The sequence below is a fragment of the Streptococcus sp. S5 genome, from assembly GCF_034134805.1.
Taxonomy (GTDB): Bacteria; Bacillota; Bacilli; order Lactobacillales; family Streptococcaceae; genus Streptococcus; species Streptococcus lingualis.
This window is the reverse complement of record NZ_CP139419.1, coordinates 344530-459872: the sequence shown is the minus strand read 5'-3', so window position 1 is coordinate 459872 and position 115343 is coordinate 344530. Positions and strand designations below refer to the sequence as shown.

Genomic DNA, 115343 nt, shown 5'->3' with positions numbered 1-115343 from the left:
AGCTGTCGTATTGGCAAAGTAGTCTGGTGTTGTATCCACTTGGGTAAAGAAAGGAACGGCTGTATTGTAAGGCATGGAGCCATAAGAAATCCATTGGATACCTGTCGTTTCTTGTGGTTTATTGGGACGCAATTGCAGAATCGCTGTCTGGCTGGTCCGGTTGATCCCGATCGTCCGGAAGGTCCGCTGACTCACGTGATCTCCTTCAGGGCCATAAGGATCGTAGATAGTGTCTTGGTAGTGGTTGCTCAAGACATATTTGACATCTTCAATCGTCACCTTGCGATAAGGTTTTTGACACCAAGGGATCTCGAAGCTCCGTGGATCCTGCTCGATTTCAGGATTGAGGAAACGCTGGATGGCCCAAGCCCGCGGTGTATTGTAGTGACGGTCCTTGTCTTTTTGGCTACCAAAGGCATAGCGTGGATTAAAGCCTTTCCCTTCTTGATCCAGAATCAAATGGTGCTCTGTGACAAAACGTTCAAGATCCGGGTCACAAAGAAACTCATCTGGATTGCCAAATTCAAAATAATCACTTCCCAGCTGGTTCGGGTTGGTCACATAGGCATCATCAGGGACACGGCGCGCCATCCAGTGGTGACCTCCGATGGTTTCCAACCACCAGATTTCATTCACATCTGAAATCGCAATCCCATTAGACTCATAAGTTCCATACTCTTCTAAGATCTTCCCGAGACGCAAGACCCCTTCGCGGGCTGTCTTGACATAAGGCAAGACCAAGGTCAGCATGTCTTCCTCACCGATGCCACTCTCTACAAGAGGATCTGCCCCTAGCACACGGCTATTGGTCGTAATGGTCTCTGTCTCACTCATGGCTACATTATAGACATTGATCCCAGCTTCTCCCCAGATCCCGTCTTTAGGAATGGCATCTGGAACCGCTGTATAGCGAACTGGATTATCTGGTAATTCGATTTCAAAAGTTGATAAAACCGACTTGTAATGACGCGGTTGATCTTCCGGTTTGACCACGATCAATTTCTTGGGCGTAAAAACGCCATTTTGAGAATCCTCTGTTCGTGCTACAATGGTCGAACCATCATAGCTAGCATTTTTTCCGACTAGAATTGTTGTACACGAATCTGCACTTTCACGTTTACGCATGCGTATCCTCCCAAATCATTCATTGCCTCTATTATAGCACTTTTAAAAGGGAGGACCTACTGAAAATCAGATTTAAAAGCAAATCCTTTTCAACAACTTTCAAATATTTTCATTATGTAAGATTTAAAAAAACCTAGCTGATAAACAGCTAGGTTTCGATTAGCCTTTAAACGTGACAATGGTCGCGCCGCTTCCACCTGCATTTTGGGGGGCATATTCAAAACTCTTGACGTGTTTGTTGCGACGGAGGTATTTGGTCACCCCTTCACGGATAACTCCCGTTCCAATCCCGTGGATGATATCGACTTGGGCCATATTGTTGAGCAGGGCCTGATCGATAAAGCCATCTAGCTCTTGCATGGCCTCTTCATAGCGTTTCCCACGTAGGTCCAGACGCGCTCTGGGTCCACTCGTGTTCGAGCGTTTAACGACATTGACCTGGCGTTTCTTAGGTTGAGCTGCTTCTTTTTCAACCTTGATGAGGTTGAATTCTTTTTCTTCCAAGGTCATCTTGATCAAGCCGACTTGCGCCTCCCAGCGGCCATCTTTGAGTTGCTTGACCAGGGTTCCGCGTTGGCCATAGCTGATAACTAAGATTTCATCTCCCACCTTAGGAGCACGCGCCTTTTTGGCTTTTTTCAAGACCTTGTTTTTAGAAAGATCGACGGTCTCAGGAGCTAGTTTTTTCAACTGAGCCTTGGCCTCAATAATTTCATGTGGTTTCAACTGGGATTTGGCGTGAAGGCCTTGAAGGATACGGTCACTCTCTGAGAGGGCCATGTCCACAATTTCCTTGGCCTCTTCTCTTGCCTTATTGAGCTCTGTTTCTCTCTCTCTGGTCAATTCGTTATAGAGCTTTCGAAGAGCGCGATTGAATTTGAGATTTTCTTGCTCGACCTCTTGAATGGTATCCAAGCGCTTGCGACTTTCTAAGGTCTGCGCCTCCAATTTTTCAATAATTTGATTGACATCATTATCCGTATTGGTCATCTTCATGGCATCCTGGATAATAGTCTCAGACAAGCCCAAACGACGGGCAATTTCAAAGGCATTGGAGCGGCCAGGAACTCCTTGCATGAAGCGATAGGTCGGACGCAGACTCGCTGTATCAAATTCCATGCTGGCATTTTGCACTCCTGCAGTCTCAATCCCGTAGGCCTTGAGCTCTGGATAGTGGGTTGTCGCCATGGTCTTAATCCCGCGTAAGCGCAGGTCTTCTAGAATGGCAATAGCAAGGCCAGCCCCCTCTTGAGGATCGGTTCCAGCCCCCAACTCATCCAGAAGGATCAAGGAGGCGGTATCCACTTGATGTAAGATAGATACGATATTGGTCATATGACTGGAGAAGGTCGACAAGCTCTGCTCGATCGATTGTTCATCTCCAATATCTGCAAAGACCTGTGAGAAGATCCCCACACGACTACCTGGATCCGCTAGGATGGGAAGACCAGACTGGGCCATAATTTGCGCTAGTCCCAGCGTTTTTAGCATGATGGTTTTCCCCCCTGTATTGGGACCGGTAATCACAATTTCTGTCAAGTCCTCGGTAAAATGCAGGTCATTCGCGACGGCATTTTCAATCAAGGGATGACGTAGTTGCAAGAGCTGAATGGAACGATTGCTACTAACCTCTGGTACCACTGCCTTACAATCGCGCATAAAGCGATACTTGGCCTTGATCAAGTCTAAGTGACCGATAATCCAAGCGTTATTTGCAATCTCTGCTGCATGAGGGCGCAGGGTGTCAGATAATTCCTCCAGAATCTGAATGATTTCATAGCGTTCATCTGCCCGGTGGTTGGCAATTTCTTCATTGAGATTGACGACTGCCCGAGGCTCTATATAAACGGTATTCCCGCTGGCTGAGATATCGTGGACCACCCCTGCAATCCGGTTGCGATAGGTGTTTTTTACGGGTAGAACATTGCGGCCATTCCGACTAGCAATCACAGCATCCGCCAACATATCGGCCTTGCTTTTCAGCAGATCTTGTAGAATCTCTCTGACCTGGTGTTCATTTTCTTGGATGCGACGACGGATTTTGGCCAATTTTTCACTGGCAAAAGACTCGACAAAGCCACCTTCGTTGATAGCTTGAAGCCCACCTTGTAGGCGAGGAAGATCCACCAAGTTGTCAAAGAGGCGATGGAGCCTTTCCAGACGGACATTTTCCAAGTTGTCGTAGAAATCCTTGAGCTCATGTGTCACCCGAAGAACAGCTTTTAGCGCTAGTAATTCATCGATATTGAGGGCCGCCTCCATCTCCAAACGCTTGGCCACTGGACGGACATCTTGAATCGTCGACACGGCAAAGCGAGGCTCTTCCAAGAGAATCTGCTCCATATCTTCTAGCTCCATAAAGGCCGTTTCGATACTTTCTTTTTTATCAGTTGGAGTAAGGGCTGCTAGCTCCATCTCCCCTTGTTCTGTCTGTAGATAGGGTTCAAAGAGTTGCTTGACCTTGTCAAACTCCAGAATATCTAAGATTTTTTTATTCATGTTTCTCCTACAAAAAAAGTGAGCGTCCTTCCTTGAATCGGACTTGTCTCACTCCTTTCTTCATTTTTGCTCCTTAAGCTCCGATAATCGCAGTCACCCACAAGTTGTGGAACAGACTGGAACTGATCGGGGTATGAAGGATAATAAAGCGGATCAATCCACTTGCATTGAGTCTATTTTGGATGGAAGCCATGGGAACCGTTGAGAGGACAGTCAAGCCCATCTGGATGACCAAGAGAGTTATCACGACGGCGATCACACCCGCTCCAATTTGATACTTGCGATCCTCCAGTTTTTCTGGCTGAGGTACCAAGTGCATAAAGATCCCAATCACACGACCAATCAGGTAGATCATCGCAAAAATCAATACATATGCCAAACCTGCATAAAAGATGTCATCTAATTGAAATAGGTAGCGGTTGGCATAAAAATAATTCACCGATTGCTGGGTGGGACTCGAAAAAGGAACCCATAGAGACAACACCTTGGCCAGTCCCTTGTAGCTGCCACCTGCAATCAAGAGGGCCACTAAGGTCACTAGAAAGTAATAGGACTGGAGGATAATCCCTCTTGCATAGCCAATATAAAAGCTCCATGCCAAAATCAATAAGATTAAGAAAGTTAACATGTATCTCCTCTTATTTGGATGATTTATCCTTTAAGTCGTCTAAAGCCTTGCGACGAAAATCATCTAATTCTTTTTCTTTGTCGTCAAACTCAATCTCGCGATTCAGTTGCATGGACAAACTGTTTACTGCCAATAAGATTGCGATGGTTTCGTCATCTGCCTCTGGCATTTGTTCCTTAATTGCTTGGTATTTTTCTTTCGCAACACGTTCGACTTCTTCCATAAACAAATTATCATGGTTGGTTGTTAAAGTGAGCGCTTTGTTTCCAAATGTAAATTTATATCTATTTAAGCTCGCCATAAAAATCACCTCACGGTATTATACCAAAAAAGGCTAGCTTTGTCAGTAGCAAAGCCCCTCTTCACAGGGATTTTCCAGTAGATTCTTTCTTTCTTTTTGCTCCCTCTCTCCCTGAATTTGTGGTACAATAGTGGTTATGGAAAGTATGACACTCACTCCAACACAGGAGCAAATCCTTGATTTTGTCCATACCTATCGCCGTTCTCTCTCTCAAAGCAAGAATCCTCATATGGATTATTTCTTTCGACTAGAGGGAGCGACCGTTTCGATCTACAAGTCTGGAAAAGTCTTGCTTCAGGGCAATGACCTTACTCCTTACCTGGCCTTTTTCGGGCAAGATGCTGGGAACCCTAAAGGTTCTACTACTTCATCTGCAGGACAAGATCTAGCCATGATCGGAACCGACGAGGTCGGAAACGGCTCTTATTTTGGTGGACTTACCGTCGTTGCATCCTTTGTCACACCTGACCAGCACGACTGGCTCAAAAAGCTCGGTGTTGGGGATTCAAAGACCTTGGATGATCGAAAAATTCAGCAATTGGCTCCTCTCCTTGAGGAAAACATCCAGCACCAAGCACTCTTATTATCTCCAAAGAAGTACAATGAAGTCATTGCTTCTGGCTACAATGCTGTTTCGGTCAAAGTGGCCCTGCACAACCAGGCTATCTATCTTCTATTAAATAAAGGAGTCCAAGCAGAGCGAATTGTGATCGATGCCTTTACGACGGCTAAAAACTACCAAAAATATGTGAAAGCTGAAAAAAATCAGGTCACCCAAGCCATTGAGTTGGAAGAAAAAGCAGAAGGTAAGTATTTAGCTGTTGCAGTTAGTTCCATCATCGCCCGCAATCTCTTCCTTCAAAATCTGGAAGATCTGGGTAAGGAACTTGGCTTTAATCTCCCTAGTGGAGCAGGGGCAAAGTCAGACCAAGTCGCTGCTAAATTGCTTCAGACCTACGGGATGAAAGCTCTGGATTATTGTGCCAAACTCCATTTTAAAAACACAGAAAAAGCAAAGAAATTACTAGAAAGATAAGTTATGTCAAAAAGAAGTTCAAAACAGTCATCTAGCTCACCAGTGGTGAGATTCCTTAAAGAATGGGGCCTCTTCAGTATTATTGTTGGTCTCATTATCGCCTCTCGCATCTACCTCTGGGCTCCGGTCAAGGTGGACGGCCATTCGATGGATCCAACCCTAGCAGATAGCGAGTATCTCCTTGTGGTCAACCACCTTTCGATTGATCGTTTCGACATTGTCGTTGCCAGTGAAAAAGACGACGACGGCAAGACCAAGGACATTGTCAAGCGGGTCATCGGTCTTCCTGGAGATACCATCCAATACGACAACGATACCCTCTACATCAATGGGAAAAAAACCAATGAGCCTTATTTGAAAGACTACATCGCTCGTTTCAAAAAAGATAAATTGCAATCGACCTACACTGGAAAAGGGTTCGAAGAAAACGGAGAACTCTTCCGCCAATTGGCCAATACAGCTCAAGCTTTTACTGTAGACAAGGATGGCAATCCTAAATTCACCTTGAAGTTGCTCGACGATGAATACCTCCTACTTGGAGATGACCGGATCGTTTCAAAAGATAGCCGTCAGGTCGGAGCTTTCAAGAAAGAACAAATCAAAGGGCAAGCCGTCTTTAGACTATGGCCGATCTACCCTTTCAAAACTTATTAGTATAGATTAACAGACTGAGGCTGAGACAAGTATGTCCCAGCCTCGCTTTATAAAAAGGAAAGAAATGATGGAATATTATTTTTCTGGTACTATTGAGCGCATTATTTTTGAAAATCCCAGCAGTTTTTTTCGAATCCTCTTGCTCGATATCAGCGATACCGATGCCGAAGACTTTGATGATTTTGAGATTATTGTGACGGGTACTATGGCAGATATCATGGAAGGCGAAGACTACACCTTCTGGGGGGAGCTGGTCCATCATCCTAAATACGGAGAGCAGCTCAAAATCAGTCGCTATGAACGTGCCAAACCCTCTAGCAAGGGCTTGGTGAAATATTTTTCCAGCGATCACTTCAAAGGAATTGGTCTCAAAACAGCCCAAAAAATCGTGGACCTCTATGGGGACGATACCATTGACAAAATTCTGGAAGCCCCTGAAAAATTAGAAGAAATCACAGGTCTCTCCAAGAAAAACCGCCTGGCTTTTGTAGAAAAACTCCGTCAGAATTACGGAACGGAGCGCATTCTCGCCCAACTAGCCAACTATGGCATTCCCAATAAATTGGCCTTTCAGATCCAAGACTTTTATAAAGAAGAAACCCTCCAGATCGTGGAGCAACAGCCCTACCGATTGGTGGAAGATATCCAAGGCATGGGCTTTAAAATCGCGGACCAACTAGCCGAAGAATTGGGGATTGCAAGTGACGCCCCTGAGCGTTTCCGAGCAGGTCTGATCCACAGCCTTTTTAGCTACTCTATCGAGACTGGAAATACCTATATCGAAGCCAAGGACCTCCTGCGCTATACCATTGACCTCCTAGAATCAGCTCGTCCAGTAGAATTGGATCCTTCCACTGTCGCCCAAGAATTAGGACGCCTCATCGAGGAAGACAAGGTCCAAAACGTGGATACCAAGATCTTTGACAACAGTCTTTTCTTTGCGGAGGAAGGGATTCGTAGTCATATCGGTCGATTATTGGAAAAAGGAAAGTCGACTTCATTTGACCCTGAGAAAATCAACCAGGCGATTGAGGAGGTTGAAAAAGATTTAGGGATTCGCTACGATGCGATTCAAAAAGAGGCGATTCACCAAGCTATCCAAAATAAGGTCTTTATCCTCACCGGGGGACCGGGGACAGGAAAGACTACCGTTATCAATGGGATGATCAGCGTCTATGCTCAACTCCACCATCTGGATCTTCGGAAGAAACAAGACCTGCCGATCCTCTTGGCTGCTCCAACGGGACGGGCAGCTAGACGCATGAATGAACTAACAGGACTTCCGAGCGCCACCATCCACCGCCATTTGGGGATGACAGGAGATGATGACACCAGCCACTTAGAGGACTATCTGGATGCAGACTTTATCATTGTGGACGAATTTTCCATGGTTGATACCTGGCTGGCTAATCAATTACTTAGCAACATTGCAACGGATACCAAACTCTTGATTGTGGGAGATGCTGACCAATTACCTTCCGTCAGCCCTGGTCAGGTCTTGGCTGATCTCTTGCAGATTCCAAGCATCCCTCAGACCAAACTGGAACATATTTTCCGACAGAGTGAGGACTCGACCATTGTCTCACTAGCAGGAGACATTCGCCAAGGCAAGCTTCCTCAAGATTTCACAGAACGAAAAGCTGACCGCTCTTATTTCGAAGCCGGAAGTGAACACATCCCTAAGATGATCGAACAAATCACTTCTGCTGCCCTTCGCAGTCAAATCCCTGCTCGAGATATCCAAGTCTTGGCACCCATGTACAAGGGCCAAGCCGGCATTGACAATATCAATACGCTCATGCAAGACCTTCTCAATCCAGCTGTCAAAGGCCAGGTCGTCTTTGACTCGCCAGACTGCCAATACCGCGATGGGGATAAGGTCATCCATCTGGTCAATGATGCGGAAAGCAATGTCTTTAATGGAGATATTGGCTACATCATCGACCTTCTCCCAGGAAAATATACGGAATCCAAGCAAGATGAATTGACCATCCAATTTGATGGCAATGAAATCGTCTACCCGCGCAATGATTGGTACAAAATTCGCTTAGCCTATGCGATGAGTATTCACAAATCGCAAGGAAGCGAATTTCCGGTAGTGATTTTACCCATTACCAATCAAAGCCACCGGATGTTGCAGCGCAATTTGATCTATACCGCCATCACGCGCTCTAAGAGCAAGCTGATTCTCTTAGGAGAATACAGCGCCTTTGATTACGCTACTAAAAATACCGGTACTGCGCGCAAGACCTACTTGGTGGAGCGCTTCAAGGACCTGGATGGAGGCGAGGCAACCAAAGCCTCTTCTTCAGCCGTTGCCACCTCTTCTGCTACAGTCGAGTCTACACGAAGCAAGGAAGAAACTGTTGAAAGGAAGGCTGAGCCTGATGAACCGACTGTCTATCGACTGACTGAAGAAAATCTCCACACCATCTCTCCTATGATCGGACTGACTGAAGAAGAAATTGCGGCCTTTTTTGACATCAAAAAATACGACTAGTGAACAAACTAGTCGTTTTCTTTTTCTTCCACCAAAGGCAACTCGGTATGATCGACGAAATTGGTCATGGTGACACCCAAGAGGCGGACTCCAGTATTTGTCGACTCAATTTCTTGAAAAATTTGGCGAGCAGAACGATTGATCCGTTCAGCCTCTCGTATTGGCTCCGTCAATGTCATTCGCTTGGTCAGGGTAGTAAAGTCTCCATAGCGCACTTTTAAAACCAAGGTCTTGCCTTGCTTGCCGTGTTTTTCCAGCGATTGGGCTACCTTACTGGACAGATTGGCAATTTCTTCTAAAATATCATCCTCAGCATAAAGGAGCTTGCGGTAGGTCCGCTCTTTTCCGATCGACTTGCGGATACGATGGCTCTTGACAGGGCTATTGTGAATCCCTCGCGCCTTACGAAAGAGATCATATCCAAAGCGCCCAAATCGATCGATCAAGGTCATCTCCGGAATGGCTAAAAGATCCGCGCCAGTATAGATCCCCATCTCATGCAGCCGCTCCACTGTCTTCTTTCCTACCCCGTGAAATTTGGCAATGTCCATCTGGCTCAGGAAATCCTCGGCATCCTCCGGCAAGACCACCGTTAGGCCACGGGGTTTTTGGTAGTCACTTGCCATCTTTGCCAAAAACTTATTATAAGAGACACCTGCTGAAGCTGTGAGATGCAGCTCTTCCCAGATCGCATGCTGAATCAAGCGAGCAATCTTGACAGCTGATTTGCTCTGAATTTTATTTTCCGTCACATCTAGATAGGCTTCATCAATACTCATGGGCTCGATCACATCTGTATAGTGCTTGAAAATCTCACGAACCTGCTCACCCACTTCTCGGTATTTCTCATAATTTCCAGAGATAAAAATCGCTTGGGGACAAAGATCCAGCGCTTCTTTGGAACTCATGGCCGAATGAATGCCATATTTCCGTGCTTCATAGTTACAGGTCGAGACCACACCTCTCCCTCCTGATTGACGAGGGTCCTGGCCAATTACGACAGGCTTACCCTTTAAACTAGGGTTGTCTCTTTCTTCGACGGCAGCAAAAAATGCATCCATATCAATATGAATAATCTTGCGACTGGTATCATTCACTAATGGAAATATCAGCATTTTTCACCCTCCTTTCTTTCTATTATAGGAAGAAAATTTCAGAATTGCAAAAATCGGCTCTCCAGAAAACATGAAAATTGTTGAAAAACTGTGTTTGTTTTCAAAAATATAGTACAGTATCGCAGAGGATTTGAAACTGTATTACAAAAGAATCTGCTGTTTTTCGCAATTCGCCTTTGTGTAACCGATTTCTGTATGGTATACTACTATTGTAAGTGCAACAGATATAGTTGCTAGAAAGACAATAGAGGAAAATAAAAATGGTTGTTAAAACAGTCGTTGAAGCACAAGATATTTTTGACAAAGCCTGGGAAGGCTTCAAAGGTGAAGATTGGAAAGAAAAAGCAAGCGTTTCTCGCTTCGTTCAAGCTAACTACACACCATATGATGGAGATGAAAGCTTCCTAGCTGGTCCAACTGAACGTTCTCTTCACATCAAAAAAATTGTTGAAGAAACGAAAGCTCATTATGAAGAAACTCGTTTCCCATACGATAACCGTCCAACATCTATCGGTGATATCGCAGCTGGATATATCGATAAAGAAAACGAAGTGATCTTCGGTATCCAAAATGATGAATTGTTCAAATTGAACTTTATGCCTCGTGGTGGTATCCGTATGGCAGAAACTACTTTGAAAGAAAATGGATACGAACCAGATCCTGCAGTTCATGAAATCTTCACAAAATACGTTACAACTGTAAACGACGGTATCTTCCGCGCTTACACTTCTAACATCCGTCGTGCTCGTCACGCTCACACTGTAACTGGTCTTCCAGATGCTTACTCTCGTGGACGTATCATCGGGGTTTATGCTCGTTTGGCTCTTTACGGTGCTGACTACTTGATGGCTGAAAAAGCAAACGACTGGAACTCTATTACTGAAATTGATGAAGAATCAATCCGTCTTCGTGAAGAAGTAAACCTTCAATACCAAGCACTTCAAGAAGTTGTTAAATTGGGTGACCTTTATGGTGTAGATGTGCGTCGTCCTGCCTTCAATACAAAAGAAGCAATCCAATGGACAAACATCGCCTTCATGGCTGTCTGCCGTGTGATCAACGGTGCTGCTACTTCTCTTGGACGTGTGCCAATCGTTTTGGATATCTACGCTGAACGTGACTTGGCTCGTGGTACATTTACTGAATCAGAAATCCAAGAATTCGTTGACGATTTCGTTATGAAATTGCGTACTGTTAAATTTGCTCGTACAAAAGCTTACGACCAATTGTACTCAGGTGACCCAACCTTCATCACAACTTCTATGGCTGGTATGGGTAACGACGGACGTCACCGTGTTACTAAGATGGACTACCGTTTCTTGAACACTTTGGACAACATCGGTAACTCTCCAGAACCAAACTTGACAGTTCTTTGGACTGACAAATTGCCATATAGCTTCCGTCGCTACTGTATGCACATGAGCCACAAACACTCTTCTATCCAATACGAAGGTGTAACAACAATGGCCAAAGACGGATACGGTGAAATGAGCTGTATCTCATGTTGTGTATCTCCACTTGACCCAGAAAACGAAGAACAACGCCACAACATCCAATACTTCGGTGCTCGTGTTAACGTGCTTAAAGCTCTTCTTACTGGTTTGAACGGTGGTTACGACGATGTTCATAAAGACTATAAAGTATTTGACATCGATCCAATCCGTGACGAAGTTCTTGAATTCGAATCCGTTAAAGCAAACTTCGAAAAATCTCTTGACTGGTTGACAGACACTTACGTAGATGCTTTGAACATCATCCACTACATGACTGATAAGTACAACTACGAAGCTGTTCAAATGGCCTTCTTGCCAACTCACCAACGCGCTAACATGGGATTCGGTATCTGTGGATTCGCTAACACTGTTGATACTTTGTCAGCAATCAAATACGCTACTGTTAAACCAATCCGTGACGAAGATGGCTACATCTACGATTACGAAACAATCGGTGAATACCCACGTTGGGGTGAAGATGACCCACGTTCTAACGAATTGGCAGAATGGTTGATCGAAGCTTACACTACTCGTCTTCGCAGCCACAAACTTTACAAGAACGCTGAAGCAACTGTTTCACTTCTTACCATCACTTCTAACGTTGCTTACTCTAAACAAACTGGTAACTCACCAGTCCACAAAGGGGTATACCTCAACGAAGATGGTTCTGTGAACTTGTCTAAATTGGAATTCTTCTCACCAGGTGCTAACCCATCTAACAAAGCTAAAGGTGGATGGTTGCAAAACTTGAACTCACTTGCTAGCCTTGACTTTGGTTACGCAGCTGATGGTATCTCACTCACTACTCAAGTATCACCACGTGCTCTTGGTAAAACTCGTGACGAACAAGTTGATAACTTGGTAACCATCCTTGATGGATACTTCGAAAACGGTGGACAACACTGTAACTTGAACGTTATGGACTTGAACGATGTTTACGAAAAGATCATGTCAGGTGAAGACGTTATCGTTCGTATCTCTGGATACTGTGTAAACACTAAATACCTCACTCCAGAACAAAAAACTGAATTGACACAACGTGTCTTCCACGAAGTTCTTTCAATGGATGATGCCTTGAACTAAGATTCAAATAGGTCTTAAAAACCAGTCGGAAACGGCTGGTTTTTTCATCCCCATCGCAAGAGTATTCTGAATTTTGAAAGAGTTTAAGAGCCTACTATATAGAGTTTGACAGCGCTTTCTCCAAGTGTTATAGTAGAGCTGTAAATAAGATAGAAGGGGTGATCCTATGTTTTTAACATTTATTTTCGCTATTATTTGGCTCTTTATCCTGATTGCACTGATCTTTTTAGCAACCCTTCTCGTCCAGGACAGCACCGTGCAGCACCACCACCCGAGTTAGCGAATGATAAGCCTAAACAATAGCTATTTTAAACGAATTCAGAAAGGATAAGAAACAAACTAGAATTGTCAAATTTTAGTTCTGTCTCTCGTCCTTTTTTGCTATAATAGAAACAGATTATTTAGTAAGAAGGAAATTATGGAAGAGTCAAAACAGATCAACCAAGTGATCGACGTCCTGATGTTAGCTGGAACCCTCCTGATCGAGAGCGGTTCTGAGATTCACCGGGTCGAAGATACCATGATCCGGATCGCCCATTCACAGGGAATCGTCGATTGCAATGTTTTAGCGATGCCAGTCGCTATTTTCTTTTCAATCGAGAATGCCAATGTCACGCGCATGAAACGGATCTTGCGGACCAATTACAATATCGAAAAGGTCTGTGACGTCAATCAGATCTCCCGTCAACTCGTCTCTGGAGAGATAGATCTCGAGCAAGCCTACAAAGCCCTGAGCGAGTTGAAAATGAAGCGCGTTCCTTATACCAATCTCCAGTTGACCATTGCGGCAACTCTTAGTGCGCCTTTCTTCTCCATCATGTTTGGAGGAAATTTCTATGATGCGATTGGAGCGGGTATTGCGACTGTCTTTGCCTTTGCTTTTTCTCTTGTCGTTGAGAAATACGTTCGCATTCCTTTTGTCACTGCCTTTGCGGCCGCCTTTGTCTTTGGTTTTTTGGCCCATATCTGGACGCGCTATAGTGGTTTTCCTTCCAATACCGATCTCATTATCGCAGGCTGTGTCATGCCCTTCGTTCCTGGAATCGCTATGACCAATGCCGTCCGCGATCTGATGAATTACCACCTCAACTCTGGGATGAGCAAACTCTTTGAGACTCTCCTCATTACTCTTGCACTTGGTGCCGGTACAACGGTCGCCCTCGTCCTTATGAAATAAAATGATGAACCTAACTGAATTTTTAATCCAAGCGGTGGCCAGCTTGATTGCCATCATCACCTTTTTAATTGTCCTAAATGTGCAGCGCTCCATGTTGATTCCTGGAGGAATCCTCGGTATGGGCATCTGGCTACTCTACTATATCCTGAAAGGGCCTACCAATGTTATCGTTGCAACCTTTATCGCAGCCATTGTCGGCTCCTGTATCAGTCAGATTTTAAGTATCATTCTCAAGACGCCTGTCGTGGTCTTTATGTTGTCCATTCTCGCACCCTTGGTACCTGGATATATTTCCTATCGAACCACTTCCTTCTTTGTCAGTGGCCAATATCGCCAAGCAGTGACCAGCGTGACCCTGGTGGTTATTCTAGCCTTGGTGATCTCCATCGGGATGGCTAGTGGATCTGTCGTTTTGAAACTCTACCATTCTTACCAACGCCATCAAAAAAGAAAAATGACCAATGCCAACTAGCATTGGTTTTTCAAAACTTATCTATGTAATCGCTTGTATTTTTGTTTAAAAGGAGTACAATGATAGTGAAAAAACAAATCCTTTAAAGTATGTGAGGTACTGTACGATGGTAAACAAGTATATCAAGTATCTTCCTTGGGTGATTCTAGGAGCCTTCTCCTCCTATCTATCAGCGACTTACTATGCCCGTAATTCATTTGACTTGTTCTATCTGACCTTGATCTTTCTGATTGCGGACATCGCTATACTCGTCTTCTACGAAAAAGTTCTAAGAGACAAATGCAAAGAACTCTTCATACGGGTTATGAGTAACCCTAAGAAAGATAAGCAAGCATAAGAGTTGAAAAGCCATCTAAAGATGGCTTTTTTTATAGATTTTCTATTTTTTCTTTGAAACATTGCAAAATCGGTCCCGAGAATGATTTCCTTGCTGATCTAGCTTTTTCAAGGGAGTTTTACCCTTAAATATGGTAAAATAGTAACGAAATATACTAGTAGATATCAAATAAAAAAGAGGTTAAGAATGACAATTGGGATTGATAAGATTGGTTTTGCGACGAGCCCTTATGTCTTGCGTTTAGAAGATTTGGCCGCTGCTCGTGATACCGATCCCGAAAAACTGAGCAAGGGTCTTCTCTTAAAAGAACAAAGTGTTGCACCGATCACAGAAGACATCGTCACATTGGCTGCTACTGCAGCAGATGATATTTTAACAGACGAAGATAAAGAAGCGATCGACATGGTGATTCTTGCGACAGAATCTGGAATTGACCAGAGTAAGGCTGCTGCTGTGTTTGTCCATGGCTTACTAGATATCCAGCCTTTCGCCCGCTCTTTTGAGATGAAAGAAGCCTGCTATGCTGCGACTGCTGCCTTGGATTATGCTAAACTCCATGTTGAAAAATTCCCACAGAGTAAGGTTTTGGTCATTGCCAGTGACATTGCTAAATACGGAATTGGAACTCCTGGAGAACCAACACAGGGGGCTGGAGCGGTTGCTATGCTGATCAGCCAAAATCCTCGTGTTCTATCTTTTAACGATGATAATGTTGCCCAAACACGCGATGTCATGGATTTTTGGCGTCCAAATTACGCGACAACTCCCTTCGTGAATGGGATTTATTCAACGCAACAATATCTAGATTCTCTGAAAACAACCTGGGCGGAATACCAGAAACGGACTGGCCTTGCCTTGACAGACTTTGCGGCTGTCTGCTTCCACTTGCCTTATCCGAAATTAGCTCTCAAGGGCTTGAAAAAAATCCTGGATAAGTCAGTGTCAGAAGAGAAAAAAGATCAATTACAATACAACTTTGATCAATCGATTCTATACAGCCAACGCGTGGGAAATATCTACACTGGATCTCTTTTCCTAGGCTTGCTGTCACTATTGGAAAATGACCCCCAACTCAAAGCTGGGGACCAAATCGCCCTCTTTAGCTATGGAAGTGGAGCGGTTTCTGAGATCTTTAGCGCCAATCTCGTTCCTGGTTTTGAGCAACTCTTAGATCACAAACGCATGGAAAAACTGGACCAACGTACGGTTCTTAGTGTTGCTGACTACGAACGACTCTTTTATGAGGAAGTAGATCTAGATCCTAGTGGCAATCAAGTGTTTGAGCCTGCTACGAATCAAACTTTTGCTTTGACAGAGATCAAGGAACACCAACGCACTTACCAGAAAGTAGAAAAATAATGGCACGATTACCAGGTTTTGCAAAACTTTCTCCCACAGAACGCATAGAGGCCTTACTGAAGGAAGGCCTCTTAACTTGGGATGAAGCACAGATCTTAAAAGAACAAAAGGGACTTCCCCTTTCTATTGCAGATCAATTGACAGAAAATGTCTTGTCGACTTTTGACTTGCCTTTTAGCCTTGCTCCTTATTTCCTGATCAATGGTCGTGACTATGTCCTTCCCATGGTCACAGAAGAGCCATCCGTGGTCGCGGCTGCCAGCTTTGCAGCCAAGCTAATCCAACGTTCGGGCGGTTTCACCACCCAGGTGCACCAACGCCAAATGATCGGTGAGATCGCTCTGACGGATGTTGAAGACATAGAAGTTGCTAGCAGGCGCATCCTCGAAGACAAGGAAACCCTTCTTCAGCTGGCTAATGAAGCCTATCCTTCTATCGTTAAGCGTGGAGGTGGAGCGAGAGATCTTTGGGTCGAAAACAAGGGGGACTTTCTTATTGTCTACTTGGCTGTCGATCCCAAAGAAGCCATGGGAGCCAATATGCTCAACACGATGCTGGAAGCTCTGACCGATCGCATCCAGGAACTCTCTGACGGTCAGGCTTTGATGGCAATTTTATCCAACTTGGCCACTCGCTCTTTGGTGAGTGCACGGTGTGCCATCGATTTTAAAGCACTGAGTCGAAATCCTGAGGAAGCCATTGAGATTGCCCACCGGATGGAGCTAGCTAGCCAATTGGCTCAAGTGGATCCTTACCGTGCGGCTACTCATAACAAGGGAATTTTTAATGGGATTGATGCCCTGGTCCTTGCAACAGGCAATGACTGGCGGGCCATCGAAGCAGGAGCCCATGCCTATGCTGCACAAAGTGGTTCTTACAAGGGTTTGAGTCACTGGACAAGTCAGCCGGAAGAGAAAAAACTCTATGGTGAGATCACCCTACCAATGCCGGTTGCGACAAAAGGAGGCTCGATTGGCCTCAACCCAACGGTTCAAGTCAGCCACCGTTTGCTAGGAGTGCCTTCTGCTATTGAATTAGCAGGTATCATCGCTTCTCTCGGTTTAGCACAGAATTTCGCTGCCTTGAAAGCCTTAGTGACTACAGGGATCCAAGCAGGACATATGAAACTCCAAGCACGCTCCCTAGCCCTTCTAGCAGGAGCTAAGGAAGAGGAAGTTCCCCGATTGGTCAGCCAACTCCTTGAAAACAAACCCTTTAATTTAGAAAAGGCACAAACACTCTTACAAGAATTGAGAAAATAAAAGAACTAAGACCCACGTCTTAGTTCTTTTGTGTTTGAAAAAATTTTCTTATTGTTTTAAAAATGGCAACTCGGGATGTTTCTTGGTATAGAGCACCACTTCGATAAAGGTCCCTACTTGGACGGCAAAGAGCAGTCCGACGAGAAGATTAATCCGATGGTCTGTTTCATAAAACGGAGAGTTCCATAAGAAGTGATTGGCTACTGTTGAGAGAACACACCAGAGCCCAAAAAGTTTTTCCTTTTGCTGGGTCACTTGAGACAACAAGAGGAAGACACCAACTGATACAACAGCTGTATAGAGGGCATGTGAAGCTAATCCACCAGAGATCCGGTTAATGGCCTCAGTAACCGCGGCTAATTGGCTGGTTTTGGTTTGGCGGGCAACGTACCCTAAATCCTCAATGATTTGAAAACCAAAGCCAGAGCCCAAGCCTGCAATTAGAATCGCTTTTAGATCTTTCTTGCCAACCATCAAGACAACCCAAAAGGCAACTAGGGCCTTAAAGAATTCCTCTGAAAATGGGGCCGTCAAGGCATCGGTCCACTTGTTAAAGACAGTGGCATCCTTGATCACATGGCTATTCATAATATCAATCAAGCTATTGCCTGAAAAGCTCAACCAGCCTGCTACGAAGGCTCCTCCAAACATGGCAATCCATAAGAGATAGGTTGGGACAGTCAACTGCTTGGCCAATCGTTTTGAAAAGAGATAGAGCGGGATAATAATAGCAGCTAAGACAGACAAGTTTAAGACCAAATCTCTGCCTGCAGACTGGCTAAATTCTTGTTGAGAAAGATGACCGAGTTCAAACTCCAAGCCAATTCCTGCCAACAGTAGAAAAAGATAGATCGAGGCTCTTTGAATTTTAGTCATCTTGTTTTCCTCCCTTTTGTTTCTTTGAGCGAATCAGGTAGATCACAATCGCTAGAAGGGTTGCCCCGAATAAGCCTGCTGCTAGAATGTAATCATAGTCAAATTCAACGAGATCAATCTTTTCTTCATAAGCAGCATCTTCTTCGTCATCTAAATCCTGCAGAGCACTTTTTCCGTGTTCATCTGCTACCTTTTGTTCTGCTTCTTTTCTGATTTCTTGCAAGCGTTCGAAGGTTTTCTCAGCTCTTGCCAAGCTTTCCTCTGTTGCCTTCTCACTCGCTTCTTCAGGCTGAGAAGCAAGGGCAATTTGCTCCTTATCACTCAGATCTTGTTCGACCATCCACTGAGACTCCAATCGTTCCATTTCAGTACGAATCGCCCCATCTTCGAATAAATCTGGATACTTGGCCACAAGGTCATTGATTCTTGAAATGGTCCAATACCAAGAGCGATCATTGTAATGATCCCCTAATTCTTGGTAGGCTTGATAGGTGTTGAGAATATTGCCATAGTAGGGTAGGTATGGAGCATTTCGTGGACTGCCCATCGACAGCCACATGGTGCCTCCACCTGCACTCGCTGGGACATCATCTTTCAGTTGGAAAATATGGGCCTCCATGACATTTGGATTGGAAATAGGATATTTATAAACCTCATCAAACTCTCCTTTTTTCGGAATGCCTTTTCCATCTAGCTCCATTTGATCCTGTGGTTTATATTTGGTTCCTTCCAAACGATTGCGTTGGAGATTCATGGCATCGCGGAGGGTTAATTTTCGATCGGTTGTATGAAGAAGGTCAAAGGACGCATCGTCATATTTAACAGGAGAGCTTGGGTCTAGCGATTTGATTCCCGACCAAACCCGTGAGCGATCTGCTTCTTGCAAAGGCGGATTATAGGATTGAGAAACGTGGAATTTTCCGTCCACTTCCTTATAGCTATTGGCTTCTTTGGCGACTTTTTCAAGATCTTTTGAGGCGATCGTGCGTTCGGTATCTGACAGATCGACATGCCCTAAGAAGAAAGTATTTGGAAAGACCGCAAATCGATCCTCTGGGAAGAGAATCGCCGCATATTGATGGCCAGATAGGATTTCCATATACCAGACGCCTTCTTTATCGGCAATAGTCACAATACTTCCTTCTGCAGCGCCTTTTTCTTCGACGATTTTAGCAATGAGTTCAACCCCTTCTCTTGCGGTTTTCACACTTGGGAGAACGATACTGGTCAAGCCCGATTCTGCGAGGCCATCCTTGACATAGGGATCCACCTTTTGGATCTTGTCATTTGCTGAAGCAGATACAGTGGCAGAAATGGAAACTCCATATTCATTGAATCCTGCTTCGTCAAAAATCCCTTGATCAGGGGTGACATCCGGGACCGCTGTATACTTATAGCTAATCTCTGGCAAGGGATATTGAAAACCGTTGGCAGCATCTTCAAAAATGGCTCCTTTTTTATTGTAGACACGCTCTCTGACCACAAAATTTTTATTATGGTTGGGTTCTAAATCTTCGGTACGCCCTACCAAGGTCGAACCATCGGCAGTCAGTTTCTTCCCGATGATGAACCCTGTACAAGCCTCAACAGGTTGAGCAATCAACAAAAGCGGAAGCAAGGCTGCTACAGCTGATCGAAAATAGTGCTTCTTCATCCTAAACTCCTTTTAAAAATGTTTTTCCTTATTTAGTATACTCTTTTACAAGCCTATTTTGCAAGCGATTCCATCAACCGTAAACGATTCGTAAACTATCAGAATTTTTGAGGAGAACACTTTTTCAAAAAAAAGAAAGAATTGGCTTATTTTGCCAATCCTAAACGAATAGGAACTAATTTTTAAGTAAAATAAGTTAAGTGATTCTTCAAAGAACTATAAAAGAGTTCTAATTTTCAAAATGAATAATAATATACGAAAACTTTCCGCCGTGAGAAAAGTGCCTGAAACGTTTTTGTTTCAGGCACTCGGGAGTTTTGAAACCTTAGGTTCAAAACTAAGTCATGGAACTTCGTAGAAGTTCGCTGACGTCCGTACTCACCTAAGGAAAGTTTCTAAAATGATTTTTCTTCATTTTTTCTGTTGCTGAGCTTGCCACAACTTTCCATAGAGGAGATAGTCGACTTCACGGAGCTCTTTCAGGTTCTGACAACCGAGCGCACAAAGGAGCAATCTTAGGTCTTCTTTCCATCCTTGGACAAGGACGATTACTTCTTCAATGCTCTTAGTCTCTACCATCTCAAGAAAAACACGGGAAAGTCCTACGCCACGCGCTCCAAGGACTAAGGCCTTGACCATATCAAGGGGATGACGGATGCCCCCACTTGCGAGGATCTCAATCTGATCCATCTGATCCTGTAACTGTATGAGACACTGCGCCGTTGACTGTCCCCAATCATCCAGATAAGCGCGATTGCCACCACGACGATTCTCAATATAGGCAAAACTAGTGCCACCACGACCAGAAATATCGACGGTTTTGATCCCAGCATCTAGCGCTGCCTGAACTGTTTTAGGATCCATGCCAAAACCGACTTCCTTCAGGACTACAGGTACAGGAAAGCCCTGCCCATAGCTCTTGAGATGGTCTTTCCAAGTGTGGAAACTCCGCTCCCCTTCGGGCATGAGCAACTCTTGCATCAGATTCACATGGACTTGAAGAAAGAGAGGTTGTAGCTCTTCCACTGTTCGCAAGCCCAGATCTGGCTCTTTATCGATGCCAATGTTGGTTGCTAAAAGAAGATGAGGATGGTCTTTTTGGACCGCATACGATTGATCGTTCGGATCCTTCAGCCCTGCACTGTAAGAGCCAGTAACAAAGAGAATCCCACAGGCTTCGGCTACTGCTGCCAACTTTTGATTGATCTCTTTGGCCCGTTTACTCCCGCCTGTCATGGCATTGATATAAAAAGGGACCTCCCAATCACGCCCTGCGAAATGGGTTGTTAGATCAATCTCCGCTAGATCCACAAGGGGGAGGGATCGGTGAATCAGCTCGATTTCATCAAAGCTATTATAGCAGGAGCTTTGCTCTAAGGCATAGCGAATATGCTGGTCTTTTCGATTTTCGCTCACGAATCTCCCATCCTTTCTTGGTAAATGACTTCAATATTCTTTTTCTTCCAGCGCTTTATCAAGATCTGAGTCTCAACTGGGTCAAAACTAAGGGCGATCCCACAGTCGCCTCCTCCAGCACCACTGGATTTGGCACAGGCAGAAAGCCCCTCTGTCGCTTCTTGCAGCTCTTTTAGAGCTGGGGTATAGATCAAAGGGTTCAAAGACTTTAGGTTCTTATCGGCGCGTTTGATACTGGTCTCAATGTCCTTTTGGTTCCCTTCACGGAGGCTTTTTTCAAGATTCTTCACTGCGCTCTGGCTCTCCTGAAGAAATTCTTCCTTGATCGCTCCCTTGACCTGACGAATCAAATCACTTGAAATCGCTGGTTCCTTGGTCCAACCAACCAGAAAATCATAAGAGATGGCTGGCTGGATCGAGCAGATCTGGTAGTCCCAATCCAGGTCTAAAACTTGTGACAGGGGCTGAGAATTCAAGACTTCATGCAACCAAGTCCGATCAAAGGATTGGTAATAAATCAAGTCCTCGTAGGCAATACAAGCCAAATCGCCCATGGAACCATTGTCCCCTCTTTGCACCAAGACCACTGCTGCTAGTCGAAAAAGCAGGTCCGGATTTAGGTCTAGTTCATACAGAGCAGCCATGGCCTTGATCACGAGCAAGACCACACTTCCGCTGGAACCAATCCCATACTTTTTCCCCTCTTCGCCCAGTGTTCCTCTAAGGTGAAGATCAAACGGTTTAGGGGCTATTCCCTGATCTTTCAGCCACTCTTCCATGAGCTGAATGGTCTCTTGAATCAAGGCGTAGTCCTTATTTGGGGTCAAATCCACCTGGTAACCAAAGAGATCTGAGGCTAGCTGATAGCTTCTAGATTCTTGGATGGTAGCTGATAGATAAATAGGAATAAACTGAATCACAGCTCCATAACCAGGTGTTAGCACCGCGTATTCTCCAGCTAGATAGAGCTTGCCTCCAGTCTGTACCTGATACTTAGTCTTCATCTTGAGGGTCCTTTGTCTTAGATACGATGGTCCGATAGCGGGCATCAAATAAAGGCACCAGCTGATCCAAGTCTTCTTCTAAACAGAGGACTTTAACATTTGGCCCTGCATCCATGGTAAAGTAACAAGCATGGCCTGCTGCGCGAAGCTCACGGACAAAGTCCATAGCTTTGTGGCTTTCTTCTGTCAAGTAGCTAAAGGCTGGAGTGGCTGTTCTAGTCGTCGCATGCATAGCAAGGGCATTGCGCTCTGTCAGCTGACCGACCCGTTCAAAATCATTGCCAGCTAGATAGTCCAGCATGTCCTTGTAATCTTGTCGAGACTCTTCAATCCATTCTTTGAAATTAGTCGAAGTCTCCATGCAGCGTTTCATCCCTTCCCGGCTGGAAACGGGCTTTTGCTTGTCATTTAGGACCAGCATGATCATCGCGAGTTTCAGGTCTGTTTGGACCTTATAAATTTCTCCACTTTCTTTGTCCCAGGCTGCTAAGGGACCAAAGAAAGACCGTGAAGAAGAACCCGAAGCAAACTTGGCTTTTTGAGCTAATTCCTCCTGGCTCAAGCCCAAATCATAATACCGATTGCAAGCCTTAACGAGAGCAGAGAGCCCGCTCGAGCTAGAGGACAAGCCTGCTGCGGTTGGCATGTTGTTGCTGGTATCCACCCGAACAAATCCTACTTCATCTGCTGGCTTCAAGCCATCAATCACAGCTCCAATTTTGGCTTGCTCAGCTGGATGTTGGAATTCCCCATCGATGTAAAATTCATGCGCAGTCGCATCTGCTGGCAAGGGAGATAGACTGGTCTCTGTATACATATTCTCTAAGGTCAACGAAATCGAACTGGTCGAAGGGACCATCTGTTTGGCATCTTCTTTTCCCCAGTATTTGATAATCGCGATATTGGCATAGGACTTAGCCTTTACAGGTTTTCGATCCATGTATGGTGCGCTCCTTCTTTTTCTAATGCATGGGCAATGGTTGCTGCTTCACGAGAATCCTTGACGAGGGCAATCACACAGCCTCCAAGACCACCCCCGCTCATTTTAGCGCCTAAGGCCCCGTTTTCAAGGGCAACAGCGACCAAATGGTCTGCTTCAACACAGCTGACACCGACGGCTCTCAAGTGGTCATGACAAGTAGTCAGAGCCTGTCCTAGGCTCGTTAGATCATTCATTTTCAGAGCCTCTTCCACCTGCTGGGTCAACTGACCAATCTCATGGAAATGGGACAAAACTTCCTGCCCTTTGGCTTCAACCTTTTGGATCGCCTCACGGGTATTGCCGTGAATTCCCGTATCCGCAATCACCAAGCTCGCTTTTATACCCAGCTCCAGCGGGTAAAAGCCGACATTTCGGATAAATTTAATGGCTTGATCGCTCAAACAAGTCTTGGCATCAAGCCCACTTGGATTCATATGGGCAATGGTTTCTGCTCGATTGACCAGGATTTCTAAGGTCTCATCATTCAGCTTCTCTTGATAATAGTCAAAAACGGCACGAATAGCTGCGATACTCACTGCTGCAGATGATCCCATCCCCCGTTTTTCCGGTACCATGGACTGAATTCGACAGCGAATCCGGGCCTCGCGAATCCCGAGGTGCTCAAGAGACGCAAAAACTGCCATGGACAAGGTGTCATCTTCAAACAAAATCCATGGACTGTCTGCCGGGATGATCTGGCAGATCACTTCGATATGATGGAGTGGCAAAGCAATAGCCGGATAACCATAAACCACCGCATGCTCTCCAATTAAGATAATTTTACTATGCGCCCTTCCGACGCCTATCTCTTTGTTCATATTCATCTCGCTCTATTAAGGTCATTACTATTTTAATATAAATCAGCCAAAAAAGCGATGCTTTTGAAGGAAATCCAACCTAAGACGGAGTTCAAAAATGAATCTCCTACCAGTTTCTTTCTCACGGACAGACCGTAAAAGGCCAGGATCCATCATCCTAGCCTTCCATTTCTATTTCTCAAATTCTTGTTTGATCAAGTCCATCAAAGAGTTGCGGTCCAGGATCCATTGGGCCCGTTCGTCCTTCTCATAGGTCCGGTTGGACAAAAAGATCACAGCTTCCTGTCTCTTGCGATTGTACATGATGAAGGTTCCTGTATAGCCCGTATGATCCAACCAGTCCCCCTCTAGATTCCATCCAAGAGCGCGGTTCTTGCCCTCTTCACGCGCAAAATTCTGAGACAAGTCACGCGCAAAATCATCCTTCAGATAATGCTCTAAGAAGCGCTCTAGATCAGCAACAGTTGAAAAAAGTCCAGCACTTCCCGCATGACAGCCCAGAACTCTCGCTTTGGGATCATGAACACTTCCAGAAGCCACTCCACGGACCGTTGGCACCGCCTTTTCGACCGGTCCAAACCGTGTTTCTGTCATCTTCCAAGGCGTAAAAATCAGCTCTTCAAATAAACGATCCAAGGGCTGGTGAAACCTGTCTTCTAACCAAAAGCCCAACAGAAGAAAATTGACGTCAGTGTAATGAAAACTCTTGTCTTCTTTTAACTGCAAATTTTCAAGGGCTGTTTTCAACTGTCTCGCATCCAATTGATCCCGGTTGGGGATAAAAGGATCAAGTCCTGACGTATGGGTCAAGAGTTCCCGGATGGTTGTCTTCTCATGAGCAAAACACGGGTAAAGCTCTTTAAAGGGGCGATCGAGCGGAAGCTCCCCTTTCGCATACAAAAAGGCACAGATGGTAGCGACTCCGACGACCTTACTGACACTGGCCAAATCATAGACCAGGTCAGCCACTACTGGATCTTCTTTTTCAGGGTCCGCAAGTCCTAGATAGTGCTCACTCCACTGACCATTGCGGTAAAGCGTAAGAGAGGCACCTGGATAGATGCCTTCTTGGATTTGTTCGGTAATTTTTTCGATGATTGCATTCACGCTCATCACTCCATTCTTATTCTTCATAAGAAATATGGACCTGATCTTGATTGGCTTCAAACCAGAGTTCGATCTGGCTTGGATCCTTGGCAATCAAGAAAGTTCCCTTACGGTGCACAAAATCGACAGCTTCTCCCAAGCGTTCTTTCAAGACTTCCACATCAAAAGATGCCAATTCAATCTTGATCATGCTCAAATCCCAGGTCACCTTGTTCTCCACTTGGAGATCTTCTCCTTGAGCTTCCTGCAAATGGATAAAGTGGGCCAAAGCTGGCAAGTTGCTATAGAACTTCTCAGCCTCAGCAAAATCGGCCACATTGACCTCAAGAAAGTCCACATCAAAGCTGGTCAAACCTTTGAAATCTTCTGGCACGTCAACAAGAGGCGCTTTCTCCAACGGTTCTAGGCTTTCAAGATTTTCTTCAGCATGCACGAAAATGGTATCTCCTTGAGGAGACACAACTTCAAAGGCGCGACCATTAGCTCCTTGGTAAAGGGCGCTTGTTTCTGGCTGGCGGGCCAACAAATAATCAATTTCTTGAGCTTGTGCCACTTTCACCACGATGCGACCCAATTTCTTTGGACCTTCGACCTTACGCGAACGCATACTCGGTGACTCTTCTAAGACAATTTTCTCTACTTTTGAGGCATCTCCTAAAGATAGGAGAGCTCCTTCTTCCACTAATACTTTCATTCCCAATGTCTCTTCATAAAAGCGTTGATTGACATTTCGGTTATTCACTTTCAAGACTGGGATCACTCTTACGATCTGATTTGCTGTCATACTTTCCTCCAAGCACTTTTTATTGTAAAAGATTTTCTGGCTTTTTACAAGAAATCTTGTGCAAAAAAGACAGATTTTTCAAAAATAAAAATCTGTCTTTCTTTTTTTAGTATACTGTTCGTGTATGGACCCGCCCGTTTGGAGCTTCAAATTCGTATTCTAAGTAATCCTGATAGGTCCCTGGTGCAATCACTCCACGCACATCTAATACAGCCGTTCCTGCCTGTCCCACAATGGAATCTGCTAACAGGCAGCAATTAGTAGACAGAACAAAGTAAGATTTAAAACGCGAAGAAGTAAATTTATATAGCTCAGCCCCTAAATCATATTTCAATTTGTAAGCGTAGGTCGGCTGACCGTCTTCCAGTAACCTCCTAGGTGGATCCCAAGGTTCTAACAACTGATCAATTTCAGCTAGACGCTTCTCTACTGCCTGATTCTCTTCTTCGGTAAGGGATAGGCTGTAGCCAAACAGCGTCTTTTGACTCTCTTTTTTACATAGTTCGATGTATGGTTCCTTATCCACTTTAAACAGTACGCCATCCCCAATCGTCCCAAATAGACGCTCTGAAAAGGGATCGTAACTTCCGTAAGAAATGACCTTCCCCTGATAACAAATATCTACATGCCCAATCGCTCCAAATAAGTTGCTGTCAGAAGTATGAACCAAAATTTCTAATTCCCTTGCCTCTTCTTCTTTTTTCACCAATCGATAAGGGCCTGTGTGTCCCGCCGAGCTCCCTTTTTGAAGAAACTGGTTAAACCGTTTTAACTCCTTAGCAGGGATAAAGGCTGCAAAGATAACCGGTAGGCTAATACGAAAGCGACGTTTTAACTCTTGGCCTTGTTGGTCTTTGTCAAATAAAATACCATCTCGAATATTAGAAATCCCCAACAAGACCAGATAAGCCCCCAAGAGGATAAATTGGAAGTGCCCATCTGAACCAGGTTCCAAGACAGTTGCTAGACCAAGCCCACCGTTTAAAAGCGCATCCCATAAATAGAGCCAGCCTCCTTTTACCCGATTGGCCTTATAAAGCCAAAATGTGATCCCATAGACAATGGCACTCCCCAACTGATATGCCCCTAAACAAATCACAACTAAGTTTACGGGCAGACTACTCAGTCGATTCAACCAGATCAACGCAAGTGAAAGAAAAATAAACCAAATAGAGTGGCTATAGGAAATAGACTTGCTACGTAACAAAAAGCGAAGAAGAAAGCTTCCTAGTCCATCAACTAAAAAGTAAATGGCTAATAGATCCAAGGAAAATTTGGTGAAACCAACGCCGTTTCGAAAAATGAGAATCCCAAAAATGACGGCAAGAACCCCAAACAATAAGGTCCGTCTTCTTGCAACTTGTTCAAAAGATATTTTTTTCAATATTCCTTCTCCTTATAGACGAAAGGTCTTTAGACAAATACTATTTTATCAAGTATAATATAAGAAGTAAAGAAAAAAGAAACTGATAAAAGGAGCAGTCTATGAAATACAATCAATATAGCTATCTATCTGTTGACCAAAAAGACATTCTTAAGGAACTAAAAGAAATTGGGTTTGACCTTCCCACCCACCTCCCAGAAAAAGAACTGTTTGAATGGTTTGTCCGCAAGGTTTACTTCACCTATAAAGATACAGATTATCCCCTCTCTAACCTAGTGGTGGATTCTAAAACAGACTTTTTAACGTATATCCAATCTGACTGCGAATGGTCTCCGAACATTTTTTACACAGTAGCCCTCCAATTACTCGGTTTCCGCTATTTTATTGATTTTGAAGATACGGATAGCTTCTTGAAAGAAGTCCAATTTCCGATTGAGTATGGAAACTTGGTAGAAAACCTCTATCACCTTCTCAATACTCGAACAGTAAAAGGAAATTTACTCATCGATCAGTTGGTCAGCGATGGCTTGATTCCTGAAGATAACCAGTATCACTATTTTAACGGCAAGAGCCTCGCAACCTTTACGAGCCATGATGCCATCCGCGAGGTCGTCTATGTGGAAAGTCGGGTCGATACCGACAAAGATGGTCTGCCAGACTTGGTCAAGGTCAGCATTATCCGTCCTCGCTATGAAGGCAAGATTCCAGCTGTTATGACCGCAAGTCCTTATCACCAAGGGACCAACGATAAGGCCAGCGACAAGGCCCTCTACAATATGAATGTCGACCTCGAGGTCAAAGAACCTCATACCATTCAAGTAGAAGTACCTCAATTAGAATTGGTGGATCCTGTCGGTTCAGCTGAGCTAGTCGATGAAGCTGAAGAAACTCTCACCCATATCAATTCCAGCTATACCCTCAACGACTACCTCCTTCCACGCGGCTACGCTAATCTCTACGTATCTGGAGTGGGGACAAAAGATTCGCAAGGCTTGATGACCAATGGAAATTACCAACAAATCGAAGCCTACAAGAACGTTATCGACTGGCTCAATGGCCGTTGCCGGGCCTTTACAGATCACACACGCAAACGCCAAGTCAAAGCTGATTGGTCTAATGGAAAGGTCGCAACCACCGGGATCTCTTACCTTGGAACCATGTCTAACGGCCTTGCGACCACAGGTGTGGACGGTCTTGAAGTCATCATTGCAGAGGCTGGGATCTCTTCTTGGTACAACTACTACCGCGAAAACGGCCTCGTGACAAGTCCTGGTGGCTATCCAGGTGAAGATTTCGATTCCCTTGCCGAATTGACCTACTCGCGCAACCTTCTAGGTGGAGACTATTTGCACCATAATGCAGCCCACCAAGCCGATCTAGACATCGTGAAAAAAGAGCTGGACCGCGCTTCTGGAGACTACAATCAATTCTGGCACGACCGCAATTATCTCTTACATGCTGATCAGGTGAAGGCTGAGGTGGTCTTCACTCATGGTTCGCAAGACTGGAACGTGAAACCTCTTCACGTCTTTAATATGTTCCAGGCTCTTCCAACAAGCATCAAGAAACACCTCTTCTATCACAATGGTGCCCATGTCTATCTCAACAACTGGCAATCCATTGACTTCCGCGAAAGCATGAACGCCCTCCTCTCTAAAAAATTGCTGGGCTACGATTCAAGCTATGAATTGCCTACTGTCATCTGGCAGGACAATACAGGAGAACAAAGTTGGACTTCCTTGGATGATTTTGGCAACCAAACAAATCAGCGGACCTTCTCCCTGGGAGACGACGAAAAAGTCATCCAAAACCGCTACGAGACAAAAGATTACGAGCGCTATGGCAAGGCTTATCCGACCTTCTTAAGCGATCTTTACCAAGACAAGGCCCAACAGGTGACAATTGATCTTCCAATCGAAGAAGACCTGCACCTCAACGGGAAAGCTCGCCTTCACCTGCGACTTCACTCCAGCACCAATAAAGGTCTTCTCTCAGCCCAACTCTTAGAGCTTGGAAGCAAGAAATACCTCCAACCCTATCCTGCAGTCTTATCGGTCCGTACGCTGGATAACGGTCGCTACCATATGCTAGACAACTTGACCGAGTTGCCATTCAAGGAAGCCGGCCAGCGAGTGATTTCGAAAGGTTATCTCAACCTCCAAAACCGGCATGACCTCTTAGAGGTTGAGGCCGTAACACCAGGCGAGTGGATGGAATTTGACTTTGATCTCCAACCAACCATCTACAAGCTCGAAAAAGGTGCAACTCTTCGCTTGGTCCTTTACACGACGGACTTTGAAATCACTGTGCGTGATCAAACCGATTACCAACTCACCATTGACTTAGCACAATCAAGCCTCCATCTTCCTGAAATGACAGAGGCCCACTAATCGTGGTATCAAGGCTTAGCCTTTCTTTGCTTCATTTGACAGCTTAGCCTACTTATGTTACTATCTAATAGAGTATTTCATAGAAAAAGATATTAGAGGAAGTTATGGCGATTGAAAAAACTGTCAGCGAAATTGCTGAAATTTTAGGAGTCAGCCGCCAGGCGGTCAATAACCGTGTCAAGGCGCTGGCTCCAGAAGATACCCAAAAAAACGAAAAAGGGGTTACCGTTGTAACCCGTAGTGGCTTGATCAAGCTCGAAGAAATCTACAAAAAAACTATTTTTGAAGATGAGCCAGTCAGCGATGATGTGAAGCAACGCGAATTGATGGAAATTTTGGTGGATGAAAAAAATGCTGAAATTGTCCGTCTCTACGAGCAACTCAAAGCCAAAGACGAGCAACTCGCTAAGAAAGATGAACAGTTGCGCGTGAAAGACGTTCAAATTGCTGAAAAAGACAAGCAATTGGACCAACAACAACAATTGACGTTACAAGCAATGAACGACCGCGATACCTTGAAACTTGAACTCGAACAAGCCAATGAAAAAGTTCAAGAGCAAGAAAGCAAAGGATTCTGGGCACGCGTTTTCCGTCGATAATCTGGGGCTGGATCCTACCAGTCCCTTTTCTTTTCTACCACAGGAGATTTCCCATGAAAACATTAGAAGATTATATTGCCTTCGATCTCGAATTTAACCAATACGAAGGTGCCTATCAGATCATCCAGGTGTCTGCCGTGCGTTTTACGGACGGTAAAGAAGTCGACCACTACGACTCCTACGTCTACACCGATAAGCCTCTAAAAAGCTTTATTAACGGCCTCACTGGCATAACCCAGGACAAGATCCAAAATGCTCCACAACTAGAGCAGGTCCTCGGCGAATTCAAGGCCTTCGTTGGAGACCGCCCCTTGATTGGATACAATGCCAAAAAGAGCGACCTTCCCATCCTACTTGAAAATGGCTTGGATTTAGAAGACCAGTACGCTGTCGATGTCTTTGACCAAGCTTTCGAACGCCGTCCATCTGACCTCCATGGTATTAAAAATCTTCAACTCCACACCGTTGCAGCATTTCTAGGAGTCGCAGGAAAATCACACGATAGCTTAGAAGACGCCCGCATGACAGCTCTTGTCTACCAACAATTCCTCGAATTTGATCAAGGCCGTACCCTCCTTGAAGAGCAAGAGAACTTCTCCACCAACCCCTTTGGAGGCTTGGACTTATCCGGATTTTTTGATGAATAAAAAAAGAGAGTGGAACAGAAATCGGTCATTCGTTAGAATTCGATTTCGTCGTCCCACCTCCACACAGTTGAGTAGGGCTGTAAAAGCTGATGAAATCAGCGTAGTAGAGCCCACTCAACCACTGCGTCTTGCTCGACAATCCAAAAATAATTAAGAGGCTAGGACTTTTGTCCCAGCCTCTTTTTAGTTGATGAAAACTTTCTTTGCTTAAAATGGCAATTTCCCTGCGAACGCACCGAGTTTTTTCTTGGTTGCAGCATCAATTTCTTCAATGGCGGCATTGATGGCTTGCACCGTCATATCAGAAAGCGTTTCTGTATCTTCTGGGTCAACCACTGCGACGTTGAAATCGATGGAAACGACCTTCTTATCGCCTGTCAGGGTTGCAACAACCAAGTCCTGAGCGGATTTCCCTACAAATTGAGTTGCAGCTAGTTCTGCTTGGCTTTGCTCCATTTGCTTTTGCAATTTTTGAGCTTGCTTCATCATATTTTGCATATTCATCATAGCAATAACATTCCTTCCAACTTCTGAAATTTACAGTTCATTATACCATTTTTTAGACGCTTGGAAAAGCCTTGAGCTGGGGAAGTACTGATTCTTCTTTGATATCCGTCTCAATCTATAGTATAATGTTCAAGAAATACCATGAAATAGAAAAAGAGGTCACCGTGTTATATAAGACCATCCAACAATACTGGGATAAACGCTACTCAGGTTATTCCCAGAAAAACAAAAAAGAAATCGAAAGTGTTCAGATTGAAAAATGGAAGTATGAACTCATCCGTTGGCTACCTAAAGAGCGTACCAGTTCTATTTTAGACATCGGTACAGGACCTGGATTTTTCCCAATCGTCTTAACACAAATGGGCTATACTAATGTCACTGCGATTGATGCTTCAAAAAATATGTTGCAAATTGCGCAAGAAAACCTTATCAAATATGGTGAAAAATCAAGTACAGTCCGCTACCTACAAATGAATGGGCAGGAGTTGGAGTTTGAGCCAGAATCTTTTGACGTCATTATGATGCGCAATGTTACGTGGAATTTGGAAGAGCCTGAGAAGGCTTATGAGTCCTGGCTACGTGCTCTTAAACCTGGCGGACAACTTCTCGTTTATGACGCCAACTGGTACTCTTATCTCAACGATCCTGCTATTCGTTCACAATTTGAGAACAATCTAAAGATCGTTTCCAGCGAACAGTTAGAAGATTACTGGCACGGCGAAGGGGTCGATGAGGCCTTGATTGAAGAAATCGCTCGCCAATTGCCACTAACCAAGCGCCTTCGTCCTGGATGGGATCTGGAATTTTTGAATCAATTTAAAGAGGTCGAAGCAACAGTTGACACCGAATTTGGACCAAAAATTTGGAGCCGAGAAGAAGAACTCAATTACGCAGCAACACCCATGTTTGCTCTTTATATCACAAAAAGAAGCTGATTCCTGTATGGATCAGCTTCTTATTTGTATTCTTGTTGGATGGCAAAGTACTGTTTGAGGAGTCTTCCTAACACCATTACGCCTCCAATAAAGAGGATGAGAAAAAGGCTTGGAAAGGCCACGATCCATGGCGCTGTCTGCAAATAGCTTCTGCCATTATTGATCATCGCGCCCCACTCTGCATCGGGCATTTGGGCACCCAAACCAATAAAACTCATCCCTGCAATTTCCATGACAATGGTATTCAGGTCATACACCATGGTCGTTACGACTTGGGGAAAGACACTAGGAAAATAGTAAAGTTTGATCTTACTCCAGAAGGTATTGCCAAACATATCTGCATAGCGGAAATACGGTTCTTCTTTGATATCTAGGAGAAGCGAGCGCACCAGGTAGGCATACTTGGTCCAGCTGGTCAAACAGATAGCCAGTAAAGTCTGCTCCATTCCAAGACCTAAAAAACCAACGATCCCAATCACAAAGATAATGGGAGGAAAGGCTTGAAAAAGCGTAATGACTACTTGAACTAAGCGATCCACGATCCCACCAAACTTGACACTAAATACTCCCATTAAGCAACCAAAAAGGACGACCAAAAAGAGAGCGAGAAGGGATGGAAAGAGGGTATGGGCCCCTCCGACAAACACTCGGACCAAGAGATCACGGCCCAACTCATCTCTCCCAAAGAGAGCTTGATGAGAGGGGGGTGCCAAAACATGACCCAAATTGACCTGGTTAGCGCGGTCAGCTCCCAACCACTGCGCAAAGGCCAGAAAGACTAGAAAGGCGAGTAAGCCAAGGGATACCCACCGAATGTTCCGTTTGATCTGATCAGATGACATGGTTGGCTCCCTCCTTGCGATAACGTTTTGGATTGATGAAGAGCTGGATAAATTCAGCAAAGGTATTGACTAGAAGAACACCAGCTGTAATGACCAGAACCGATCCCTGAATCAAAGGAAAATCCCGGTTGTGAACAGCTGTGATCAACATTTTCCCAATTCCTGGCCAAGAAAAGAGATACTCGATCACGGCCACACCTCCTAATAAGGAGGTTAAAGATAGAGTGATCAAGGTCAAGAGCAACGGAAATAATTGTGGAAAAATGGTTGTCCTAAGGATCTGCCCCCATCTCAAACCGCGCCCCATAGCCCCCATCACTGCATCTGACTCAAGAATCTCTGTTAAGCCTTCTTGTAGCTGCGGGATGTAGCGGCTCGACATGGTCAAGGCCAAGGTCAAAGAAGGCAGTACTGCTCCTTGTAGATTCACCGTTGATTGGATTGGAAACAGATGCAAATATAGTGAAAACACCAGCATCAGGCCAATCCCTAGAACGAAATTAGGAATGGTATTGGCGAGAGCCGTAGCAAACGAGATGAGCTTAGAAATCGGGCTCTTCTTATAAAAGACTGCCATAAAACTCAGCGGAATCGAGATCAAGAGGGTCAAGAAGAGGGTAGAGCCCGCTAGCACTAATGTATTAGGAAAATAAAAGGCCAATTCTTTTGCGACGGACGATCCGGAATGGTAGGTCATTCCCAGATTTCCATGGAAAACTCCTAATAGCCACCGTCCATACTGCACCCAGAAGGGATCCTGAAAACCAAATTCTAGACGCTTGGCCTCAAGCAGTTCTTTTGTAAAAGGAATCCCCTGGGCAGCCAACATATTTTTAGCTGGATCTCCTGGCGCTAGATACATGAGTAAAAAGGAGATCAAACTGACACCAAGTAAGATCAGTAGGAAACGGACCAGTAATTTACAGCTTATTCGAAACATCCATTCACCCACCTTTCTTGCTGCCGATAAGTGGCCAATAATTCCTGAGTATAGGGATCTCGTGGGGTGTTCAAGCACTCACTGGTCCTTCCTAGCTCTCTGATCTGTCCTTCTTTTAGGACCATTAGCTGTTGACAAAATTGGCTGACCAAGGCTAGGTCATGGGAGATAAAGACAAAACTCATCTGAAACTGCTCCCTCAACTGCTGTAGCAAGCGCATCAACTCTGCTTGAATGGTCATATCGAGGGCACTAGTCATCTCGTCGCAAACGAGGATTCTCGGTTTGATGAGTAAGGCACGCGCAATAGCTGCTCTCTGGCACTCCCCCCCACTTAAAAATTGAGGTCTTTGTTGGACTAGCTGGCGATTTAGGTGAACTGCCTCTAACACAGCCTCGATCACTTTTTCTTTTTCAGCTTTTGTTGACGCCCGATCAAAATGATCACAAACTTCCATCAAGCTTGAATAAACCGAGCGAGCTGGATGAAAACTAGCATGTGGGTGTTGATCAATATACTGGATCGTTTGATAGAATTCTTTAGTTGAAAAGTCTTCATAGGGACGGCCCTGTAAATAGAGTTTCCCCTGATGAGGTTTGATAAAGCAACACAGCAGATGACTAAGACTGGTCTTTCCAGATCCAGATTCGCCTACAATGCCAAAGCTTTCACCTTCTTCTAACTCAAATGAAATCGGACCTACTTGCATCCCCGATGCAGAATGACGGTAGGTGAAAATCAGATCTTTACAGGTCAAAATGGTCCCCATCTGTAGCTCCTTTCTGTAAACGAGGGGTTGCAGCAAGCAACTCTTTTGTATAGTCCTCTTTTGCGGACTCCAACAATTGGACCGTAGCTCCTTGCTCGATGACCTGTCCCCCACAAATCACAAGCATGTGATCACTCAAGGCCGCAGCGACTGCCATATCATGTGTCACTAATAGAAGAGACAAGCCTTCTTCTTTTTTTAAGCGGGTCAATAAGGCCACGATTTCTAGCTTTGTAACCACATCAAGCGCACTGGTTGGCTCATCGGCTAGCAAAACCTTCGGATAAGATACTAATGACAAAGCAATTGCAACCCGTTGCATCATGCCCCCACTTAGTTCAAAGGGATAAGCAGGCGCAATCTTTTTTGCTTCTAAACCAACCAGGTCCATACATTCTTTGAAAGAACGAATGTTAGGAGTCCGCCCTTTTAGACTTTTGACTAGGTCCTTGTAATGGTTTTCGATAGTTCGTCGATCATAAAAAAAGCGCCCAGCCTGCTGGCTGACCCAAGCTATCTCACTTCCCACAAAGGGGTAGGGAGAGGACTGTTGGAGTTGTTCCTCCCCTTGCCAACGATACTGGCCTTTTGCGATCCACAAATCTCTCAAAGGGAGCCCGAGCAAGACCTTTAGTAGGGTAGACTTTCCACTGCCACTTTCTCCGACAACAGCCAGGCTCTGAGATTCTCCTACTTGCATCGATACATCTTCAAGAATGATCCGATCCTTGGATTGGACCGTTAGGTGTTGAAGTTCAAGCATACTTATTCCTTTGTTAATTGATTGGTAATATGGTAATAGTCCGAGGCACTTGATTTGAGTCCTGACACGCGATCATTCATAATAACCGCCACCTTAAACGTCACCAAAAAGCTGATCGGCAGGTCTTCTTGGATCTCCCTTTGAAGATCCTTACTCAGCTCTTGACGTTTCTCTTGATCGCCTTCTGTCCCAAGAATTTTAATGAGTTGATCTACCTTGTTGCTCTTGTATTTTCCAAGATTAACCGAACCGTCTGAAGCCAGCGAACTCTTAAAGAAGGGATAGGGATCGCCCACAGGCGTCGCCACCATGGTATACGGTGTAAATGAATAGTCTTCTGCTGCAGCAATCGATCCCACTTCAACGGTCCGAATCTTCACATCGATCCCAATCTTTTTCAAGGCAGCTTCTGTCGCCTGAACTGCTAAAGGAATCTCTGGCAAACGCTCATAAGAGAGGGCTGTCAATGTAACCTTCTTACCATCTTTATAGCGAAACCCATCTGCTTTTTTCAGATAACCTGCTTGGTCTAAGATCTTCTCTGCTTCCGTGGCATTCGCATTTGGAACAGGCTCTTCTAAAGCAAAAGGAAAGCGACTTGGAAACGGACCACTTGTAGCTTGGGAACCCTTTTGAAAGAGCGATTGACTATAGTTCTTCCGATCAATCACCAAATCAATAGCTTTTCGTAGCGTCTTATCCTGCATCCAAGGATCTCGGAAATTATAGACATAAGAAAGATAGCGCGAGCCATCAACTTCTGAAATCCGATAGCCTTTTTTCTGGCGATAAGAAGCTAGATTGAGAGCAGGCATTCCATAAGCCGCATCGATCTCACCAGCATCTAAGGCAAGACTCATCGAGGTCGCATCTGAAAAGGAGCGGATCTCCACCTTTGCTACCTTCGCTGCCCCATTCCAATAATTGCCAAAGGCCTTTAGACTAGCCCCATTTTCTGGACGAAAAGCCGTCAACTGGTAGGGACCTGTCGCAACGACCGATTTCCCAGTCGACTCCTTGGCTCCAACATGGAGAATGGTCGAATAAGGATCCGCCAAGAGGTTCAAGAGAATCGGTTGAGGCTCTTTGGTTTTGATCCGAAGGGTATGATCCGTCGCGGTTATTTGCTCGATCATTAATTCACCTGACGCCCGCTGATTGGAAGACAAAAGATGTTCCAAAGACTCCTTGACCGTCTGAGGAGTCATGAGACTCCCATCATGAAATCGCACCCCTTGACGGATCGTGATCTCCCACTCCAGAGGGGACAACTGCTCACCTTTAGTGGCCAGCCAGGGCTGGATCTGTAGCTGATCATCCATTTTAAACAGCGTCTCTCCGACTCCATAGCGCACTGTAAACCAGCCATTGTACTCTTTGACTGGATCAATATTGGCCGGAAATTGGGTATAGCCCATCGTAACCGTGTCACTGGAAGAGACCGTTTTATTCTGTCTTCCCTGGAAAGCCTTCAAGGCTAGCAAGAAAATTCCAGCTAACAGGAGCGCCCAGCAGAGCTTGGCCCAAGATCCTTTTTTTCCTTTAAAAACCAGCATGTTCTGCTAGATACTCCTCTTCTTCTTTGGTCGAAGGCCGTCCTAAAATGGCATTGCGATGCGGATAGCGTCCAAATTGTCGGAGAATCTCCGCATGCATCTTCTCATACTTCAAGCGTTTTTCGAGCCCCGGTTGATCAAACAAGCGCAGGGCTTCTTCATGAATGACTAAGGACTCAGAATGCATAAAAGGCATGTAGAAAAATCCTCTTTGTACAACTGGTAGATCCAAGGCTTGCTCTAAGCCTTCTTGGGCCAAGACCAATGCCAGGGAATCTGTCGCAAAAGCTTGGGCAGTCCCTCGAAAAATATTGCGAGGAATTTGGTCCAAGAGCAAAATCTCTGCTAAACGCCCTTCTGCCGTAGCCCGCCAGTGAAACAATTCCCCACGACTGGCTTTCCAATAGAGGTCCTTAAAGCGCTCCCGCATTTCTTGGTCCAAAGCATCCGATTTTTTAAACCAATCCTCTGGCTGCAACTCTTCAAACCAAAACTTTACTACTTCATTCATGCTTTATTCCGCCATAATTTTTTCTTTAGTTTTTTCATCCAAAGAGTCATTCATTCGACCATACTTGTAACCAGCCAAATCCAAGGCTACATAAGTAAAGCCAATTTCCTTCATGAAGTCATTAATCTTGTCATGCATTTGAATCGCTTCAAGAAGGTGGTCTTCTGCTACTTCAATACGGGCCAAATCCCCATGGACGCGCACACGGGCTTGCTCAAAACCAAGACCTACAAGGAACTCTTCGCCCTTAAAGACGCGTTGAACATTTTCTGGTGTAATTTTAACGCCGTATGGGAAACGAGAAGCTACACTACAAGAAGGCACCTTGTTCCAATTAGAGACGCCTCTTTCCTTGGCCAATTGACGAATTTCTGTCTTATAGAGACCAGCTTCTTGCAAGACACTGCGTACTCCTGCTTCATTGCGGGCCTTGATCCCCGGACGAAAATCTCCCATATCATCCATAATCATCCCATCTACCAACTGCTCAAAGCCAAGATCTGTAACAGATTCTTTAATGGTTTGGTACATCAATTGCTTGCTGTAGTACCAGATATTTGGCGTGTTAGCAGCGATGCGCGGATCACTCAATTCTCTCATCTCAAGCCCCAGTACAGGTGCGGCCAGCTGATCCGCCAAATCAAGCGCCAAGTTAAATTCCTCCTCTGAAAAGAGTTCTGAATTGACCACTGCCGCAATCACATTGTCAGGACCTAAAGTATCTAAAGCGACCTTTAAGAGGTAAGAACTGTCAATCCCACCAGAATAAGTGATGGCTACTTTCCCGATTTCCCGCAAAATATCTTGTAATTTTTCTTCTTTTTCTTTTCTGATTTGTGCTTCTGTTGCCATGTTAGAATGTTTCCCTTCCAATAAATTCTTCAATTCGTTCGATGTCCAAAATAACGATCTTTTGCTGTCGAATGTCTAAAACACCCTCCCGCTTTAATTCGTTCAGGATGCGGTTGACACTGTTTCGGGTTGAGATCCCACAAAAACCAGCAATATCTTCGTTGGTAATATTAAAATCAATCAAAATACCATCGTCCTGCTCTACCCCAAACAAGCTGCACAGCTTTTGTAGATGAAAACAAACCGCGCCTTTTTTCCCATTCATCATCATATACTGCTGGGATTCCATACTCTCAGACAGTTTATTGCGATAATAATCCCGTACGTAATCTTGCAGTTCCTTTTTCTCTTTGACAAAGGTCCAGAACTTGACCCGAGGAATCCGGTAAAAACTAGCCTCAGCTGTCTCGACGCGCACGTTAAAAGGCGAGTCCGTATAATTGGATACCTCATCCCGTAACAAGGAGACAATATCGGTCGCTTTTAAATAGGAAAAGTTAAATTCTCGACCATCACGCATGATGACACTGGTCTTGACAACTCCTTCTTTTAAAATATAGATATAGTCCTCTTTAATCCCGCGATAAGAGAGGTAGCTGTGGTATTTTTTCTTGATAATGGGCGTTCGCCTTTCTTCCAAGAATTTCACTAAAAATGCTGAATCCACGCGCGTTTTTCCTCCTGTTTTGGCTCTTCATAGAAGTCACACTAATGATACACCTGTTCAAAACGAACGACGTTAACATTTGTTGACATCAATTGGTGCACACCTCTTTTTAAAAAGAATTATACTATAAGTATCAGTATTAATAAAGGAGATCGCAAATAATGGTAGAAATTAAATTACCGTACGACAAAAAATCGATTGTTGCAAAGATTCCAGATGAAAACTTTGCAGGATTGTTAGAGTCTAAGGCGGAAAACTTCCATAACCCACTGTCTGAAGAAGAAACTGTTGAACGTTCAATGGACAACCCTATCGGCAGCCCTACTTTGGAAGAACTTGCTAAAGGCAAAAAAGACATCGTGTTGATCAGTTCTGACCACACTCGTCCCGTTCCTTCTCACATCATCACTCCAATCATTTTGCGTCGTATTCGCTCAGTTAACCCTGATGCACGCGTGCGTATCTTGGTTGCTACTGGTTTCCACCGTCCTTCAACTCGTGAAGAATTGATCAATAAATACGGCCAAGAAATCGTTGACAATGAAGAAATCGTTATGCACATTTCAACAAACGACGATGACATGGTGAAAATCGGTCAACTTCCTTCAGGTGGTGATTGTATCATCAATAAGATCGCTGCTGAAGCTGACTTGTTGATAGCAGAAGGATTCATCGAATCTCACTTCTTTGCTGGTTTCTCAGGTGGACGTAAATCAGTCCTTCCAGGTATCGCATCATACAAAACTATCATGGCGAACCACTCAGGTGACTTCATCAATTCTGATAAGGCACGTACTGGTAACCTTGACCACAACCCAATCCACGAAGATATGCTTTACGCTGCTCGTACTGCAAACTTGGCCTTCATCGTCAACGTTGTATTGGACGGCGAAAAACACATCATCGGATCTTTCGCTGGGGACATGGTTGAAGCCCACAAAGTTGGTTGTGACTTCGTTGCAGACTTGGCACGTGTGTCTAAGATCGAAAGCGACATCACAATTTCAACAAACGGTGGTTTCCCACTTGACCAAAACATCTACCAAGCTGTTAAAGGGATGACTGCAGCCGAAGCTTCTAACAAAGAAGGCGGAACAATCATCATGGTAGCTGGATGTGCAGACGGTCACGGTGGAGAAGGTTTCTATCGCAACCTTGCTGACGTAGAAGATCCAAAAGAATTCTTGGAACAAGCCATCAATACACCTCGTTTAGAGACTGTCCCAGACCAATGGACTTCTCAAATCTTGGCACGTATTTTGGTACACCACCATGTTATCTTTGTATCTGACCTTGTAGATCCTGAATTGATCAAAGGTATGCATATGGAACTTGCAACTTCATTTGACGAAGCGCTTGAAAAAGCCTTTGCTCGTGAAGGAAAAGATGCTAAAGTAACTGTTATCCGCGACGGACTTTCTGTCGTTGTTGAATAGAATCAAACATGGATTTTCAACCCAATCTAGAACAGACACTCCGTTCTTTGCAAGCAGGTCATCTCTCCGTTGAGGATGCGCTTGAGCAAATCAATGGAGTTAAAGAACTAGGGTATGCAGCAATTGATACTGACCGGCAACGTCGCAACGGCTTCCCTGAGGTCGTATACGGCGAAGGAAAGACAGTTGAGCAAATTGAAGGGATCCTGCAATTTCTTTCAGAAAAAGAATTGCCGATCCTCACAACAAGAGTCTCTCTCCAAAAGGGAGAGGCTCTTTCTCAGCGCTTTCCGACTGGCCACTATTATCCAGAAGCCCGCTGCTTCGTTCTCAACTCTAAAAAGGAAGAAGCCGATCCTGAACACTACATTGCGGTCGTCACAGCAGGGACAAGTGATGTTCCTGTTGCAGAAGAAGCTGCAGTCACTGCAGAAACCTTTGGCCATTCGGTTCGCCGAATCTATGATGTGGGAGTCGCCGGTATCCATCGCCTCTTCAATCGCTTAGAAGAGATCCAAAAAGCCAGTGTGATCATCGTGATTGCCGGTATGGAAGGAGCTCTTGTCAGTGTCGTAGGAGGCCTTGTGGATGTTCCCGTTATTGCCGTTCCGACTAGCATTGGATACGGAAGCAACCTTCAAGGGCTAACAACCTTGATGAGTATGTTGACCTCTTGCGCTTCTGGCGTAACGGTCGTCAACATTGATAACGGATTTGGTGCAGCTTATTCAGCATGTATGATCAATCGACTCAACCACAATCGAAAGGAAAACTGATGACCAGTCTATTTTTAGAACCTTTTTCTGGAATAAGTGGCGATATGCTCAATGGTCTTCTTGTGGACCTTGGGGCAGATGTCGAACTTCTTCACACAGAACTCGAGAAACTGGGAGTGGATGGTTTCCACCTCCACGTTCATCGCCTCGCAAAAAGCGCAATTTGGGGAACTGATTTCGATGTTCACCTTCACCACGGGGAGAAAGATACGGGGATTGAAGGTGATTTTGATCACGATCATGAACATCATCACGATCATGAACATCATCACGATCACGAACATGATCACGAACATCATCATGATCACGAACATCATCACGATCATGAACATCATCACGATCATGAACATCATCACGATCATGAACATCATCATCACCATTCCCACGCGGATGCTCGCAGTTATGCGGATATCCACGATCTGATTGCCGCTTCACAGTTGAGTCCTTTTGTGAAAGAAAAGAGTCTTGAAGTCTTTCTTGATATCGCAAAGGCCGAAGCAGCTGTGCATAACATGCCTGTCGAACAGATTCATTTCCATGAAATTGGTGCAATTGACTCCATCGTCGATATCGTTAGCTTTTTCATCCTAGTGGAATCGCTCGGTATCGATACAGTTTACTCTACTCCTCTCACTGAGGGAAGTGGGACTATTTCAGTTGCCCATGGAGAAATGCCTGTTCCGGTTCCCGCTGTGATGCAGTTGAGAAAAGGAACGACTATTCCGATTACTCAAGACTTCACAGTTAAAACGGAGTTGATTACTCCGACAGGGTTAGCCCTCCTTAAAGCATTGTCCCCAATCTTTGAACCAATCCCCTCTCACCTTTCCATCGAAAGTGTGGGCTATGGATTTGGTAAAAGAGAGACTGGAAAATTCAATGCTTTACGCGGTTCGCTATTGAAAGAAGACACCTCTCACAGCACCACTGTTGTTCATCGCACGGAAGATCAAATTATTGAGATCACCACTACGATCGATGATCAAACACCAGAGCAACTCGGTTATATTATCCACCGTTTCCTGGACGCTGGAGCTTTAGATGTCTACTATCGTAGCGTCGTTATGAAAAAGAATCGCCCTGGCTTTGAATTGATTCTCTTGATTCAAGGAAGTCAGTTGGAAGATTTTTCAGCCCTCTTGTTCAAAGAAACCAGTACCATTGGTTTTCGATATCAACAAGTCGACCGAAAGGTCATGCAACGTCGATTTGAACAAATCGATACGGAATTTGGACCTGTTACGGTAAAAATTAACCAGTACGGATCTACCACTAAAAAAACACTTGAATACGAAGACTGTCAGCGTATTGCTACGGAGATGCAGTTGCCGATTCAAGAAGTTTATCACCAATTACAAAAATACATTTATTAATTTAGGAGACATTAATTAACATGACACATCAATTACTTGCAGAAGTTATGAGTACAGCTTTGATGATTATCTTCGGGGTTGGCGTACACTGTGACGACGTTTTGAAGAAAACAAAATATGCTGGAACTGGACACTTATTCGCGATCACTACATGGGCATTCGGTATCACTGTCTGCTTGTTCGTCTTTGGTGGCGTTTCAATGAACCCTGCTATGGCTTTGCTGAAAGTCCTTCTTGGTAAATTGACAATCGCTCAATTCTTCCCAATTGCAATCGCTGAAATGATCGGTGCCTTCCTTGGTGCAGTCATTGCTTACTTTATGTACGCAGACCACTTCAAGATTTCTGAAGGTCAAATTGATGGTGTTGCTATCCGTAACATCTTCTCAACTAACCCTAACTGCCGTAACCTTCCACGTAACTACTTCGTCGAAGCGTTCGCAACATTTATCTTCTTGACATCTATCATGGCTGCTGAACATGCCAACGAAGCAATGCTTCCATTCACTGTTGGTTTGATCGTTTGGGCTATCGGTATGGGTCTTGGTGGTACTACAGGTTTCGCGATGAACCAAGCGCGTGACCTTGGACCTCGTTTCGCTTACCAAATCTTGCCAATCAAAGATAAAGTAAACAACGACTGGCAATATGGTCTTCTTGTACCAGGTACTGCTCCATTTGTTGGTGCTGTCCTTGCCTTCTTCTTCATCCGTTACTTCCTTGGAATCATGTAATGAGTTGATCAAAGAATCATTCAAAAGCAAGCATCGAAAGGTGCTTGTTTTTTGATTCCTTCATTTCCGAAGCCGTCCATAAAATGATATAATGGACAAAGCAAATCATGAAAAAACAAGAGAAGGAAGAACGACATGACTCACTATCAAACTATTGTTATTGGAGGCGGACCCGCTGGGATGATGGCGACCATTGCTAGTGCCTCTTATGGCCAATCCACCCTGCTCATCGAAAAGAATAAAAAACTGGGCAAGAAACTCGCAGGTACCGGAGGGGGTCGCTGTAATGTCACAAACAACGGGACCTTAGACGATTTGATGGCCGGTATCCCTGGAAATGGCCGTTTCCTTTACAGTGTGTTTTCCCAATTTGATAATCATGATATCATCCAATTTTTCACCGATAATGGCGTCAAGCTAAAAGTCGAAGACCATGGTCGGGTCTTTCCTGTTAGTGATCAATCCCGCACCATTATTCAAGCCTTAGAAAATAAGATCCTTGAGCTTGGTGCTAGTATTGCCACCAACTGTGAAGTGGTCTCTGTCACCAAGCCAGAAGACGTCTTCATCGTCAAATCAGCTGAAAACACTTGGACAGCCGATAAGCTGATCGTCACAACTGGAGGCAAATCCTACCCTTCTACCGGCTCTACTGGCTACGGACACGAAATTGCCCGCCACTTCAAACATAGCATAACGGATCTCGAAGCTGCAGAAAGTCCTCTTTTAACAGATTTTCCACACAAGGCCCTCCAAGGCATTTCTCTGACAGATGTGACCCTCAGCTACGGCAAACACATCATCACACACGACCTTCTCTTTACACATTTCGGTCTTTCTGGCCCTGCAGCCCTTCGGATGTCCAGCTTTGTTAAAGGCGGGGAAATATTATCTCTGGACCTCCTTCCGACTACTTCTTCTCAAGACTTAAAAGACTTTCTAGAAGAGCATCGAGAAAAGGCGATTAAAAATAGCCTCAAAGCCCTTCTTCCTGAACGATTAGCCGATTTCTTGGCGCAAGGATTCCCTGAAAAAGCCAAGCAACTCACTCCTCCTCAGATAGAAGAGCTCATTAAAAAAATCAAAGAGATGCCTATTCCTGTCACTGGGAAGATGTCTCTAGCTAAGTCCTTTGTAACCAAGGGCGGCGTCAGCCTCAAAGAAATCAATCCCAAAACCCTAGAAAGTAAGCTAGTTCCTGGGCTCCACTTTGCAGGAGAAGTCCTCGATATCAATGCCCATACAGGCGGTTTTAATATCACATCCGCCCTCTGTACCGGTTGGGTAGCAGGAAGCCCTCATTACTAAAAAAACGAACTCGATTTTCCATCGAGTTCGTCTTTTTATTGTTCTTTGGTTAATGAAAAACGGAAATCATTGTATTTGGTGTAGTCAAATTCTGTATTGATAGGCGCTGTGAAAACAATCGGGGTATAATGGCCTTCTTCTAAGACAAAACCTGGCTCCAGTCGGAAGTTGGCTACACCTAACCCTGTGATCCCTGGAAGCAAGGCATCAGCTCCATCCAATCCTTCTGACTCCCAATAGTAGATATTGCCTGTTGCTTTTACTGCTCTTGCTGTATAGGTCGCTGTCCGAGTCGGTTCGCTATCATTTTTGAAGCTAACCACTGTTGTCACATCTCCATTGGCATCCACTGTCATTTTAATCGCATCCGCTTGTGGACTAGATCCTACCCAAGTTCCCACCAATTCTGCAGGGACAGGAGCTTGCATCGTAGTAGACGCATTCTCTGTCTTACCAGAGTCTTTTGAAGCTGTCGCGCTACTTGCTTGAGTCGAAGAGCTAGCTGTATCGTTTGCCTGAGAGGAAGATGCCGCACTCTTTTTGCTATTACTTTTGGCTTTTTTCTCTACCTTGCTGGTAGATGCTTTTTCGGATGAGGAAGCTGTTTTTTTATCCCTTGCACCACAACCACCGAGAGCTAGACCAAGTGAAGCAGCCACCAGAACAGCGGCACTCCAACGGAAGATTGATTTTTTCATAAGATCACCTCTTTATCTTTCTGACTTCCATTATACTCCGATTATTACAAAAATCAAGTTTATTTGTAACAATTGTAATTTTTTTGTAACATATTTTTCCATTTAAAATGCCAATCGTAATAGGGCGATCAAGACAATCCCAAACAAAACGGTTCCCATAAGGTTTTTGTAACGAAAGGCTACAAAGAGACTGGGAATGGTCACTACTAGGTCCAACCAGTGGAGCTGCGGGAGACTTCCAATTTTTCCATCTACTAAGCTTGACAAAACCAAGGCAAAGATAATGGAAATGGGCAAGTATTTGAGAAAGCGGGTTACAGGAGCCGGCAGTCCCTTGTATTTGACCAAGAGGAAGGGCAAGATCCGAGGAATCCAGGTAACGAGGGCTGAGGCCAGAATGGCCATGAAGATATAACTATTCACGCGCATCACAGACCACCCCCACAAAACAGCCGATCAAGGTCGCAGCTAGCACAGCTAGCGGTTGCGAAACAAAAAAGAGTAAGAGAAAGAAACTCACTGCTACTGCTAACAGCACCATGAGCATGGTCTTGGTCTTTTCTGTCAGTTGCATTCCTTGAAACTGGGCTGCAAAAATCCCAATAAACATAGCCACCAAAGCAAAATCAAGCCCAAAAGCCTTTGGATCAGGTAGGAGAGATCCCAGAGCTGTTCCGATAACCGTCGCACTGATCCAGGCCACATAGCCTACTAGATTATTCCCATGCATCCAAGGGACTGTAATGGTATCCGTCTTTAACTTCTCGCTCAAGTAGACCCCATAACTCTCATCAGTCAGGAGGCTTCCAATCCCGATGGTATGAGCGAGACTAGCATCCTTAAAGTCAGACGACGTATGCAGACTCATCAACATATTACGGAGATTGATCAAACACACCGTCAAGGCCATATTCAATATAGAAGAATGAGCCGCAATCAGAGAGATCATCGCAAACTGGGCCGCCCCAGCATAGACCAAGATACTCATCAAGGCCATCTCCAAAGGAGAAAGATAGGGAGACGCCACCACACCGCAAGCCAGGCCAATACTGATATAGCCCAAAGCCGTCGGTAGCGCGTCCCTCACCCCCTGCCAAAAATCTTTTTCCACTCTCTCACTCCTTTCTGAATCATTGACCTCTATTATAACACAAGAAAAAAGGTTGAAAAAGGACCAATGAGAGACTCAATCCATTTCTACTGCCCTTATATTTTAAAATCTTAATTAGCCTTCCAATCGTATATTATAGATAAAATTGTAAGGGTTACAAAAACGATCATAAAAATGATGTAGAGAATAAGAAAGAAAAGAGCCAACCTTTTATACAGTTTATCTTTATTACAAAAACGTTCAACATAAGACTCTTTTGGATTTTGAGGATTATACCAGACGGTCATAGTAGATCCTTTGGGAAAGGCTTCTTCTAAAACGTTTGTATAGGAGACCATTGAGTTTCTAGAAATCACTAAATTTTCACTTAAAAGATCCGGTGTATCAGCTACAGCCTTCCGACTCATCCAAGGGGCCGATTTCACCACGGTCCAACGATATTCCAGTTGTCTCTTATATGCCATTCCATCAACAATGTATTCGACAATTGGTGGATTTACCTGTTGTGCATATGCATACCCAACAACAATACCATCAAGCCGTTCTGTTGCTAGATTTTTCCTTCTTGCAAAACTCTTAGAAATGCAGGAGTAGATGAAAAAAACAGTTAGGAAAAAGATAGACCCGCCCCCTATTGCAAAAAGAAATATAATATATACTGGCATTTTTCTACCTCCTATTTTTAAGAATATTAAAAGCTATCAAATCTTTCTTACTCACCGTTTTCCACTTCTTGAGATATGCTCTCCATCATATCGGGCCATTTGGATAATTGGTAATCAAATTTGAACATAAATATCACTATAAAACTAATCATCAAAAAGAGTGCTGCAATAGTTTCATTTCCGATGGCAAACAAAAGAATTGCGGCTACAGTTAGGAACCTAAAAAGATTGACCAGAAATGTAAAGTACACCTTCCGTCTCTTTAATGCCTTAATTAACTTCTTGCACTGATCCTCATCCAACTTGGATGGCTGTAATTTCAGGCTTGCATGGTAATATCGAATGATCCACGCAGCTAGGAAGTAGGAGATAACACCTAAAATCGGAATCGTTCCAAGTCGTACCAACTGATTGTCAAATATTCCAGCTTCCGCTAATCCATCCGAAATTTTGTTGATAATAAATAATGTAATAGGGAGCAATACATAAGACCAGTAGTTAGGAGAAGATGTCTCTTCTAGTAAGATTTTTTCCTCCCAATCAAAATGGTAATTCTTGTTCTCCCATATCCCTAAATTAATCATTGTTTGCATAACAACCTCTTTTTCACTCTCCTTGTATGTTTCCTATTTTATTGTAGAATTGTTTAAACTCATCATAGGAATGAATCTCATGTTCTTGGCCATCTATAGAATATTCTGCTGGTATTGTAACATTTTTAAATAAATTCGTTTTTTGATTCACTAAAAGTTTAAGTATAGGAATGTTCGTATCCACACTAGGTCTATCTACCAAAATCCCTATCATAGAATGATTTTCGGAAAATAAATCTTTAGTATTTGGGTACTTATCAAACATTACAGCATCGGGTTCAGGAAATTTTTTGGTTTTATCTAATGAGATTCTACGATCAGCCATTGTTAGCTGTTCATGAATAGGTAAAAATGAAATATAGTTGGTTGAATCATTCACAACTTCTTTTTCCGTTGTATCACCTTGATCAATTACCTTCCCTGATTGTAAATCAATGGATTTAATAATGTCCTTCTTATAATGATCCTTAGGACTTTTTAAGTATATATCCAACAATTCTTTGCCATTACTAATATAGATAACATTGTCAATTCTATCTGGTACATATGATTTGTTGTATTCACGAGTCATTTTAAAAAGATCATAATCCTTAGGAGTTAATTTCTTATTTTTTATATTGTATATAGTAATACCCCAATACTCTTTCCCATCCGGAATATTATGTTTCATATCATTAATATCCTTTAGTTTGTGGTATTCTTTAACAATTTTCGTTTTCCCAACAATTGGATAAGATCGTAACACACCCCCATTATTCTTTGTCATATAATAATCGAGTTTATTTTCATAATCCCATTTTGTAATGATAACTTTCCCATTTTCAATAAAATCATAATCAACAATTTTTTCTTTCAAATCAATAAACGTATATGGTTTTATATAAATAGAGATATAAGTCCTATAAGACAAAATCAATAAAAAGCCAATACCAATCATTACAAAGATTAGTTTTTTGACTCTATTCGGTACCTTTACCATTTTCTCTTTCTCTCCCTCACCAATCTTTCATTCCTTCTATCATACCGAATTTTCTTTCGACTCGCAAATCCGCTACTAGTTGGTCAGATCCCAGCAAAAAAGCCATTGGACCTTGCACATCCAATTGGCTCCTTTATCTTATTCAATTCCTTCAAAGGCTAGGCTTGGTTTGGCATTGAGGTCCCAGCCTGCGAAGTTTTCTTTGTTCCACTCACTGACACTGGCATAGGCAATCATCCCCGCATTGTCCCCACAGAGGCGCAGAGGAGGAATGATGACCTTAACATCTGTGATGTCAGAAGCCAGGCGTTCACGAAGACCTTGGTTGGCTGCGACCCCACCAGCGACTACTAGGGTCTTGACCGGATATTTCTCCAAAGCCTTCTTGGTCTTGGCCATGAGAATGTCTAGTACAGCTGCCTGAAAACTTGCAGACAAGTCTGTATTGGAGAGGTTTTCTCCTTTTTGCTCGGCATTATGGTGCAGATTGATAAAGGCTGATTTGAGCCCTGAAAAAGAGAATTCCAGATTGTCTTCCTTGATCATGGCCCGAGGGAAATCGTAGATATCAGATCCTTGGTGGGCCAGCTGATCAATTTCACGTCCTGCTGGATAGGTCAAGCCCATGACGCGCCCGACCTTGTCATAAGCCTCTCCGACAGCATCATCACGGGTCTCTCCGACGATCTTATAATCACCCGCTTCACTGACGTAGACTAGTTCTGTATGTCCTCCACTCACCAGCAAGGCCAAAAGTGGAAATTCTAAGGGCTCGACGCTTTGAGCGGCCATCAAGTGCCCCGCCATATGATTGACAGGAATCAAAGGAAGTCCATGCGCCCAGGCAAAGGCCTTGGCTGCAGCTAGGCCGACTAAAAGAGCTCCAACTAGGCCTGGACCGTAGGTGACAGCCACAGCTGTGACATCGGCTTCAGTGATGCCAGCTTCTTCCAGGGCTTCTTCAATACAAGCAGTGATGACTTCCACATGGTGACGAGAGGCTACCTCAGGCACCACCCCTCCAAAACGCTTGTGACTTTCGATTTGACTGGCAATGACATTGGACAAGAGTTGGTCGTCATTTTTCAAGACAGCCACACTGGTCTCATCGCAAGATGTCTCAAAAGCCAAAATATATCTATCTTTCATTTGGGTTCCTCTTCATGATCACAGCATCCTCTATGGGATCGTGATAGTAGTTTTTCCTCCGTGCAATTTCTTCAAAGTGCATTTTTTTGTATAGGCCTTGGGCCGGTTGATTGGACACGCGCACTTCTAAGAAAATTTCTTTTTGGTCCGGCAACTGCGCGAGTAACTGCTGAGCTAGGCCTTGGCCTTGAAAGGCGCGCTTGACCGCAATCTGTAAGACTTCTGCTTCATAGAGAGTTTCTTGAATGGCGACAAATCCAAGGACTTGCCCCTCATCCACAGCTAGGAAATAGAAGATCGATTCCTGCTCTAAATCGGCTTCAATCTGCTCCAACTTCCAGGGACTAGCTTCATAGACATCTTCCATGACAGCGAGAATGGCAACCGCATCCTGGACGCTCCCTTTCCTGATTGTTCCTTTCATCATAGGCGCTTGATGTAAGAGGTCGTTGTTTCCGTGTGGTCTTTGAGCCAATTTTCCTCCGCTTCGACCCGTTTGAGATAATGAGGGACAAAATCATGGAGGCTAGCAGGCGCTTGTTTGAGACCGAGACGTCCGATTTTCACTGCATCTGGCAAGGTTTCATAGTAAGTAGCCCTTGGCATGCTAGAGGCAATCTGCTCCTTAAAGGCAGTGACTTCTCCGACAAAGGTGACCTGCTCACTTGTCGCTGCACGCTCTAGGACTTCCTCAAATGGAAAATGCCCTTCTGGTGCGACCAGCTGATCATCTTGGTAAAAACCTGCATAAACGTTGTTCCGACGGGCATCCATGACGGGCACTACCAAACCTTCTAGATCATCTGGCACTAGGGCTAAGAGGCTCGAAACCCCGACCAATTCAATTCCTAAGGTATGAGCCAAGGTCTTTGCCGTTGCGACCGCAATGCGCAGTCCAGTGTAGCTCCCAGGACCTTCTGCCACCACGATGCGGTCCAAGTCCTTGGGTGTCAAGTCGATTTGTTGCATCAAAAAATCGATGACCGGCATCAAGGTAATACTATGATTCTTTTTAATGGTGAATGTTGTTTCTGCAAGTAGAGTCTCATCTTCTAAAATCGCTACAGAAAGAGCCTTACTCGAGGTATCAAATGCTAATAATTTCATTTCCTACTCCTCTTGAACTGGATTATATTATACTACAAATTCCCTTTAAATCCCAGCGAAACTCTCCTCTAGAGCGCAGGATTTTCATATGCAAAACCGCTCAAAAGCTTCTCTATTATAGGTCTTTGCCTCTCTGACTTTTCCAGTCTATCTTTTACTTACGGGCGAATTTATGATATAATGATAATTAATTGTATCGAATCAGGTCCACTAGTTGCGAGTAGGAAACTCTAGTGATTGCACTCCTTCGCAGCTAACAAATAGACCGAAATAATGAAAGGAAAATTACTTCATGATTTACAAAGTTTTTTATCAGGAAACAAAAGACCGCAACCCTCGTCGTGAAACCACGCATGCACTTTATCTCGATATTGATGCACCGAATGAACGCGAAGGACGCATCCAAGCTCGTCAATTGGTTGAAGCAAACACAGATTTCAACATTGAATTTATCACACCACTTTCTGAGCAACACCTTGCTTACGAGAAAGAGTCAGGTGCTTTTGAACTAACGGAGTACTAATCCATGGCTTATACCTTAAAACCTGAAGAAGTTGGTGTATTTGCCATTGGTGGACTTGGAGAGATCGGGAAAAATACCTACGGGATCGAATACCAAGATGAAATCATCATTGTCGATGCCGGGATCAAATTTCCAGAAGATGACCTCCTTGGGATCGACTATGTAATCCCGGATTACTCTTATATCGTTGACAATATCGATCGCGTCAAAGCGGTCCTCATTACCCACGGACACGAAGACCACATCGGTGGGATTCCTTTCCTTTTGAAGCAAGCCAATGTCCCTATCTACGCTGGACCTTTGGCGCTTGCCTTGATCCGTGGAAAATTAGAAGAGCACGGTCTTCTTCGTGATGCCAAACTCTACGAAATCAACCAAAACACTGAGCTTCAATTTAAAAATCTTAAAGCAACCTTCTTCCGTACGACTCACTCGATTCCAGAACCTTTAGGGATTGTGATTCACACCCCTCAAGGAAAGATTGTTTGTACCGGAGACTTCAAATTCGACTTCACACCTGTTGGGGAACCGGCTGACCTCCATCGGATGGCGGCCCTTGGGGAAGAAGGCGTTCTCTGCCTGCTCTCAGACTCAACCAACGCAGAAGTCCCAACCTTTACCAACTCTGAAAAAGTAGTTGGCCAATCCATCATGAAGATCATCGAAGGCATTCACGGGCGCATCATTTTTGCTTCCTTTGCTTCGAATATCTTCCGTCTCCAACAAGCAGCTGAGGCAGCTGTCAAGACAGGTCGCAAGATCGTCGTCTTTGGACGCTCGATGGAAAAAGCCATCGTCAACGGAATCGAGCTTGGCTACATCAAGGTCCCTGCTGGAACTATTATCGAGCCAAATGAGATCAAAGACTATGCAGCCAATGAAATCCTGATCATGTGTACAGGAAGCCAAGGAGAGCCAATGGCAGCCCTCTCTCGGATTGCCAACGGAACGCATCGCCAAGTGCAACTCCAACCAGGAGATACCGTGATCTTCTCTTCTAGTCCGATTCCTGGAAATACAACCAGTGTGAATAAATTGATCAATACGATTTCCGAAGCGGGTGTCGATGTCATTCACGGGAAGATCAACAAGATTCATACTTCTGGACACGGGGGGCAACAAGAACAAAAACTCATGCTCCGCTTGATCAAACCAAAATACTTCATGCCTGTCCATGGTGAATACCGGATGCAGAAGATCCACGCAGGACTTGCGCGTGATTGCGGAGTGGAAAAAGACAATATCTTCATCATGAGTAATGGTGATGTCCTTGCTCTTACAGCCAACTCTGCTCGGATCGCAGGAAGCTTCAATGCTCAAGATATCTATGTCGATGGAAATCGCATCGGTGAAATCGGGGCTGCTGTCCTTCGTGACCGGAGAGACCTTTCCGAAGACGGTGTCGTTCTTGCTGTTGCGAATGTTGACTTCAAATCGAAGATGATCCTGGCTGGACCAGACATCTTGAGCCGTGGTTTTATCTACATGCGTGAATCAGGAGATCTGATTCGTGAAAGCCAACGCATTCTCTTCAATGCTATTCGTATCGCCTTGAAGAACAAAGATGCCAATATCCAAACCGTCAATGGTGCGATTGTCAATGCCCTTCGCCCATTCTTATACGAGAGCACGGAACGTGAACCTATCATTATCCCAATGATTCTCACACCAGATGACGAAAATTAACAAAACAACCAGTTGAAACCACTGTTTCAACTGGTTTTATAGTAACCTTTTGAGGATCAAAAAGAGAGTGGGACAGAAATCGGTAATTCGTTAGAATTCGATTTCGTCGTCCCACCTCCGCACAGTTGAGTAGGGCTGTAAAAGCTGATGAAATCAGCGTAGTAGAGCCCACTCAACCACTGCGTCTTGCTCGACAATCCAAAAATAATTGAGAGGCTAGGACTTTTGTCCTAGCCTCTTTACTCTTGTTTCTTAATAAAGATCTAAATAGTTGTCTACTTCCCATTGATATACGAAGGTCGCATAGCTTGCCCATTCGATTCGTTTGGCTTCAAGGAAGCTGGTGTAGATGTGCTCACCCAAGGCAGCTTTCACCACTTCGTCTTCTGTCAAGGCTTTCAAGGCATTGTGAAGGGTAGAAGGGAGATCTGTAATTCCAGCTGCTCTACGTTCTTCCGGTGTCATCACATAGATATTTTCTTCGATCGGAGCAGGTGCTTCGATTTTATTTTCAATCCCGTGAAGGCCGACTTCAAGCAAGACTGCCAAGGCTACATAAGGATTGGCCATTGGGTCTACGGAACGCAATTCCAAACGAGTTCCCATACCACGTGAGGCTGGCACACGTACCAATGGAGAACGGTTGCGACCTGCCCAAGCGATATAAACAGGTGCTTCATATCCAGGAACCAAACGTTTATAAGAGTTGACGGTTGGGTTGGTCACCGCTGTAAAGTTATATGCATGCTTGATCAAGCCACCCAAGAAGTGATAAGCTGTTTCTGACAATTGCATGCCCTTTGGATCTTCTGGATCAAAGAAGGCATTGTTGCCATCTTGGTCAAAGAGAGACATATTACAGTGCATACCTGATCCGGCAATTCCAAATTTTGGTTTGGCCATAAAGGTTGCATACAAGCCGTGTTTACGAGCGATGGTCTTCACAACGAGTTTAAAGATTTGGATCTTGTCACAAGCGCGAAGCACTTCGTCGTATTTAAAGTCGATTTCATGTTGACCAACGGCTACTTCGTGGTGACTAGCTTCTACTTCAAAGCCCATCTTGGTCAAGACATTGACGATTTCACGACGAGTGTTATCTGCAAGGTCTGTTGGAGCCAAGTCAAAATAGCCACCTTTGTCGTTTACTTCAAGAGTTGGGTCTCCATTTTCGTCCAACTTGAAGAGGAAGAATTCTGGTTCTGGACCAAGGTTAAAGGATTTGAATCCAAGTTTTTCCATATGACGAAGAGCACGTTTCAAGTTGCCACGTGGATCTCCTGCAAATGGTTCCCCTTCTGTCGTATAGACATCACAGATCAAGCCAGCTACGCTACCATTTTCATCTCCCCAAGGGAAGACTGTCCATGTATCCAAATCTGGGTAAAGATACATATCTGACTCGTTGATACGGACAAATCCTTCGATAGAAGAACCATCAAACATGGCTTTGTTTGAAAGAACCTTGTCCAGTTGCTCATCGGTAGCTGGAATTTCGACGTTCTTCATGGTTCCCAAAATATCAGAGAACATCAAGCGAATAAAAGTAACATTTTTTTCTTTTACTTCACGGCGAATATCTGCAGCAGTAATTGACATTTTTGTCTCCTTAAAATAGATTACAAGCTTATGAAATGATCAACGAAATTGACCATATGGCGATGGGGAAGATGTGAAGCGACTTTGCTGAAGAATGTCACGATGAAGAGCCTTACGGATCTCTTCTTGACTGACAACCTTGGTTTGCTCTTGCTCTTTTTCCGCATATTTCTTCTTAATATCCGCAATATTGAAGCCATCTGAGATATAATCTTTGATCTCAAGCAGGCGGTCCATATCGTCCAACGAATACATGCGGCGATTGCCTTCTGTCCGATCAGGAGAAATCAAGCCCTGATCTTCATAATAACGAATCTGGCGAGCTGTCAAGTCGGTCAGCTTCATAACACTTCCAATCGGAAAGACTGCCAGCGAGCGTCGTAATTCCTTTTCCTTCATACCATTCCTCTTTCTATTCTATTATATCGAAAAAAAAATCTATGTCAAGATTAAATGTTATATAATCTTACATAGGTTTTTTGTGTTTCTTGAGAAAATCGCGAATGCGATCCACATCCGAATTGACCAAAATCGCAACGAAAACGCCAATAAAGGTCTCAAATATTCGGGCAAAAACATACAAGAAGGTTTCTCCGTTAGGAATCGAGAGGGTAATGATCAGCATTGCCGAAACTCCTCCGATAATTCCTGCTTTGTTATTCATAGCGACATTTGTCATAATGGTTAACATGGTCGCAATGGGTACAAAAATCAGAGTCACCCAATACGCCCCATGAAAGAGCGTTTTTAAAAGGAAGAACAATACGGCATAAAAACCTCCGATACTGTTACCCATGACACGCGAAGCCCCGAAATGGACACTCTTATCAAAGTCTTCCCTCAAACTAAAAACAGCTGTCAAAGTCCCGATCTGAAGGCCTCGCCAGCCAAATATTCCAAAAATAAGTAGTACAATAAAAACGGCAATCCCTGTTTTAAAGGTTCTCATCCCCAAACGGAATTTGGACCAATCAAATTTGTGTCGTTTAAAGTAATCCATGGTCACCTATCTTTCTATTTCTATTATTCTACCATATTTTCAGAAAGGAGAGAACAGTTATCAATAGAAAGAAAAAAGAGAGTGGGACAGAAATCGGTAATTCGTTAGAATTCGATTTCGTCGTCCCACCTCCGCACAATTGAGTAGGGCTGTAAAAGCTGATGAAATCAGCGTAGTAGAGCCCACCCAACCACTGCGTCTTGCTCGACAATCCAAAAATAATTGAGAGGCTAGGACTTTTGTCCCAGCCTCTTTCATTTTATTTAGATTATTTGTCTGTAAGTGCAGCCAATCCTGGAAGTTCTTTACCTTCAAGAAGTTCCATAGAAGCACCACCACCAGTAGAGATCCATGAGAATTTATCTGCACGTCCAAGGTTGATTGCTGCAGCAGCTGAGTCACCACCACCGATGATTGATTTAACGCCTGGTTGTTTCACGATAGCGTCCATCACACCGATTGTACCAGCTTGGAAGTCAGGGTTTTCAAATACACCCATAGGTCCGTTCCATACAACTGTTTTCGCACCAGTCAATTCTTGGTCGAATTTAGCGATTGATTTAGGACCGATATCCAAACCAAGGAATCCTGGATCTACTGCTTCACCTTCAGTGTCTTTCACTTCAGTGTAGTCAGCAAATGCGTTCGCTTCTTTTGAGTCAACTGGCAAGATCAATTTGCCGTTTGATTTTTCAAGAAGAGCTTTCGCCACATCCAATTTGTCTTCTTCTACAAGTGAGTTACCGATTTCGATACCTTGTGCTTTGTAGAATGTGTAAGTCATCCCACCACCGATAAGAACTTTATCAGCTTTTTCAAGCAAGTTTTCGATAACACCGATCTTGTCAGATACTTTAGATCCACCAAGGATGGCTACGAATGGACGTTCTGGAGCTTCAACTGCTTCTTTGATGTAAGCAATTTCGTTTTCAAGAAGGAATCCAGCAACAGCTTTATCAACGTTTGCAGAGATACCAACGTTAGATGCGTGTGCACGGTGAGCAGTACCAAATGCATCGTTTACGAAAATACCATCTCCAAGTGATGCCCAGTATTTACCAAGTTCAGGATCGTTTTTAGATTCTTTCTTGCCATCAACATCTTCGAAACGAGTGTTTTCAACCAAGAGAACTTGTCCATCTTCAAGAGCGTTAACAGCTGCTTCCAATTCAGCACCACGTGTAACACCTGGGATAAATTGAACTTCTTGACCCAATTTTGCAGCCAAGTCAGCAGCTACAGGAGCAAGTGATTTACCTTCTTTATCTGCTTCTTCTTTTACACGTCCAAGGTGAGAGAAGAGGATTGCACGTCCACCTTGTTCAAGGATGTACTTGATAGTTGGAAGAGCTGCAGTGATACGGTTATCGTTAGTGATCACGCCATCTTTTACAGGAACGTTGAAGTCAACACGAACGAGAACTTTTTTCCCTTTCAAGTCAACGTCTTTAACAGTCAATTTTGCCATTAGATATGACTCCTTCTTTTTTTAATACATGATAATTATATCACAAAAGCTGTAAAAGAGGTAGAAAAATCCAATGCTTTTCCCTTCTAATTCGTAGGATCCGAACGACACTTCTAGATACAAGATCAAACCTCTCTAGTTTTCACCAGAGAGGTTTTTTTGAGAGTGACTTTTTAAGTGAATAAAAGAATCTTTTAGAAGACTTACTCTTCCTTCTTCTTACCAGCCAAGAGGAAGCCGCCTAAGGCTGCTAGGAGAACAGCTTCAGCTGCAAAGGAAGCTTCTAGGCTTGCCGTATTTGGCAAGTGTTCCGATTGACTTTCTTTACTTGCATCTTTTGTTTCTTGCTGAACCGTTGGCTGTAAGTTCACTCCTTGGTGGGCACTTAACAACTGATGGATATCTTGGTCAACCATATCCTTGTGTTCTTCCTCCTGATGACCCGCTTGAGTAGAAGTCGTTGGGGCCAACTGATCCACTTGAGAAGGCTCTGTAGGCTTCAATGGATTAGCTGGATCCGGAGTCACTGGGGTAGCTGGTTGAACAGGTTGATTTGGTTGAGCCGGTTGAACTGGCTGATCTGGTTTAGCCGGTTCTTCTGGTTGGATCGGTTGATCTGGTTCTTCCGTTTGTGCTGGCTTATAGACAATCGCATAGTGAGTAAAGTGAGGAGCTGTAAAAATGACCACATCTCCAACTCTCTCAAAGGCCAAGGATTGAGGTGCTTGACCTTCTGGGAAGAAGAGGACTTGCTCCACTTCTTTATCCTTATCCACAGGGATTTTCACAAGTGATGGATGCTGGGTATCGACATCCTGACCGCTTGCATCGACTCCTTCGATATCAAAGATAGTCGCTTCTCGTCCCTTCAGCTCTTCTTTTTCTGCCTGATTGGCTTCAACTTTTGCGACTTTTAGTCCTTTGACAACGGTTGGCTCTAAGTTGGAGAATTGAACTTCGACTCCAGTCGCAGGGTCTACAAAGACCGCTGGCTTGTCTTCTTTCAGGAGCGCAATCAAGGTCTCTAGACCTGTCTTAGCCGTTTCAAGCGCTTCAGGAGTGAGCTCTGAAGAAGCTAGGAGCTCTTTATTTTTCTCCAGGAGTGCCTGTAAAGCTTCACCAGAAGGGTGATTTGGCTTGCTTGCTAATAGAGCAGTCGCTTCTGTTGTTAGGGCAGAGAGAGCTTCTTTCTCTTTGACTAGATTAGCTTGACCATCCAAGGCTTTCAAGAGAGCGGTCAATTGGTTCAACTGCTCATTGACTTGATCTTGTGTGCTGGTATCATGCTCTTTCAAGACTTTTTCAGAAGCAGCCATTCCAGCTAGCAAGGCTTCTTTGACTTCTGGAGTGGCAAATGTAAAGTCTACTTTGGCTTTTGCAGCTTCAGCTTCAGCCAATTTTTGCTTGAGGTATTCATCGTTGAGAGCTGGTTTTGGATTGACGAGGACATCAAAGCTTGTGCTAGCTCCTTTGTAATGGACAGTGATGGTTTGGCGACCTTCCTTAGTCGTATCAAAGCCAGTCACTTCCACACCTTCATCGGTCAAGGCGTGCGTTTCGGTCGTTTCATCTTCAAAGACGACTGTAAAGCGTCCGCCTTCTTTCTCCAATGCTTCTCCGACAATATATTCCACTTTTGGTTTGTCGGTCAATTCTAGACCAGCAACTGCTTTTTCACCTGCTTCCTCTGCACTGACCACAAAAACAGTGAGAGTCTTACCTAATTTCTGACCAAGGTAAGAAACCTCTAGGTGTTGTTCTCCCAGCTTGCTACTGTCAAATCCATGAATCTCTACACCTGAGTTGGTGAGGTTGACCAGTTGATCTGCTTGGCCATCTTTATAATGAACGCGGAGAGTCGCCCCTTTCAAGGAAAGGGCATCGCCTTCCCGGTAGACCTTCTTGGTCAATCCATCTTCAAATTGAAGTCCCGCAATTTCTTTATCATTCTTTGGAACTTCGATCGCCAAAACATTACTGATATCTTTACCAGGTTCTTGCGCACGATAGTAGAGAAGAGATGGGGTTGATTCAAAAGCGAGCGGTTTAAAGATCAGATTTCCAGCTTGATCGGCTGTCATGGTCGCAATTGGATTAGTGGCTTCTTTATCGGCATAAAGAGTCAGAGTAGTATTAGCCGGAACATCTTTGAAACCGACTTGGACAAAATGATTGCCCAGGTTTTGCGCTGCAGCATGTTTCATCGGGATGTTGACCGTTTCAGTATCTAGACTTTCATACATCTTCCAGTTGTAAATCCGGATGGCTTGCCATGGGGTGCCGTTATCGGCTGTAATGACATGGAGACGCCAGTCTTGAGCCTTGATCGGATGATCAAGTGTAATGTCAGACACATGGGCTTTATTGCCACGAACTTCCTTGGCCAATTTCCACTCACCGGCTTCGTCCTTGTAGTAAAGGTCGAAGTCACGGGTATTCATCTTGCCATCATCGACAGATTCCCCACCAGCACCGGCATGGTCCATGACCCAACGAACAATGGTCCGAGGTTGTGTCAAGCGGATATCGACGGTTCCACTCAATTGAGCAGAAGACCATTTATCTGAAAGACTGGTAATGGTCCCATTTAACATGCCTTCAATGCCTTCACTACCATCCGCATCTGGGAAGCTCGAACCGATCACTTTGGCTCCAATGACCACGTTTGGTGCTAAAGCTTTTGGTAGACTGGTATCTGACACGGTCATACCCCAATCAAAGGCTACAGTTCCCGCATCTGAACGTTGACCGTTCTTCCCAACTGCCACAACCTTGAGTTCCTGAGTGGTTCCTTCAGCACTTGCTGAACGGCTAACTTTTGGTAGATAGACGGTTGTCGCAGAAGACCCTGTTAAGAGACGCCAGTTATCGCCATCTTTTTCATAGACTTCATAATAATCCGCATCTGCTACCCCTTTAAAATTGAGGACTGCTTCTGCTTCTTGCGCATTTTGTAGGCGTTTTACCCGAACGGATACTTCTGCTGGAGTCGCTGGTTTCTCTTGGTTCGACGTAATCGACAATTGGCCGAGATTAAATTTGTAGTCTTTAACATCCGTATCATGGTCAAAGAACATCTTCACAGCATAAATGGTCTTGCCAGCCAAACTTCCCAAATCAAAGGTTTGAGTAGACCAATCCGCACTCGGTGTCAATTCTTTCCATTCGTATTCAGAGTAGTCTTCTTTGGTGGCAACAGCTACCCAGGCAGCTGCTCCGATCCCACCTTTATGACTGACGCTCAATTTTGTCGTTTCTGTCACAGGAATCTTGGTCGAATAGAGCATGACATTTTGACTGCTATTGGCTTTTAAATCTCCTTCAAAGGCTAGAGAATTTCCTCCATTGTAGGCTTGATCAAAATCATAGCGACCTTTCAATGGTGTACTATCTTCACTATGCTCTACCCACCAACGCCATGTTGGAAGGTAGCCAGAAACAGAACGGTAGTTCCACTCCCCTTCTTTAGAAATCTTGCCATCCACAAACCAGTGTTTTCCGTGTCCAGTATTGAAGGAAGTATTGAAATTTTCACTTGTAATAGGAGTTTTGTCCACTACTAGATTGGACATACCGTACCAAGATTGGTCTGCTGGTTTTCCTTTAGTCGGATCTCCTTGGAAACCTGTCCAGAATAGATCTTCATGGGTATGGTAACCTTCACCAGTCTTTCCTAGACCTGTAATGGTATCTGGCGCATAAAGACCAAGAGATAGACGCAACTTGCCATGTTCATCTAAAATGGCATTCCAGTCTACATTAGTCTTATAAGAGCCTCCTTTTTGGAGTTCGAGTCCAGCTAGAACATCATAAGGATTCCGATGAATCCATTTAGCTGTACTGATGGAATAATCAACTTCTGATTTACCCCAGTTAAAGTTGGCAAAGAAGGTATCAACTGGATTTTCCCCATTTTCTGGCTGCATGAAATTGTAGTTGTATTCTCCCAACGCATTCTCATGGTAACGGCCATATTCATAGGTCATAGCATCATACCAGGAATACTTAATCGGATAGTTCAGACTTTTCGCATATTCCTTGGTATAAAGAAGGAAATCTCTCAATTTTGGACCCAATGGTTCTACAAGATTTCCAGTCGTTTCTTGGTTGATAAAGTAACCATCAAAGCCATAGTACTTAGCAAGTTCGACTAATTTACGAGCGATCGGGAAAGTTTTAGAGCCTTCACTATCTTCTTTCAAGGTTTCTGCAAAATGTTCTTGATCCTTGATGCTGCTAGACCAGTTATAAAAGAGTGTTCCATAAATAGGAACCCCATTTCGGTGGGCAGCATCAATCACATCTGCTGATGGAACCAGCCCTTCCCAAAAGACCATGGAATCCAAATATTGCCAGTAATCAAAAGCATAGGCTTTAAACTCTTCCCCGCCGACAGACGCATGATCCTTTGCTTTGGAGTTCATATTTGACAGTGCTTGGATCTTCGCTTCAGGGTTGGCTTGTTCATTAATTTGTTTTCCTTGGAAACGACTCGCAAGTGGGACGCTTGCTCTGTTCATATCGTCATCCACTCGTTTTCCTGATTCCCACTTCAAGAGATCATCCCAGGTATCGAACTTAACTTCTTTGGGTCTTAATTGTTTTTCTTCATTGGTTGGTAAATCAGCCACTTTTTCTGCAGCAGCTTTCGGTTTTTCAGTCTCTGAAACGGCTGGATGATCTGTAGTTGTCGAGCTAGCTTCTGTACCTGTAGGACTAGCCTCCGGAGTGACCGCTTCTGCGGCTGGTTTTTCCGTTTCTGCAGCAGGTAAGGCCGCATCTGCAGTATAGACGCCAGCTTCTCTCACTAGATGATTAACATCTTCAGTCGCTACTGAAGAGGTTTCCAAGGGTTGTTCACTAGTAGAAACCGTCTCATCTGCAGAGACAGCGCCTGTTCCCAAAAATGCTAACCCAATCAATGCGGAGCAAACTCCCATACTGAATTTTCGTATACTAAATCGTTCTTTCTTTTCAAATAGATGACCTTTCATCTTGACCTCCTTGTATGGTTTTTTTCTTTTTCTTGAGCGATTTCCATTGGCTCCTTCCTCCACGATCTGTAATCGCTTTCATTTTCTTGTATTAGAAATCTCCAATCAAGGATAGGATACCCTAATCTATTTAGCACTGTCAATCAATTTTAGCAATTCCTATAATATGATGAGAAAGCCCTAAAAAAAGTACAAAAAAAGAGGAGGTTTCCCTCCTCTCATCATACGCATGAATTATTTAGCAATTTTTGCGAAGTATTCAAGAGTACGAACAAGTTGTGCAGTGTAAGACATTTCGTTGTCATACCATGAAACAACTTTAACCAATTGTTTACCGTCAACGTCAATAACTTTAGTTTGAGTTGCGTCAAACAATGATCCGTAAGACATACCTACAACGTCTGAAGAAACGATTGGATCTTCAGTGTAACCGTATGATTCGTTTGAAGCTGCTTTCATAGCTGCGTTCACTTCATCAACAGTAACGTTCTTGTCAAGAACAACTACCAATTCAGTAACTGATCCAGTTGGAACAGGAACACGTTGTGCAGCTCCGTCCAATTTACCGTTCAATTCAGGGATAACCAAACCGATTGCTTTAGCAGCACCAGTTGAGTTAGGAACGATGTTAGCAGCACCAGCGCGTGCACGACGAAGGTCACCTTTACGGTGTGGACCGTCAAGGATCATTTGGTCACCAGTGTAAGCGTGGATAGTAGTCATCAATCCTTCAACAACACCGAAGTTATCTTGAAGAGCTTTAGCCATTGGAGCCAAGCAGTTTGTAGTACATGAAGCAACTGAGATAACTGTTTCAGTACCATCAAGAATATCGTGGTTAGTGTTAAATACGACTGTTTTAACATCTGATCCACCAGGAGCAGTGATAACAACTTTCTTAGCACCACCAGCATGCAAGTGTTTTTCAGCAGCTGCTTTAGTAGCAAAGAAACCAGTTGCTTCAAGAACGATTTCTACACCGTCGTTAGCCCAGTCGATTTGTTCTGGATCACGTTCAGCGGAAACTTTAACGAATTTACCGTTAACTTCGAATCCACCTTCTTTAACTTCCACAGTACCGTCGAAACGACCTTGAGTTGTATCGTATTTCAACAAGTGTGCAAGCATAACTGGATCTGTAAGGTCGTTGATGCGTGTAACTTCAACACCTTCTACGTTTTGGATACGACGGAAAGCAAGACGTCCGATACGACCGAAACCGTTAATACCAACTTTAACTACCATTCGTGATTTCCTCCTTATGAAAATCAAAAAAATTTTTTGTGAAAAGAGTAACTTGACACAGCGCCAAACATCTTTTAACAGTCTCTATTATATACTTTATTGCATTAAAAAGCAACTATTTCCCAACGAAAAGCAAGATTTATCATAGATCACCACCTCTTTTATTAAAGTTTTTCACAAAGTCTTGATCGATAGGAAAAGCGCTATTTTACTTGTACTCACTTTTGGAACAAAGAAAAACTCTTCCCAAAGTGGGAAGAGTTTTTAAGCATTGGTAAATTAAGCTTCACCTTTAGCTTTTTTAATGATTTCTTCTTGTACTGATTTTGGTACATCTTCGTAGTGGTCAAATACCATCATGAAAGTACCACGTCCTTGAGTTGCAGAACGAAGGACAGTAGCGTAACCGAACATTTCAGCAAGTGGTACATAAGCACGAACGATTTGGCTTGCACCGTGTGCTTCCATACCATCTACACGTCCACGACGAGCAGTTACGTGACCCATAACATCCCCAAGGTTTTCTTCAGGAACTGTGATGGTTACAAGCATCATTGGTTCAAGGATAGCTGGTTGTGCAGTCTTAGCAGCTTCTTTAAGCGCAAGAGATGCAGCGATCTTGAAGGCAGTTTCAGATGAGTCGACATCGTGGTATGAACCATCGTAAAGCTTAGCTTTCACGTCAACCATTGGGTAACCAGCAAGAACACCGTTTGCCATAGATTCTTGAAGTCCTTTTTCTACTGCAGGGATGAATTCACGTGGAACCACACCACCGACGATAGCATTTTCGAACTCGAATCCTTTACCTTCTTCGTTTGGAGTAAATTCGATCCAAACATCACCAAACTGACCTTTACCACCAGATTGACGTTTGAAGAATCCACGTGCTTGTGTAGAAGCGCGGAATGTTTCACGGTAAGATACTTGAGGAGCACCAACGTTAGCTTCAACCTTGAATTCACGTTTCATACGGTCAACAAGGACATCCAAGTGCAACTCACCCATACCAGAGATAACTGTTTCACCAGTTTCAGGGTTTGTTTCAACGCGGAATGTTGGATCTTCTTCAGCCAATTTTTGAAGGGCGATACCCATCTTGTCTTGGTCTGCTTTAGATTTAGGCTCAACCATCAATTGGATAACTGGTTCTGGAACTTCGATTGATTCAAGGATGATTTTTGCTTTTTCATCTGTCAATGAGTCACCAGTTGTAGTATCTTTCAAACCAACGGCAGCAGCGATATCCCCAGAGTAAACTGTTTCGATTTCTTTACGAGTGTTGGCATGCATTTGAAGGATACGTCCGATACGTTCACGTTTACCTTTAGAAGTGTTCAATACATATGAACCTGAGTTCAAGACACCTGAGTAAACACGGAAGAATGTCAAACGACCTACGAATGGGTCAGTCATGATCTTGAAGGCAAGAGCTGCAAATGGCTCTTCATCAGATGCTGGACGTTCTTCTTCTTCGTCTGTATCTGGGTTTACACCCTTGATTGCAGGGATATCAAGTGGGCTTGGAAGGTAGTCAAGGACCGCATCCAACATCAATTGAACCCCTTTGTTCTTGAAGGCAGAACCACAAAGTACTGGGTAGAACTCAACGTTGATTGTAGCTTTACGGATACCAGCTTTCAATTCTTCGTTAGTGATTTCTTCCCCTTCAAGGTATTTCATCATCAAGTCTTCATCAGTTTCAGCAACTGCTTCAACCAATTTTTCACGGTATTCTTGAGCTTGTTCAAGGTATTCAGCTGGAATATCTTCTTCAAGGATATCTGTACCAAGGTCGTTAGTATAGATTTCAGCTTTCATCTTAATCAAGTCAATGATTCCGCGGAAGTCATCTTCAGCACCGATTGGCAATTGAATTGGGTGAGCGTTTGCTTGAAGACGGTCATGAAGTGTGCTTACTGAGTAAAGGAAGTCAGCACCGATTTTATCCATCTTGTTAGCGAATACGATACGTGGAACTCCGTATTCAGTTGCTTGACGCCAAACTGTTTCAGTTTGAGGCTCAACACCTGATTGTGAGTCAAGAACGGTTACAGCACCGTCCAAAACGCGGAGTGAACGTTGAACTTCGATAGTGAAGTCCACGTGTCCTGGTGTGTCGATGATGTTTACACGAGTGTCTTTCCATTGAGCTGTTGTAGCGGCAGATGTGATAGTGATACCACGTTCTTGTTCTTGCTCCATCCAGTCCATTTGTGACGCACCTTCGTGAGTTTCACCGATTTTGTGAATCTTACCAGTGTAGTAAAGGATACGCTCAGTTGTAGTTGTTTTACCAGCATCGACGTGAGCCATGATACCGATATTACGAGTTTTTTCAAGTGAAAATTCGCGTGCCATGAGGTTTGTTTCTCCTATATTTTTTATTTCTATATTCTATTATAACATGATTTAATAAAAACGGATAGGCAGGACCTACCCGTTCTCAGTGTTTTCATGCTAAGTTTTGGTTCCAACTTGTAAGAAGAGTTGAATTGGGTTCAAGAGCTGACGAAGCTTAATTGAACTCGGGCTAAAGTTAGTTAGCCGATTTGAGCCGGAACGGGATGCTGTGTGAAAAAGATAAACTTCCTTGTATTCATCGAATACTGCGTCAGTTTCCTATTTTCACTTTGCATCCTTACCGTTCCTAGCATCATGATCTTACCAGCGGAAGTGTGCGAATGCACGGTTAGCTTCAGCCATACGGTGAGTATCTTCACGTTTCTTAACAGCTGCACCAGTGTTGTTCGCTGCATCCAAGATTTCTTTTGCAAGACGATCAACCATTGTGTGTTCACCACGTTGACGAGCGATTGTTACCAACCAACGAAGTCCAAGGGTTGTACGACGTTCTGGACGAACTTCAACTGGGACTTGGTAGTTAGAACCACCGACACGGCGAGCACGTACTTCAAGTACAGGCATGATGTTTTCCATAGCTGTTTCGAATACTTCAAGAGCATCGTTTCCAGTAGCTTCTTTAATTTGTTCGAAAGCTCCATAAACGATTGAAGCAGCTGTACCACGTTTACCATCAAGCATAACGCGGTTGATAAGACGAGTAACTAATTGTGAATTGTAAAGCGGATCTGGCAATACATCGCGTTTAGGCGCACGGTTTTTACGACTCATTTTTCTTTATCCCCTTTCCTTATGCTTTTGGTTTTTTAGTACCGTATTTAGAACGGCCTTGTTTACGATCGTTTACACCTGCAGTATCAAGTGCTCCACGGACGATATGGTAACGTACCCCTGGAAGGTCTTTTACACGTCCACCACGAAGAAGAACCACGCTGTGTTCTTGCAAGTTGTGTCCGATACCTGGGATATAAGCAGTTACTTCGATCAAGTTGCTCAAACGTACACGGGCAAATTTACGAAGGGCAGAGTTAGGTTTTTTAGGTGTCATTGTTCCAACACGAGTTGCAACACCACGTTTTTGTGGTGAAGAAACGTTTGTTTGAACTTTTTTATGACTGTTGTAACCAACGTTCAAAGCTGGTGATTTAGATTTTTCTACTTTTGATTTACGCGGTTTGCGAACCAATTGGTTAATTGTAGGCATCTACATTCTCCTGTGAAATTTTTTATTTTTGGTGATGGTACACTTGGTGACAGCTACCATCTGTGTGTACTTTTGCAACATTTGTCAGCACGTCCCTGTACACTCTTGAGAGACCAAAAGTAAAAAGTACCGTCTATTATTATAACATGACGGCACTTTGATTGCAAGATGTTTTTTTATTTTTTAAAGAAGTCGAAAAAGTTCATTATTGTCCAGCTTCAGCAGGTTCTTCTGCCCCTGCATCTGCAGCCGGAGCATACTGCTGTTGCTGTTGTGGTTGAACTGTCGCATTGGCTCCAGCTACTCCAGCATTGGCATTGGCATTGGCATTAGTATTTGCGTTCGCGTTCGTGTTGGCATTAGCGTCTGTTTGAGTCTGCTGTGTTGCCGCTGTGTCGCTCTCATAGGTCAGTCCATAATAGTTAGCGATGTATTGGATACGGGCCTCAAGCGATTGCTTTTGAGTCGCATCTTTGACTTTCTTCACAGCAGCTTGGGCAGCGTTCACAGAATCTTGACTTGGGGTTGTTTCCATTTGAACGACTGCTTTTTCAGCAGCTTCTGTATTTTTCTTTTCTTCCTTCTTTTCTTTTTCTTCCTTTGTTTCCTTTTTCACTGGAAGGGAACCTGTTTTTTTAGCAGGTTGAATTTCTGTCGTTACCTGGGCAGCCGTATTCTTTTTAACGGTATACAAACCAGCTACCAATATAAAGGATAGAGACAGAACTGTCACCAAGCGAATCCACAAAGGGCTATTATCAAATCGATCTAAAATTCTTTTCACTTTTTGATCCTCCTTTGCTGCTCTTAATCAAAGATATTCCCAACTTCGACACTCAATTTATTTTCTTTTACATCGATGTTGGTAACGCGCAATAAGGATTTGTGTTCAAAGAATTCACGGTCGGTTGCAGCATTATCCGCAAAGACAGCTACCCCTGCTAATTCAGAATCAAATTCAGACAAGAGGCTGACCATCCCGTTAATCGTTCCGCCACCTTTAAGGAAGTCATCGACAATCAAGACCCGGCTTCCTGCTTTTAGGCTCCGTTTTGAAAGGAACATTTTCTCAATGCGATCCCCACTTGAGCCTGAAACATAGTTGACACTAACGGTTGACCCTTCTGTGATTTTCAAATCACGACGGACAATGACGAATGGAACATTCAAGACATTAGCTACTGCATTGGCTAGTGGAACTCCCTTGGTCGCTACGGTCATGACAGCATCAATCTTCTTATCTCGGAAGGCTTTGGCAATGATGCGTCCGATCCGATTCAAAATCTTCGGATTGCTCAAAAGATCAGACAAGTAAATGTAGCCACCAGGAAGGATACGATCACTTTCAGACAGTTGCTTGCAAAGATCCTCAACGATTTCTTTGGATTCTTGATCTGAGATAGACGGTGTAAAGATCACGCCTCCACCAGCTCCTGTAATGGTCTCAATATTTCCGATTTCCATCTCTTCAAAAGCCCGCTTAATAATCACGATATCTTCTGAGATGGAAGACTTGGCAGACTCATACTTTTCCGCAAACGTATTGAGGCTAGTCAATTCATAGGGATGGTTGATCAAGTAATTAGAAATTACGACCATCCGTTCACTTCTTCTTAATTTCATTTTCTCACCATGTAGTTTTTTCTATCATTATACCATAAGAAGCGAAAAAAACGAACATTCTGATTTACAGAAGGCCGTTTTTTCCTGATTATTTTATTTTTGGCAGAATCATTCCCGTATTTATCTCTGTTTTTACTAGTCGAGATTCGGTTTATAGAAGGAACGATTTTCCATAGCGAAGATTTTATTGGTCATCTCGCCAGGACCAATTAAGCCAAGTGCTGTTGTCATCATCATCATTTCCGCATCCAAATTATCGATCATATGAATAATCTCTGCTTCCATGATTTTTGGACGAACGGGACTACCGTATTCCAGCAAGCCATGGTGACTCAAGATCACATGGCGAAGGACGATCACTTCTTCTTTTTGATCATCAATCTTCAAGTCTTGCAAGACCTTGGTGATTTCTTCATCGATCAGTGCAATGTGGCCGATGAGGTTGCCTCGAACAGTGTATTCTGTATTTTCAGGTCCCGTCAACTCAATCACTTTGGCCAAATCGTGTAACATAATCCCTGCAAAGAGCAAGCTCTTATTCAACTGAGGATAGATATCGCCGATACTATCTGCCAAGCGGACCATGGTCGCTGTATGATAAGCGAGACCTGCTTCAAAGGCATGATGGTTGGTTTTAGCAGCTGGATAGCTATAAAACTCTTTCTCATATTTCCCATAGAGGGCACGGACAATCCGTTGCCAAACTGGATTTTCAATTTTGAAAATCATGTTTGACAGGTATTCATGCAATTCCTTGGGATCTACTGGTGGTTTTTCCTTGAAGTCTGCTGGATTGTTGGGCTCTCCTGCTTGTGGCAAGCGCATATTCAATTGATTAACTTGCGGAGTATTATTGTAGACCTCCCGACGACCAGCCATATGGACCACGCGCCCAGCTGTAAAGCTCTCTACATTGTGAGGTTGGGCATCCCATAGTTTACCTTCGATTGTACCGGTCTCATCCTGGAAGACAAAGGCGAGGTAGTTTTTCCCGGCCCGCGTTTGACGCACTTCTGCTGACTTGATCAAATAGAATCCTTCGAACAATTCATCTTTTTTCATTTGGTTAATTTTGACCATCATCTTCTCCATCTTCTATATATACATCTAGTCCCAGCAAGTCCTCATCGCTTTCGATTTGGCGGAGTGTCCGCTCGATGGCACTGGTCCGTCTGGTTAGCAAATCATCAATATTATTGGAAGCATTCTTTAAATGGCGCTGAGTCTTGGCCAGAATCCCTCCAAACTTATGGAATTCTGATTTGACCGATCCCAACACCTTGCTAATGTCATCTGCACTCTTTTGGATGTTGAGCGTTTTAAAGCCAACAGACAAGGAGTTCAAGAGGGCTGATAGCGTACTTGGACCAGCCACTAAAATTTGTTCGTCCCGACGCAAGCGATCGAAGAATTCTGGATTGCGAACCACTTCGGAATAGAGGCCTTCAGTTGGCAAAAAGAGAATTCCGAAATTCGTCGTCGCTGGTGGAAAGAGGTATTTTTGTTGGATATCCTTAGCAAAACGCTTGATACTAGCAAGAAGGGCCTTGCGGTAACGCTCGATCTCCTCTTTCTCTCCTGATTCATAAGCTTCTTCCAGACGATAGTAGTCTTCCAGTGGGAATTTAGAGTCAATCGGCAGATAGACTGGCTCCTCTCCTTGTCCTGGAAGCTTAATAGCATACTCCACGCGCTCACTAGATTGGGGAACGGTGACAAACTCCCGCTCATACTGGGCTGGGGTCAAGATATCTTCAATGATTTGACCCAGCTGCAATTCGCCCATAATCCCACGCGTCTTAGTATTGGAGAGAACTTTATTAAGAGTTCCGACATCCCGCGCCACTGTCTGCATTTCTCCCAACCCTTTGTTGACCGACTCCAATTGTTTTGAAACCGTCTCAAAGGAGGTCTGCAAGCGGTGCTGCAAGGTTTTCTCCAATTTTTCTTCTACCGTTTGGCGCATCTGTTCTAGCCGCACTTCATTGGACTCTTGGATCTGGCGCATGCGCTCATCTGTTTTGTCCCGATTTTTAGTAAAATGCTCATTCATATCAGCGCGCAGAGCCGTCGTCTGCTGGTGGATCTCCACTCTCATCTCGGTTAAGCGATCTGTCAGGGCGATCTCTAACTGCTGATTGGCAATCTGGCTTGCTTGTCTTTCTTTTTCAAAACGATAGTCCAACTGGTCTGTCAAATGATCCTCGTGGTCTTCCAGCATCTCTCGTAAAGCCGGTCTGGTGTCATCTGACCGTTGCAAGAGATAGATGAGGAGGCCCAGATTGAGCAGGCCAATCAGAAGCAGAATGATATTCATATTAACCTCTGTCTTTACTATAAACAATGACAAGATAGCCACGATCAAGACTCACTTGAATCGGTTGATCCAAAAATTCATTGGAGCCATACATGGCCTTCAAAAAATAATTCTCCTGATGGAGCGGATACTTGGCTCCTGTGATCTCTAGGTGGCCTTGTCCGACAGGCGTAAAACCAACATAAGACATGGCTGGATCTGGCTGAATCTCATGGCAACCTGCTGGTCTGTAGATCAAGCGATTTTGACCATCGACTAATTGGATCTGCTCCATGTAGGGAGCTAGGTCTGGATCGGTCGGCAAAAAGATATTGGACAAAAAGTGATCCAAGCGACCACCAAAGGCACCGTAAACAGTGACCGCAGCCTCTGGATAGGCCTCAAAGGCTGCTTTCAAGGCCAATTCCAAATCCGTATCGTTCTTTTCAGGGACGGATTGAACAACTTGCTTGGCTTGGGTTTGGATCTTGCGCAAATCGGTCTCAGAGACGGAATCGAAATCCCCCACAGCTATATCTAAAGGCAGACCTTGTTCCAGTAGCTTCAAACAGCCACCATCAACGCCTACATAAGCGTCATGATCTTTTGGCAAGAGCGTGCTGTCACCTCCCGCCAGTATTGCGATGTTACCCATTTACTGCATCTCGGAGCGTTTGAACGCGCTCATTAACATCTCCATTAAAGACATAAGAGCCTGCTACAAAGACATTGGCCCCAGCTTCTTTGGCTTGGGAAATAGTTTGGCCATCAATTCCACCATCCACTTCGATATCAAAGTCGAAACCTTTTTCTTCACGAAGAGCGGCTAATTCGCGCACCTTGTCCATGGTTTCCGGCAAGAAGGCTTGGCCACCGAATCCTGGATTAACAGTCATAACCAAGACTTGATCCACCAAGTTCAAGACATGTTTGATACTGTCTACAGGAGTTCCTGGATTGATCACAACACTCGCCTTCACACCCGCTTGACGAATTTTTTGAAGAGCTCCGTGAATATGGGGAGTCGCTTCTACGTGGATGCTGATGATATCTGCTCCTGCACGGGCAAATTCTTCGATATGGTGTTCGGGATTGGTGACCATCAAGTGGCAATCAAAGACCAACTTGCTATGTGGACGCATGCTCTCTACGACACCAGCTCCAAAGCTGATATTAGGCACAAAATGGCCATCCATGACATCGATATGGGCATAGTCAGCTCCTGCTGCTTCTAAGCGTTTCAATTCACTTTCAAAATTGGCATAATCGGCACTCAAAATTGAGGGGGCTAATTTCATTGTTTTCATCGTTGTAGTGTCTCCTATTTTGGCATTTTTTTCGAAACTTTTTTATAGGTTTCGCGACGGTTTTCAATCTCACTTAGAAATTGCAAGTAATCCTCATAACGGAAAGATGCAATTTCCTCTCTTTCAACGGCTGGTTTCACCGCACAAGCGGGCTCATGCGTGTGGGTACAGGTACGAAATTTACAAGAGTGGCTCACATCGGCGATCTCTGGGAAGGCTTGATTTAAGTCTTCACTGGTTGTCACTTCATAATCGAGAGAGGAGAAGCCAGGCGTATCTGCGATCTTTCCTCCATTTAAATGGTAAAAGCTGACAGCTCGGGTCGTGTGTCGACCGCGCCCCAGACTATCTGAAATCTCACCCGTTTCAAGCTCCAGATCCGGAGCGATTTTATTGAGCAAGGTCGATTTTCCTACACCGGTCTGTCCCATAAAGACCGTGGTTTGATTGGTCAAAAGGGGCAAGAGTTCCTCAATCGACAAGACAAAATCATAGCCAATAGCCTGGTAGATTCCTTGGTAGTAGTGGATGTCTTCCATATCTTCTAATAAGTCCAGTTTTGAAATATAGACAATGGGATGAATCCCCTTATGCTCCAAAAGAACCAGAAAACGGTCTAAAAGATTGGCATTGAAATCCGGTTCCTTAGCTGACATGATCACTACCGCCTGATCAATATTGACAATAGGAGGGCGCACGAGGCTATTTTTTCGAGGCGCAATGCTCAAAATGTAGCCTTCTGAATTCTCTTCAGCAGAGAACTCCACCTGATCCCCCACATAAGGAGTCTGTCCTTTTTTTCTAAAATTTCCACGAGCCCGTGTCTGGTAAATGTGACCATCTGACTCCACGTAGTAAAAGCCAGCCAAGGCCTTGACGATTGTTCCTTGCAAATCGCACTCCTTTGAGATTAATACTATCTATTATACCAAAAAATGAGAAATAAGGCTGGTTTGCTTGATAAGAAAAAACGAAAAGTGAACCTCTCCGGACGCTTTTAGAAACGAATAGGTTCGTTTTTTAAATGGATAGAAACAGAAGACGGAGTATCCGTTATGACTTGTCTTTTAGCAGAATTCGGGAAAGGGCACCTTCCTTTTTTTCCTTGGCATTTTTCCTAAAAAGTGTATAATAGAACTATGCGGAGGTGGTGGAACGGCAGACACGCATGCTTCAGGCGCATGTGCCCCTTCGGGCGTGAGGGTTCAAATCCCTTTCTCCGCATCTTGGAAAGGTGGCCCAGCTCGGTACGGCACCGGACTCGAAATCCGGCAAGTGGATTTTTATTCACGCGCGGGTTCAAATCCCGTCCTTTCCTTCTACAAAAACAAGACATGAGCTACGAAGCTCATGTCTTTTCTGTTATTTTATTCCTACTTCTAGAAGGCTATCTGCTAGGCGGGCGAAGTCTTCTAAGCTGAGAGCTTCTCCTCGTACAGAAGGTTGCAGGCCTGCAGCTTGGATTCCTGCTTCCAGCTTGGCTTTGATTTCTTCGGTCTTGCCAAAGCGACTGGTCAAGTTGTTCCAAAGCGTTTTGCGTCGGTGGACAAAGCTAGCCTTGCTGACAGAGAAGAAGAAATCTTCATCCTTGACTGCTACTGCTGGTTCTTCGCGACGGACCATCTTCAAAATGGCAGAGTCGACGTTTGGTGCTGGCACAAAGACGGTGCGAGGCACGATAAAGGCTACCTTGGCAGTCATATAGTATTGGACTGCAATGGATAAAGAACCATAAGCCTTGGTGTTGGGCTCAGCCGAGATGCGGTCTGCCACCTCTTTTTGCATCATGACCACAAATTCTTGGAAAGGAATCTTGGATTCGATCAAGTGCATGAGGATAGGAGTTGTGATGTAATACGGAAGGTTAGCCACCACCTTGATCGGAAGGTCTGGATTTTTAAACTCTGCGATGTACTGGTTGAGGTCTACCTTGAGGATGTCTTGGTTGACAACCGTGACATTGTCAAAATCCCGTAAGGTATCCGCCAAAATGGGAACCAGGCGGTCATCGATCTCAAAGGCCATGACTTCTGCCGCATTTTCCGCCAAGAACTCAGTCAAAGCTCCAATTCCAGGACCGATTTCGATGACATTGACCTGCTTATCGATCTCTGCCGTATCCACAATTTTTTGAAGGATGTTGGTATCGGTCAAAAAGTTTTGACCGAAGGATTTTTTAAAGGTAAATCCGTGACGCTCCAGCACTGCCTTGGTCACGCTATAATCTGCAATTCTCATGTATTCTCTTTTCTATTTATTAGCTAAAAACAATATATAAAACCCACATAATTCCTAGTGCCAACAAAATCCAAAACACTAAAAGAACACGAGACTTGTTCCCTTGTGAATCGGCTCCAGTCATATCGATCGCTTTCTTATCTTCTTGGGGGTTCATTTTCTTCAGTTCATCCTGATAGGCAACCGAATCTAGAATATTGTCTTCTGGCAATAATTCTGAAGCATAATAATCAGGAAAGCCCATAGCAAGACCAATTAAGTTCTTTTCTGTCAAAGAAAAATCTAAATCTTTGGGTTGATTTTCCCGAATAGCTCGTATATTTTTTAACAGTTTATCAGAAACAACAGACACTTGGTCCATAAAAACAACATCTAAGACATCAAATCCGAGCACATCACCATCTTTTACGTTTGCAAGAATATAACGAACAAAGGCATCATATAATTGTAAGGTCTGAGAAGCATTTTCTTCTAAAAAAGACCGATTTTGGAGGGCGTTTTGCTGGAATTTTTCAATAGGAAGCAAGATATCTACATTCTGCTCTTGGTAAAATCTTTCTGCTTGTTCTTCATCTTCTTCAAGTTCTTCTGCTGTTTCCCAGAGAGCAATAGGAGCTTTTAAATCTTCTTCATCCCAAAACAATTGCCAAAAATAAGGTATCGTGTAAATTCCCTCTGTTAAGATACGAGCTTCATCTCCGTTTTTTAAGTAAATATAACTTCTATTCGCCATTCCATTTCCTTTCAAAATCTTTGAAAAAGGGTAGTGGTTCAGGTAAGATGTAGATAAAACTATATAGTTTCCCAATGAAAGAAACTCTCTAATCTTTATCTCTGCCTTCTAGTTCCTCACTAAACTTTTGCATTTCCTTAAAAGCTGTTAGGCTAACATAGGCACCCGCTTCATAATACTCCGTTGGATTTATGGCATAGTCAAAGCCTTCAATCATGCCACCAGCTTCTTCAATCATGCCATTCCACTTTTCATCAAAGACCATTCGCAGACGTTTCCAATCAGTAAATACTGGCACAGAATTGCGCCCATCTTTTCCTTCTCTGACTGGGATGCTGAACTTAGCGTCTTCTTTCAATACAAAGGAGTTGGCTCCCTGACTCTTATCGGGGAATCCCGAAGTAGCATTTAAAGGAATGAGGAGTTTGGCTTTTGGCATGGCTGCTGAGAAGAATTTATAATAGAGCTTATATATTACTTCTTCGTCATCTGTTGTAGGCTTATCCATCTGCCCCATCAACAGCATCCATCTTACAATATCAGGATTCATAACAGGAACTTGTATCTCTGGTAGGTTCGAAAAATCTGGTTTCTGAACCAAAACAGAAGCACTAATGCTGACTTCCTTGGTATTAAAGGCTGCTCCCAAAGCTCCATTTAAGTAAAAGGCTGTCCCAAGAAAATTCTCAATTCCTTTTTTATCTGCTGTATTTTCAATCAGTTTCACAACTGAATTTGGTCGACGATCAATGGTTTCCTTAAATTGGTGATACCAACGCGGCGTATATAGCATGATCATCGGGTCTGAACAGAGATAGCCCTCTTCACCTTTATCATAGGTCGTTGAGAAAAGATACGCTTCCCCCGTTTTTTCTGAAAAGACCGCGTAAATCGAATCTGCTGCTAACAACTTGTCCTTGACGATTTCTGCTAGGCGTTCTAGCTTTCGAGTGTTAGCTTGATAGCTTTCTTCACTTCCAGTTTTCTGATTTTGACGGCACTCCCATAAAAAGAGGCGCAATATTTCTATGCTATCATCAAGACTAGCGGCTTGATAGTCTTCATTGGACATTTGACCTTTTTGGACAATTACAAACGCGTTATAAAGAGCATCTGTATAGCTTGATAGCCGTTGTTCCTCATCGACACCATAACTATAGAGAACACTTCCCTTTTTAAGATTAACCAAGGAAGTTTCCATATCGATGACCAAATGAGCTAGAGATTCATCCGTGAGAACATCTACATCCTTATTTTGATTAATGAGTTTTTTCACGACTACAGAACCAAGAGCGTCCATACCTTGATCGGGATTGCAAAATTGCAGACAATCCCCAACCTTGAGTCCGCCCTCTAAGCTCCCAATAATCAATAACTCATTCGTCTCCTTTATCGGAAATAGTTCTAGAACTCCCAAGCATGTTTTGTCAATTGACTCTACTGTTTTGTTTGTTGCTTCAGTTGTTTCTGTCTTTTTTAAAAAATCGAAGATTCCCATAAATTATCCTCATTATCTACACTCATAACAAATCCTATGGAGTCACTTTTCTAATGCTTGCAACCAAGCCTGATTAAACCGTATATACTTACTTCTATTGCGTCATCTTCCCCTTGCTTTTGGGGGAGTTTCTCAATTCTCATAACTTTTCATGGTAGCTTCAACCTCAGCCAAACTAATTCCAAACAACTCCAAGCGTTTGAGTAATTGCTTGCCATTGCAGTAGCCGATGCGCAAGGCTTCTCCTAGATATTCCCGCCGTTTGCGACTATCGCTTCCCATCAACAGTCCAAGCCGCATCAAGTCGGTCTTTGTGATATCAAAGAAATTTTCATCTTCGTAAGACCCGACCAGTCCAGCTAGGGCTTTTTCTAAATCTTCAAAGTTCGCATGCTCCACTCCAAGAGAACGCCCCTTGGTCTTGGATTTGGGGACTGCTTCACCACGATTTAAAAAGGCATGTTTGGCTTGGGGCACCTCTTGCATAATGATCTTGCGAATGCGCTCGCCATTATAGTCTGGATCGGTAAAGACAATGACCCTACGCAACTCTTGCAAGGTAGCAATTCGTTCCAAGTCATCTTGATCGATCGCAGAGCCTCGCGTTTCATAGGTATCCACCTCATAAAAACGACGGAGATTGGCTGTGTCATCCTTGCCCTCCACGATAATCACTTCCGGTATTTTTCTTTTCTCAGTCAAGGCCAAATACCTTTCTTGCATTGTCATAGGTTGCCTGAGCCACTTCTTCTGTTGTTAAGCCACGTAGTTCTGCAATAAAATCTACCACATAACGAGTGTAGGCTGTTTTATTTTCTCGACCACGTTTGGGAACTGGTGCCAGGTAAGGGGCATCTGTTTCAACCAAGATCTTGTCTAACGGAAGGCCAGCTGCCGCTTCTTGGACATCTGTGGCTTTCTTAAAGGTCACCACTCCAGAAAAGGAAATCATCATTCCCAAATCCATGAAGCGTTTCGCTTCTTCTAAACTTCCTGAGAAAGAATGCATGATCCCACCGCGAGGACCAACTCCTTCACTCTTGATGATGCCATAAGTATCTTCTAAAGCATCGCGTGTATGCACCACAAAGGGGAGGTCCAAGTCCTTAGACAATTGAATCTGACGACGAAAAACCTTTTCTTGGACATCTTTTGGTGCCGTCATCCAGTGGTAATCCAGACCGATTTCTCCGAGTGCGACAACTTTGGGATGTTTTAGCTGTTCAAGTAAATAGGCCTCCACTTCAGGAGTATAATCGCCTGCCTCAGTGGGGTGCCAACCAAGCGTGAGATAGAGTTCTGGATGCTGGTCTGCCAACTCCATGGCACGCTCAATCGTCGGTTTGTCAAAACCAACGATATTGTGGGCTACAACACCCATTTCCTTGGCCAAGTCGAGCTCTTCTTGTTCTTTTCCTGCGAATTCTTCCACATTGAGATGGGTGTGGGTATCAAAAATCTGCATGATCTTCCTTTTCTTCCGAGTTTTTCTTCTTTCTATTATAGCAGAAAGCGCCTCTAAATTCACTTTCGGACAAAACAAAAACCAGTAGTCTCGAGTTTCTACTGGTTTTTAGGTTTTTATCTGAATTAGGCAGCCAAAACTTTGCGTCCTTTACGACGACGAGCTGCCAATACGCGACGACCATTTTTAGTTGCCATACGGTGACGGAAACCATGTTTGCGCGCACGACGAAGTTTACTTGGTTGATAAGTACGTTTCACGATGAATACCTCCTCATAGATTTTGTATTCGTTTAGCCGGCTAGTTGTGATCAGTTACTAAACATACCTTACTATTCTATCGGATTCGACTCTATTTGTCAATAGCTATGGCAAAATTGTTGCAAATACAGGTCGGAGAACACCTTTCTACACCTGACGGGTTGCCAAGTAATAGGGTTCCAGAGCCACCAGCGCCTCTTGCAACTGATCCAGGATATTCTCTAGGGAACTCTCCTCAACTAGAGAAACATCGTATTTGACGAGGACCTTACGAACCGTCCCTTCTGCTACTCCTTGCAACAGATCATGGCGATTCTTTTCTGTTCCTTCTACCCTTTGACTCTCTCCATTTTTCTGGGCGAAATAATAAACTGGCTGAGTGATGGGTATGGTGAGAACCATTTGTTGTTTTTGAAGGCTCTCCTCATCTTTTTTTCGCTCGATAAAGCTCACCTCTAAGGAAACTCCAAAATCAGCTGCATCCCCATAAAGCCTCAAGGCAAACATGGGCTCTGCCATCGTCCCTTCTCCTTTTAGATAGGCCCAAAAATGAGGCCGCAAGACCTGGGCCTGGTTCATCCATTGGCTAGTCCGATCCTGCTCCAAGTAAGGGTGACGCTGCTGAAAGGCTGAGACTAAATCGGTGAATTCCTTACGAGCTGCTTGAGCTAGGGCACGATACTGCTCCATCTCTGGGGCTAGCACCCCAGCCTTTGCTGGGGCCTGGTAGTGAATTCCTTGAAGCTTTAAAAACTCTCGAATCGCTGCAAATGCCATTTGCTTCCTTTCTAAACCTAAAAAAGGAGAGATCGGCTCAATCCCGTCTCTCCCTTATGGGAAATAATAGCTAGATTATCCTTCAATGTCGACAACTACATAACGGTTTGGTTCTTCCCCTTCAGAGTAGCTAGTGACTCCTTCCATCTTAGAGACGATCCGGTGAATGATTTTGCGTTCACTGTTTGACATCGGATCTGTCTGTTGGGCTTGCCCATCTTCGAGGGCACGTGTTGCCAACTTCTGAGCATAGCTTTGAAGAACTTCTGCCCGGTGTTCTACATAGTCATTAACATTAATGGTAATGTAAAAATTCTTTGAGTAGCGGTTATAGAGGTAATTTTGCGCCAAAAGTTGAAGAGCCTTCAAGACTTTTCCGTGGTAACCAATGACACGTCCTGGCTCATTGGTATCAATTTGCATATTGACCGTACGGCGGTTGTGACTGCTTGAGATAGTCGCATCCACATCCATTTCATCGACCACTGTTTGAACATAGGCTGTCACATCAGCTACGACTTCTTCGATGTTGTAGTTTTCCTCTACCTCGATACCAAGGTTTGAGAAATCAGACTCGCTTGATTCTTTTGCCGCTGGTTCTTTGACTTTTTCAAGGATATGTTCATGCCCTTTTTCTTCAAGAACGGTATCTGCTTCTTTGTCATGTTTCAGGATTTCGGTCTTGATTTCTTCAGAGACAACTTCTCCTTCTTCTTCGACCTTTTTGATCGCTGCAACGACGCGTCCGAGATCAACCGTTGCTTCGCTCACCGTCTTAACCGGTTCGTTTTGTGCATTGATCTCATCTGGGACACCTTTGACAGCTTTTTGATTGGCTTTTACAACAGTTGTTTCTGCAATGGGCTCAATCTCTACTTGGGCTGGTTTTTTCCCAAACAAGCCAAGAAAACCTTTCTTTTCACGCGCTACAACCGTAATATGTGCCTTCATACGAGGAATATCTAAATCGTTCAGACCTTTTTGAATCGCTTCTTCAACAGTTGCTCCAGTATATAGGACCATATGTCCACCTCTTTCTTATTTTTTCTTTTTCTGTGCTTTGTTTAGGGCACGGCGTTTTTGTTTTTCCATGTCGCGCGAAGCTTGTTCTTTTGCTTCACGCTCTGCGATAATCTTGAAGGGGTTGTTCAAAAGATAGGTTTGCCCGACTTGGTAAGCATTGGAAGTCACCCAGTATAGTGCGACCCCGCTGGCTGAGAACAAGGCAAAGAAGAAGATCATCACAGGCATCACATACATCATGGTTGTCGCACTACCATTGCGCTCTGGCATGGCTTTATTGGTCAACCAACTGCTGAAAAATGTGAAGAGTGCGGCAAGAACCGGCAAGATATAAGTCGGGTCGATCGCGCCAAGGTCCAACCAGAGGAAGTGACCGACTTTAAGGAATTCGACACGGCTCAACGCTTGGAACAAGGCCATCAAGACCGGCATCTGGATCAAGAGAGGAAGGAAGGCTGAAGACGTTTTGACGCCTTTTTCCTTGTAAAGGGCCCGCATCTCTTCAGAAAGCTTGGTCCGACTATCAAGATCCTTCCCAGGATACTTAGCTTGCAATTCCTTGAGGAGAGGTTGAATTTCCTGCATTTTGCGGGTTGAATTCATTTGATATTGGAAGAGAGGCAAGAGGACCGTCCGTATGACAATGGTAAAGACGATAATCCCTACACCGATACTTCCGCCAAAGGACAAGAAGCGGATGGCTTCTGCAAAGAAGTAGACGAAACGTTCCCAACCACCTGTCGACTGAGCTGTCACTTGAGAGGTTCCACAAGCTGTCAAGACCAATAAGGCCGCTCCTAATAATCCAGTTAACTTCAGTTTCTTTTTCACATTATTCCCTTTCTTGGTAGACATGCGCTAATTTTAAGACATGTACAAGATTTTTCTCTACTTGATGAAAGTCGAGCTCCTCCACTCCTTTACGAGCAATGACAACAAAATCATCGGTCGTAAGGAAGGCTTGGTGTTTGATCAAAACATGGCGAATCAAACGTTTGATACGATTTCTAGTCACAGCATTTCCCAGTTTCTTACTAACAGACAGGCCGACTCGAAAATGCGGTTGGTCCTTGCGCAAGCGGTAAACAACGAATTTCCGATTGGCAACATTTTGACCACTTTTAAAAATAGCATTAAAATCTTTGTCACGTTTGACGCGGTAGCTTTTTTTCAAACCTCAACTCCCTCTATTAAATTTATTCTATTATACCATATTTTCAAAAAAAACCAATCTCACTCAGGAAATCGGTTGCTACTTAAATACAGATAAAAGTAAAGGCAAGGTGTAGTAGAGATTGAGCAAGATATGAGCCAAAATAGGAGAAAGGAGCGTCTTACTCCGATAATACAGGATCCCAAAAATCACACTCGGCAGGAGATAGATAATAGAAGCTCCTAGCGAAAAAGGATTGTGGAGAAAATGTAAGCCACTGTAGATGAGGGCTGGAAGCCAAATCTCAGCATAGAGTTTCCAGTCTTTAAAGTAGGCATTCACCAAGGCTCCACGAAAGATCAGCTCTTCTGTCACTGGCCGGATGATAACCATTGCGATCACTAGGATAAGTACCCCTGTGGGGCTAATTTCCCGTGGAAACAAACTCAAAACGGCTGCTCGTCCTTGAACAAAACCACTGATGAAGTAGTCCAACCAGTAAACTAAACAGGCCGCAAAAACGGCTTCTATCAGGGCTTGAAGAGGATTCTTCCCCAGCTTAAACTGCGCTTTTTTAGAAAAACGATAGACCAAAAATCCTGTAAAGACTGCATAGAGGCCTTCTAGGCCAAATAAGGTCCAATAATAGCTATTGGCGCTTGCTACACTATTGGAGACATACTGGGCCAAGGGGCGAAATTGAGGCCGAACATAAAAATAAAACAAGAGCAGAAAGAGGGGATAAAGCAGTGAGAGCTTTCCTTTGATGAATTTCATAGATACCTTTCCTATAAAGTATGACAAATCGTATAGTGCATCTTACCATAATCGTGACAAGGTTTCAATGAAAAAGGATGACTTCCTACTCTCTGAGATAGGCCACATAACCACCTAAGACAGCGACTAGAATCAAGAGACAAAGAAAAGTTTCCATCCATACAAGAGCTGTCAAGAAAGGTAGTTGCAACAAGCCTTGGGCCATTTTTAAAGAGGTCGCTGTAATGACCGTTGGAAAGGTAAGAGCTGAAAAAGCAGGTTGAAAACCTTCTTTGACCATTCTTGGCAGGCGCGTCAAAACAAAGAAATAAAAACCTTGCGAGGCCACCACCATGATCAGTAAGAACCAGGTAGGAAGGCTTGCTCCACCGACACGAATCAGAGCTGCTAAAAGAAGGGAAAATGGAGCGCAATAGATACCTTCTTGCCCCAACAGATGACTGGGTAAGGGCTGCTTTTTCCCATCAAAATAAATGACTGGGTAGAGAAGAAAGGTCAAACCAAAACCAATCACTAAAGCGAGATAAGCAATCTCCCTGATTCCTACAACAGGGTAGGTCAAGGCTGCTACTGCAATGCCCACATAGAGAACGGTCCAACTCGGAGTGGCATTGGCTCTTGGACGCACCATGACATGGGTCTTGGTAAAATAAAGAATCAAGCAAAGATCCAAGAGAAAGGCTGACCACCAAACCAACTGAGATAGACTTCCAAAGGCGGGAAAGAGGCGAAAAAGATAGGTGGATAGAATCATCCCTGCCATGGGAAAGGTCGCCAGCCCAGATAACAGGGATGGCTGTTGGAGTTCTATCTTGGTTTCTTGCCAGCGAATCGCATGATAGACTAAAAAGAAAAACCAGAAGAACAAACCTGTCAGACTAAAGGCATGGGCAAGAACAGGCAGAGAGTCTGCAAGAAGGTTTCCAGCGCCAACTAGTCCTAACAGACAACCTGAAAATACTAAGGGAATCTTTTTCATCGGAAGCTCCAATCATTTTATCGCTTTCAGTATACCATAAAATCAAAGGGAACATCATCAAAAAAAGAAGTTGGTTTACCAACTTCTTTTAGAATGTAATACACCTGTTTCTTACATAATACATCCTAAATGATACTTAAAAAATTAAAAAGATATCAACTATTAGGCTCACTTAGACATCTACTGAAACTTTCCGCCGTGAGATAAGTGCCTGAAATAATTATGTTTCAGGCACTCGGGATTATTGAGACCTTAGGCTCAATAATTAGTCATGGAACTTCCTCGAAGTTCGCTGACGTCCGTACTCACCTAAGGAAAGTTTCTAAGATGACTCTATCTACAATTTGAAAGAAGTTGGAGAATACCAACTTCTTTTTATCCATTCTATTAGAAATTAGGCCTGTACGACCATCATATAAAGAAATAAGGATACGAGAAAGACAATACTAACAACAAGGGTCGCTAGCTTGAGTCCACGGTGGGACCGCCAGTAACTTGGTTTTCCTAGGTTACTGGTCGCATCTGTTGAAAGCGATTGTTGTTGGCGAGGCTGCAGGGTGATCAGAACCACAAGAGCGAGGGATAAGATCGAGATCCCGATTGCAAATACCATTTCCATCTTAGGATCCTCCTAACACTCTGAAGAGGGTAAAAATAACTCCCAGCAGAATCACCAAACCAATGATCACATTAAAAGTAACATTGATCTTTTCAGAACGTGTCGTCTTTTCTTTTTCGGCAGGACGGCGTTTGAGAGACTCCATCCGTCCTTCTACTTCTTTGTAAAATAAATCTTTCTTACGATCACTCACTGTGTCCACCTATCCCTTCTTGCAAGCGAGCTTTGAAAACAGCTGGCTCAACGCTACTTGATTGGGCAATTTGTTGTGCGACGGCTTCTCTGTAGTTATCCACAGATTGGTAGATTTCCTGGATACGGGCCACCACATCTGCTTCTTTTCCTTGATCAAAGATATTGGCTTGTGCGAGGAAGTGGCGGTCATGCAGGGTATGGCTAAAGGTAAGGATGACTTGCTGGTGTTCGAAGGCCTTGCGAACAATGCCTTGTACCTCTGCATAGTGGTTGATATCCAGATAAATACTAGAGACCTTAAGCAACTCTTTGATCCGCTCTTGACTGATATTTTGGTACAAGACCACATTTGGGTAGCGGACCATAGACAAGAGGCTCGCAGACATCTCCGTCAAAGCTGCTACACGGAAGGTCACATTTGGCAAGTTCTCTACTAGGTAGGTCAAGGCTTCGATCTGATCCGAATTGGTCAAGACAAAGGCGTCTTTACGGATATCGTCTTTCACCTTGAAATCATACAGGTAGCCAAGGGGACCAAAATAGCTATGCTGATCTTGCGAGGTCAACTGCAAAGCACGATGATAGGTCGCGTTTTGCGGAATCAAGATCTTCTTGGTCCGGATTTCTGGGCTCTTTAGAATCAACTGCATGTTGCCCGGAAGGCTGTCGTGAAGAGGCTCTTGCCACACCAGGACGTCGCGTCCTTTGATGCCTTTATTGCCCAGCTGGAGACTAATGCTAAAGGAGGTAGCCAGCGTATTGTAGACCAAACCATCTAGATCAAAACCACGATACTCTAGATAAAAGACAAAGTAATCTAAGCGATTCTTGAAAATTCGCATGGGTTGATGGTCCAAGGTCAAGATCAAATCCCCTGTTTGGTGATTTTCTGTCAAGCGCTCGGTATCCCCTTCAAAATAAGTAGTCACCAAATACTGTCCCTGATCGCCACAAGTCGTTACGGCAATCTTACGACCGTATTGGTCGTAGTGCTCAATCATGACCACTTGTCCCTTGTCATCTAACCACTCTAAGCGCTCGACGATGCGTTTGTAGGAAGCAGCGTGGTACACAATTCGAGCCTTTTCTTGACCATAGTAGGTCACTTTTCCCGAACTATTATCCCCAGAAACTTCCCAGAAATCAGGAACTGGAACTTCATTAAAGTAGCGTCCCCGCTTCTCTCCTTTTGCTTGTCCTAAGAAATAGATAAATGGAGACTCGACACCGTCTGGTAAGAAACCATTTGGCTCCAAAACAACGGTCGGGTGGTCAAAGCCAGACTCTTTCATAGAGTGGAGCAAGTCTTGGCTTTCACGAGAATAACTATCAAATACGTTCAGCATGTGTCACCTCTTCTATCAATTGTGCCCAAGCTTCTTCTACTCGGCTGGTCAAAAAGTCTTCTGCACGCGCATAAGATGCTTGACGCATGCTGGCTAGATCATCCTTTTTGTATAGCTGGATGATTTTCTCCGCAAAGGCAGAAGCAATCTGGTCGACCACTTGATCTGCTGAAGGCGGAATGAGATAGCCATTTTTACCTTCTGTGACAAAGGTTTGGTTGCCATAAGGAACATCAAAACCGATGATCGGAAGTCCAGAACCAATCGCCTCCATCAAGGTCAACCCAAAGCCTTCGCTGGTCGACGCGGACAGGTAAACTTCATAGTTCTTATAAATTTCTTCCAGATTGGCATGTCCTTTGAGATGGATATAGTCTGCCGCTCCCAATTCATCAATCAGAGAACGCAGCTTGCCTTCTTCTCCACCTTTTCCATAGATGTCAAAAGACAGTTCTGGCAATTCTTTTTTGGCGCGAACCACTGCTCGCACCAACCAGTCAATATGCTTTTCTGTCGCCAAACGTGAGGCAGTAATCATAGAAAATGGGGTGCGATTTTCGTTTTGTGGCAAGCTTGCAAGACTCCCAACCGGAATGGTATAGATGGCCGGCTGATGGTTGGTGTATTTAGCAAACTGCTCAGCCAAGATTTCTTTTTGGCGATCAGTCGCGACAATAAAGAAGTCTACCTTGTCTGCATTGGTAAATTGGTACTCGTAGTAGTTGTTCCACAGGATATACTGATCATCAACATTATTGGCACTGAAGTGCTCGGCGTGAACGACCACACCCAGACGGGCTTTTTGCGCTTCTTCAAAGATAGGCTGCCCGATATTAGTTTCCCGATCCAAAATCACCAGATCTTGTTTGGTCAATTGAAGAGTTTGCATGAAGTAGCGGATCAATTCTTGGCGACCAACTAGGTAGCGATCTGGGAAACGATAAATTTCGCGGCCATCTGCCATCTGCATGCTGTAGGCAACCGTCCCGTCTTCATTGTAAAAACGGCGCTCAATCAAGTTGGCTTGATTGTTTTTGGGAATAAAGTACTCAGTACAATAGCGGGTATAGGAGAAATAATCCTTTCTCACCAAAATTCCTCTAGACACGTACTCGCAACGTTCAACATAGGGACTGTTTTCTGCGCGCAGGTAGCAGGTCAAAAAGTTGTCCTGGTCCTCATAAAAGAAGCGCTTGATCTTACCATCGACTTCTTCACGAGTCGGTTTTCCGGCAAATCCTGCTAAGACCTGATCAATGGTATAGGTCGTTGGCGCAATTTTTATATCTGTAAAATGGCTATAGAGCCAGATGATTTCATCATTTTTAAAACCGATATTTTCTGTTAAATGTTGGATATTATCGGCTAGAATCATATCCATAAAGACAAACTTGGCTGGTTGATGGATATTGCGTAACAACTGGGCACGGTAGGCCTGGGCATACTCAACACCACTGCTGGCCCAACCGATTCCAAGGTTGATATTGTATACTGTCATAATGTCCTCTTTTATGGGAAATGCAAGACAATTTCCCCTTTTTTATTGATTTCTACTCGACTCAGTAAGAGATTGCGGACCATTTGTTCTTTGGCCGCCTCTTTCATTCGTTCAAAGGATTGGTAGGCTTCTTGGAAAAATTCTACCAAAGGGTTTTTCTGACTGGTGTACTGACCAGAGAGCGCCATGCGCAATTGTTGCAGATAGTCTACCTGCTCGACCCAGTTTTCATCGATAGCTTTTAGAATGGCCATGCGCTGGAATTGGGCGATCACCTCATCGGTGCCTAGGATCTCATACTTAGCTTCTAACTCACTTTTAGCAATCTCCCATAAGAAATTTTCTTTGGTTTTCTTGCTACGGAAGGTTTGGTGGGCCTTTTCTGGATCCACTTGGTAGCTCACATTGTCTAACATATAGCGATAAAAAGCTACCGGTTCCTTGTATTCTTTTTTATGGGCTACACTTGAAAAGACGGAACGAAGCACTTTTTCAACGATATCATCCAAGCGTCCTTCTTGTTTGATCAAGCGGTCGCGCTCTTCGTAGACGATGGCACGCTGAATGTTCATGCTTTCCGCAAATTCTAACGTCATCCGACGACTGGCCTGACCAGAACTTTCACTAGCATTTTGGGCCCGTTCCACCAAGTTTCTATACTTGCGCTTGGTCAGAGCTTTGGCTGAACCAATCCGCTCATCCACATCATAGTCTTGATAGGTATCCTGGATCCAGTCTGGCCCCCAGTTTTTCATCAAATCGTCTTCCAAAGAGACGAAGAACTTGGTCAAACCGGGATCTCCTTGGCGACCTGAACGTCCCCGAATTTGAAGGTCAATCCGCTGGTTCATCATCCGCTCAGTCCCAACAACCACCAAGCCACCTAACTCAGCGACTCCTGGTCCCAACTTGATATCGGTTCCCCGACCGGCCATTGAGGTCGCAACCGTCACAGCTCCTTTTCGACCTGATTCCTTAATGATCTGGGCCTCTCGAGGAGCATTGTTGGCATTAAGAAGATTGTGTGGAATCCCTTCCCGCAAAAGAAGATTCGAGTAAAGAATCGACATCTCAACGGATCCGGCAAAGACCAGAATCGGATTGCCCTTTTCGTGGATCTTCTTCACATAATCCAAGGAAGCCACGATTTTCTCTGGCAAGGTCTGATAGATTTCATCTGGCAAATCCTTGCGGATCTTCTTGCGATTGGTTGGGATCTTGATCACTGACATGGCATAGGTATCAAGAAACTCTGCCTCAGCGACCTTCCCAGTCCCAGTCATGCCACCCAACTTCCGAAACATCTTAAAGAGGTTTTGGTAAGTAATAGAAGCCATGGCCCGTGTTTCTTGGGTCAGCTTGAGACCCTCTTTGGCTTCAATCGCCTGGTGGAGTCCTCCTTGCAAACGGGTCATTTCCATCAAGCGCCCCGTCGCCTGGTCTAGTAAGACAATCTCCGGTTGCCCTTCGACATTGGGATGGATGACATAATCCTTATCCTTAATAAAGTTTTTATTGGCCTGCAGGGCTAAGCTGATATGGCGGACCAAGTCACGGTATTGGGGATCATAGAGGTTGGGAATGGCTAGAAAGGCTTCTGCTGCATGAGCTCCTTTTCGAGTCAACCAAACTCGTTTCTTTTCTTCATCAAACTTGAAGTCTTCCCCTTCTTTGAAGGTTTGGATCAGGGTATCAATAATCCCATAAAGGTTGGACTGAACCCGAGGAGAACCAGAAATAATCAAGGGAGTCTGAGCACTATCAAGGAGCACCGAATCAATCTCATCAACAATGGCGTAATTGAAGTCTGCCAAAAATTGGCCATCTGCAGAAGCCGTCAAGTTCTCTGTTAAATAGTCAAAGCCCAGACTAGTATTAGTCGTATAAATGACATCTGACCGGTAAATCTCCCGTTTGACTTCTGGATCTAATTCTTCGTCTTCTGATTGTTTCAAGGGAACTCCAACAGTCAAGCCCAAAAAGCGGTAGACCTGTCCCATCTCTTCTGCATCCCGAGTTGCCAGATAGGTATTGGTCGTAATAACCATGACCCCTTTGCCCTCTAAGGCATTGAGATAAACCGGCATAGTTGCCGTCAAGGTCTTTCCTTCACCGGTATTCATTTCAGCGACATTGCCTTGGTGGAGGACAATCCCTCCCATGACTTGCACGTCATAAGGAAACATGCCCAAGACCCGTTTATCAGCTTCCCGCGCAACTGCAAATGCTTCCGGTAAGAGATCATCCAAGGTCTCACCCTCTGCTAGACGTTCCCGAAATTCCACAGTCTTCTCCTGTAGTTGTTGATCCGTCAAGCGGGCCATGTCATCCTTCCAGCTATTGACTTCTTTTAAGATTTTTTTGATGTTTCTTAATTTAACGTAATCCAATGTAATCCTCTTTTTTTGCAGTGATGTTCGTCTATTCGAGAACTTCTGCTCCCTCAGACGATATTGGTTGAATCGTGAAATAGTGGAAGGTAAACTCTTGCAAACCTGCACTGAGCAAGCGTACTTCATAGGCGTATGCTTGATCTGGATAGGTAAACGGCAAGCGACCTTCTGCGGTTACTCGACGGCCAACGACCTCTCCAAAGCGATCTTTGAAGACGATTTCTACCATAACGGTATGAGCCGGAGTCGCTTCCATCGTGATAACCAGTTCATAATCTTGCTCTCTTTTGAGCAGAGGCAGACTAGGAATTTGACGAGTTGCGCCAAAATTTGTCTGCGAATGCCAAGTTTTCAGCACTTGACCAGATGGCATGAGGGGGTTCTGAAACTGAACGCTTCCTTGGGCAGTCGCCTGAATGGTCGACCCCCAAAGATAATCTGCTAGAACAGTATCGCCCCAGTAGATTCGTCTGCTTTCATTTTCTTTTATTTTTATCATTGGTTTCTTCCAAAGTCTCTTTCCATGATTTCTTTGTACTGGGTCACAAACCACTCAATGATCGGACCACTCGCATCGTTGTGTCGACCAGCACGACTAGTGCTGATAATACGAACCGGCAATTCATACAAGGTCTCTAAAATATCTGGATAAGCCTGCTGGTCGTAGTCATCATCTCTCATATAGGCAAGGGCTAAAATCGTATCCTTGAAATCTGCCTGGTTAAACCGGTCCCAGAAGCGTTGATTGAGCTGACCGATCCCTTCTTGCGACACTTGACCAATGATCAACTGCATCATATCCAAGGACGTTCCAAACTCATCTGGGCGTTTAAATTTCAGGTTGGCAGCGACATCTCCCAGGTTGACAATGGGTTTTCCGACCAAGATCGCATGAGGAGAATAAAGAGCCCCATAGTAAAGGGCACCAAAGGTCCCCATGGACAAGCCAGAGAAATTCATATCTTTTGGCTCAAAGCCGAGCAAGTCCAAGTGCTGATCAATAAAAGCAGTGATTTGACTTTCCAATTCTTCTGAGCCCATATAGAAGGATCCACCTTCCAGTCTTGGGTCAGAAAAGAGAATAAAGGGACTCCCCATCGCACGCATCATCCCAAACCCTTCAAATCCTTCAGCCGGACGATACCCAGAAAAGTAAATGTTTAAAGGTGGCTTCATATCGCCAGGATGGAAATAAGCAAAAATTTCTTGGCGTTTGTGGTCCCGTAGCGTCTTAGCTCCTACGGTCATCTCTCCTAAAGGACCATGTGACAAGCGCTTATGTAAGGCTCCGATCGTAAGCGTCCCTTCTCCTTTTGCTTCCAGCGAAAAGGCTAAGTAATAAGGTTCTGCTCCGTCCAATTCTAGTGGTTGCTCCATCTCTTCTTCTGAAAAGACTGCATCTTTGACCCACTCTCCCAGAGCACCAAAGCGGTAAAATTGAATCCGCAATTGCAGCTGACAGCTTGGATCTTTTTCATATTCCAACCAAAAATTGATGGGACGACTCGCATCATACACGTAGTTGTAGACCCACTGAGCAATCGGTGTAAACTCTTCACCGTATGATCCATCTAGCTTCAGAAAATGTTGCCCCAGCACCGTTTGCTGGCCAGCAAAATCCGGTCTCACTAGCAGGTCACGAACCGTAAAGGCATCTCCATATTGATTGTCGTATAAAAAGCGCTCTAAGACATAGAGAAATTGATGCTTATTTGAGAAATCCCAGGGTCTTGCTTGCTTGAGTCTTAAGAGGTGGGCCAATTCGTCAGAAGGCGCCTCTAGTTCATGGCTTTGATCATAAAAAACAGTATAAGGCTGGAAATAAGCCAGGTCTTCTCCTAAAGCTAATAAATCTTCTGGCTTTTCCAGAATCAAGGCTTTGAATTTGGAGATTTCCTCTTCTTCCATATACTCTTTGAGCGATGGAAGAGTGGTAGCTTGAAAAAAGTGCCAGCCTAGTCCAGCAGGAAGCTCCACTTGATCCTGCCAACTGCTTGAGCCGATTTGGAGAATATGGGGTATTTGTTGTTTTTTATCCATGACGTTCTTTCATCCATCCTTCCCATTTCTCGATCAAGCGTTGACCGGTGTATTCTTGAATTTTTTCGATCGAGTAGACCAAGGCTTCGTTCCAAGGCTTCAATTCCAATAAAAAGTGAGTAATCGCCTTTTCTAATTCCTTGTCTCCCTTTGATAAGACATAACCATTTTTCAAATGATCGACATATTCTGTCTGGACGCGGTTGACCTGTGGAATCCCAGCAGAGATCCCTGCAATCTGCGTATAGAGGTTGGGTTCCTCGCTTAAATCTACGATCAAGCGTGTTTTTTCCAACTCTTGAATAATGTCATTTTCATTTGAAAAATTCTTAACTACAAAGCGATAGTCCGGTGCATCTTGTACGGACTCTTCATCGATGATCTGGTTTTCCCCAAGCCCTTCTATTTGGGCTGGTGATTGAACCAGATGCAAATCCTGCTCGCTAGCGATCAATTCCTCGAGTTGCCCTTCTAATTCCTTAACACGCTCCGGCGAGCCATTGTAAAATGCAAAAACAACTTCAAATAAAGGATGTTGCACCAACACTTCCAGAACCTTCTTGAGCTGGCTCTTACTTGGAAGCTCGGCTTCGTTGACATAAAAGTAAATCTTTGATTCCTTACGTTCCTGACTAGATCCCAAACGGAGGCGGGAATCAAAAGAGGTAATCCGGTGTGTCTTTTGAGCCAAGCTAGGAGAAAAGACTCCAATCGCTTCTTTGGTTTTTTCACTATCTGTGATCAAGAGCTGGGCATCAATCATATCAAAATAGAGGGCAAAGTTTTCGGCAGACAAGGGCTGACGATCCCCATAGAAAGACAAGACTTTCTTGACGCTACTTGCCGTATCTTGTAAAAAGGCCAAATTTGCTGGATGAGCTGCCAAAACCAACTGATCTCGTCCTGGAACCAAGGTTGCTAGCTGCTCTTTCATTTTTTCAGCGACAACGTCTCCCATATTGGCATAGCTTTCTTTTTTGAAGGCATGAAAGAAAGCTTCATTGACCATGACGGAGTGGTTCTCTTCGATCAGCATCTCTCTCAAAACCCATTGCCCATCAAAACTCAGATACTCTTGGAAATAGGGTTTTCCCTCATTGTAGTAGATTCTACTAGAGATAAAGCCACGATCATCTAAGTACTCGATGTAGCTGATCTCGTCATTCTTATAACGGGTCAAAGAGAGAAGGTTTCCATCCACTCCCATATCAAGTTTCGCTAGGTGGTGGCCCTTTCGAAATGCCATCACCAAAAAGGGAGTATAGGAAAAAGTGGTCTCACTCGGCCATTCGATGTCCTGAAGCTGAACTGGGCGCATAGCCAAATCAGACGGAACCTGTTGGATCTTATCAAAAATCGAAAGCACATCTGTCTCTAACAAATCTTGGCGGTGCAAAAAATAGCGCAGTTGTGGACTATATTGAGGCAACAATAAGATCCGATCCATTTCTGCTTCTTGAAAAATACGAACTTGATTAATGGTATCGTCAAATTCAATGGACTCTCGCATCCAGTACCAAGGGGTAGCTGTTTGCTGCCAGATGCGGTCCGTTCCATACCAGGCTGGTACAAAATAATACATGGTTACTCCTAGAATATTCTTGTATAACGTTGATTCACACGAAGGGCACGAATTTCTTCTCGGATATTGTAAATCATCCCGACAAACATGAGGAAGGTTCCTGGAATCATGGTCAAGCGCAAGAGATCCTTATCCCATAACAGGAGAGAAAAAGGAAGCGCCGTGAAGAGGATCAGATACAAGGTCCCAAAAACCGTCAAGCGTAGCACAATTTTATTGATATAGCGACGTGTATCTGCTCCAGGATAGACATGATCGATATACTCGGAAGCCTTCATCATCTTATCTGCAATTTCTTCTCCGTTTACATTGACAAAGGCAAAAGCAAAAGAGAGAAGGGCGATCATCAGAATGTAAAGAAGGATCCAAATCGGATCTCCCATCACCAAGTGTTTGGCTAAACGAGCAGCCCACTTGGCATTGGAATCCATAGACAAGATCAAGAGCATGGCATACTGAGGAATGGACACCAAGGTCATGGCGTACATAAAGGGCATCCCTCCTGCTGGGTTGAGCTTGATATCCAAAAAAGTATAACTTTTCAAGTTGTTGTGGATCCCTAATTTATTGACAGGAATCTGGTACTTGGAATATTCCACCAAGACTGCCACATAGACAAAAATCAAGATAAAAATCACGCCCAGAACATAAGCGATCTCTGGGATATTATTGACACTTGAAAGGGTCTGCATCACATCTTCTGGCAGGTACATAACCATCCCAGCCATCATGATCACAACAGAACTTCCAAGGCCCAAAGCGGCATTTAGATCGGAGAGCCAAACTAAAAAGAAGGCTCCGGCTACCATAATCATGGTATTGACCGCAATGACAAGTCCGGGGTTCAACCCTGTCTTCAAGGGGAGATACATGGCCACTGCCAAAGACTGGACGATGGCGAGCGCCAAGGTCACGTACATCTTTCGCCGCTCCACTATCTCCGTGCTGGTTTTTTCGAGGTTAAAGCGTTTTGAAACGGTAAACATCCGCCACAAAATCATGGAAGACATCCATGGGGATAGACCGATCGAAAAGATCGACATCCCGCGGAGATTTCCCCCCATCACAGCGCTTGAGAGCTGCAAGCCCGTTGTCGTTCCCTCATTGAGTCTCAAGGCCTTTGATAAGTCAACAAAAGGCAGGGAAATTTTACTTCCCAAAACATAAATAAAGACGAAAAATATCGTCCAACAAAATCTCTTTCCTACTTCAGATCGTTTTAACATTTCTTTTAAACTTTCTCTTACTCATTTTGACTCTTCCACCAGGGAAACAGCCTTTAAATATGTGCCTTTAGAGCATTTTATCTCAACTTATTTTACCATAATTTGCGACTTTTCCAAACTCATTTGTCACTAATATTTGATAATATTTCAAATTCCCCATTTGGTACCGTATTCAACAAAAAATCCTTCAGATGTTTATCTGAAGAATCTGGTTTACTTGGACATTATTCTCCTAAAGCCATGATGGTATCGACGAATAATTTCTTTGTAAAATAGCCATTGCGGATCAAATAAGAAGTATAGTGAGCCTTTTGGACCATTTGGGCATACGCTTCTTCTGTGCAGTCTTGAACCAGACGATTAGCTTCTTCAAGACTGGATGCTACAAAGCCAAGCCCTTTTTCTCGAATATAGTCTGCATTTGACAAATAGTCTGGCACGACTACCGGAAGACCTGCGGATAAGTAAGTCGATAATTTGTAGGAAATATTTTCTTTGTAGTAATCTCGCTCATCCTCGGGGTTCTCTGAATTTCCCCAGACCAGCCCAAACCCCCCCTTAGAAAGCTCCAAAAGCAACTCTTGCTTAGTTCGCCACCCTTCAATATGGACCTTGGAATAATCAACTCCTTCAACTGGTTCGGTATAAACATGAAGGGGTGTATCATATTTCCAGTCGATGATATGTGGGAAACGTGAAGGATTTCCTGAGAAGATCAGTTTTTTCTCAAATTGCGGAGTATAGAGGTCCAAACTATGGGTCAAATCCCACAACTTTTGGACCACATATTTTTTCACTGTGAGTCCTTCTGATACTAGACGATGGTACATTTGCTCTGACGGAACAACGACCAGATCACTCTGATTGTACATGTCGATATAGTTGGGCATTAGGTAATAATTGCTCTCAAACATGAGTGGTGGAACATCATGGATAAACATGACCAGCTTGGTTTGAAGGAGTTTTAACTTATCAACCAAACGGCGGTCCCACTCAATTCCATTCCAAGAAGGAGATTGAACGAAGACAATATCCCCAAAAGCAACGCCTGCTAAAATCCCATCCATTCGCGAGTTCAATTCGCTAGCTGGTTCATTGCTATGATCATAAAAGTAGATCCCTAATTCATTAACCCCAAGTTCACGAACGACATTCATAATATCGTTTTGTGCCATCAGGGCAACACTTTTCGAAGATTGCCCAAATAGATTTGTAAAATGGATTTTCATCTCTTTCCTCTGACTCTTCTTTTTTAATCCCATATTTTCTGAAGATATGAAGGCAAACAGAGCTTTTCACAAAGTAACCTTTTTCATATCCCTCAACGAAAACTTCCTCATTCATTATAACATATTTCCCAACTTCTTAGACATTCTAGATCAATAAAAGACCGGTTCATTCCGGTCTTTTAAGGTTTTATTTGCCATCTTTTTTCCGAATTCCTAAAAGGGCTAATCCAGACAGAAGAATGGAAGCTCCTGTAGCAAGAATATTAGATGAAGGATGGGCACCTGTCTCTGGAAGAGCAGGTCCTGAAGAACGTGTCGCACTTAGCGAGCTTGCATCTGATGGAGATTCTGAGTAAGAGGTGTCTAACGAAGACACGACAGACTCCGAAGAACTTGTCACAGCAGAGAAACTTGACGCATAAGACACACTGATCCATTCAGAAATTTCCTGCGATAAGGATTGACTCTCTGTTGATGATGCGCTTATAGAATCTGAAACACTCGTCAAAGGAAATTCAGATACTGGCATGGACGTTGAAGCCGATTCGCTTGCTGAAAGGAGCGAAGTTGATTGGCTATAGGAGTCTGATTTTGAAACAGATGTTGATGCTAGAGATTCTGAATGGGATGTCCATTGTGAAGCAGATAGACTCTCAGAAACGGATCGAGAGAACGATCCAGACTCTGAAACCTGCGATGCAGCTACGACATGAGAAGTTGAAGCCGATTCGCTTGTCGAAGCAGAAGCTTGAACTAATGAATCTGATTGACTTGCTGAGACTGATTCTTGTACCAGCGAGTCGGATTGGCTAGCTGAAACCGACGCTTGTACCAGTGAATCGGATTGACTCGCTGAAACGGATTCCTGAACCAAGGATTCTGATTGGCTTGCTGAGATCGATTCTTGAGACAATGAATTCGATTCACTTGTTGAAACTGATTCCTGAACCAACGAGTCTGATTGACTCAATGATGTTGATTGCAAATCAGTCGATACTTGCGATTCCGACTGACTCATTGAATCAGAACGAGAAAAGGACATAGATTCTGTAATTTGAGACTTAGATCCGACATCAGAAGTAGATTGTGATTGACTGGCAGATACAGATTCCTGAACCAAGGACTCGGATTGGCTAGCCGATACTAAGGCTTGAACCAACGACTCTGACTGGCTGGCAGATACAGATGCTTGAACCAGCGAATCGGATTGGCTGGCTGAAATCGACTCTTGTACCAGCGAATCGGATTGGCTTGAAGAAACTGATTCTTGAACCAAGGATTCCGATTCACTCGCAGAAACTGACTCTCGCACCAACGATTCTGATTGACTCAATGATGTTGATTGCAAATCAGTCGATACTTGCGATTCCGACTGACTCATTGAATCAGAACGAGAAAAGGACATAGATTCTGTAATTTGAGACTTGGATTCGACATCAGAAGTAGATTGTGATTGACTTACTGAAACTGATTCTTGTACTAACGACTCAGACTGGCTAGCTGAGACTGATTCTTTAACCAAGGATTCGGATTGGCTAGCTGATACAGACTCCTGAACCAAGGAATCGGATTGACTGGCCGATACAGATTCCTGAATCAATGACTCTGATTGACTCGCTGATACCGATGCCTGAACCAACGACTCGGATTGGCTAGCCGATACTGAGGCTTGAACCAACGACTCGGACTGACTGGCTGAAACAGACGATTGAGCCAAAGAATCTGATTGGCTTGCTGAGATCGATTCTTGAGCCAATGAATTCGATTCACTTGCCGAAACGGACTCTTGAACCAACGACTCTGATTGACTTGCTGAGATCGATTCTTGAGTCAATGAATTTGATTCACTTGCCGAAACGGACTCTTGAACCAAGGATTCTGATTGACTTGCGGATACAGATTCTTTAATCAAGGACTCGGACTGGCTGGCCGATACAGATGCCTGAACCAGCGAGTCTGATTGACTGTCGGATACAGATTCTTTAATCAAGGACTCTGACTGACTTGCGGAAACCGATTCCTGAACCAACGATTCAGACTGACTGGCCGATACCGATGTTTGAACCAACGAGTCGGATTGGCTTGCAGAAACTGACGCTTGAACCAGGGATTCTGATTGGCTAGACGATACAGATGCCTGAATCAAGGAATCTGACTGGCTTGCCGATACGGATTCCTGAAGCAAAGACTCTGACTGACTCAACGAAACGGATTCTGACAGCTTTTTGCTCATCGAAATAGATTGTGACAAGGAAATCAGTTGAGAAACCACTTCCTCCGATCCAACCGCCGATGTTGACTGCGATTGAGACACAGAAATTGATCTAGATACTAAATTAGATAAGGATACCGACTGACTCAACGAAACAGATTTCGAGGCTTTTTCAGACTCACTCTTAGATGCTGATGCTGCTTTTGATTGTGAGTCGGATTGACTCGCTGAAATCGACTCTTGAACCAGCGACTCAGATTGGCTTGAAGAAACTGATTCTTGAACCAACGAATCAGACTGGCTGGCCGAAACGGATTCCTGAAGCAAAGACTCTGACTGACTTACTGAAACCGACGATTGAACCAAGGATTCTGATTGGCTAGACGATACAGATGCCTGAACCAGCGAGTCTGATTGACTCGCAGAAACTGATTCTTTAACCAGCGAATCGGACTGGCTGGCCGATACAGATGTCTGAACCAAGGAATCTGACTGACTGGCGGATACAGATTCCTGAACCAACGACTCCGACTGGCTGGCTGAAACTGATGCCTGAACCAACGAGTCTGATTGACTGACGGATACTGATTCTTTAACCAGCGACTCTGATTGACTTGCAGATACGGAGGCTTGTACCAGTGACTCTGACTGACTAGCTGAAACTGATTCTTTAATCAATGAATCTGACTGACTGGCAGATACGGAGGCTTGTACCAGTGACTCTGACTGACTAGCTGAAACTGACTCTCGAACCAAGGATTCTGATTGACTGACAGAAACTGATTCTTTAACCAGTGACTCTGATTGGCTAGCGGAGACTGAGGCTTGAATCAACGAGTCTGATTGACTGGCTGAAATCGACTCTTGAACTAGCGAATCTGATTGACTCGCTGAAACGGACTCTTGAATCAACGACTCTGACTGACTTGTGGAGATCGATTCTTGAACCAACGAGTTGGATTCACTTGTCGATACAGATTGAGACGATGAAATTGAATCTGAAACTAGAGATGCTGACGTTGAAGCTGAGAAACTTTGAGACTGCGATGCAGATTCTGACGACGTCATTTTCCGATAATAATAGTTCACGCTCGTCAGTGGATTTGAAACCACCATTTTTTGAATGGTTTGTTTAAAGTTAGAAAAGCCTTCTGCTCCTTGAGGTGTCGCATCTTTCCCAACGATCATAGTCTGATTGTTACTTAGGAAAGCTGATTTTGGAAGATCTGTGAATGGTTTTGGAACTGTATATTCTGTTCCTGTATTTTCATCAGTATAGGTGACAGTTTCCTTAGCCGAAAACCATCCGGTGATCTCCAACTCAAAATGACGATCATCCACTCGTTTTGGCGTAACATTCAAGAAATAATCTTTGTTCTTACTTTCAACTTTACTCGTTCCACCTAAATCAGAAAGGGCATCTAAAGCATCTTGTTTAATCTCTTTTTCATAAACAAGGGTATACTTGTCAAATATCGGCTCATTCCCGACATCGAGATTCGAAACGTTATAGACTTTGGAAGGATCCAGAACGTAGTAACGAAGGATGTAGTCACCGTTTTGACTGGTTGTAACAACTTCACTTCTTATGAAATGCTCACGCGTATTCCCGTATAATTCCACTCGGCGTGTGCCAACCGTACTATTGTCAAAGATCCCCGTTGTTGCTTTTTGAGCCGAGTTCACTACCGGAACCTGGACATATCCTGCAATATCACGAGCATTGGAGGCCGTATAATGCTGACCTTCAATCCCGTATTGGGTATACTCTGCTAAGACTGCTTCTTTCCCAGTTGGCGTGTATTCCCCATCGACCCATTTGCCTGCTGGATCTACCACTTTGTAGAAAGTCGACTGTTGCCCCCACATAGATGGAACTTTGATTTCAGCTCTCGAAGTCAATAGTTCCCCTTGTTTCGAAGGGTTCATCACATCGTATACATCTCGTACAAGGAAACTTGTCTCAGGACTAGCGTAGGTACCTAGATAAACATTCCCAGGTTTCCCATCATCAGCCTTGCTATAGGCAAACATATTCCCCAAAGGAGCTTTCTTAATCAATACTTCGTTAGGTAGTTGGAACTGCGTGCCCCCAATGACATTTGCAGAGAAGGTTTGAGAGAAAATCTCAGAACCATCTGATTTTTTTACAATACGGAAATATACATCATTTCCCACATGGGTATTCGGATCGGTATCGGTACGATTGACAGACAAGGTCGCATAATAGCCGAGTGATTCTCCTGTTTTATTAACAAAATCCCAAATCCCAAAGGTATAGCGAGTCGCATCCGTATCCTTCTTATAAGCAGCAATTTCTTCAGGTGTTTGGTTAACATAGCGCTTATCGATATGAGGATCTTTGGCAACATCTGTAGCTGTTAGAGGGGCATCTTCAACACTAGCACCGTTGCGATCATCCATGTTTGGTGTAATCTCTAGATCTTTGCTACTACTCTTAGCCACCTCAGCAATGGGAGCCAACTGAGCAGAGATCGCAGGTTTCCCATCTACATTTGTATTTCCCACAAAACCTGCAGCTGTCAAGGTCGTCATCATCTCATCGACAGCTTTCTCCAAACGATCGCGCTGGTCAGCATAAGCTTGCGCACTGGCATTGGTATGGATCAAGTTATTGCTTGCAGCCACTTCAGCCTGCACTCTGTTAATGACCGCTTCGACCACTGCTCGACGCTCAGTGTCCGTCATTTTAGATGCATAGTTTCCTGCAATTTCTTGGAGCAATTCAGCTTCAGAAGTATTTTGTTCCAAAACAACAGCTTCTTCTAAACTAGTCGGCTGCTCAATAACCATTTCTGACTCTTGAGCTTGGGCAGACTCGCTAAGTGCCGTTGATAATGCAGTTGATCCAACTTCGCTCAAGGACAAAGAGGTGGATTCACTGATCGAAGCAGACGCACTCACAGATGTAGAAAGGCTGGTTGATCCTGAAACAGAGCTGGATTCTGAAGACTGGGTAGAGGTATTTCCTAAGACCACACTATCCACTTCTGCCAAGGTTTCCTCTTTTGTCTCAGAAACCGTTGGTGCAAGTGATGTTGCATCCTCCGCCTTAGCAGTCGTAGCAATCACAGCACCACCAAAAACAGCCCCTACCGTAATCAAACCCTTTAAGAAGGCTTGGTTATGCTTTTGACTTTCTATTTGATCTTGCTGTACGTTGGCAATGATGGTCTCCTCCACTTGCCCACGCACCACGCGAAAGAGGCCTAGAGCAGCTGTTGATGCTCGAAGCCAATTTTTTCCTGATTTAATTAATTTGAAGCGTACGACACGATCTGTTTCACGAAAGTTTCCTTTTGAACGCTTAAATTGCATGATATTCCCCTTACATTGTAGTCATTATTCATTATACAGCAATACTACGTAGATTCAAGTAATTTGCTACAAAAAACTTATATATTATCGTTTAATTTTCAAATTTTTTTGTAACACATTAAAAACACCTCATTCTACTAGAAAAAAAGTGAATCTCCTATGAGATTCACTCGAAAAAAATGATATTTCCTACTAGATCAGTTCCCCTTCTTTTTACGTCGGGTAAGTCCAGCAATTCCAGCTAACCCTGTAACTACCCCAAGAAGAGCTGATGTTACAGATCCTGTTTCACCAGTATTCGGAAGCGCCACAGATTGGCTGTGTTTTTGTGAACCACTTGCTGATTCTGATGCAGACAATGCCTCTGAATGAGAAATTGATTGGCTCATTGAGTTAGAGTATGAACCGCTACCAGATGTTGATCCTGATTGTGATTGTCTCACTGAAACTGAAGTACTTACTGATGTTGAAGTTGATTCAGATGCAGAGGTACTCAATGATGCTGACTCAGATGCAGAGACTGATGTCGAAACTGAAAGCGAAGTAGAGACTGACTGGCTTTCTGATACTGAACTGCTCAACGAGGCTGACAATGATTCAGATGTCGAGATTGATTCAGACGTAGACACTGATTCTGAAGTTAACGCTGATTCTGAAGTTGAAACTGATTCTGATGTAGACACCGATTCAGAGGTAGACACTGATTCGGACGTTGAGACAGATTCTGATGTAGATACTGACTCTGAAGTCGAAACTGACTGACTTTCTGATACTGAGGTGCTCAACGATGCTGACAATGATTCAGATATCGAGATTGATTCAGACGTTGATGCTGATTCAGACGTTGATGCTGATTCTGATGTTGATACTGATTCTGATGTAGAAACCGATACCGACGTTGATACTGATTCAGAAGCAGATACTGATTCCGAGGTTGATGCTGACTCGGATGTCGACACTGATTCAGATGTAGATACTGATTCTGAGGCTGAGACTGACTCGGAATCTGATGCTGACTCAGAGGTTGATGCTGATTCAGAAGTTGACGCTGACTCGGACGCAGAGGCTGATTCTGACATTGAAACCGACTCTGAAGTCGAAACTGACACCGAAGCAGAGACTGACTGACTTTCAGATACTGAGGTGCTCAACGATGCTGACAATGATTCAGAGGTCGAGATTGATTCAGACGTAGATACTGACTCAGAGGTAGAAACTGATTCAGAAGTAGACACTGATTCAGACGCTGATACTGACTCAGACGCAGAAGCTGATTCGGATGTTGATACTGACTCGGATGTTGACACTGACTCGGATGTTGATACTGACTCTGACGTCGAGACTGATTCAGAAATAGACACTGACTCAGATTTCGAGATTGATTCTGACGCTGAAACCGACTCAGACGTAGATGCTGACTCAGACGATGAAACTGACTCTGATGCCGAGACTGATTCAGAGGTTGAAACTGACTCAGACGCAGATACTGATTCAGAAGTAGACACTGATTTGGATGTTGAAACCGACTCAGAAGCTGAAATTGACTCAGATGTTGAGACAGACTCGGATGTAGAAACTGACTCAGAGGTTGAAACTGATTCTGAGGTAGATGCTGACTCTGATGTCGAGACTGATTCGGATGTTGATACTGATTCAGATACAGAAACCGATTCAGACGCTGACAATGATTCAGATGTCGAGATTGATTCAGACGTAGAGACTGATCCGGATGTTGATACTGATTCAGATGTTGATACTGATTCGGATGTAGATGCAGATTCGGACGTTGAAACCCACTCGGAAGCTGACGCTGACTCGGATGCTGAAACTGATTCTGAGGTTGAAACTGATTCTGATGCTGAAACTGACTCGGATGTCGATACCGACTCAGACGTTGATGCTGACTCGGATGCTGAAACTGATTCAGAGGTTGAGACTGATTCTGAAGCAGAGGCTGATTCGGACGTTGAGACTGACTCGGATGTCGACACCGATTCAGACGTAGACACTGATTCAGAAGTTGACACTGATTCAGAAGCTGACGCTGACTCAGACGCAGAAGCTGATTCAGAAGCTGACGCTGACTCAGACGCAGAAGCTGATTCAGAGGCTGACGCTGACTCAGATGCAGAAACTGATTCGGACGTTGATACTGACTCAGACGCTGAAACTGATTCGGATGTTGATACTGATTCGGACGCTGAGACTGACTCAGAGGTTGAGACTGATTCGGATGTTGATACTGATTCAGATACAGAAACCGATTCGGACGTTGATACTGATTCAGACGCCGACAATGATTCAGATGTCGAGATTGATTCAGACGTAGAGACTGATTCGGATGTTGATGCAGATTCGGACGTTGAGACCGACTCAGACGTCGATACCGATTCAGAGGCTGAAACTGACTCAGAGACTGATGCTGACTCAGAGACTGATGCTGACTCAGAGACTGATGCTGACTCAGAGACTGATGCTGACTCAGAGGCTGACACTGATTCTGATACAGAAACCGATTCAGACGTTGATACTGACTCGGACGCAGATGCTGACTCAGACGTTGATACAGATTCTGATGTAGATGCTGACTCGGATGTTGAGACTGATTCAGATGTTGAAACTGATTCAGATGTTGAAACTGATTCAGACGCTGACAATGACTCTGAAGTCGACACCGATTCAGACGTTGATACTGACTCAGATGCTGACAATGACTCAGACACCGATACTGATTCTGATACAGAAACCGATTCAGAAGTCGAAACGGACTCGGATGTTGAAACTGATTCAGACGTAGACACTGATTCAGACGTAGACACTGATTCAGATACAGAAACCGACTCGGATGTTGACACCGATTCAGACGTAGACACTGATTCAGACGCTGAGACTGACTCTGAGGTTGATGCCGATTCTGATGTCGATGCCGATTCAGAGGTTGAGACTGACTCAGAGGTTGAAACTGATTCTGATGAAGATGCTGACTCTGATGTCGAAACTGATTCAGAAGCAGAAGCTGATTCGGATGTCGACACCGATTCAGAGGTAGAAACCGATACCGAAGTAGAGGCAGATTGGCTCTCCAATACGGAAGTGCTCAACGATGCTGATTTTCTAGCGGACTCACTCAAAGATACTGATGCAGACTCAGACTGCGATTGACTCACTGATTTTGAAGCCGACTCGCGAGTCGATTGACTTAGTGACTCTGATACCGACTGTGAAAGCGATGCTGATGCTGACTGACTCACTGAAACAGAGGCGCTCGTTGAAGCGGATGTCGAACTTGAGACAGACTGGCTAACCACTTTGGATACACTTGCTGATACCGAAGCAGACTGCAAGCCACTGACACTTGCGGATGCTGATTCCGAAACTTTCACAGATTCAGATTTTCTTGTCGATACAGATTGACTCGTTGAAGCGGATTGAGATTGAGAAACCTCCTTGCTCAACGATTGACTGCGAGATAAACTAGCTTGAGCTGAGACACTTGCAGAAGCTGATTGGCTTAGTGAAGCTGACAAACTTTGTGAGCGAACCGAGCTCAGTGACTGGCTCAATGAAACGCTCTGCTGAGCCGATACGCTCTGTGATTGCTTCGCACTTAAGGACTGACTGATCGATTGCGAAGTCTTCGTAGATGCACTCTGACTGTTTGATACAGACTGGCTGTGATCACTATCTGACAATTTCACAGCTACAACATTGGTCGTACTATCTTTATAAGTAATGGTGACTGTACCATCACTATTAACCGTATAGGACTTAATCCGGTTGGCCACCTCTGGGTTGACTGCCGATACAGCTGCAATCACCTTGCTCTTATCTGCATCTGTCAATGCAGTTAGACTCGTCACCTGAATAGTGCTTGTCGGCGCCACACCTGGCGTACGATCAGCGAGACGCCCTTGGGTAATCCGAATCTCACCCAAACCGTTTGGACGGTTCATATTGGAGGCATTGTCAATAGCCGCGACGTTGCGTTGCCATGTATTTCGGTAGGTATGGTAAAGGTCATCCTTCAAATGAATGGTCGTTGTGATGGTTGCAGGGTTCGCACTGGTAGCCGTAATATCTCCCGTGATAGGAGCAATATCACCTGTCCCATACTGGCTGCCACCAAAGAAATTCCCGTTCAAGGCATTGTCGTTCAGATCCGCTCGTGCAACGACTTTCATTTCTTTCAACTTGCCACTATCGTCCGTCGCTGTAAAGGTCACAACCGCATCATCACCAGCGTAAATAGTATAATTCTTCCCACCACCTTCAAGAGGGGTTGATTTCGGTTCCACACCATTGACGGTCAACTTAGCCGTCACTTCAGGACGTGTGGCATCTGTTACAGCAACCATGTTACTGGCATCGGAATAAACTGCATGGTCCCCATACAGAATGCGAGCCTTAGCCGTTACGCCACCCGTTTGCAAGGGAGCATTCGGTGTTACGATCGCTTGTCCAGAAGCATCTGCCACAGCTGTTCCCACTTCGTCGTCATTATTGTATAGAACGACTGTAGAACCTGGCTCAGCTCCCGTCACCGTTACAGGCGTCTGTGTGTAAGCCTTATCCAATAATCTCGTTTCAACAGTTGGTGCTGCAAGTCGCTTCACTGGAGCCGTCACATCATTTGTAGTGTTATCTTTATAGGTAATGGTCACCACACCAGATGATGAAACGGAATAAGATTTAAAGTCCTTTGAAGTGGCAATATTGGGGTTAGCAGTCTTAAACGCTTCCCAAATCTTCTCTTTTTCAGCCTGGGCCAAGTTAGTAGTATCATTGACAAAAGTCGCTGTCGTCACAGCCGTAATCGGATTACGAATGCCATCATTTTGCGGCAAAACCTGAATGCGTAGCGTTCGTGTCACTGACTGCCTAGCCGTATTGGTCACTACAAAAGAAACATTATAAATTTTCCCAGGCGTTACGACCTCTGTCTGCCCAACAGTTCCCATGATATTAAAGGCCACTGCACTATTTTTCAAGGCCGACGTCTGAGGCACATTGATGCCATTCACACGATCACTACCAGAAGCGTAGCCAATGCTCTTAATACTATTTCGTGTAGGAATGGTTTCCACAACATTATAAGCCTGATTAATGTAATCAGAGTTATAAACAGAAATCAAGGCATTGTTGGCTGGCCCTAAATTATACTGGGGTGCACGGAGACTGGTATCAGCATCTATACGATTCCCGTTACGTGGATCCCGTTGGCCAGATGTCGCACGAAGCACCGCATTGGCCAAGCGATTGCGAGCACTCTTTGCTTGACTTTCTACAGCATCCATTTGAATTGCGGGATTGGACAAACCAGTACGAATAGCTTCTAAAGCCAGATCTCCACTTTCAATAGCAGATTCCGTCCCAGGGATTTCCAAAGCCTGCGCACGATAGGTGTATAAATCCAAAGCCAAAACTTGCAGACGCTTCACCTGGTCTTCCGAGCGAGTGTTTTGAGCCTCTGCTACTTTCTCACTCGTTTCAGGAGTAGCTACATGAATAGCATCATTCTCCGAGAGAGTGCTACTAGCAAATTCTGATGTGGACTGACTCGCTGAATTACTAACAACATGTGATTCGCTCAAAGAAACCGACTGAGACAAAGAAAGGCTGTCACTAGCTGACTCTGAAAATGAGATGGATTCACTCATGGAGTGATTCGCTGACACAGAGTCTGTGGTAGACGTCGTTCCCAAGACAAAGCTATCTTGTCCAACCACACCGGTCGATGGGCTGATTTCAGACCCAACAGTCGCATTCATTTCATTTTCCTCGGCAAATACTGGATTGGCAACCGTTGTCGCCCCAGCCAGAGCCCCTAGCACAACCATCCCTTTGACCAGATCCGCAGGCATAGAGTGTGATGATGCTTCGTATTGAACCACGATGTTTTCATCCACACCACCTCGCATGACACGAAATAGGCCTAACCGCGAGACAGATGCCCGTACCCAATTCTTTCCTGATTTGATTAATTTATAACGTGTGATTCGTTCCGTTTCGCGAAAATCACCCTTCGAACGTTTAAAAAACATGTCCGCTCCTTAAAAATAAGATATCGAGTTATTATACACTAATTTTCCCCAAAAGTAACTAATTAAGACTAGTTTTTAACATAAAAAACAGCACACAAAAAGAGAACCCGGAGGTTCTCTTTTTGGATCCTTTTTCATTTCCCACATACCTGAAATGACCGAATCAAATTAGGGTAGAAGATTATTTTTCATCTTCTTTTTTGCGGCTTCCAAGTGCTGCAACCCCTGCAACCCCTGCAACTGCTCCAAGAAGAGCTGAAGCTACAGATCCTGTTTCACCAGTATTTGGAAGTTGTTCAAGAGCTGGAGCTGGTTTAGCTGGTTGCTCAGGAACTGGGTTCACTGGTGTATTAGGTGTTGGATCTACCGGTGTGTTTGGTGTTGGATCCATTGGTTTATTAGGTGTTGGATCTACCGGTGTGTTCGGTGTTGGAGTTGGTGGCACTGGAGTATTTGGTGTTGGAGTTGGTGGCACCGGAGTATTTGGTGTTGGAGTTGGTGGCACTGGAGTGTTTGGTGTTGGAACGTTTGGAGTCTTCACAAGTTTGTAAACATAAGTAACGTTCTTATCACCTTCGATAACTTTACCAGTTGTTGGGTCAGTTGTTGTCAAGTGACCTTCACCGTCAACGTTACCTACTGGGTAGTTACCTTGTGGTACCAATTCATAGACTTTACCATCTGCAGTTGTGATTGTCTTAGGACGGTTATCCACAACTGTATCGTAGTCTTTACCTACTGGTTGGTCTTTTTCATCCACTACTGAAGTCTTGATAGTGTTACCATTTTCATCTACATAGTGAACGTATACATTACCCTTAGGTTGTACAGGTTCTTCGACAAGTTTGTAGATGTAAGTAACGTCTTTACGTCCTTCAACCACTTTACCAGTTGTTGGGTCTGTTGATTCAAGGTGACCTTGAGTATCTACTTTACCAACTGTGTAGTTTCCGACTGGTACGATTTCGTAAGTTTTACCTTCGAATCTAATGTACTGTGGACGGTTGTCTTCAACAGTGTTGTAGTCTTTACCTACTGGTTGGTCTAACTCATCTGTTACTGATTCTTTAATGGTATTACCTTCAGTATCTTTGTAGTGTACGTATACGCTACCCTTAGGTTGAGTTGGTTCTTCCTTCACTTATTTGTAAACGTAAGTGATGATTGAACGTGGTTTATCAACTTTACCTTTAATTGGATCAGATGATTCCAAGTGTCCATCGCCATCAACTTTACCTACTGGGTAGTCACCTTTCGGTACGATCTTGTATGTCTTACCGTCTGGAGTCTTGATAGTATTAGGTTTTTCACCTTCCTCAGTTGTGTTATATGGTGTGTCATATGGTGAGTTTGGTGTGTCTTGACGAGGTTTTTGAATTTCTTTACCATTTTCGTCTACGTAAGTGATGATTACGTCACCTTCTTTAGGTTTCGTTGGATCTTCTTTCACTTCTTTGTAAACGTAAGTGATGATTGAACGTGGTTTATCAACTTTGCCTTTAATTGGATCAGATGATTCCAAGTGTCCATCGCCATCAACTTTACCTACTGGGTAGTCACCTTTCGGTACGATCTTGTATGTCTTACCGTCTGGAGTCTTGATAGTATTAGGTTTTTCACCTTCCTCAGTTGTGTTATATGGTGTGTCATATGGTGAGTTTGGTGTGTCTTGACGAGGTTTTTGAATTTCTTTACCATTTTCGTCTACGTAAGTGATGATTACGTCACCTTCTTTAGGTTTCGTTGGATCTTCTTTAACCTCTTTATAAACATAAGTAATCTTAGAAACTGGTTTTTCTACTTTACCTTTGATTGGATCAGAAGTTTCAAGATGTCCTTCACTATCAACTTTACCTACCGGATAATCACCAGCCGGTACACGTTCGTATTTCTTACCTTCAAACTCAATGTACTTAGGTTGTTCATCGTTCTCAGTAGTGTCATAAGGCGTGTTGTAGTCTGACTTAGGAGTATCTTGACGTTGGACTTTAATTTCCTTACCATCATTCTCACGGATATAAGTAATAATAACTTCACCTTGAGGTTTTTCACTTTCAGAATTTGATGAAGAGTTAGATGCTGATTGTGATACAGATGTAGAAAGTGATGTTGAAGCTGATGTGCTCAATGATGCTGATTGACTAGCTGATACAGAAGCTGATGCTGAAGCCGATGTACTCAATGACGCTGATTGACTAGCTGATACAGAAGCTGACTCAGACGCTGATGTACTCAATGATGCTGATTGACTAGCTGATACAGAAGCTGACTCAGACGCTGATGTACTCAATGACGCTGATTGGCTTGCTGAAGTAGATGCTGATGCTGAAGCCGATGTGCTCAATGATGCTGATTGGCTCGCAGATACGCTTGCTGATTCAGACGCTGATGTACTCAATGACGCTGATTGGCTCGCAGATACGCTTGCTGATTCAGACGCTGATGTGCTCAATGATGCTGATTGGCTCGCTGATACTGATGCTGATTCAGATGCTGATGTGCTCAATGACGCTGATTGGCTTGCTGATACGCTTGCTGACTCAGATGCTGATGTGCTCAATGATGCTGATTGGCTTGCTGAAGTAGATGCTGATGCTGAAGCCGATGTGCTCAATGATGCTGATTGGCTCGCAGATACTGATGCTGACTCAGATGCTGATGCGCTCAATGATGCTGATTGGCTTGCTGAAGTAGATGCTGATGCTGAAGCCGATGTGCTCAATGACGCTGACGCTGACTCAGATGCTGAAACAGATTCAGACGTTGATGTTGAAGCTGATACTGATGCTGACTCAGACGCAGATGTTGATTCAGAAACTGATTGGCTTGTTGAAGCTGATTGTGATTCTGAAATAGATTGCGATGCTGATTCAGATGCAGAAGCTGATGCGCTCAATGATGCTGATTGGCTCGCAGATACTGATGCTGACTCAGATGCTGATGCGCTCAATGACGCTGATTGGCTCGCAGATACTGATGCTGATTCAGAAGCTGATGTGCTCAATGATGCTGATTGGCTCGCAGATACTGATGCTGATTCTGATGCCGATGTGCTCAATGATGCTGATTGACTTGCTGATACAGAAGCTGATGCTGAAGCCGATGTGCTCAATGATGCTGATTGACTTGCTGAGGTAGATGCTGATGCTGAAGCCGATGTGCTCAATGATGCTGATTGGCTTGCTGAAGTTGATGCTGATGCTGAAGCCGATGTACTCAATGACGCTGATTGGCTTGCTGATACGCTTGCTGATTCTTGCGCTGATGTGCTCAACGATGCTGACTCAGATGCCGATACTGACGCTGATTCTGATGCTGATTCGCTTGCTGATTCTTGCGCCGACGTGCTCAACGACGATGACTCAGATGCTGATACCGATGCTGATTTCTGTACTGATTCAGACAATGATGTAGAAGCTTGTTCTGATACAGACTGTGAGTTAGATACAACTTCTGATAATGATTGTGAAGCTGATGTTGATGCTGATGCTGAATTTGAACCTGAATCTGATTGTGATTCCACTTTCAACTTATAGATATAAGTAACATTCTTCTCACCTGAAGCCACTTTACCAGTCGTATCATCATCACCTGTCCAGTGACCTTGGCTGTCAACTTGACCTACTGGGTAATTACCAGCTTCTACAAGTTCGTAAGTTTTACCTTCAAATTTAATTTCTTTAGGACGATTATCTACTACAGTATCATAATCCTTCTCAAGTGGTTGATCTTGCTCATCAATAACAGATCCCATGATCGTATTTCCGTTAATATCTTTATAATGAACAAAGACACTTCCAACTTCTTCATAAACGTAAGTAATGGTTGATTTTGGTTTGTCAACTTTACCAGTAATAGGATCTGAAGATTTCAAATGACCGTTTTCATCAACATCTCCTACTGGGTAATCACCTTTAGGTACAATCTTATATGTCTTACCATCAGTGGTCTTGATGATATTTGGTTTTTCACCTTTTTCAGTTGTATCATATGGTGTATCATATGGTGATTTAGGTGTATCTTGACGAGATTTTTGGATTTCGTTACCTTTCGTATCTACATAAGTGATAACAACTTCACCTTCTTTTGGTGTTTCTTTCACTTTATAGATATACGTTACATTTTTATCTTCTTCAGCTACTTTACCAGTTGTTGCATCTGATGATTTAAGGTGGCCTTGGTTATCTACTTCACCTACTGTGTAAGTTCCTGCTGGTACCAACTCATAAGTTTTACCTTGGAACTCGATTGTTTGTGGACGGTTATCGATTACTGTATCGTAGTCTTTACCTACTGGTTGTTCTTTTTCATCTGTTACAAATGCTTTGATTGTGTTACCTTCAGTGTCTTTATAGTGAACGTAAACATTACCTTCAGACTTAACAAAGTAATAGTTCACATCAGTTGATGGTTTAACCGCTGATGCAATTGAGTAGTTATTTGAGAATGATGAGTACCCCTTCAAATTAGAGTATACTTTTCCGTTTGGTGCTGTTGGGTCATTCGCAACAGATCCTTCTGCTTGGATTTCTGGAACTTTACCAGCGATTACGTTGTAACTGTTATTACCAGCTCCGGCAGGTGTCAATGATGTGCTTGGAGCACCTTTGAATGGACGTGGATAAGTATGTAGAGTTCCGTCCATTTGTTTATAAGTATCTGTCTCAGTAGTAGACGACCAACCAGTGATAATGAGTGATTTGCTTCCAGCAGTTTCGTTGACTTCAAGATAGTAGTCACCATTTTTACTGTTTACTTTTGTAACTTTAGTCTCATCAGCCTTCCACTCTTCACCAGCCTTATTCACTTTACTTGTGTAGATGAGTGTGTACTTCGATACATCTTCAGTACCAATATCTGATGTAGCAAAGTTATTCACTTGTGATGGGTCAAGGGCGTAGAATTTCGTTACAGTTGAGCCATCAGTATCAACGATTTCAGAAATACGTTTCACATAGTAGTGGTTTGCTCCACCTTGAAGTTCGACCAGTTTTTGTCCAACAACACCTTTACCAAGGATACCAGATGTTTTTTGAGTTGAGTCAGTTGTTGCTGCTACTTGTTTGTAACCAGCAATCTCACGATTGTTTGAAGCTGTGAATTGTTGCCCTGCAAGACCTGTTTGAGTATAGCTTGCAAGAACTGTTTCATTTCCAGTTGGTGTGTATGTTTTTCCTTCTGTGTACTTGCTGCTGTCAACAACTCTATAGTAAGTTGTTTGATCAACTTTAGCATAAGGAACAGAAGTTTGAACGTTTTGTTTGTCTTCACCTTCGTTACCTGGGTAGTTGGTATCACGGATTTGAAGTGTTTCATACTCAAGCTTCGCATTTACCAATGAGAAGGTTACGTTACCTGGATCCTTTCCGTTAGCACCTGTGTAAGTCAAAGTGTTCGTTACATCAGAGTTGTTGTTAGTGATGTAGCTTGGAAGGGAGATGTTGCTTTCTCCAGCTTTGATGGTACGAGTGTAAACTTCTGATCCATCAGATTTCTTCACAATACGCAAGTAAACATCTGGATTAGCTGAAAGGCTACCAGTGATGGCTGAACGGTCTACTGCAAGAGTAGCATAATAATCAAAGTTTGTTTTAGCACCAGTAGCGTGGTTCGTTTTAAGGAATTGCCATACACCGAAAGTAAAGCGATCAGCATTTGGATCCAAAGCATAGCCTGCTTTGTTGAAGGCTGCATCTTCAATCGTTGCACCGTTCGCATTTGAGATAACTGGGTTAGTATCTACACTACCAGTAGTGCTTGTTGAGATTGGTGCCAACTGTGCTGAAATTGCTGGAGCGCCGTTTACTGTTGTGTTTCCAGTAAATCCTGCTGCAGTCAAGGTTGCCATCATGTCATCTACTGACTTGCTCAAACGTTCGCGTTGGTCTGCGTATGATTGAGCTGAAGCATTAGCGTTGATCAAGCTGTTGCTTGCTGTCAATTCTGTTTGAACTTTAGCGATAGCAGCTTCAAGTGCTGCTTTCTTTTCTGGAGCTGAAACAGTTGCTGAGTAGTCTCCTGCAATCTTGTTCAACAATGCTGCTTCTGAAGTGTTTTGTTCCAAAACAACTTTATCATCAGCTTTCGCTACTGTTGTAGTGCTTTCTACACTTGCTTCAGAGCCAGCTGCTACAGTTGATTCGCTTGAAGCTGCTGAAAGTTCTGCTGAACCTTGTTCGCTCAATGAAGCTGAGTGAGATACAGATACGCTTGTAGAGGTTGAAGCACTTGCAGATGCAGAAGCGCTAGCTGATTCTGTTGTTGACTCAGTTGTTGATTCTGTTGTTGATTCAGACTGAGATTCTGTTGTTGAAGTTGTACCAAGTACTGTACTTCCTTGTTCTACAAGAGCTTCACTTGAAAGCTCAGATGCAGTTGCAACATCTGATCCAATTTCATCAGCTTTAGCAGTGTTTGCTACTGTAGCTGCACCAAAAACAGCCCCAGCTGCTACAATCCCTTTGAGCAAGCCACGGCTTGTCATTTCTTTCACTGATACTGCGTCTTCACGCACTTCAGCTACAACAGTCTCTTCGACTTGACCGCGAATGACTTTCAAAAGACCAAAGTTAGAAGTCGCAGCACGCAACCAGTTTTTACCTGATTTGATCAATTTGAAACGAGTCACACGATCTGTTTCACGGAATTCACCATTAGAACGTTTAAAAAACATTTCTATCTCCTTATTACATTTTTTATTTCCCTTACATTATAGACCAATCTGTCGATTTTTGGAAGCAATTATCCTTAATTATTGCTATTTTTTTATAATTTTTGTTTTAGATAGTAATAAAATCGTTTTCAGTAGGATCAATTTGTCAAACCGGGGCAATTTTTTGAAAAACTCCTATAATACTTTAATTTTAGAGCTAAAACAAAAAGCCCCTTTTATCGGGGCTTTTCTGATAATTATCTGATTTCTTCCAACATTTTTTCAATGTGTTGGATAGATTTTTCGCGTCCAAGTAAGTAGATGGTATCTGGCAATTCAGGACCATGCATTTCACCTGAAACGGCGATACGGATTGGCATAAAGAGATTCTTCCCTTTGATACCAGTTTCTTTTTGAACTGCTTTGATTTGTGGGAAGATATTTTCTACTACAAATTCTTCATCTGACATAGCTTCCAATTTCGCTTTGAAGGCTTCAAGTACAGTCGGAACTGTTTCACCAGCCATCACTTCTCGTTCAGCTTCGGTCAATTCTGGGAAGTCTGAGAAGAAAAGGTCTGTCAATGGGACGATTTCGTCCACTGATTTCATTTGTGGTTTGTAGAGTTCCACCAATTTCTCAGCCTTGTCTGTCAAACGTCCTGCTTCTTCGAGGAATGGTTTGGCCATTTCAAAGATGGTCGCAAGATCCGCATTCTTGATGTACTCATTGCTCATCCAGTCCATTTTCTTTTGGTCGAAAGCAGCTGGAGACTTGCTGAGGCGGTTTTCATCAAAGAGCTTGATGAGTTCTTCGCGAGAGAAGATCTCGTCTTCCCCACCCGGGTTCCAACCAAGAAGAGCGATAAAGTTAAAGACTGCTTCTGGAAGGTAACCTTTCTTCCTGTAATCTTCGATAAATTGAAGAGTGTTGGTATCGCGTTTAGACAACTTCTTACCAGTTTCAGAGTTGATAATCAAGGTCATGTGACCAAATTCTGGTGCTTCCCATCCAAGCGCTTCATAGACCATAAGTTGTTTTGGAGTGTTGGCAATGTGGTCATCTCCACGGATGACGTGAGAGATTTGCATATCGTGGTCATCGATCACAACGGCAAAGTTGTAAGTTGGGTAGCCATCTTTCTTTTGGATAACCCAGTCCCCACCGATATTGCCACCTTCAAACTCGATATCGCCTTTGACCATATCATGCCACTTGTAAATACCTGACTCATTCACTGCCAAACGAACCGTCGGGATGATACCTGCCGCTTCACGTTCTGCAATATAGGCCGCTTTTTCTTCTTCGCTCATACCAAGGTATTCGTTGATGTAACGAGGTGTTTCCCCAGCTGCTTCTTGGCGTTCCCGCTCCGCTGCCAACTCTTCTTCTGTTACATAAGACTTGTAGGCTTTGCCTTCAGCCAAGAGTTGGTCGATGTATTTTTGATAAAGTGGTAGCCGTTCTGATTGGCGGTAGTTTTCGTGCGTCTCAGGGCTTTCATCCCAGTCCATGCCCAACCAACGAAGGTTTTCAAGCTGGGAACGTTCTCCGTCTTCAACGTGACGTTTGCGGTCCGTATCTTCGATACGGATGATAAAAGTTCCACCATGGTGGCGCGCATACAAGTAGTTAAACAATGCTGTACGAGCATTTCCGATGTGTAGTAGTCCAGTTGGACTTGGTGCATAACGCACACGAATATCTTTTGCCATATTTCTCTCCTCTTATCTTGTTCGCTATTTCTAGCTCATTTTTCAATCGTTCCTATTATACCACAAAGAA

The 115343-nt window shown here is 44.0% G+C and carries 95 protein-coding genes and 2 tRNA genes (1 of these 97 running past the window's edge); 22 read left to right on the top strand and 75 right to left on the bottom strand.

The window, feature by feature from the left end; all coding sequences use genetic code 11:
• The 4 genes from SM123_RS02130 to SM123_RS02115 form a co-directional block, all read right to left on the bottom strand.
• On the bottom strand, nucleotides 1-1125 hold the 5' portion of the coding sequence (locus SM123_RS02130; protein ID WP_320909725.1) for a C69 family dipeptidase. 294 nt of this gene lie to the left of the window's left edge; only the first 1125 of its 1419 coding nucleotides appear in the window; it begins with the start codon at nucleotides 1123-1125; its stop codon lies beyond the left edge, outside the window.
• Between the two features lie 159 nt (nucleotides 1126-1284).
• Entirely contained in the window at nucleotides 1285-3624 is a 2340-nt protein-coding gene (locus SM123_RS02125) for an endonuclease MutS2 (RefSeq protein WP_320909724.1), read from the bottom strand.
• A gap of 73 nt (nucleotides 3625-3697) precedes the next feature.
• Entirely contained in the window at nucleotides 3698-4252 is a 555-nt protein-coding gene (locus SM123_RS02120) for a CvpA family protein (RefSeq protein ID WP_021153876.1), read from the bottom strand.
• Nucleotides 4253-4262: 10 nt separating this feature from the next.
• A complete protein-coding gene (locus SM123_RS02115; protein ID WP_003005477.1) occupies nucleotides 4263-4553 on the bottom strand; it encodes a hypothetical protein in 291 nt (96 codons plus the stop codon).
• Nucleotides 4554-4689: 136 nt separating this feature from the next.
• Here SM123_RS02115 and rnhC point away from each other — a divergent pair, with 136 nt between their 5' ends.
• The 3 genes from rnhC to recD2 all read left to right on the top strand — a co-directional run bounded on the left by rnhC (nucleotide 4690) and on the right by recD2 (nucleotide 8743).
• On the top strand, nucleotides 4690-5589 hold the full coding sequence (gene rnhC / locus SM123_RS02110; RefSeq protein ID WP_129299446.1) for a ribonuclease HIII: 900 nt from the start codon (nucleotides 4690-4692) through the stop codon (nucleotides 5587-5589).
• A 3-nt stretch (nucleotides 5590-5592) separates the two neighbouring features.
• Nucleotides 5593-6243 carry a signal peptidase I gene (lepB, locus tag SM123_RS02105; protein ID WP_070590042.1) on the top strand — a complete coding sequence of 217 codons (651 nt, stop codon included), beginning with the start codon at nucleotides 5593-5595 and terminating at the stop codon, nucleotides 6241-6243.
• Nucleotides 6244-6310: 67 nt separating this feature from the next.
• A complete protein-coding gene (recD2, locus tag SM123_RS02100; RefSeq protein ID WP_320909991.1) occupies nucleotides 6311-8743 on the top strand; it encodes an SF1B family DNA helicase RecD2 in 2433 nt (810 codons plus the stop codon).
• 8 nt (nucleotides 8744-8751) lie between these two features.
• Here the strand turns inward: recD2 and dinB are convergent, their stop codons facing one another.
• The gene (gene dinB / locus SM123_RS02095) at nucleotides 8752-9858 is read right to left on the bottom strand and encodes a DNA polymerase IV (protein ID WP_320909723.1); all 1107 of its coding nucleotides are present in this window, start codon (nucleotides 9856-9858) and stop codon (nucleotides 8752-8754) included.
• Nucleotides 9859-10118: 260 nt separating this feature from the next.
• On the opposite strand from dinB, the gene pflB reads away from it, so the two are divergent.
• The 6 genes from pflB (at nucleotide 10119) to SM123_RS02065 (ending at nucleotide 17041) form a co-directional block, all read left to right on the top strand.
• On the top strand, nucleotides 10119-12434 hold the full coding sequence (pflB, locus tag SM123_RS02090) for a formate C-acetyltransferase (RefSeq protein WP_320909722.1): 2316 nt from the start codon (nucleotides 10119-10121) through the stop codon (nucleotides 12432-12434).
• 418 nt (nucleotides 12435-12852) lie between these two features.
• Nucleotides 12853-13611, top strand: coding sequence for a threonine/serine exporter family protein (locus SM123_RS02085; RefSeq protein WP_150906558.1), 759 nt, complete (start codon nucleotides 12853-12855; stop codon nucleotides 13609-13611).
• 4 nt (nucleotides 13612-13615) lie between these two features.
• On the top strand, nucleotides 13616-14083 hold the full coding sequence (locus SM123_RS02080) for a threonine/serine exporter family protein (RefSeq protein WP_003005049.1): 468 nt from the start codon (nucleotides 13616-13618) through the stop codon (nucleotides 14081-14083).
• Between the two features lie 106 nt (nucleotides 14084-14189).
• The gene (locus SM123_RS02075) at nucleotides 14190-14420 is read left to right on the top strand and encodes a hypothetical protein (RefSeq protein WP_118095561.1); all 231 of its coding nucleotides are present in this window, start codon (nucleotides 14190-14192) and stop codon (nucleotides 14418-14420) included.
• A gap of 186 nt (nucleotides 14421-14606) precedes the next feature.
• Nucleotides 14607-15779 (top strand): hydroxymethylglutaryl-CoA synthase, encoded by a 1173-nt coding sequence (locus tag SM123_RS02070; RefSeq protein WP_320909721.1) that lies wholly within the window; start codon nucleotides 14607-14609, stop codon nucleotides 15777-15779.
• On the top strand, nucleotides 15779-17041 hold the full coding sequence (locus tag SM123_RS02065) for a hydroxymethylglutaryl-CoA reductase, degradative (RefSeq protein WP_320909720.1): 1263 nt from the start codon (nucleotides 15779-15781) through the stop codon (nucleotides 17039-17041). Before SM123_RS02070 ends, SM123_RS02065 begins: the two co-directional genes overlap by 1 nt.
• Before the next feature lie 48 nt (nucleotides 17042-17089).
• Here SM123_RS02065 and SM123_RS02060 read toward each other — a convergent pair whose 3' ends face one another.
• From SM123_RS02060 to SM123_RS02020, 9 genes are all read right to left on the bottom strand, one after another.
• A complete protein-coding gene (locus SM123_RS02060; RefSeq protein ID WP_118396443.1) occupies nucleotides 17090-17917 on the bottom strand; it encodes a PrsW family glutamic-type intramembrane protease in 828 nt (275 codons plus the stop codon).
• A complete protein-coding gene (locus SM123_RS02055; protein ID WP_320909719.1) occupies nucleotides 17910-19571 on the bottom strand; it encodes a C69 family dipeptidase in 1662 nt (553 codons plus the stop codon). Before SM123_RS02055 ends, SM123_RS02060 begins: the two co-directional genes overlap by 8 nt.
• 411 nt (nucleotides 19572-19982) lie before the next feature.
• Nucleotides 19983-20987 (bottom strand): type 2 isopentenyl-diphosphate Delta-isomerase, encoded by a 1005-nt coding sequence (gene fni, locus SM123_RS02050; protein ID WP_129299456.1) that lies wholly within the window; start codon nucleotides 20985-20987, stop codon nucleotides 19983-19985.
• A complete protein-coding gene (locus SM123_RS02045; protein ID WP_129299457.1) occupies nucleotides 20984-21991 on the bottom strand; it encodes a phosphomevalonate kinase in 1008 nt (335 codons plus the stop codon). The genes fni and SM123_RS02045 overlap by 4 nt, the downstream gene beginning before the upstream one ends.
• Complete coding sequence (gene mvaD, locus SM123_RS02040; protein ID WP_320909718.1) at nucleotides 21981-22931, bottom strand: diphosphomevalonate decarboxylase; 951 nt, start codon at nucleotides 22929-22931, stop codon at nucleotides 21981-21983. The genes SM123_RS02045 and mvaD overlap by 11 nt, the downstream gene beginning before the upstream one ends.
• On the bottom strand, nucleotides 22913-23791 hold the full coding sequence (mvk, locus tag SM123_RS02035; protein ID WP_254727519.1) for a mevalonate kinase: 879 nt from the start codon (nucleotides 23789-23791) through the stop codon (nucleotides 22913-22915). The genes mvaD and mvk overlap by 19 nt, the downstream gene beginning before the upstream one ends.
• 171 nt (nucleotides 23792-23962) lie before the next feature.
• Entirely contained in the window at nucleotides 23963-24904 is a 942-nt protein-coding gene (locus tag SM123_RS02030; RefSeq protein ID WP_320909717.1) for a serine hydrolase domain-containing protein, read from the bottom strand.
• A gap of 10 nt (nucleotides 24905-24914) precedes the next feature.
• Nucleotides 24915-25682: a CppA N-terminal domain-containing protein gene (locus SM123_RS02025; RefSeq protein ID WP_320909716.1), complete on the bottom strand. Its 768-nt coding sequence runs from the start codon at nucleotides 25680-25682 to the stop codon at nucleotides 24915-24917.
• A gap of 106 nt (nucleotides 25683-25788) precedes the next feature.
• Nucleotides 25789-27066, bottom strand: a complete 1278-nt coding sequence (locus tag SM123_RS02020; RefSeq protein WP_023919173.1) for an HdeD family acid-resistance protein — start codon at nucleotides 27064-27066, stop codon at nucleotides 25789-25791.
• Between the two features lie 101 nt (nucleotides 27067-27167).
• Here SM123_RS02020 and SM123_RS02015 point away from each other — a divergent pair, with 101 nt between their 5' ends.
• From SM123_RS02015 to SM123_RS02005, 3 genes are all read left to right on the top strand, one after another.
• Nucleotides 27168-29456 (top strand): Xaa-Pro dipeptidyl-peptidase, encoded by a 2289-nt coding sequence (locus tag SM123_RS02015; RefSeq protein ID WP_320909715.1) that lies wholly within the window; start codon nucleotides 27168-27170, stop codon nucleotides 29454-29456.
• 104 nt (nucleotides 29457-29560) lie between these two features.
• Entirely contained in the window at nucleotides 29561-30055 is a 495-nt protein-coding gene (locus tag SM123_RS02010) for a DUF536 domain-containing protein (protein ID WP_003008835.1), read from the top strand.
• Nucleotides 30056-30108: 53 nt separating this feature from the next.
• A complete protein-coding gene (locus tag SM123_RS02005) occupies nucleotides 30109-30702 on the top strand; it encodes a 3'-5' exonuclease (protein WP_320909714.1) in 594 nt (197 codons plus the stop codon).
• A 207-nt stretch (nucleotides 30703-30909) separates the two neighbouring features.
• On the opposite strand, the gene SM123_RS02000 is transcribed toward SM123_RS02005, so the two are convergent.
• Nucleotides 30910-31209 carry a YbaB/EbfC family nucleoid-associated protein gene (locus tag SM123_RS02000; RefSeq protein ID WP_021153902.1) on the bottom strand — a complete coding sequence of 100 codons (300 nt, stop codon included), beginning with the start codon at nucleotides 31207-31209 and terminating at the stop codon, nucleotides 30910-30912.
• A 164-nt stretch (nucleotides 31210-31373) separates the two neighbouring features.
• Between SM123_RS02000 and SM123_RS01995 the strand changes: the two genes are divergently transcribed.
• Nucleotides 31374-32144, top strand: coding sequence for a class I SAM-dependent methyltransferase (locus SM123_RS01995; protein WP_320909713.1), 771 nt, complete (start codon nucleotides 31374-31376; stop codon nucleotides 32142-32144).
• Between the two features lie 20 nt (nucleotides 32145-32164).
• Here the strand turns inward: SM123_RS01995 and SM123_RS01990 are convergent, their stop codons facing one another.
• The 8 genes from SM123_RS01990 to SM123_RS01955 are packed head-to-tail and all read right to left on the bottom strand — an operon-like array spanning nucleotide 32165 to nucleotide 39045.
• Nucleotides 32165-32986: an ABC transporter permease gene (locus SM123_RS01990; protein ID WP_320909712.1), complete on the bottom strand. Its 822-nt coding sequence runs from the start codon at nucleotides 32984-32986 to the stop codon at nucleotides 32165-32167.
• The gene (locus SM123_RS01985; RefSeq protein WP_320909711.1) at nucleotides 32976-33926 is read right to left on the bottom strand and encodes an ABC transporter permease; all 951 of its coding nucleotides are present in this window, start codon (nucleotides 33924-33926) and stop codon (nucleotides 32976-32978) included. Before SM123_RS01985 ends, SM123_RS01990 begins: the two co-directional genes overlap by 11 nt.
• The gene (locus SM123_RS01980) at nucleotides 33914-34696 is read right to left on the bottom strand and encodes an ABC transporter ATP-binding protein (RefSeq protein ID WP_320909710.1); all 783 of its coding nucleotides are present in this window, start codon (nucleotides 34694-34696) and stop codon (nucleotides 33914-33916) included. Before SM123_RS01980 ends, SM123_RS01985 begins: the two co-directional genes overlap by 13 nt.
• Nucleotides 34674-35459, bottom strand: a complete 786-nt coding sequence (locus tag SM123_RS01975) for an ATP-binding cassette domain-containing protein (protein WP_320909709.1) — start codon at nucleotides 35457-35459, stop codon at nucleotides 34674-34676. Before SM123_RS01975 ends, SM123_RS01980 begins: the two co-directional genes overlap by 23 nt.
• A 2-nt stretch (nucleotides 35460-35461) precedes the next feature.
• The gene (locus SM123_RS01970; protein WP_320909708.1) at nucleotides 35462-37015 is read right to left on the bottom strand and encodes an ABC transporter substrate-binding protein; all 1554 of its coding nucleotides are present in this window, start codon (nucleotides 37013-37015) and stop codon (nucleotides 35462-35464) included.
• A complete protein-coding gene (locus SM123_RS01965; RefSeq protein WP_320909707.1) occupies nucleotides 37002-37526 on the bottom strand; it encodes a DUF924 family protein in 525 nt (174 codons plus the stop codon). Before SM123_RS01965 ends, SM123_RS01970 begins: the two co-directional genes overlap by 14 nt.
• Nucleotides 37527-37529: 3 nt before the next feature.
• Nucleotides 37530-38378, bottom strand: a complete 849-nt coding sequence (larE, locus tag SM123_RS01960) for an ATP-dependent sacrificial sulfur transferase LarE (RefSeq protein WP_320909706.1) — start codon at nucleotides 38376-38378, stop codon at nucleotides 37530-37532.
• Nucleotide 38379: 1 nt separating this feature from the next.
• Nucleotides 38380-39045, bottom strand: coding sequence for a Crp/Fnr family transcriptional regulator (locus SM123_RS01955; protein ID WP_070594487.1), 666 nt, complete (start codon nucleotides 39043-39045; stop codon nucleotides 38380-38382).
• Nucleotides 39046-39206: 161 nt separating this feature from the next.
• Between SM123_RS01955 and larA the strand changes: the two genes are divergently transcribed.
• The 5 genes from larA to SM123_RS01930 all read left to right on the top strand — a co-directional run bounded on the left by larA (nucleotide 39207) and on the right by SM123_RS01930 (nucleotide 44672).
• Nucleotides 39207-40481: a nickel-dependent lactate racemase gene (gene larA / locus SM123_RS01950; protein ID WP_049489292.1), complete on the top strand. Its 1275-nt coding sequence runs from the start codon at nucleotides 39207-39209 to the stop codon at nucleotides 40479-40481.
• An 8-nt stretch (nucleotides 40482-40489) separates the two neighbouring features.
• Nucleotides 40490-41257, top strand: a complete 768-nt coding sequence (gene larB, locus SM123_RS01945; protein WP_320909705.1) for a nickel pincer cofactor biosynthesis protein LarB — start codon at nucleotides 40490-40492, stop codon at nucleotides 41255-41257.
• Entirely contained in the window at nucleotides 41257-42630 is a 1374-nt protein-coding gene (larC, locus tag SM123_RS01940; protein ID WP_320909704.1) for a nickel pincer cofactor biosynthesis protein LarC, read from the top strand. Before larB ends, larC begins: the two co-directional genes overlap by 1 nt.
• 20 nt (nucleotides 42631-42650) lie before the next feature.
• Complete coding sequence (gene larD / locus SM123_RS01935) at nucleotides 42651-43364, top strand: D/L-lactic acid transporter LarD (protein ID WP_049489294.1); 714 nt, start codon at nucleotides 42651-42653, stop codon at nucleotides 43362-43364.
• A gap of 135 nt (nucleotides 43365-43499) precedes the next feature.
• A complete protein-coding gene (locus SM123_RS01930; protein WP_320909703.1) occupies nucleotides 43500-44672 on the top strand; it encodes an aminoacetone oxidase in 1173 nt (390 codons plus the stop codon).
• A 35-nt stretch (nucleotides 44673-44707) separates the two neighbouring features.
• On the opposite strand, the gene SM123_RS01925 is transcribed toward SM123_RS01930, so the two are convergent.
• From SM123_RS01925 to tsaB, 9 genes are all read right to left on the bottom strand, one after another.
• Entirely contained in the window at nucleotides 44708-45370 is a 663-nt protein-coding gene (locus SM123_RS01925; RefSeq protein ID WP_320909702.1) for a hypothetical protein, read from the bottom strand.
• Between the two features lie 102 nt (nucleotides 45371-45472).
• On the bottom strand, nucleotides 45473-45799 hold the full coding sequence (locus SM123_RS01920) for an AzlD domain-containing protein (RefSeq protein WP_195423533.1): 327 nt from the start codon (nucleotides 45797-45799) through the stop codon (nucleotides 45473-45475).
• Nucleotides 45786-46481, bottom strand: coding sequence for an AzlC family ABC transporter permease (locus SM123_RS01915; RefSeq protein WP_049474651.1), 696 nt, complete (start codon nucleotides 46479-46481; stop codon nucleotides 45786-45788). The genes SM123_RS01920 and SM123_RS01915 overlap by 14 nt, the downstream gene beginning before the upstream one ends.
• Before the next feature lie 110 nt (nucleotides 46482-46591).
• The gene (locus SM123_RS01910) at nucleotides 46592-47146 is read right to left on the bottom strand and encodes a DUF3592 domain-containing protein (RefSeq protein ID WP_214259934.1); all 555 of its coding nucleotides are present in this window, start codon (nucleotides 47144-47146) and stop codon (nucleotides 46592-46594) included.
• A gap of 47 nt (nucleotides 47147-47193) precedes the next feature.
• Complete coding sequence (locus SM123_RS01905; RefSeq protein ID WP_320909701.1) at nucleotides 47194-47739, bottom strand: hypothetical protein; 546 nt, start codon at nucleotides 47737-47739, stop codon at nucleotides 47194-47196.
• Nucleotides 47740-47752: 13 nt separating this feature from the next.
• Nucleotides 47753-48718: a hypothetical protein gene (locus tag SM123_RS01900; RefSeq protein WP_049486181.1), complete on the bottom strand. Its 966-nt coding sequence runs from the start codon at nucleotides 48716-48718 to the stop codon at nucleotides 47753-47755.
• Nucleotides 48719-48856: 138 nt separating this feature from the next.
• A complete protein-coding gene (gene tsaD, locus SM123_RS01895; RefSeq protein ID WP_320909700.1) occupies nucleotides 48857-49867 on the bottom strand; it encodes a tRNA (adenosine(37)-N6)-threonylcarbamoyltransferase complex transferase subunit TsaD in 1011 nt (336 codons plus the stop codon).
• Nucleotides 49857-50294, bottom strand: coding sequence for a ribosomal protein S18-alanine N-acetyltransferase (gene rimI, locus SM123_RS01890; protein ID WP_320909699.1), 438 nt, complete (start codon nucleotides 50292-50294; stop codon nucleotides 49857-49859). Before rimI ends, tsaD begins: the two co-directional genes overlap by 11 nt.
• Nucleotides 50291-50974: a tRNA (adenosine(37)-N6)-threonylcarbamoyltransferase complex dimerization subunit type 1 TsaB gene (gene tsaB / locus SM123_RS01885; protein WP_320909698.1), complete on the bottom strand. Its 684-nt coding sequence runs from the start codon at nucleotides 50972-50974 to the stop codon at nucleotides 50291-50293. The genes rimI and tsaB overlap by 4 nt, the downstream gene beginning before the upstream one ends.
• A 292-nt stretch (nucleotides 50975-51266) precedes the next feature.
• Between tsaB and SM123_RS01880 the strand changes: the two genes are divergently transcribed.
• Together SM123_RS01880 and rnjA are read left to right on the top strand one after the other, a co-directional pair.
• Complete coding sequence (locus SM123_RS01880) at nucleotides 51267-51497, top strand: DNA-directed RNA polymerase subunit epsilon (protein WP_003008866.1); 231 nt, start codon at nucleotides 51267-51269, stop codon at nucleotides 51495-51497.
• A 3-nt stretch (nucleotides 51498-51500) separates the two neighbouring features.
• Nucleotides 51501-53183 (top strand): ribonuclease J1, encoded by a 1683-nt coding sequence (rnjA, locus tag SM123_RS01875; protein WP_320909697.1) that lies wholly within the window; start codon nucleotides 51501-51503, stop codon nucleotides 53181-53183.
• Nucleotides 53184-53435: 252 nt separating this feature from the next.
• On the opposite strand, the gene glnA is transcribed toward rnjA, so the two are convergent.
• From glnA to rsgA, 16 genes are all read right to left on the bottom strand, one after another.
• Complete coding sequence (gene glnA / locus SM123_RS01870) at nucleotides 53436-54782, bottom strand: type I glutamate--ammonia ligase (protein WP_320909696.1); 1347 nt, start codon at nucleotides 54780-54782, stop codon at nucleotides 53436-53438.
• A gap of 39 nt (nucleotides 54783-54821) precedes the next feature.
• Nucleotides 54822-55181, bottom strand: coding sequence for a MerR family transcriptional regulator (locus SM123_RS01865; protein WP_003008872.1), 360 nt, complete (start codon nucleotides 55179-55181; stop codon nucleotides 54822-54824).
• A gap of 67 nt (nucleotides 55182-55248) precedes the next feature.
• Nucleotides 55249-55782, bottom strand: coding sequence for an FUSC family protein (locus SM123_RS01860; protein ID WP_003008874.1), 534 nt, complete (start codon nucleotides 55780-55782; stop codon nucleotides 55249-55251).
• A gap of 268 nt (nucleotides 55783-56050) precedes the next feature.
• Nucleotides 56051-57250 carry a phosphoglycerate kinase gene (locus tag SM123_RS01855; protein WP_223325393.1) on the bottom strand — a complete coding sequence of 400 codons (1200 nt, stop codon included), beginning with the start codon at nucleotides 57248-57250 and terminating at the stop codon, nucleotides 56051-56053.
• A 203-nt stretch (nucleotides 57251-57453) separates the two neighbouring features.
• Complete coding sequence (locus SM123_RS01850; protein ID WP_320909695.1) at nucleotides 57454-62244, bottom strand: endo-beta-N-acetylglucosaminidase; 4791 nt, start codon at nucleotides 62242-62244, stop codon at nucleotides 57454-57456.
• 234 nt (nucleotides 62245-62478) lie between these two features.
• The gene (gap, locus tag SM123_RS01845) at nucleotides 62479-63489 is read right to left on the bottom strand and encodes a type I glyceraldehyde-3-phosphate dehydrogenase (RefSeq protein ID WP_320909694.1); all 1011 of its coding nucleotides are present in this window, start codon (nucleotides 63487-63489) and stop codon (nucleotides 62479-62481) included.
• A 279-nt stretch (nucleotides 63490-63768) separates the two neighbouring features.
• Complete coding sequence (fusA, locus tag SM123_RS01840) at nucleotides 63769-65850, bottom strand: elongation factor G (protein WP_003003071.1); 2082 nt, start codon at nucleotides 65848-65850, stop codon at nucleotides 63769-63771.
• A 303-nt stretch (nucleotides 65851-66153) separates the two neighbouring features.
• On the bottom strand, nucleotides 66154-66624 hold the full coding sequence (gene rpsG / locus SM123_RS01835) for a 30S ribosomal protein S7 (RefSeq protein ID WP_003003105.1): 471 nt from the start codon (nucleotides 66622-66624) through the stop codon (nucleotides 66154-66156).
• A gap of 19 nt (nucleotides 66625-66643) precedes the next feature.
• A complete protein-coding gene (rpsL, locus tag SM123_RS01830) occupies nucleotides 66644-67057 on the bottom strand; it encodes a 30S ribosomal protein S12 (RefSeq protein WP_003003125.1) in 414 nt (137 codons plus the stop codon).
• Nucleotides 67058-67262: 205 nt separating this feature from the next.
• Nucleotides 67263-67841: a hypothetical protein gene (locus tag SM123_RS01825; protein ID WP_320909693.1), complete on the bottom strand. Its 579-nt coding sequence runs from the start codon at nucleotides 67839-67841 to the stop codon at nucleotides 67263-67265.
• Nucleotides 67842-67864: 23 nt separating this feature from the next.
• Nucleotides 67865-68680: a pur operon repressor gene (purR, locus tag SM123_RS01820; protein WP_037599408.1), complete on the bottom strand. Its 816-nt coding sequence runs from the start codon at nucleotides 68678-68680 to the stop codon at nucleotides 67865-67867.
• A gap of 135 nt (nucleotides 68681-68815) precedes the next feature.
• Nucleotides 68816-69760, bottom strand: a complete 945-nt coding sequence (locus SM123_RS01815; protein ID WP_150906852.1) for a 3'-5' exoribonuclease YhaM family protein — start codon at nucleotides 69758-69760, stop codon at nucleotides 68816-68818.
• Nucleotides 69747-70997 (bottom strand): DNA recombination protein RmuC, encoded by a 1251-nt coding sequence (locus SM123_RS01810; RefSeq protein ID WP_320909692.1) that lies wholly within the window; start codon nucleotides 70995-70997, stop codon nucleotides 69747-69749. The genes SM123_RS01815 and SM123_RS01810 overlap by 14 nt, the downstream gene beginning before the upstream one ends.
• A gap of 1 nt (nucleotide 70998) precedes the next feature.
• Nucleotides 70999-71631, bottom strand: a complete 633-nt coding sequence (locus tag SM123_RS01805) for a thiamine diphosphokinase (protein ID WP_320909691.1) — start codon at nucleotides 71629-71631, stop codon at nucleotides 70999-71001.
• A complete protein-coding gene (gene rpe, locus SM123_RS01800) occupies nucleotides 71624-72283 on the bottom strand; it encodes a ribulose-phosphate 3-epimerase (RefSeq protein WP_320909690.1) in 660 nt (219 codons plus the stop codon). Before rpe ends, SM123_RS01805 begins: the two co-directional genes overlap by 8 nt.
• 14 nt (nucleotides 72284-72297) lie before the next feature.
• On the bottom strand, nucleotides 72298-73176 hold the full coding sequence (gene rsgA, locus SM123_RS01795; protein ID WP_070590178.1) for a ribosome small subunit-dependent GTPase A: 879 nt from the start codon (nucleotides 73174-73176) through the stop codon (nucleotides 72298-72300).
• A gap of 248 nt (nucleotides 73177-73424) precedes the next feature.
• On the opposite strand from rsgA, the gene SM123_RS01790 reads away from it, so the two are divergent.
• Together SM123_RS01790 and SM123_RS01785 are read left to right on the top strand one after the other, a co-directional pair.
• Nucleotides 73425-73507: transfer RNA gene (locus SM123_RS01790), tRNA-Leu, on the top strand.
• A gap of 4 nt (nucleotides 73508-73511) precedes the next feature.
• A tRNA-Ser gene (locus tag SM123_RS01785) sits at nucleotides 73512-73601 on the top strand.
• A 44-nt stretch (nucleotides 73602-73645) separates the two neighbouring features.
• Here SM123_RS01785 and rsmA read toward each other — a convergent pair.
• From rsmA to gltX, 27 genes are all read right to left on the bottom strand, one after another.
• A complete protein-coding gene (gene rsmA, locus SM123_RS01780) occupies nucleotides 73646-74521 on the bottom strand; it encodes a 16S rRNA (adenine(1518)-N(6)/adenine(1519)-N(6))-dimethyltransferase RsmA (RefSeq protein WP_320909689.1) in 876 nt (291 codons plus the stop codon).
• 19 nt (nucleotides 74522-74540) lie between these two features.
• Complete coding sequence (locus tag SM123_RS01775; protein WP_049471809.1) at nucleotides 74541-75254, bottom strand: hypothetical protein; 714 nt, start codon at nucleotides 75252-75254, stop codon at nucleotides 74541-74543.
• A gap of 88 nt (nucleotides 75255-75342) precedes the next feature.
• Nucleotides 75343-76752, bottom strand: coding sequence for an SseB family protein (locus tag SM123_RS01770; RefSeq protein WP_320909688.1), 1410 nt, complete (start codon nucleotides 76750-76752; stop codon nucleotides 75343-75345).
• Nucleotides 76753-76884: 132 nt separating this feature from the next.
• Nucleotides 76885-77475: a ribonuclease M5 gene (gene rnmV, locus SM123_RS01765; RefSeq protein WP_320909687.1), complete on the bottom strand. Its 591-nt coding sequence runs from the start codon at nucleotides 77473-77475 to the stop codon at nucleotides 76885-76887.
• Entirely contained in the window at nucleotides 77447-78217 is a 771-nt protein-coding gene (locus SM123_RS01760; RefSeq protein WP_049471812.1) for a TatD family hydrolase, read from the bottom strand. The genes rnmV and SM123_RS01760 overlap by 29 nt, the downstream gene beginning before the upstream one ends.
• 125 nt (nucleotides 78218-78342) lie before the next feature.
• Complete coding sequence (gene rpmH, locus SM123_RS01755) at nucleotides 78343-78477, bottom strand: 50S ribosomal protein L34 (RefSeq protein WP_003003086.1); 135 nt, start codon at nucleotides 78475-78477, stop codon at nucleotides 78343-78345.
• 147 nt (nucleotides 78478-78624) lie between these two features.
• Entirely contained in the window at nucleotides 78625-79254 is a 630-nt protein-coding gene (locus SM123_RS01750) for an HI_0552 family protein (RefSeq protein WP_320909686.1), read from the bottom strand.
• A 75-nt stretch (nucleotides 79255-79329) separates the two neighbouring features.
• On the bottom strand, nucleotides 79330-80277 hold the full coding sequence (jag, locus tag SM123_RS01745; protein ID WP_118396391.1) for an RNA-binding cell elongation regulator Jag/EloR: 948 nt from the start codon (nucleotides 80275-80277) through the stop codon (nucleotides 79330-79332).
• A gap of 15 nt (nucleotides 80278-80292) precedes the next feature.
• Nucleotides 80293-81108, bottom strand: coding sequence for a YidC/Oxa1 family membrane protein insertase (locus SM123_RS01740; RefSeq protein ID WP_003015944.1), 816 nt, complete (start codon nucleotides 81106-81108; stop codon nucleotides 80293-80295).
• Nucleotide 81109: 1 nt separating this feature from the next.
• Nucleotides 81110-81451 (bottom strand): ribonuclease P protein component, encoded by a 342-nt coding sequence (gene rnpA / locus SM123_RS01735; protein ID WP_003002960.1) that lies wholly within the window; start codon nucleotides 81449-81451, stop codon nucleotides 81110-81112.
• Between the two features lie 78 nt (nucleotides 81452-81529).
• On the bottom strand, nucleotides 81530-82207 hold the full coding sequence (locus tag SM123_RS01730) for a CPBP family intramembrane glutamic endopeptidase (protein ID WP_070586735.1): 678 nt from the start codon (nucleotides 82205-82207) through the stop codon (nucleotides 81530-81532).
• A gap of 85 nt (nucleotides 82208-82292) precedes the next feature.
• Nucleotides 82293-83186, bottom strand: a complete 894-nt coding sequence (locus SM123_RS01725; RefSeq protein ID WP_320909685.1) for a TDT family transporter — start codon at nucleotides 83184-83186, stop codon at nucleotides 82293-82295.
• Between the two features lie 394 nt (nucleotides 83187-83580).
• Nucleotides 83581-83805, bottom strand: coding sequence for an accessory Sec system protein Asp5 (gene asp5 / locus SM123_RS01720; RefSeq protein WP_003003038.1), 225 nt, complete (start codon nucleotides 83803-83805; stop codon nucleotides 83581-83583).
• Nucleotide 83806: 1 nt separating this feature from the next.
• Complete coding sequence (gene asp4, locus SM123_RS01715; RefSeq protein WP_003003066.1) at nucleotides 83807-83998, bottom strand: accessory Sec system protein Asp4; 192 nt, start codon at nucleotides 83996-83998, stop codon at nucleotides 83807-83809.
• Entirely contained in the window at nucleotides 83991-85346 is a 1356-nt protein-coding gene (gtfB, locus tag SM123_RS01710; protein WP_320909684.1) for an accessory Sec system glycosylation chaperone GtfB, read from the bottom strand. Before gtfB ends, asp4 begins: the two co-directional genes overlap by 8 nt.
• Nucleotides 85330-86844 (bottom strand): accessory Sec system glycosyltransferase GtfA, encoded by a 1515-nt coding sequence (gene gtfA / locus SM123_RS01705; RefSeq protein ID WP_134974401.1) that lies wholly within the window; start codon nucleotides 86842-86844, stop codon nucleotides 85330-85332. Before gtfA ends, gtfB begins: the two co-directional genes overlap by 17 nt.
• Nucleotides 86845-86855: 11 nt before the next feature.
• Nucleotides 86856-89240: an accessory Sec system translocase SecA2 gene (secA2, locus tag SM123_RS01700; protein WP_080674705.1), complete on the bottom strand. Its 2385-nt coding sequence runs from the start codon at nucleotides 89238-89240 to the stop codon at nucleotides 86856-86858.
• A 25-nt stretch (nucleotides 89241-89265) separates the two neighbouring features.
• Nucleotides 89266-89736: an accessory Sec system protein Asp3 gene (gene asp3, locus SM123_RS01695; protein ID WP_023919257.1), complete on the bottom strand. Its 471-nt coding sequence runs from the start codon at nucleotides 89734-89736 to the stop codon at nucleotides 89266-89268.
• Nucleotides 89733-91277: an accessory Sec system protein Asp2 gene (gene asp2, locus SM123_RS01690; RefSeq protein WP_320909683.1), complete on the bottom strand. Its 1545-nt coding sequence runs from the start codon at nucleotides 91275-91277 to the stop codon at nucleotides 89733-89735. Before asp2 ends, asp3 begins: the two co-directional genes overlap by 4 nt.
• Entirely contained in the window at nucleotides 91270-92859 is a 1590-nt protein-coding gene (asp1, locus tag SM123_RS01685; protein ID WP_254732726.1) for an accessory Sec system protein Asp1, read from the bottom strand. The genes asp2 and asp1 overlap by 8 nt, the downstream gene beginning before the upstream one ends.
• Nucleotides 92860-92867: 8 nt before the next feature.
• Nucleotides 92868-94085, bottom strand: coding sequence for an accessory Sec system protein translocase subunit SecY2 (secY2, locus tag SM123_RS01680; protein ID WP_070594466.1), 1218 nt, complete (start codon nucleotides 94083-94085; stop codon nucleotides 92868-92870).
• A 224-nt stretch (nucleotides 94086-94309) separates the two neighbouring features.
• Nucleotides 94310-95314, bottom strand: a complete 1005-nt coding sequence (locus SM123_RS01675; protein WP_070594465.1) for a sugar transferase — start codon at nucleotides 95312-95314, stop codon at nucleotides 94310-94312.
• Between the two features lie 187 nt (nucleotides 95315-95501).
• A complete protein-coding gene (locus tag SM123_RS01670; RefSeq protein WP_320909682.1) occupies nucleotides 95502-100865 on the bottom strand; it encodes an accessory Sec-dependent serine-rich glycoprotein adhesin in 5364 nt (1787 codons plus the stop codon).
• 197 nt (nucleotides 100866-101062) lie between these two features.
• Nucleotides 101063-106906: an accessory Sec-dependent serine-rich glycoprotein adhesin gene (locus SM123_RS01665; protein ID WP_320909681.1), complete on the bottom strand. Its 5844-nt coding sequence runs from the start codon at nucleotides 106904-106906 to the stop codon at nucleotides 101063-101065.
• A gap of 181 nt (nucleotides 106907-107087) precedes the next feature.
• Nucleotides 107088-108047, bottom strand: coding sequence for a MucBP domain-containing protein (locus SM123_RS01660; protein WP_320909680.1), 960 nt, complete (start codon nucleotides 108045-108047; stop codon nucleotides 107088-107090).
• Nucleotides 108048-113579: an accessory Sec-dependent serine-rich glycoprotein adhesin gene (locus SM123_RS01655; RefSeq protein WP_320909679.1), complete on the bottom strand. Its 5532-nt coding sequence runs from the start codon at nucleotides 113577-113579 to the stop codon at nucleotides 108048-108050.
• Between the two features lie 236 nt (nucleotides 113580-113815).
• On the bottom strand, nucleotides 113816-115273 hold the full coding sequence (gene gltX, locus SM123_RS01650; RefSeq protein ID WP_320909678.1) for a glutamate--tRNA ligase: 1458 nt from the start codon (nucleotides 115271-115273) through the stop codon (nucleotides 113816-113818).
• Between the last annotated feature and the right edge of the window lie 70 nt (nucleotides 115274-115343).

What these genes read in the sequence shown, in the direction of transcription:
- recD2 (WP_320909991.1), top strand. Translation starts at nt 6,311, where the DNA reads ATGGAATATTATTTTTCTGGTACTATTGAGCGCATTATTTTTGAAAAT.
- SM123_RS02070 (WP_320909721.1), top strand. Translation starts at nt 14,607, where the DNA reads ATGACAATTGGGATTGATAAGATTGGTTTTGCGACGAGCCCTTATGTC.
- jag (WP_118396391.1), bottom strand. Translation starts at nt 80,277, where the DNA reads ATGGTCCTATATACTGGAGCAACTGTTGAAGAAGCGATTCAAAAAGGT.
- SM123_RS01865 (WP_003008872.1), bottom strand. Translation starts at nt 55,181, where the DNA reads ATGAAGGAAAAGGAATTACGACGCTCGCTGGCAGTCTTTCCGATTGGA.
- SM123_RS01985 (WP_320909711.1), bottom strand. Translation starts at nt 33,926, where the DNA reads ATGTTTCGAATAAGCTGTAAATTACTGGTCCGTTTCCTACTGATCTTA.
- rpsG (WP_003003105.1), bottom strand. Translation starts at nt 66,624, where the DNA reads ATGAGTCGTAAAAACCGTGCGCCTAAACGCGATGTATTGCCAGATCCG.
- SM123_RS01930 (WP_320909703.1), top strand. Translation starts at nt 43,500, where the DNA reads ATGACTCACTATCAAACTATTGTTATTGGAGGCGGACCCGCTGGGATG.
- SM123_RS02055 (WP_320909719.1), bottom strand. Translation starts at nt 19,571, where the DNA reads ATGAAGAAGCACTATTTTCGATCAGCTGTAGCAGCCTTGCTTCCGCTT.
- SM123_RS01965 (WP_320909707.1), bottom strand. Translation starts at nt 37,526, where the DNA reads ATGAATGAAGTAGTAAAGTTTTGGTTTGAAGAGTTGCAGCCAGAGGAT.
- gtfA (WP_134974401.1), bottom strand. Translation starts at nt 86,844, where the DNA reads ATGACAGTATACAATATCAACCTTGGAATCGGTTGGGCCAGCAGTGGT.
- SM123_RS02080 (WP_003005049.1), top strand. Translation starts at nt 13,616, where the DNA reads ATGAACCTAACTGAATTTTTAATCCAAGCGGTGGCCAGCTTGATTGCC.
- gtfB (WP_320909684.1), bottom strand. Translation starts at nt 85,346, where the DNA reads ATGCTGAACGTATTTGATAGTTATTCTCGTGAAAGCCAAGACTTGCTC.
- larD (WP_049489294.1), top strand. Translation starts at nt 42,651, where the DNA reads ATGACACATCAATTACTTGCAGAAGTTATGAGTACAGCTTTGATGATT.
- SM123_RS02010 (WP_003008835.1), top strand. Translation starts at nt 29,561, where the DNA reads ATGGCGATTGAAAAAACTGTCAGCGAAATTGCTGAAATTTTAGGAGTC.
- SM123_RS01665 (WP_320909681.1), bottom strand. Translation starts at nt 106,906, where the DNA reads ATGTTTTTTAAACGTTCGAAGGGTGATTTTCGCGAAACGGAACGAATC.
- SM123_RS02015 (WP_320909715.1), top strand. Translation starts at nt 27,168, where the DNA reads ATGAAATACAATCAATATAGCTATCTATCTGTTGACCAAAAAGACATT.
- glnA (WP_320909696.1), bottom strand. Translation starts at nt 54,782, where the DNA reads ATGTCAATTACTGCTGCAGATATTCGCCGTGAAGTAAAAGAAAAAAAT.
- asp5 (WP_003003038.1), bottom strand. Translation starts at nt 83,805, where the DNA reads ATGGAAATGGTATTTGCAATCGGGATCTCGATCTTATCCCTCGCTCTT.
- rsmA (WP_320909689.1), bottom strand. Translation starts at nt 74,521, where the DNA reads ATGAGAATTGCAGATTATAGCGTGACCAAGGCAGTGCTGGAGCGTCAC.
- SM123_RS01775 (WP_049471809.1), bottom strand. Translation starts at nt 75,254, where the DNA reads ATGGCGAATAGAAGTTATATTTACTTAAAAAACGGAGATGAAGCTCGT.
- fusA (WP_003003071.1), bottom strand. Translation starts at nt 65,850, where the DNA reads ATGGCACGCGAATTTTCACTTGAAAAAACTCGTAATATCGGTATCATG.
- SM123_RS01670 (WP_320909682.1), bottom strand. Translation starts at nt 100,865, where the DNA reads ATGCAATTTAAGCGTTCAAAAGGAAACTTTCGTGAAACAGATCGTGTC.
- SM123_RS01880 (WP_003008866.1), top strand. Translation starts at nt 51,267, where the DNA reads ATGATTTACAAAGTTTTTTATCAGGAAACAAAAGACCGCAACCCTCGT.
- larC (WP_320909704.1), top strand. Translation starts at nt 41,257, where the DNA reads ATGACCAGTCTATTTTTAGAACCTTTTTCTGGAATAAGTGGCGATATG.
- SM123_RS01815 (WP_150906852.1), bottom strand. Translation starts at nt 69,760, where the DNA reads ATGGTCAAAATTAACCAAATGAAAAAAGATGAATTGTTCGAAGGATTC.
- asp1 (WP_254732726.1), bottom strand. Translation starts at nt 92,859, where the DNA reads ATGTATTATTTTGTACCAGCCTGGTATGGAACGGACCGCATCTGGCAG.
- SM123_RS01900 (WP_049486181.1), bottom strand. Translation starts at nt 48,718, where the DNA reads ATGGTAAAGGTACCGAATAGAGTCAAAAAACTAATCTTTGTAATGATT.
- SM123_RS01850 (WP_320909695.1), bottom strand. Translation starts at nt 62,244, where the DNA reads ATGAAAGGTCATCTATTTGAAAAGAAAGAACGATTTAGTATACGAAAA.
- pflB (WP_320909722.1), top strand. Translation starts at nt 10,119, where the DNA reads ATGGTTGTTAAAACAGTCGTTGAAGCACAAGATATTTTTGACAAAGCC.
- gltX (WP_320909678.1), bottom strand. Translation starts at nt 115,273, where the DNA reads ATGGCAAAAGATATTCGTGTGCGTTATGCACCAAGTCCAACTGGACTA.
- purR (WP_037599408.1), bottom strand. Translation starts at nt 68,680, where the DNA reads ATGAAATTAAGAAGAAGTGAACGGATGGTCGTAATTTCTAATTACTTG.
- SM123_RS02060 (WP_118396443.1), bottom strand. Translation starts at nt 17,917, where the DNA reads ATGACTAAAATTCAAAGAGCCTCGATCTATCTTTTTCTACTGTTGGCA.
- SM123_RS01925 (WP_320909702.1), bottom strand. Translation starts at nt 45,370, where the DNA reads ATGAAAAAATCAATCTTCCGTTGGAGTGCCGCTGTTCTGGTGGCTGCT.
- SM123_RS01725 (WP_320909685.1), bottom strand. Translation starts at nt 83,186, where the DNA reads ATGAAAAAGATTCCCTTAGTATTTTCAGGTTGTCTGTTAGGACTAGTT.
- SM123_RS01770 (WP_320909688.1), bottom strand. Translation starts at nt 76,752, where the DNA reads ATGGGAATCTTCGATTTTTTAAAAAAGACAGAAACAACTGAAGCAACA.
- larE (WP_320909706.1), bottom strand. Translation starts at nt 38,378, where the DNA reads ATGGCAACAGAAGCACAAATCAGAAAAGAAAAAGAAGAAAAATTACAA.
- SM123_RS01920 (WP_195423533.1), bottom strand. Translation starts at nt 45,799, where the DNA reads ATGCGCGTGAATAGTTATATCTTCATGGCCATTCTGGCCTCAGCCCTC.
- SM123_RS01905 (WP_320909701.1), bottom strand. Translation starts at nt 47,739, where the DNA reads ATGCAAACAATGATTAATTTAGGGATATGGGAGAACAAGAATTACCAT.
- SM123_RS01750 (WP_320909686.1), bottom strand. Translation starts at nt 79,254, where the DNA reads ATGGCATTTGCAGCGATTCGAGAGTTTTTAAAGCTTCAAGGAATTCAC.
- SM123_RS01970 (WP_320909708.1), bottom strand. Translation starts at nt 37,015, where the DNA reads ATGCTGGTTTTTAAAGGAAAAAAAGGATCTTGGGCCAAGCTCTGCTGG.
- tsaB (WP_320909698.1), bottom strand. Translation starts at nt 50,974, where the DNA reads ATGAAATTATTAGCATTTGATACCTCGAGTAAGGCTCTTTCTGTAGCG.
- SM123_RS02120 (WP_021153876.1), bottom strand. Translation starts at nt 4,252, where the DNA reads ATGTTAACTTTCTTAATCTTATTGATTTTGGCATGGAGCTTTTATATT.
- rnhC (WP_129299446.1), top strand. Translation starts at nt 4,690, where the DNA reads ATGGAAAGTATGACACTCACTCCAACACAGGAGCAAATCCTTGATTTT.
- SM123_RS02125 (WP_320909724.1), bottom strand. Translation starts at nt 3,624, where the DNA reads ATGAATAAAAAAATCTTAGATATTCTGGAGTTTGACAAGGTCAAGCAA.
- SM123_RS01760 (WP_049471812.1), bottom strand. Translation starts at nt 78,217, where the DNA reads ATGCAGATTTTTGATACCCACACCCATCTCAATGTGGAAGAATTCGCA.
- larA (WP_049489292.1), top strand. Translation starts at nt 39,207, where the DNA reads ATGGTAGAAATTAAATTACCGTACGACAAAAAATCGATTGTTGCAAAG.
- SM123_RS02000 (WP_021153902.1), bottom strand. Translation starts at nt 31,209, where the DNA reads ATGATGAATATGCAAAATATGATGAAGCAAGCTCAAAAATTGCAAAAG.
- mvk (WP_254727519.1), bottom strand. Translation starts at nt 23,791, where the DNA reads ATGAACAAAGAGATAGGCGTCGGAAGGGCGCATAGTAAAATTATCTTA.
- SM123_RS01910 (WP_214259934.1), bottom strand. Translation starts at nt 47,146, where the DNA reads ATGCCAGTATATATTATATTTCTTTTTGCAATAGGGGGCGGGTCTATC.
- SM123_RS02115 (WP_003005477.1), bottom strand. Translation starts at nt 4,553, where the DNA reads ATGGCGAGCTTAAATAGATATAAATTTACATTTGGAAACAAAGCGCTC.
- SM123_RS02005 (WP_320909714.1), top strand. Translation starts at nt 30,109, where the DNA reads ATGAAAACATTAGAAGATTATATTGCCTTCGATCTCGAATTTAACCAA.
- SM123_RS01855 (WP_223325393.1), bottom strand. Translation starts at nt 57,250, where the DNA reads ATGGCAAAATTGACTGTTAAAGACGTTGACTTGAAAGGGAAAAAAGTT.
- SM123_RS02045 (WP_129299457.1), bottom strand. Translation starts at nt 21,991, where the DNA reads ATGAAGACTAAGTATCAGGTACAGACTGGAGGCAAGCTCTATCTAGCT.
- SM123_RS02065 (WP_320909720.1), top strand. Translation starts at nt 15,779, where the DNA reads ATGGCACGATTACCAGGTTTTGCAAAACTTTCTCCCACAGAACGCATA.
- SM123_RS02030 (WP_320909717.1), bottom strand. Translation starts at nt 24,904, where the DNA reads ATGAGCGTGAATGCAATCATCGAAAAAATTACCGAACAAATCCAAGAA.
- asp3 (WP_023919257.1), bottom strand. Translation starts at nt 89,736, where the DNA reads ATGATAAAAATAAAAGAAAATGAAAGCAGACGAATCTACTGGGGCGAT.
- SM123_RS02085 (WP_150906558.1), top strand. Translation starts at nt 12,853, where the DNA reads ATGGAAGAGTCAAAACAGATCAACCAAGTGATCGACGTCCTGATGTTA.
- rnmV (WP_320909687.1), bottom strand. Translation starts at nt 77,475, where the DNA reads ATGCAAGAAAGGTATTTGGCCTTGACTGAGAAAAGAAAAATACCGGAA.
- rpe (WP_320909690.1), bottom strand. Translation starts at nt 72,283, where the DNA reads ATGAAAACAATGAAATTAGCCCCCTCAATTTTGAGTGCCGATTATGCC.
- larB (WP_320909705.1), top strand. Translation starts at nt 40,490, where the DNA reads ATGGATTTTCAACCCAATCTAGAACAGACACTCCGTTCTTTGCAAGCA.
- SM123_RS01860 (WP_003008874.1), bottom strand. Translation starts at nt 55,782, where the DNA reads ATGGATTACTTTAAACGACACAAATTTGATTGGTCCAAATTCCGTTTG.
- tsaD (WP_320909700.1), bottom strand. Translation starts at nt 49,867, where the DNA reads ATGAAAGATAGATATATTTTGGCTTTTGAGACATCTTGCGATGAGACC.
- SM123_RS01990 (WP_320909712.1), bottom strand. Translation starts at nt 32,986, where the DNA reads ATGTCATCTGATCAGATCAAACGGAACATTCGGTGGGTATCCCTTGGC.
- dinB (WP_320909723.1), bottom strand. Translation starts at nt 9,858, where the DNA reads ATGCTGATATTTCCATTAGTGAATGATACCAGTCGCAAGATTATTCAT.
- SM123_RS01675 (WP_070594465.1), bottom strand. Translation starts at nt 95,314, where the DNA reads ATGAAAATCCATTTTACAAATCTATTTGGGCAATCTTCGAAAAGTGTT.
- secY2 (WP_070594466.1), bottom strand. Translation starts at nt 94,085, where the DNA reads ATGTTAAAACGATCTGAAGTAGGAAAGAGATTTTGTTGGACGATATTT.
- gap (WP_320909694.1), bottom strand. Translation starts at nt 63,489, where the DNA reads ATGGTAGTTAAAGTTGGTATTAACGGTTTCGGTCGTATCGGACGTCTT.
- mvaD (WP_320909718.1), bottom strand. Translation starts at nt 22,931, where the DNA reads ATGGATCGAAAACCTGTAAAGGCTAAGTCCTATGCCAATATCGCGATT.
- rimI (WP_320909699.1), bottom strand. Translation starts at nt 50,294, where the DNA reads ATGATGAAAGGAACAATCAGGAAAGGGAGCGTCCAGGATGCGGTTGCC.
- SM123_RS02075 (WP_118095561.1), top strand. Translation starts at nt 14,190, where the DNA reads ATGGTAAACAAGTATATCAAGTATCTTCCTTGGGTGATTCTAGGAGCC.
- SM123_RS01730 (WP_070586735.1), bottom strand. Translation starts at nt 82,207, where the DNA reads ATGAAATTCATCAAAGGAAAGCTCTCACTGCTTTATCCCCTCTTTCTG.
- SM123_RS01975 (WP_320909709.1), bottom strand. Translation starts at nt 35,459, where the DNA reads ATGCTTGAACTTCAACACCTAACGGTCCAATCCAAGGATCGGATCATT.
- rnjA (WP_320909697.1), top strand. Translation starts at nt 51,501, where the DNA reads ATGGCTTATACCTTAAAACCTGAAGAAGTTGGTGTATTTGCCATTGGT.
- SM123_RS02025 (WP_320909716.1), bottom strand. Translation starts at nt 25,682, where the DNA reads ATGACAGCAAATCAGATCGTAAGAGTGATCCCAGTCTTGAAAGTGAAT.
- SM123_RS01805 (WP_320909691.1), bottom strand. Translation starts at nt 71,631, where the DNA reads ATGGGTAACATCGCAATACTGGCGGGAGGTGACAGCACGCTCTTGCCA.
- lepB (WP_070590042.1), top strand. Translation starts at nt 5,593, where the DNA reads ATGTCAAAAAGAAGTTCAAAACAGTCATCTAGCTCACCAGTGGTGAGA.
- rpsL (WP_003003125.1), bottom strand. Translation starts at nt 67,057, where the DNA reads ATGCCTACAATTAACCAATTGGTTCGCAAACCGCGTAAATCAAAAGTA.
- asp2 (WP_320909683.1), bottom strand. Translation starts at nt 91,277, where the DNA reads ATGGATAAAAAACAACAAATACCCCATATTCTCCAAATCGGCTCAAGC.
- SM123_RS01980 (WP_320909710.1), bottom strand. Translation starts at nt 34,696, where the DNA reads ATGGGGACCATTTTGACCTGTAAAGATCTGATTTTCACCTACCGTCAT.
- SM123_RS01655 (WP_320909679.1), bottom strand. Translation starts at nt 113,579, where the DNA reads ATGTTTTTTAAACGTTCTAATGGTGAATTCCGTGAAACAGATCGTGTG.
- SM123_RS01810 (WP_320909692.1), bottom strand. Translation starts at nt 70,997, where the DNA reads ATGAATATCATTCTGCTTCTGATTGGCCTGCTCAATCTGGGCCTCCTC.